Here is a 115,343-nt window from a genome sequence, read left to right on the forward strand (position 1 = left end):
AAGGTTGGGGGTTCGAATCCCTCCGGGCGCACCAGATCAAACCCCAGTCCACCGCGTGTGGGCTGGGGTTGTTGCTTGTGCCAGTGTCTCAGTGCCAATGGACGCAACCATTATTGCCTAGCCCTTTGGTGACCTGCTCATATGCCCGGGCGGATTTTTCGAATTGCGTCCCTTGGCACTCAATCGGCTGGGAGGGACACCAAATTCCCTCCCAGCCCATCAGCGAACAGGGAAAACGCCGAGCGCCGTCGTCGCGAATTGGCGAATCTGGTGCGCGCGCATATGCGGGCCGGTAGCGTCGTGCGTACACACACGCACCGAAAGGAATCGCACTATGCAACTGATGACACTTCGCCAACCCGGCGGAACCACGACCGCCGCGCGCCGCACCGGGGAAACGACCGCAGTCAAGCTTGGCTTCCGTGATGTCGGCGAGCTCCTCGCCCAAGAAAACTGGCAGGAGCTTGCCGCGGCAGACGGGGAGCAGGTCACCTTCCAGGACAAGGATCTCGCGCCAGTTGTGCCTCGCCCGGGCAAGGTCATTTGTGTCGGTCTGAACTACGCGAACCACATCAAGGAAATGGGTCGTGAGCTGCCGAAGGTTCCGACGCTGTTCATTAAGTTTGCTGACGCCCTCACCGGCCCCTATGACGATGTGAACGTTCCCGAATGGGCCAGGGGAGCCCTGGATTGGGAGGGGGAGTTGGCGGTTGTGATTGGGAAGAGGGCGCGTCGAGTAGTAGAGGCGGACGCGGCTGATTGCATCGCGGGCTACGCGGTGGCCAATGATTACACGATGCGCGACTACCAGTACTCCACGCTGCAGTGGCACCAGGGCAAGTCTCTGGAGAAGTCGGCGGGGTTCGGGCCGTGGCTGACCACTCGCGATGAGTGGGCGGGGGCGGGGCAGCTCACGACGCGCCTCAACGGCGAGGTGGTGCAGAACGATTCGACGTCTGACCTGGTGTTTACACCGGAGTTTCTGATTGAGTACATTTCGCACATTTACCCGCTGAACCCCGGCGACACCATCTTGACTGGTACGCCGGGCGGGGTTGGGCACGCGCGCGACCCGAAGCGTTATGTGGGCGACGGGGACGTCGTCACGATTGAGGTTGAGGGGTTGGGGCGCATTTCGAACCAGACAGTGTTCGAGTAGCGCCCGGCGCCCTTACTTCGCTGGGGTGGTGGGGACGACTGGCGCGGTGGTGGTCACCGAGTCGGTCGGCTGCTGGCCCTGGTTGCCCGAGCTGCCGACGGTGATGTCGATGTCCTTGACGTTCGGGATGCAGCTGCGCAAGCCGGCGATCGCCAGCAGGGTTACCACGACACCGACCAGGCCGCCACCGACCGCGGTCAGCGTGTTTGCGTCGACGTTGAGGGAGCGGGCGGTGTCGCGGAGTGCGCGGTTAACCGAGTTCTTATCGACGCCCGCAATCTGGATACCGAGCTGGTTCGACAGCGCAACCGGGATTGCAGCCAGCAGCGGAAGGCCGAGGCCGACCAGGGTCGCGATGCAGCGTGGGTCGGAGATGCCGCCCTCGGCGCCGACGCGCGCGTTCAGGTTCGAGGAGCCGCCATTGCCAGCGCCCTGGCCCTGGCCTTTGTCGCCTTGGCCGCCGCGCTTGGAGGAGCCGCCGCCGGAGCTGAGCGGGATGCCCTGCACGTTCGGGTTGGCGTTGTCGGAGACCTTGATGTCCGGGTTGCCGTTGTTGTTGCCGTTGTCCGAAACGTTGACGGTCGGGTTGGCGTTGTTGGTGACCACGACGGTCGCCTTAGCGTTGTCAGAGATCTTCACGTCTGGGTTGCCGTTGTTGTTGGCGTTATCCGAAACGTTCACGGTTGGGTTCGCGTTGTTGGTCACAACAACGTTCGGGTTGCCGTTGTTCGACGCGTTATCGGAGACGTTGACGGTCGGGTTCGCGTTGTTGGTCACAACAACGGACGCCTTGGCGTTATCCGAGATCTTGATGTCCGGGTTGCCGTTGTTCGACGCGTTGTTGTTCGCGTTATCGGTGATGTTGACCGTCGGGTTCGCGTTGTTGGTCACAACAACGTTCGGGTTGCCGTTGTTGTTGCCGTTGTCGGAAATGTTCACGGTCGGGTTCGCGTTGCCCGTGATGGTGACGTTGCCGTTGTCGTGGACCTTGGCGTTATCCGTGACAACGACGCTGACCTGCGGGTTACCGTTGTTGGAACCGTTGTCGGAGATGTTGACGGTCGGGTTCGCGTTGCCGGTGACGGTGACATGGCCGTTGTTGTTGCCGTTGTTTTCGATGCGGATCGCGCCGTCTTCAACCTTGACGATGCCCTCGAGCGCGCCCTTCAGGCTGCCGAGCAGCCCGCCGCCCGAGCCGCCCTTGCCGTCCTCGCCAGAGCCGCCGGAGCCACCGCCGCCGAGGAGGCCGCCGAGCAAGTTACCGATAGCGCCGCCGATGCCACCGGTGCCGCCGCCGATCAGGCCACCCAGGATTGGGCCGAGAACGCCGCCGACACCCTTCGCGATTTCCCCACCAGTGGTCTGCGGGTTGGTGGCGTTGATGCGGATGGTGCGCTCGACGGTGGAGGTGCCGTCGCTAATTTTGACTGGCAGGTCGAACACACCCGGGGTGAAGGTGGCAGGTGCGTTGACCTGTACTTCACCGTTGAGGTTGGTGAAGGACCAGAGCGGGTACTTCGCGCCGCTGCGCTCAATCGTGACGTTCTCCGGCAGGGTGAGGCCCGGAACCGGCTTCACGCGCTGCTTCTCGAAGTCGACTGAGTAGATCTTGCTGAAGTCCGGCAGGTCGCCTTCCCACTCGGCGGGAGGCATGGTGTCGGTGAGCTTGACCTTCAGGGTGCCGGAGTACGGCTCGCCTTTCTTCGGCGTGATGGTGACCGGAATATCCGCGCTACCAGCCTTGATGGCGTTGTTGAAGGTGATCTTGTTCCACGGCTTCCCGATGGTCAGGTTGCCCTCCGTATCGACGGTCACCGGCCAGCGCGTGGTGCTGTCCCAGTAGGTCGACGCGATCTTGTCGCCGGGCTCGAGCTTGGCGTCCGGCACGGGCACGGTTTCTTTGTTCCAGAAGTTCTCGGCCTCGTAGGTCTTATCGAAGTCAAACTTCGGCGCCTCAGGGGCTGGGGCTTCCTCGCTTGTCGACGGCCCCTCCGACTCGGCTGGTGTCTCCGGTTCGGAGGACTCAGACGGTGCCCCGGACTCAGCCGTGGTGGTTTCCGGCGTGGTGGTTTCTGCCGAGGTCGTCTCCGGCGTGGTGGTCTCCTCCGCTGGCTTCTCATCCTTGACGGTGATCTTCAGCGTGGCCTCGTAGGGCTCGCCGGAGGTTGGGTTGACCTTGATCGGGATCTCGACGGTCTTTCCGACCTTGCTGCTGAACGCCAAGCCGTCGCTCGGGCGCCCGACGGTCAGGACGCCGAGGTCGTCGACGGTGACTTTCCAGCGGTACGTGCCGATCGTCGTCCAGCTGTAATAGGTCTCTACCTTGTCGCCAGGGTTTAGGGCGAGGTCTTTGAGCTGGCGCGTTTTGGCGTCCCAGAAGTTGACCTCTTCGGGCGTGTCGAAGTCGGATGCCTGCGTCGCCACTGTCTGGGCGTGGGCTGCGGGGAGGTCGGACGTCGAGACGCTGACGAATGGGGCGACCAGCGCGATCGAAAGCGCACCGGCGGCGATAGAGATGCGCTTTGTGCGCGTGCTGTATGCCATAAACTTGTCCTTTGCTCAAGAGCGGAAACGCTGCACTGGACCTGCAGCACAGGTATGTCACAGATTGATATCGTTTCTGTCCAGTAAAACTTAACATTCTCACCCCCGCCCAAGGCGAGGAACGTAAAGGGATAGGCAAAACATGCAGGTAGTTCGCTGAACAAAAAGGTGCGCTATTCCACCTCCGGGGGTAAGTGCGGCTACGCTTGCAATGCTTGACTTGGCCAATCGCGGTGAGGTGAAAGGATGTGGAGATGAAGATCAATGACCCCGAGCAGCTCTACGAGCTCGAGCGTCGGCTAGAGGACCACGATCCTGAAATTGAGGAGCTCTCGGAGCTTCAGGAGCAGCTGAAGCACGTCCGCCTCAAGGACATCATCGCGATGATTGAGCGCACCGATGTCACGAACGGTGCGAAGATTCTGCGCCTGCTGTCGCCGGAGCGCTCTGCGGTCGTCTTCGACGTGCTGGACCCGGCGCACCAGGCAGACATGGTCACCGCACTTGGAGACGAAGCCGTCGTCGGCTTCTTCGACGCCCTCGGCGCCGAGGACCGCGTGGCCCTCCTCGACGAGCTTCCTCCCGAGGTCGCCGCCCGCCTCATGCACGAGCTCGACGAGGACGACCAGCGCGTTACCAACGTCGTCCTTGGCTACGAGAAGGGCACCGTCGGCCGCACCATGTCGCCGGAGGTGCCGCTGGTCACGCCAGAGATGACGGTCAAGGAGGTCGTCGATAATCTCCGCGAGAACGTCGACAGTCTGGAGACGATCTACACCGTCCCCGTCACGGATGCGCACCGCACGCTCGTAGGCATCGTTTCTTTACGACGCCTCTTCCAATCCAACGCCAACCAACCCGTTTCCGAGGTCATGCGGGAAGCGCAGTACGCCTACGCCTCCGACGAGGCAGAGGACACCGCGCGCTGGTTCCTGGCGTCGAACCTGCTGGCGTTGCCGGTCGTCGATAATGAGCACCACCTGGTGGGCATATTCACATACGACGAGGCTCACGACATCGTCGAGGAAGCAGACAGCGAGGACACAGCCCGCCTGGGTGCGTCCGAGTCCCTGAAGCGCCCGTACCTCTCGACGCCCGTGCAGGCCTTGGTCAAGAGCCGTATCGTGTGGCTGCTGGTGCTTGCGGTCTCCGCGATTCTGACCGTGCAGGTGCTCGGTATCTTCGAGGACACGCTGGAGAAGGCCGTCGTGTTGTCCTTATTTATCCCGCTGCTGACGGGTACCGGCGGTAACACCGGCAACCAGGCTGCCACCACCGTGACCCGCGCGCTCGCGCTCAATGACGTCCGTAACCGCGACGTGGCTAAGGTGGCGTGGCGCGAAATGCGGGTGGGTATGCTGCTCGGCGCGGTGCTCGGTACGTTGGGGTTTGTGCTGGCAGGGCTGGTGTTCGGGCAGTCAGTGGGCATTGTCATTGGGTTGACGCTGCTGCTGGTCTGCACGATGGCCGCAACCGTGGGCGGTGTGATGCCAATCATCGCTAAGACCATTGGCGCCGACCCAGCCGTGTTCTCTAACCCGTTTATCTCTACGTTCTGTGACGCCACCGGTCTGATTATCTACTTCTTTATTGCGAAGGCGGTTCTGGGCATCTAACAGGCGTTTTGCTGCACTCGCAGTTTCGGTGTAGAGTCTCTTTCGTTGCTTACAAGGCAGCAAAACACCGCGCCCGTGGCTCAACGGATAGAGCATCTGACTACGGATCAGAAGGTTGGGGGTTCGAATCCCTCCGGGCGCACCAAATAGAACCCCAGTCCACCGTGTGTGGGCTGGGGTTTCTGCTTTATTCTTTGAGGCGGTGCCAAAAGACGGGCCCCTTGAAATCTAGGCCTTTTCTGACCTGCGTGTATATTGGTCACGTTTTCTCGGATTGCGTCTCTTGGCACTCATTTCCTCATTGGCCATCAGTGAACTGGGGAAACAAAAAGGGGGACCCGCTGCTCTCAGCTTTTTGCAAGGTTTGCCCGGTGTGTGTGTTGGGGGTGCCTCATTGATTTGGACTAAGGGCGCAGGTCGGAGGGGGCGTCGATAATTGAAGCGGTGCGAAGAGGGGATTTGCGATTCTTGCGCTGCGTATATGTAGCTCTTAGCTTGAGTTGACGGTGGTAAACGACGTATATTTGTACAGATTACTTAGGAGAAGTCTGTGCGCTCGCTCCTAGGCTTCGAATTTCTCTCAATAACTTACGAATCAGGAGACCACAATGACCGGAAACGGTAAGTCCGGACGCGGGCTGTTTTCCAGCATTCGCAAAGCGGCCATAGCTACGGCGACCGCTTTTTCTTTAGCTATCGGTGGGATGGCCGTCCCGGCTGTGAGCGACCACGCCGCCGAGGTGGCGCTGCCGTCGGCGGAGGCGGCGGATTCACTGAGCAACCTGAAATCGCAGCAAGTCAGGATAGGCAATAAGATCGCGTGGCGTTTCTATGCTCCTGATGGGTATTACTTCAATATCCCCGTTTCGGGAAAATTCCGGATTTACCCAACCCTTATCGATAAAAAGCCAATCGTGCCTGTAGGTAAGGTACGTGTCCGGATTATGCAGGGAAATACGGTTAAGAGGGACTTGGGCGAGTTTGATTTCCCGATGACCTCCAATGGCGATGCATTCGAACTGGATCTTTCATCGAAGTGCTCGGATGCTTCGCCGTGCAATATTCGTTTTGGCGAAGAGCGTCTCGATATTCTGTCTGTTCAAGATGTGAATTCGATTACGAACTTCCGTTTTGGCCAGGCCTCTGCACCACGGTTCGAGCATGAACCAGTCGCGCCTCAAGCGCCCAAGCCTGGCTGGGTCGGGGGTTATGTACAGGTGCCGAACGGCTACTCAGCCTCCGAAGTTGACCTGAAGATTGATGGCAAGAAGGTTAATGTTGGGCGTGATGGTTGGTTCACGAGCGAGAAGTTGAATGCTGGGACGTACGGCTGGGAAGCTCGCCTGAACGATAAGACTTCAACGTCAAGCGGTAGCGTTACAATCAGTGCTGACCAGCAGTCCTACCTCAATATCAAACTTGAGGAGCGCAAGGGGACCGTTTTGGTCCATATGCACGATCGTCATGGCTACCCGCTGTGGAACACGGGAGGTAGCCTGCAGATCAAACGTACCGACCTTGGCCCGAGTAACGGAGCTTCAATTGACCATGGGAATTGGTCGTCGACTGAACTAACCGGAAGCTACGGCGACTACCAAATTTGGTACAGCGGCTCGGATGAGTACTTCCCTACATCAGCACAGTCGTTCAATATCCCAGGGAACCGGCCAAGTGAAATCAGGTTCTACCTGCAGCGCAAGGAGGTAAGCGGTAGGGTTTACCTGCCGTCTGGTTACTCGTTCAATGCTGCGCAGGGGCTTACCCTCACAGTGTTTGACCAAAACAAACGCGAGGTCCGGAAGGTATCTCTCCTGGACTCTGGGGATTACAAGATTCAGGGTCTGGACAATGGAAGCTACCGCTTCCAGCTCTCTGGTGACTACATCAATACCGTTTCACGAACGGTGAATATTAGTAACCGTACGATCGACGGAGTTGACTTCCGACCAACGTTGAAAGAGGCCCGCGCGAAGGTAGAGATCCAGGTCCCAAGCAACGAGAACTTTGATGGCGGAAAGATTCGCCTGAAATACAACAATCAGACTTGGGGTGACTACCCATACAAGAATCAAGCAGGATACGACCTCGGTGTTGTCAACCCAGGTGAGGTATCCGTCCAGCTGATCGACCGGAACGGAAAGGTCGTAGGCAGCGGTTATGAGTTCGTGCTTCCAGGCGAAACTAAGATTGTGCGCGCCACAGTGTCCAAGACGCTGGCTTCCTACCAGGGCGTGGTGCTTGACCAGTTCGATAAGCCAATTTCTGGTGCCACGGTCTCTGTAAACGGCAAGAGCGTGAAGACGGACGGTCGCGGCCAGTTCGTTGTTGCAGGCGTGAAGCCCACTGCGACAGTTCAGGTCAAGGTCGATGCAATTGATAACTACACCTACGAACTGAATACGTCAGTGCCTGTCAATAAGACTGAAGGCGGCAAAACCTACGATCTTCCTGACCCGCTGAAGCCGAACTTTATGACGAAGGAACTCCTTCTCCAGTTCCTCGGCGGTGAAGAGGGCGCTGCGGGCGTGACGTGGGAAGTCGCTCCGAGCCCGAACCATAAGAAGGCAAACGGGGCTGAAGGACGTAAGGGCGTCACTGATAAGAACGGCTTTGTCCAGCAGGTGCTGTACCCAGGCACCTACGATCTCAAGCTGACTTCTCCGAAGGGCGACCTGGGCGACAAGTACACGTTCGAGAATGCTCCTCGAACCGTCACGATTGATCCCAAGAATGGCATGCAAGTCCAGGAGATCACGCTGAAGAAGAACCCAGGCGAGATCAACGGTCGCGTCATCTACGACGATGGCAAGCCAGTGGTGAATGCCGAAGTTCGAGTTGGCAATGAGACGGTTCGTACGAACTGGAACGGCTACTACACCTTTAACAGGGTCGCGGCTGGTACTGACTCGGTAACCGTTGCTGCCGCAGGTGACGGCACCTACGCAGAGGCCTCGCAGAAGTTCTCCGCGCTCAAGGCAGCGGAGAGGAAGACTGTCGAAGACATCAAGGTCGACCGAGCAACCTCCCGCATTGAAGGCACCGTCCGCATCGACGGGAAGCCTGCTTCGGGTGGTGTCTCGGTGGAAGCAAAGGGCCAGAACGGCGCGTACATCGACTTCGGTGGCGTTGACTCGAGCGGTAAGTTCTCCTTTGCAAATACCGGTTCCGCGAAGCTGCTGCCAGGTAAGTACGAGGTCACGGTCCGAAACTCGGGTGATGGCCGCTTCGACGAGACGACCAAGTCTGTCACCGTCAAGCCTGGAGAGGCTGCAAAGGTTGAGTTTGACCTCAAGGAAAATCGCGCTCCAATTGTCGCGACCGTCCGTAATGAGGCCGGCGAGCTAGTCAGTGGCGCAAAGCTGACTCTCAAGGACGTTGACACTACCTGGACCGAAGGCGAGCGCGGCGTGTACACCTCGGGCAACCTGCCTGCTGGTGAGTACATCGTCCAGGTTGAGGCAAACGACACTCATGGTTCGACGCAGGGTAAGGTCACCGTGAGGTGGGCTGCAGGTGGCCGCGCTAACTACATCGTCACCCGTAACCCGGGCACCGTCACGATTAACGTCACTGACGATGCAGGGCAGCCAGTAAACGGTGTGAAGGTACGGCTTAAGGGCACGCAGTCTGACGCTTACAAGACGCAAATCAACAAGGACTTGACCACCGCAAACGGCAAGGTCGCTTTCGATAAGGTTCCAGTCGGTACCTACAAGGTCACCATTGAAGACTCTGCAGCATACGACGAGGCCCAGGCTATTGAACTCAAGGTCGATGCAGCGGGCAACGTCGTTCGCGATGTGAAGCTGCGTCGTAAAGATGCATCCATGACGGTCCACGTCATGGATGAGAAGAGCCGTGCTATCGCGTCACCAGTCATCAAGCTGATTGATGAAAACGGTGCAGAGACCAAGGGCACCGGTGACGTGAACGGCAAGGTCGAGTTCAACGAGCTGCGCCCAGGTACTTACACGATTGAGGTTGAGCCAACGGATCGCCACAAGGGTGGATCGAAGTCCGGCGTCACCATCAAGCCTGGCACCACAGCAGCTGATAACAAGGAATTCGTCAGGGTGACCAACGAGTCCGCGACGGTGATCGGTACCGTCGTCGACGAAAACAAGCAGCCAGTTGCTGGCGCCACCGTCAAGGTGACGAACGAAGGCACGCAAGAAGTCACGACTGACAAGGACGGCAAGTTCGTCGTCGAGGGCCTCAGCGAAGGCAACGCAACCTTTGAGGTCCCGAAGACTAGCGAGTACACCGGTAACAACCTCACCGTGAACGGTCTGCTGCCAGGTGATCAGAAAGAGATCACCATCGAGGTCACCCGAGACCTTAAGCGCCTCAACGGCTCCGTGCTTGACGATGGCGGCAATGCCATCGAAGGCGTCGAAGCACAGTTGATCCAGAACGGTGAGGTAGTAAAGACCCAGACCACCGATAAGTCCGGTAGCTTTGCATTCGACAAGATGGAGCCGGGTACCTACACGGTGAAGGTCGAGGAGACTGACACCCACCTCGCTGGTGAGAGCGAAAGCTTCGAGGTCGTGCTTGGCCAGGGTACGGATCCTGTCCAGGTCTCCTTGCAGCGCAAGCCAGGCAGCATGAAGGGCAAGGTCGAATTCTCGAACAACAAGGTTGTCGATGGCGCCGAGATCCGACTGGTACCGGAGTCCGGCGATCCAATCGATCTGGAATTCAACAACGAAGGCAACATTGCCGTGCCAGAGCTGCCAGCAGGTACGTACGATGTTGAGGTCAAGTCCCCGGACAACTACAAGCGCGTAAGCGTTCCGCCACTGACGGTCTACCCAGGCAAGGAAGCTGACTTGGGCGTGATTAAATTCATCGCCGAGATCGGCGACGTTGCAGGCACTGTCCGTGACGAGAACGGCGAGCCTGTTGGCAAGGTCAAGATCAAGCTGCAGCGCGCAGGCCAGCAGCCGATCGAATCTGAATCTGCCGAAGACGGCACGTTCTCCTTCACCAAGGTCCCGGTGGGCGATTACACGGTTGACGTTGTGCAGCCGGAGAAGTTCAAGTCGGTTCGCGGTCTGACCGCCACGGTGAAGCCTGCCGAGGAAACGGCTCTTGACATCACCCTCGAGACGAAGCCGACGAAGGGCACCATCAAGGGCAACGTTGAGGACGAGGCCGGTGAACCGGTTGCGAACGTTGGTATCTCGCTCGAGCCGACCTCCGGCAAGGGCAACACCATCGACGTCAAGGTCGCCGAAGACGGCACATTTGACGACGCCACCATCCCAGCAGGCTCCTACAGTCTCAAGGTGACCCAGCCTGTTGGCTACGAACCGGTGGACAACATCCCGGTCAAGATCGACGCCGGTAAGGAGCGTGTCGTCCCGACCATCACGCTGAAGAAGAGCGAGGTGGAGGCCGAAACCGGTAACTTCATCGGTGGTGTCTACGACAAGGCGACGAATGCTCCGCTGCCGCAGACCGGCCTGGTTCTTGTTGGCGACGCTGGACGCTACCCGGTGGCTATTAACGCTGACGGTTCGTTCCGTCGCAACGGCATCCCAACCGGTAACTACCAGTTGAAGATCGCGCAGCCGGAGGGCTACCTCGAGCGCGCGGACATCACCGTTGTCATCGAGACGGGCCTGGACAACTATGCCCAGGACATCAAACTGGAGAGGATCCCAGTTGAGAACACCCCGACCACGGGTACCCTGCAGGGCAACGTGCTCGGCGTGAGCGAGGGCAAGCCAGTCGAGCAGATTGCTGGCGCGAAGGTGAACATCCTCCGCCTCGGTGGCGGATCTACGCAGGTCACCACGAACGATTCCGGTATCTTCACCGCTTCCGGTCTCGAGCCGGGCGAGTACGTCGTCCAGGTGGAGGCACCGGAGGGCTTCAATACGCCACGTTACGAGCGTGTCGTTGTTGAGGCTGGCAAGACGAACGACGACTTGCGGGTCTACCTCGAGCGCAAGCCGACGCCGAACCCGAAGCCAGGTGCAGCACCAGGCACGATCAGCGGCTGGCTCCTTGATGACGGCAACTACCCAATCAAGGGCGGCACGGTTCGCATCAAGGGCACCGCAAAGAATAAGGACGGCAGTCCACGCCTTGACGAGGACGGCAAGCCTATCGAGACACTTCCAGCGGTGAAGATTGGCAAGGACGGCTACTTCACCACGGATCGCCTTGAGCCAGGTGAGTACACCATTGAGCTCGACGTCCCAGATGGCTGGCCAAAGCCGAAGGGCTGGCCGAAGAAGGTCACTGTTACTGAGGACAAGGCGATTGAGCTTGGCCTCGTCAGCATCAAGGCACCGCGAAGCAACGTCGAAGGTGTTGTTGACGACGGCTCCGGCAACCCAGTCGAGGGCGTCATCGTGACCGCGACCGACCCGCGTGGTGAGACCAGCGCGGTCGCGACCGACAAGGACGGCAAGTTCGTCTTTGACAAGGCGCTGCCGGGTACCTCCACCATCGAGGTGTTCACCCCGCAGGGTATCCAGAACGTCGACCCAATGTACGTTCCGGTCAAGCCTGGCCAGGACGTTGCAATCCCGGGCGTCCACCTGACGGAGAAGCAGCTCAAGCTGAGCAAGCGTGTCCGCGGGTACGACGCCGACGATATGGACAGTGCCCCGATCCTCCCTGAGGACTGGGACCTGATCTACGGCTTCGTGATCACCAACGAGACCGACGAGATCATCAAGAACATCACCCTGGATGACCCATTCCTGGGAGATGCCAAGATCACCTGGCCTGAGGGCTGGGAGAAGCCAGAGAATCGCACGTTGGAGCCGGGCGAGCACGTGTTTGCCTCCGCGAAGATTCCGCCGCAGAAGGACATGTCCGTTGTGAACAACATCGCGACGGCCCGCGGTACGGGCAGCAAGGGGCAGATGGTGGCGTCGACACCTGATAACGCAGTGGCAAGAATTGGTTCTGCCTCTGTGGAGAAGAAGGTCAACGCACGGTTCGGTGTGGATAAGAACAAGCCAGTGTCCCTCGATGTGGATGAAGACATGTACTTCACCTACGAGATCATGAACCGTGGCGCCGCACCGATGTACAACGTCACCCTGACGGACGAGGTCTGCGAGTGGAAGGAAGGCACGAGTGAAGACGATTCCAACGACTGCAAGCCGATGGAAATCGACCTGCCGAGCGACTGGAACCGCACCCTGCTGCCAGGCGAGCGCGTCTTCCTCACCGCTGCGCTACCGCCGCTGAAGCCAGGCACCCGTCACCACAACAAGGCACTGGTGAAGGCCGACCTTGACCAGCCTCGTCGTAGCCCAGGTATTGAGGAAGAGAAGGGCATCTACGAGGAGGACCCACCGTCAATCCTGACGGTTACCCCGAACAAGAACTCGTGGGGTAACGCACACGTGATTGTGTCTGAGGGCAAGACCCCGAAGGGCTACATCGATGGTGTGCTCAGCGGCCTGCCGGCTGGCCTGCTCACGGAGGCGAAGGTTGAGCTCATCTCGGAGGACAACAAGACCTCCCTGAGCGCAACCGTCGACGGTAACGGAAAGTTTGCCTACGGCAACGTCACGCCAGGCAAGTACAAGTTGCGCGTGACCAACCCGTCCGAGGACGTCATGAAGATCGCTGGCGAGTACGGCATCCCGACCGAGAAGGCAGCACAGGGTGGGAAGATCACCACCAAGCTGTTCGAGGTCGAAGCAGAACAGCCGACGGACCTCAGCATCCAGCTGGTGAAGGCGGAAGTTCCGAAGGAAGGCAGCTCCCTTGGGCGCTGCATCACGGAGACCTCCTCTGCCTCGAACCCGGCGATGTACCTCATCCCGCTCGGCCTGCTGGTCGGCGCGATGGCGGGCAGCCTGGTCATCTACGAGGATCAGTTCAACGCCGTGGTCAAGCAGTTCAACCAGGCGATGCCGCAGCTCGCAATCGAGCGTCCGGCGTGGATGAACCAGATCAGCCGCCAGCTTGAGCAGCTGCACCCAGCAGCGGGTCCGGCAGTGCTGGCCATCATCCTGGTCGCGGTCGGTGCCATCGCGGTGGGCCTTGCTTACGCAGCCTGCGAAGCTGGTGCTGACGGCTCCAGCAAGGGAGAAAGCTCCAGCAAGAAAGAGCAGACCCCTAGCAAGGAAAAGGTCTCTTAGTCCAAAGCGCTAAGGACGAGCGAAAATCAACCCGCCACCACGAAAATGGTGGCGGGTTGCTGCTTGAGAAGTACCACATCGTTTTGTACATTGAATGGTGGATTACTGGGTTTGCAGCCCCGCAACCTATACGAGAGGGAACAATGAAATTTTCGAAGACCGCCGGTTACTACGGCCGCTTGGCGATGGCGTCCGCACTCGCCGGGACATTCACACTCGTCCCAGTGGCAGCGAACGCTGACACCACGACCGAGACGCCCACCCAGGCGCCCGTCACCACGACAGCAACCGCTCCTTCGAGCATTGCTTCCTCCAGCGTGACGCCGAGCGCCAGCGCCACCCCAACCGTGAGCGTTTCTCCGTCCGTCGCGGGTGCGCCAGCAGTGGCGACGACGCCAGCGAAGGCGAAGAAGGCGTCGACAAGTGATAAGCCGGGCACTGGTACGAGCGGTGTAGAGCTCGAGTCCGGTGCGTGGACGTACACGGCGGTGGCGGGGCACCCAACCGACGGCAGCGTCTACGCGCTGTCCACCGCGCCGCAGGAGAACCACCTGCTGAAGATCGACCCGGCGACGGGCAACGTCGAGGATCTTGGGGCTGCACGCGTCGAGCACGGCGCACTTCCAACCGACATCACCACGGCAACCATTACCTCTCATGGTCGCCTGATTGTGTCGGAGGAGCTGGCTAAGGACGGCGACAGCTACTACGCCATCGACCTGGACAAGCTGAGCACGGCCTCCACCCCGGTGTTCACCGAGCACAAGGTGTCGGTGGATACCTTCAGCAAGCCGAAGGACTTCAAGGCACCCGGTGCGTGGGGCACGGCCTCCAAGAAGGTCGACCCGAAGGGGGAGTACCTGCACGCATACGCTGAAACCCTCGACGGCAAGCCAGCGCTGTGGACCCTGAACACCGACACCGACAAGCTCAGCGTGACCACGCTGAAGGTGGCGCGTGGTGTGAAGACCGAGGGCATCGACCGTCTGGGTGAGGTTGCCTACGCAGTGACCAAGGACACCGACGTCTTCGTTGCGGGCGACAAGGACGGCAACACCGTCGAGTTCAAGCCGACGCAGCTCAAGATCGGCCCTGGTGACGAGCTCGTGGCCACGTTCTCCCAGGACGGAGACGACACGCTCAGTGAGGTGCTCGGCGCCGATAAGAAGTTCGGATTCACCGCCATCAAGCACGCGGGTGAGGAAAAGGACGCGGAGACGCCGGCTTCGGACAAGACGAAGGCCGATGCGGAGGCCCCGAAGTCTGACAATACTGCGGAGCAGGCGGATAAGAAGCCGTCCGAACCGACGAAGTCTGACGCTGAAGCTGCGAAGCCTACTGAGCCGACGAACAAGGATGCGGACAAGCAGCAGCCTCCGGCCAACAACAATGAGAAGCCGTCCTCAACTCCGACGCCAGAGGCCACCGAGCAGCGCACGCTCGAGGTCGAGATCTACGTCGGCACTGGTGAAAAGAAGAAGCCGGTCGAGGGCGCACGCCTGGTCGTCCCGAGCCTGGACAACCTCGAACTCGAAGGCGCAACCGACGCCGACGGCTACCTGTCTACCACCCTGCCAGCAGAGCTCAACGACAAGAGCTTCACTGTCCGCCTCGTAGAGGCACCGGAAGGCTACAAGAACAAGTCCATCCAGATCAAGAAGGATGACCTGGTCAAGGAAATCACCCTGGACAAGGACACCCGTGCAACGAGCACGATGTCCAAGCCGCAGGAAATCCTCGAGGTGTTCAAGGAAGTCAAGCCGCTGCTCGGCGCGTTCGGTGCCCTCGCAGGCGCGGGTGCGGCAGGTTCGAAGTCGAAGTCCACCACGACGAAGTCGACGTCGACATTCTCCAACTCCAAGAGCTCCGGCACCGTGTCCACCGGCCGCACCACCAGCGCAACGTCCCGCAGCACCGCTGGCACGCGCTCCACGGCGAAGAGCACCAGCAAGCGCAGCTCCAGCAAGTCCTCCTCGACGACCACGTCGACCCGCAGCGGGGACCTCGCCGATACCGGTACCCCGATGTCCGGCGTGATCACGCTCGGCATCGTGCTGTTCCTGATTGGTGGCGCGTACGTCTTCATGGGACGTCGCCGCGACGCATAAGGCGCACAAGGCGCGTAAGCAACACATAGGAAAGGCCCGAAGGGAGTGATCCCCTCGGGCCTTTGCCGTACCCAGCAAACGCGAGTTAGAACACCTCGACGCGTCCGCCCAGAGACTCGATCTGGCGCAGCTGCTTCACCCAGCCTGGCGCGCCCGGGTGCAGGCGCATCACAGGGCGCGAAGAAATCTTCACCGGTGACACCGACTCACGTCGCGCGCCCGAACGCGCCAGCATACGGGTGTGCGCCCGGTGGCCGTTCTCGGCGAGGCGCTTCATGGAAGGAGCGTCGGCGGAGAGGGCGGAGCGGGCGTCGGCAAGAAGTTCGGTGAACTCGTCGATGATGCTGACGAGGCTCTCCGCGTTGGTTTCGCACATGTTGCGGACCAGCGACGGGTCCGTGCCCGCGACGCGCGTGGCGCCCTTGAATGAGCCAGCCGCAAGCGACTGCGCCAGGGTGCCGCCGCGATCCCCGACCACCGACAGGGCCTCCGCGATCACATGCGGAAGGTGGGACACGCGGGCCACTGCCTCGTCGTGGCGCTTCACTGACACCGGCACGGCCTCAGCGCCCGTCACCGCGACCAGGTTGCACACGTCAGCGAACAGGCTCGCCCACGTCTGCGGCACCTTGTCGACGCTCTCCGCGTAGTCATACGTCACCACCCACGCCGCGCGCTGGAACAGCCCCTCTTGGGACGCCGACCAGCCGGAAAACTCGGTGCCGGCCATTGGGTGCCCGCCAACGTAGCGCTCCTCAAGACCGCGCTCCAGCACGAGGTCGTACACGGGCTGCTTCACGCTCACCACGTCGGTGATGCCGCAGCTCGGGGCGTGCTCCGCGATGGCGTCAAGGACGGTCGCCACGGCATCCATCGGTACCGCGATCACGATCAGGGCCTGCTGCGCCTCTGCCTTCTGCAGTGCGGCCTCGAGGTCGTTGGTGACGTCGAAACCATCTTTTTGCGCAGCCCTCGTGCCCGCATTCGAGTGCGTGTAGCCGAACGCATCGTGGCCAGCCGCGGTGAGGTCGCGAATGATGGAGCCACCGATCAACCCCAGCCCAACAATGCAGACAGGAGGCAGGTGGCGCGAAGAATGTAGGAAAGAGGCAGTCACGGTTTCACATTCTAGTGACAAATTCACTGCGTGCAGGCTAATGTCGTGAGACATGGCACAGGAATTTCCAGACGGGTACGCAGTGACAGTCGCCCAGCACGATGGCGCATGGTCCGTGCACCGCTACAACGACAACTTCGACTCGCTGGAAGACACCATCGCCGCAGTACGCCGCCTCCGCAGCGAAGGACCCACGTTTGCGCTGCTCAACGTCGAAAATGAGTACGTTGTGGTGCTGCGCCCAGGCCCAAACAGGGCACGCATTTTGCTAAGCGACGCCCCCATCGCCGTCGACGACGACTACGCCGCCGACGCCCTCGAGGAAGCCGGCTGCGACATCCCCGACATCGACCCCGATGACCTCGACGACACCGACAGCTGGGCCGACGGCGACTTCGACATCCTCGCCGACCTCGGCCTCACCGAAGAACGCCTCAGCCTCCTTCTCGACGCCGACGAAGAACCCGCCGACCTCATCGACGACATCGCCGACGCCCTCGGCTTCGCCGACGAACTTCACGAAGCACTGCGGTAACGTTGGCCTGCTCAAGCTGGCAGCGGCGCGCCACCGCCCGCATGCAACAAGCGCTCGACCTCGCAGCCACGACCCCGCCCGGCGACGTGCCCGTCGGCGCCCTCGTCTTCGACGCTGGCGGCGAGGTGATCGGCCGCGGCGTCAACCGGCGCGAACAACGCCAAGACCCCACCGCCCACGCCGAAGTCGAAGCGATCCGGGACGCCGCGCGCACCCTCGGGACCTGGCGCCTTGACGGTTGCGAGCTCGTCGTCACCTTGGAACCCTGCACCATGTGTGCCGGGGCCCTGCTCGGCGCCCGCATCGACTCGCTCATCTTCGGCGCCTTCGAGCCCAAAACCGGCGCCGTCGGCTCCCTGCTTGATGCCCTCCGCGACCCTCACCATCTCCACCAAATCCAAGTCCGCGGCGGGATCATGGAGCCCGAAAACGCCGCCCTCCTCGCCGACTTTTTCCGGGGCCTGCGCTAATACTTAACCGAATTGTTACAGCGCCGTCCTGCCAAAGTGGCTACCATGGGGAACCGTTAGCTTAAATACGAAACGAAAAGGAGCAATCTCATGGCTTTTGAAGGAGCAGCAGACAAGCTGAAGGGCACCGCTAAGGAAGCAGCTGGCAAGCTTTCCGACGACAAGTCCCTCGAGAACGAAGGCAAGGCAAACCAGCTCATTGGCGACGCAAAGGACAAGGTCAACGAGGCAGCCGACTCCGTCAAGGACAAGGCAAACGAAGTTGCCGCCAAGGTCGAGGACAAGCTGAACGACTAGTCCACGCCTTGATTTGGTTGCTCGGGCAATAACCGTTAATCTGGTTTGCGGTAGCGTGTCCGAGCGGCCGAAGGTACTCGCCTCGAAAGCGAGTGAGGGTAAAACCTCCGCGGGTTCAAATCCCGCCGCTACCGCCAATTAAAAACAACGCACCCTGGGTTCGCCTGGGGTGCGTTGTTTTGGTTTTTGGGGGCCCCGAGTGCGCGAGTGCCAAAGGACGCAATTCGCAAAACGAGCATTTGTATTCCCGCAGGCCAAAAAAGGGCTAGAATTATTGCGTTGCGTCTTTTGGCACTCGCTCCTTTGTATGTGCACCACATTCCCGGATTTTGAGGAGGGGTCGGTGCGTTTCCCCAGGTTGTCTAAGTCTGGCGATGGAATTTGGTGCAGCGGGGAACAATTTCGCTTGGTCAAACCGGTGACCTGGGTATGAAGGGAAATCGAGTCCAGCAAGGTTTCGCCTATAAGATGGCCTGGTAGTGTGCCACGGTTTGGTGGCAGTCAGAATCGAGAAGCGACAGTGAGGACGTAAACACCGTGGCGAAGATGCTGTTTCGGCTTGGGCGCTGGTCATTTCTGCATAAGTGGAAGGTGATCGTGGCGTGGCTGTTGCTGCTCGGCGCCACGGCGGCGGGGGCGTTTTCGCTGATGAAGCCGTTTACGTCGGAGTTTCCGATTTCGGGTACGCCCGGCATCGAAGCACTCGAGGACATGGAGCGGCACTTCCCGGGTGAAGGGAACGTGGCGACGGCGCCTGGGGTGAATTTGGTGTTTGCGGCGCCGGAGGGGCGTCGATTAGATGAGCCGGAGTTCATGGCGGGGATGGACGCGACGGTCGGCTACATCGAGGAGCACCTGGAGGGGCTGACGGGGACGGACAGGTTTGGCAACCCGGTGCATGTGAACCGGGAGCTGGGGGAGATGATCGTCGGGCAGATGACGCAGATGGGCCTGCCTGAGGAGCAGGCGAAGCAGGACGCCTATTACCTGCGGATGGTGTCGGACGATGGCCGGATTGGGTACACCACGTTCGAGTTTGGCGCGGAGTCTTCGATGACGGTGTCGGAGGAAGAGCGCGCCGTGGTGAATGAGGCACTGGAGATCGGCCGGGAGGCTGGCCTGCAGGTTGAAGCCGGTGGTGCCGGGTTCGGCGATCCGATTCAGATTAAGACGACGTCGGAGATGGTGGGGCTCGCGGTGGCGTTTGTGGTGCTGATTGTGACGTTTGGGTCCTTGGTGGCGTCGACAATGCCGATTGTGAGCGCTGTTGTGGGGGTGGGCATTGGTGTGCTGGCGGTGCTGATCACGACGCATTGGGTGGAGCTCAACGAGGTCACGCCGGTGCTGGCGGTGATGATCGGCCTGGCTGTCGGTATTGACTACGCGCTGTTCATCCTGTCGCGGTACAGGCAGGAGCGGCAGACGCTGGACGCGCCGGAGGCGGCGGGCCTGGCGGTGGGCACGGCTGGGTCCTCGGTGGTGTTCGCGGGGGCGACGGTGTTCACAGCGCTGGTGGCGCTCTCCTTGGCAGGTATTGAGTTTTTGACGTGGATGGGCCTGGCGGCGGCGCTGACGGTGCTCATCGCGGTGCTTGTGGCGTTAACGCTGCTCCCGGCGCTGCTGGGGGTGTGGGGTGATCGCTCGTTTGGTGGGAAGCTGCCGTGGTTCGCGGGCAACCCTGGCCCGGGTAAGCGGCCTGGCCGCGACTTGTCGGCGAAGTCGGTGGGCCGGTCCTGGGTGAACGTGGTGCGCAGGTTCCCGGTGGTGGTGATGACGGTCGTCGTGCTGGGGCTGGGTGCGCTGGCGTCGCCGTTGCTGCAGCTGGAGATGGCGCTGCCGTCGGATACGACGTCGAACCTGGACACCACGCAGCGTAAGTCGGCGGACCTGATGGCGGAGGGCTTCGGCCCGGGGGTCAACGCGCCGTTCCTCCTGGTTGTCGACGCCACCTCCGTCAACCCGGACGCGGAGATGCTGCAGCCGTACATGGCGATGATGCCGGACGAAGCCGGCGGGCGCGCGCAGAAGGCGGCGCTGGCGTCGTTTATGTACGCGGTGCAGGAGGCCAACAGCGTCAACGGGATCGAGCACGCGCAGCTCGTCGGCGCGAATGAGGACCTGACGGCGGCCCGGATCCTGGCCACCCCGAAGGGCGGTCCGGAAGAGGAATACACGCTGGAGGTGGCGCATGCGCTGCGTGCGAACAATGTCCAGGTGGAGGATGCGACGGGGACGTCGATAGGCCTGACGGGTCTCACTGCGGTGCAGATGGACATTACTGAGGAGCTGGGCGACGCGATGCCGCTCTACCTGGCGATTGTGGTTGGGCTGGCGATCATCCTGCTGATCCTGGTGTTCCGCTCCATCCTGGTGCCGGTGGTGGCGGGCCTGGGCTTCCTGCTGTCGGTCGGTGCGGCGTTCGGTATGACGGTGGGCCTGTTCCAGCTCGGCTGGGGCGGACTTGTGAACACTCCCGGCCCGATCCTGTCATTTATGCCGATCTTCCTGATCGGCGTCACGTTCGGCCTGGCCATGGACTACCAGGTCTTCCTTGTCACCCGTATCCGCGAGCGCTACCTGAAGTTGCGCCGCGCCGGCGACCCGGAGGCGGAAATCAAGGCGGTGCGCGAGTCCACCGTCGAGGGCTTCGTGCAGGGCGCGCGCGTGGTCACGGCCGCAGCAGTCATCATGATTGCGGTGTTCGTGGCGTTCATCGACCAGCCGTTGCCATTCATACAAATCTTTGGCTTTACGCTCGGCGCCGCCGTATTTTTCGACGCCTTCTTCGTCCGCATGGCGCTCGTCCCCGCTACGATGTTCATCCTGGGCCGTTCCACCTGGTGGATGCCGAAGTGGCTGGACAAGGTGCTGCCGGAAGTTGACGTGGAGGGCACCGAACTCGAAGCCGAATTCCACCCCGAATCACTGGAGCACGCATGACCGACGACCTTTCCTTCGACCTGAACACCACCCTGTATGACGCGCCGGGCAAGCATGGGCGCACGGGTGTGATCCATACGCCGCACGGCCCGATCCAGACCCCCGCGTTCATCCCGGTGGCCACGAAGGCCACGGTGAAGACGCTCACCCCGGAGCAGATCCACCAGACCGGTGCGCAGGCGATCCTGTCCAACGCCTACCACCTGTACCTTCAGCCGGGTCCCGACATCGTGGACGAGGCCGGGGGCGTCGCCGCCTTCGAAAACTGGGACGGCCCGACCTACACGGACTCGGGTGGCTTCCAGGTGATGAGCCTGGGCGTCGGCTTCAAGAAGGTCCTGGCCATGGACACCGCCGGGCTCACCGACAAAGACATCCGGGCCGAGAAGCGTAAGCGCATGGCGATGGTCGACGAAGACGGCGTCGACTTCAAGTCTGTCATCGACGGTTCCAAGCACCGCTTCACCCCCGAGGTGAGCATGCAGATCCAACACCAGCTCGGCGCCGACATCATGTTCGCCTTCGACGAGCTCACCACCCTCGTGGATACCCGCGACTACCAGGAGCGTTCCGTGGAGCGCACCCACCGCTGGGCGAAGCGCTGCCTCGACGAGCACCACCGCCTCACCGAGGCGCGCACGCACCGCCCGAAGCAGTCACTGTGGGGCGTGGTGCAGGGCGCCCAGTACGAAGATTTACGACGCCACGCCACCCGCGGACTGCTCGACCTCGACAGGGAGGCGCGCGAGGCCGGCCGACGCGGCTTCGGCGGCTTCGGCATCGGCGGCGCCCTGGAGAAGGAAAACCTGGGCACCATCGTCGGCTGGGTCACCGATGAGCTGCCCGTGGACAAGCCGCGCCACCTGCTGGGCATCTCCGAGCCGGACGACATTTTCACCGCCGTCGAAGCCGGCGCCGACACGTTCGACTGCGTCGCGCCGACGCGGCTTGGTCGCCGCGGTGGCGTCTATACGCTAGATGGGCGCATGAACCTGATGAACGCCCGGTTCAAGCGGGACTTCTCCGGCGTCGATGAGGAGTTCGGTGGCTACGTCTCCGAGAACTACTCGCGCGCCTACATCCACCACCTGCTCAAGGCCAAGGAGTTCCTGGCGGGCACGCTGTGCACCATGCACAACCTGGAGTTCATGATCCGCCTGGTGGACAACATCCGCCACGCCATCGATGCCGGGGAGTACGAGGCGTTCCGAGACGAGTTTATGGGCAGGTACTACGCGGGGAAGTAGATGATGGTGGTTAGAGGCTCTTATAGGCGTTAAGCTAGAGCGCATTTCGGGGGACAAGGGGGTATATTGTCTGATCAACTTTGGCGTGTCGAGGTTTTCGATGGTGGAAACTTTCATCGTTTTTACAAACGCCTGGATGAAGTGGAACGAGCAGTCACGGACGCAGCAGTCCAGTATGTCTTAGCGCCGCTGGGGATTCGCATCTGTGAAAGCGAATGGGGCAAAAGCCTTGGTAGGGGGCTGTTTGAACTTCGAATAAGAAGAAGCATCGACACAATTCTTCGCGAGCATGGGCCCTCGGGAGCAGCTGATCGGGTGCCAAAACGTTGGTGGAAGAAACGCGTATTGATCCGTGTCTACTGCACTTTTCACGGCGATAAGATCGTTCTGTTGCTGGGTGGGTACAACAAACTGCGTGCGCCAAGTAGCAAGCAAGAACAGAAGGAGATTCGAGCTGCAAGGGCTGCGTTGGAGCAGTGGAAGCGTGACCAACCCTCTTGATCTTATGTGCTGTAACACATAAGATCAGGGGTATTGAATCAGCGGATGAAAGGTGTGGGAATGGGGACTACAGCATTTGAAGAATTCGTAAAACCGTATCGGGAAGCAGCTTCACCAGCTGCTGAGATCGTGCGAGATGCTGCTGCTCGTGCGTTTGCTTCCGAGATTGCAGACCGAAGGGCAGTGGGTGCTGCCCTGATGGCAGCGAGGAAAGAACGCGACGCAACGCAGCAAGAGGTTGCAGATTCCGCTGGGATCCAGCAAGCCGAGTTGAGCCGCATTGAAAACGGGCTTGGTAACCCGACTGTTGACACTTTGCTCAAAGTGCTTGCGGCCCTTGATCTCAGATTGGTGTTCGAGCCAGCTCCTAGCGCTGGCTCTGGGCGTTAGCTTCGCAGCTCCGCGTGCAGTTCCTGTTCGCGGCGGCGTACCCACGCGATGGTCGGGTACGTGATCGGGAGTAGGACGACTTCGAGCAGGGTCTTCCATAGGAAGCCCACGACGACGTAGTTGATGAACTGACCCGGCGTTTCGATGCCGATGACCGCCGCTGCGATGGCGCAGAACAGGAGGGTATCGGCGAACTCGCCGACGATGGTGGAGCCGATGAGGCGTGCCCACAGGCGGTCGTGTCCGAACCGGTCTTTCATTTTCTGCAACACCCACGCGTTGAGCAGCTGGCCTGCGATGTAGCCGGCCAGGGACGCCATGACGATGCGCGGCATGAGGCCGAGGATCGTCGAGAAGGGTTCTTGCATGTCGTAGAAGTCGGCGCCGGGGAGCCAGATGGCGATGTAGAAGGACACGACGGCCAGGATGGCGATGCCGAATCCGGTGAAGATCGCCCGGCGGGCGGCTTTGAATCCGTAGACTTCGGCGAGCACGTCGCCGAGGACGTATGCAAGTGGGAAGAGGAAAAAGGCGCCGTCGGTGATGAATGGTCCGAGGGCGACTCCCTTCTGTGCTGTGATGTTGGAAATGAGGAAGACGGCGCAGAACACAGATACCAGGACAGGGTAAAGCGATCGCGCAAAAGTTTCTTGGTTTGTCACGGCTACATATCCTATACACATGAATGCTGGACGGTATGCACCTTCTCCGAGTGGGGATCTCCATTTTGGCAATCTGCGGACGGCGCTGCTGGCCTGGCTGTTCGCGCGTCGGAGTGGGCGGCGTTTTTGGCTGCGGGTGGAGGATGTTGATTCGGAGCGTTCGTCGGAGGCGGCGGGGCGTCGTCAAATAGAGGACTTGTTGGCGCTGGGCCTTGATTTTGATCCGCCGGTGGTGTGGCAGTCGCAGCGTTCGGCGTTGTATGAGGCGGCGTTGTCGCAGCTCCCGGTGTATGAGTGCTACTGCACGCGCCGCGAGATTCGGGAGGCGGCGAGTGCGCCGCATGCGCAGCCTGGGATGTACCCGGGCACGTGCAGGGACTTGGATGAGGAGCAGCGAGCTTTTCGACGTCACCAGCTTTCGCAAGAGGGCCGCATGCCTGCCCTTCGCCTGCGTGTCGATGTGCGGGAGTGGACGGTCCGGGACTTCTTTGCCGGGGAGGTGACTGGGCCTGTCGATGACGTGGTGGTGCGTCGCGGCGGTAACCTTGCGCAGGCGCAGGCGGGGGACTGGGCGTATAACTTGGCGGTGGTCGTCGACGACGTGGACCAGGGTGTTGACCAGGTGGTTCGTGGGGATGATTTGTTGATGTCGGCGCCCGCGCAGGCGTACATGACGCACTTGTTGGGCGGGCAGGAACCCGAGTATGTGCACGTGCCGCTGGTGCTCAACGCGGAGGGCAAGCGGTTGGCGAAGCGCGACGGGGCGGTGACGTTTGCGGAGATGTCGCAGCGCGTTGGGGTGGATGGCGTGGTGCGGGCGCTTGCAGAATCGATTGGGTGCGCAGGCGCTGTGACGGCGCAGGAGATCCTTGAGCGCTTTGACCCTGAGAGGCTCTCAGCGGATCCTTTCGTCTGGACAAATACACCCGAGCGGGGGTAACCGCTGGTTGAATAACATGCATGTGATGCAAATATTTTGACGACAACTGTGCAGGTCCGGACGTTCGCTGAAAATAAACTGTCAAAAGTACTTGAAACTTCTTAAAAACCGTTCATGATGAATGGATAGCACAAATAACACACAGTTGCCTTTGAGGGGAGTTTCAGAATGCGAAATCGTAGAATGTCAGCCACTGTGGTGGCGCTGGCGCTGGGGGCGTCCGCGCTCGTGGTGCCACAGGTGGACGCGCAGAGCGCCGAAGAGAACCGATGCCACGACGTGCTGAGCGCGAACACCTTGTTCCCGCACCAGCGCATCGGTGGCGTGAGTACTCCGAACGAGGGCTCGTTTGAGCCGGGCACCCGCGCCGTTGTCAACGAGCAGGGCCAGGTTGAGGTGTACTACTGGGTCAGCCTCCACGGCGACGGCGAGCACGCTGTGGACTCGATGGTTTCCGAGCTGCGCATGAACCAGACTCGCATCTCTGATTTCGAGGAGACCTTCACCCTTTCGGCGGTGTCTGTAGGGGAGACTATCCCAGGTGCGGTGCGTTCCGGCGAGGATAGCACCACCAATATGGACCTGAACGTCACCGGCACCGCGCACGTTGAGCCGGTCGAGCTGCACCTTTCGGAAGGCTCCCCGGTGGTGTCCGCGAAGGTCATCCTCGAGGACGTGAAGGACATCAAGGAAGACGAGACACGCACGTTCGCGTGGGTCGCCCGAAGCGTAGGCAACGGCTACGAGAACTTCCCGAACCGCCTGGGCTTCGAAGCCCGCAACATCGCCGAGGTTGACCTGCTGCCGGTCCCGGCAGAGAACGCGCAGTGCTTCCCGCTGCAGGCGGCTCAGGACGAGGTGCCGGTTGTCACCGCGAACGGCAAGGAGTTTGCGACGAACATCCAGGTCACCAACGGTGCTGGGGAAGATTACGCTCGCGTGATTGCTGTCGTGACGCGAAACGGTAAGGCTGTCGAGGGCGCGAATGCGCGCGTCGATAGGGATGGCCGCGTGCATGTCACCCTGCCTGTCGGCGGGACCGGCGAAATCGACAATGACAAGCCTGAAGCGCTCCAGGTTGAGGTGTACGCCACCCCGCGCGACGGCTCCGACCAGCTCAACCTGCAGAAGTACAAGGACAACGCCAAGATCGGCGAAACGTTCCAGCTGAAGACCCAGCAGTGGGCCCCAAGCTACGGCAACGAGAAGACCTCCCCGGGCAAGACGGCAACCGTCGCGCTGAAGCCGGGCAGCCCGAAGTACCCTGACGGCACCACCTTCGAGGTTATCGGCGCTACCCCAAGCAGCGAGGCTCGCCCATGGGACGTCACCCTGGAAGAGGGCAGCAACGCGCTCAAGGTCACCGCGCCGATCAGCGCGCGCCTGGAAGACACCGTGACCGTGCAGGTCAAGGCCACCTACCCAGACGGATCCCACGACGTGCTGGAGTCCGTGGTCGGCGTTGACACGACCCTGGCACAGGAGCACACCCCTGGCTATGACGTGGTGATCACCCGCCCATCCGTCACAGTGGCGCTGCCGCAGGTCCGTGACCAGGAGCTGCCGGCCGACACGACCTTCAAGATCGCCCCTGACCAGCAGCTCGGTGATTGGACGGTGGGCGTCGATAAGCGCACCGGCGAGATCACCGCAACGCCGCCGGCGAACGCCCGCGACGGCGAAACGAAGACCATCAACGTCGAGGTGACCTTCCCAGACGGCTCCACCAAGGTCGTACCGGGCACCGTCATCGTCAGCGCGCCGCCGCAGGCACAGAACCCAGACGCGTACTACCTGGCGGAAACCACCCGCCCAGGTGTCGAGGTCACCGTGGACGCCCCAGAGTTCAGCGCTGATGCGCCGAAGGGCACCACGTTCACCATCCATGACGCCTACGAGGTCCCGAAGGGCTGGAAGGTCAACGTCGGTGAGGACGGCTCCGTCACTGCGACCCCGCCGGCCGATGCCAAGCCAGGCGACCGCATTGTCGTGCCCGTCCAGATCACCTACCCGGATGGTTCCTCGATCACCCGCCCAGCAGTCGTCGTAGTTGTCGACGACGCCCCCAAGGGCACCAACGACGTCCAGTTCCCACCGAAGCCGACCAAGCCGGGCACCGTCGTAGTTGTCACCCCTAAGGGCGGCACCGAGGGCTCCACCTACGTTGTCGAGCAGAAGGACATTCCTGAAGGCTGGACCATCAACATCGACGAAAACACCGGTGTCTCCCACGTCACCCCACCAGCAGACGCCAAGCCAGGCGACTTCGGCGTGATCAACGTGCAGGTCACCGACCCGAACGGCAACACCATCACGCGCCCAATCGTCGTGACCGTCATCGACGACCCGGCCGCACCCGTCGACCCGAACCCGGCCACCCCGTCCGCCCCCGACCAGAACTACGCCCCGAAGCAGACCAAGCCGAACCAGACCGTGACCGTCAACCCGACGCCACGCGCGCCGGGCGGCACCACCTTCGTCATCTCGCCTGAGTACAAGGCGTCGAAGGGCTGGAAGGTCACCGTCGGCGAGGACGGCTCCGTCACCGCCACCCCGCCTGCCGACGCCAAGTCCGGCGACTACACCGTCGTCCCAGTCGACATCACCTACCCAGGCGGCCAGAAGGTCACGCGCCCAGCAACCATCCTGGTTGTTGACGACGCCGACACCCCCGAAGGCCAGCCACCAGTTGACTACAACCCTGGCCGTACCAAGGGCGGCGTCACCGTTGTCGTGCCGCCAAGCACGCAGCCTGACGGCGCGACCTTCAAGATCGTCGACGGCTGGAAGGCACCGGAAGGCTGGACCGTCACCATCAACGACGGCGGCTCCGTCTCCGTCACGCCACCTGCCGACGCCAAGCCAGGCGAGCAGGTCGTCGTCCCAGTAGAAATCACCTACCCGGACGGCAAGACCGTCACCCGCCCGGCGGTTGTAACTGTCAGTGACGACACCCCGTCGACCTCCGCAGGTAACACCCCTCCGACCATTGAGGTCAAACCGGGCACATCGCACGTTGAGGTCCACGTGCCAGGTGCTAACATCGGCGACCTCAAACTCCCCGACGGCTGGACCGCTCAGCGCGAGGGCGACAAGGTCATCATCGTCCCGCCAGCTGAGCGAACCCCGGACCCCAAGGGCTTCGACATCACGATCCCAGGCCGCGAAGGCGACGTCACCGTCCACGTCGTTGTCCAGGGTGAAGACCAGCCGAAGACCCCAGGCAAGAGCTCGACCGATGACCTGCAGCGCTGCTTCGCCGACATGTCCTCCCACGGCGGGCCACTCCTGTGGCTCATCCCGCTCGGGTTGGCAGTCGCCGTCGGCGCGCCACTCATCGCCGCAATGGGCCCAGAGATCAGCGCCTCCGCGCGCCGTGTCTCCGAGCAGATGAACATCCCGAACCCGTTCGGCAACTTCGGCGACAACCGACCTGACTTCCTGAAGCAGCTCGACGTTGAAGCCGCCCGCCTGAACGCCAAGTTCGGCCCGCAGGCCACCGAAGCCCTCGGCGCCATCGCAGCGGTCACGCTCGGCATTGGTGCCCTGGCCGGCCTGCTCTCCCTGTGTGCCCCAGGCGAGAACGGCGCAGCCAACAAGATCCAGCAGAGCTCCAACGAGGGCTCCTCGCTCGGCGACTTCCTCGGCCGGAAGCCATCGACCACGGCAACTGCCACGACCTCGACGGCAGCTCCCACGACGGCACCAGCCACGACCTCGGCTGAGCCGACCACTACAGAGAACAAGTAGCTCCTCTGTATAAAACCCCGCGACCTGTGAGTTGGGTCGCGGGGTTTTGCGCATGCTGGACCCGCGCACCAAATTCCCTCATACGGTCGGTGCGACCTGGGGAAATGCCTTGGCGACTTTTCAAAATGCCGGATTTTGGTGCGCAACTACCCTCCTCGCGCACCACATTCCCGCTTTTCGCGGGACGGATTGGAAAAATCAAGGTCACTGGCAGCCGGTGGGGGAATTTGGTGTCTCCGTGCGTGGTGCAAGTGCCAAAGGACGCAGTTTTTGTTGGGGGAGGGGGTAAAAGCCCAGGTCGTGAAAAGTGGGTTGCGTCCTTTGGCACTCGGGCGATGGGTAGTGCACCAGATTCCCTCACGAAGCGAGCGCGACCTGGGGAAATGCTCGGGCACCACTCCGAAAAACAGGGAATGTGGTGCACAGCAAGCCCAATGCAAATACAAAAACAGCGCACCCGGCGAAAACTTCAACCGGATGCGCTGTCAAAAAGCGCGGAGGATGTGGGATTTGAACCCACGAGGGTCGTGAAACCCGCACGCGTTCCAGGCGTGTGACATAGGCCGCTAGTCGAATCCTCCTAGTTGCGACACATCATGCGTCGAGGGACTACTTTAACCCATCCCCCCAGGTTCCGACAAAACGCCTGCGCAGTCAATGTTTTGCAACGCCTAAAGCTTCAGGCTAGAGTGTTCTGCAGGATCTCACGCGGTGCTCATCTCGTGAACTCCCCCAGGGCGGGAACGCAGCAAGGGTAAGCGGGCGCTGGCAGGTGCGTGAGGTCCCCTTTTTTATGGGGTAAAACTGGGGAAAAACCGTCGCGCGGGGTGGGGTGTCGCTAGTACGATGATGGGTCGTTAGTAGATACGCCGACGTACTCGAATAGGACACCAAGACATTGAACACCCCGTTGAAAGAACTAGATGCTGAGCAGCTTGCAAGCCTGGCTGCTGAGTTGCGTGAGCAGTACAAGCAGCTGGAGGAGACCAACATGGCGTTGGATCTCACGAGGGGGAAGCCCTCGGCGCGCCAGTTGGACTTGGCGGACGACCTGTTGGCCCTGCCGGGTGTGGGGAATCACCGTGACGCCTCGGGTGTGGACGTGCGTAATTACGGCGGCCTGACGGGCATTTTGCAGTTGCGTGAGTTGTGGGCCGAGGCGCTCGGCATTGACCCGAAGCTGTTGGTGGCGGGAGACTCGTCGTCGCTAAATATTATGTTTGACCTGGTGTCCTGGGCGTACACGTTTGGGACGAATGATTCGCCGCGGCCGTGGGCGGATGAGCAGCGCGAGCACGCGATTAAGTGGCTGTGCCCAGTGCCCGGCTATGACCGCCACTTCACGATTACGGAGCGCTTCGGCTTCGAAATGATCACTGTCCCGCTGCTTGAGGACGGTCCCGACATGGACGTCGTGGAGGAGCTGGTGAAGGACCCTGCCGTGAAGGGCATGTGGTGCGTGCCGGTGTTTTCTAACCCGACGGGCGCGGTGTACTCGCAGGCGACTATCGAGCGCCTGGCGGCGATGGAGACGGCCGCGCCGGACTTCCGCATTGTGTGGGACAACGCGTACGCGGTACACACGCTGACGGATACGTTCCCGGTGAACGCGGACGTGCTTGCGCTGTCGGCGAAGGCGGGTAACCCGAACCGGTTCTGGTACATGTCGTCGACGTCGAAAATTACGCACGCGGGCTCGGGTGTGGCGTTCTTTGCCTCGTCGGAGGAGAACCTGGAGTGGTATGAGTCGATCGCGAATGTGCGAGGCATCGGCCCGAACAAGGTGAACCAGTTGGCGCACGCGATGTACTTCAAGGACGCGAATGGTGTGCGTGAGGTGATGCGGAAGCATGCTGAGTCGCTGGCGCCGAAGTTTGAGGCTGTGCTTGAGGTGCTGGAGAACCGGCTCGGGGGCACGGGCGTGGCGTCTTGGTCGACGCCGAAGGGCGGCTACTTCATCTCCTTGGACGTGATGGATGGGACTGCGACTCGCGTGTGGGAGCTGGCGAAGCAGGCCGGCATCAGCCTGACGAAGGCGGGTTCGGCGTTCCCGAAGGGGAAGGACCCGCACGATCGTAATATTCGTTTGGCGCCGTCGCTGCCGCCGCTTGAGGAGGTCACGAAGGCGATGGACGGCGTGGCCACGTGCGTGCTGCTGGCGGCGGTGGAGAAGCTCGGCGCATGACGGGCGACGAGCTTGTCGCCTGGCTGGCCTCGGTGTTTCCGGGGATGCAGCTTTCGCTTGTCGACGCCCGCGCCGTCGCCACCGCGGAACTGAACGGTGCGAACGTGGCGGTTACCGCCGGGTTCAGCGGTACTGACATGGGGCTGGTGGCGCTTCACGATGGCGGCCCCGAAGTTGTGTGCGAGGTGATGGCGGTGGGGGACGTCGATAAGCAGGTGCTTGCCCAGGCCGTTGTGGACGTGACCCGCGAGCTTGAGCGCCTTGGCGTGCCGGGGCAGCCTGGCGTGCTACTCGAGGGGCTGCTGGCGGACGCGCCGGGCACCGTGCGGCACGGGCTGCTGCGGGAGCCGGAGGTGTTCGCGCAGGGCACCCCGATGGTGCGTGAGCCGCGCCGGATCACGCTGCTTCTGGAGCTGATTGCGCTCACCGATGAGGAGTTCGGGATCGCCTCCGAGCAGGGCTATCCGGTGCTGGAGCGGCGTCTGCGCAGGCGTGGCGTGGATGTGAAAGATTGGTGCCGGGAAGAGGGCTGATCGTCTACACTTGGCGCCGTGGCTCTGTACCGGAAATATCGTCCTGCAACGTTTGGTGAGCTGGTTGGGCAAGACCAGGTGACTGTGCCGTTATCGAACGCTCTCGACAACGGGCGCATCAGCCATGCGTACCTGTTTTCGGGGCCGCGGGGGTGCGGCAAGACGTCCTCTGCGCGCATTCTGGCGCGCTCGTTGAACTGCGTTGAGGGGCCGACGTCCACTCCGTGCGGCAAGTGCGCGTCCTGCGTGTCGCTGGCGCCGGGTGGCACCGGGAACCTGGACGTGATGGAGCTGGACGCCGCCTCCCACGGCGGTGTCGACGACATGCGTGAGCTGCGCGAACGCGCCATGTTCGCGCCTGCGGAGTCCCGCTACCGCGTCTTCATCATCGACGAGGCGCACATGATTTCGCCCTCCGGCAACAACGCCCTGCTCAAGATTGTGGAGGAGCCGCCAGAGCACCTCATCTTCATCTTTGCGACGACCGAGCCGGAGAAGATCCTCGGCACGATTCGCTCGCGTACCCACAACTACCCGTTCCGCCTGCTGACCCCGCAGGCGATGCGCCACCTGCTGGAAAACATCGTTGCGGAGGAGGGCGCGTTCGTCGACGAGAACGTGTACCCGCTGGTCATCCGCGCTGGCGGCGGGTCGCCGCGCGACACGCTGTCCGTGCTGGACCAGCTGTTGGCGGGCGCCGGGCCGGACGGCCTGACCTACGAGATGGCGCTGCCGCTGCTCGGGGTCACGGACCTCACGCTTCTCGACGCCGCCATCGACGCCCTCGCCACCAAGGACGCCGCGGCGATGTTCCACACCATCGACAAGGTGATCGAGTCCGGCCACGAGCCGCGCCGTTTCGCCCTCGACCTGCTGGACCGGCTGCGTGACCTGCTGCTCATCGTCACCGTGCCGGATGCCTTCGGCGAAGGGCTTGTCGACGCCCCCGTCGACCGCGCCGAAATCCTCCGCGCCCAAGCGCAGCAGTTCCACCCGTCGACGCTGGCGGCACTCGCGACCGAGGTCAACGACCGGATCGCGGATCTCCGCGGCGCGACGTCCCCGCGCCTGTTGTTGGAAGTGATGATGGCGCACCTGCTCACGATGGGCGACCGCCCGGCGGTCTCCTCGGCTACCTCAGCTGCACCGGCGCCTGCTACCCCTGCGCAGGCGGCCCAGCCTGCCCAGCCGGCCCCGTCGCAGACTCCTTCGCAGGGTGGGGGAGCCGCGGCCGCTGCGGCTGCTGCGGCCAGGATCGCGGAGCGCCGAAAGGCGCAGAACACGCCGAAGCCTGAGCCCAAGCCCGAGCCTGCAGCGAAGCCTGAGCACAAGCCCGAGCCGAAGCCTGAACCGAAGCCGGTGCCGCAACCACCCGCGGAACCCGCAACGCCGCCGAAGCCGGAACCAACCCCGGCACCGAAGCCAGAGCCAGCACCTGCGGAAGACCTCCTCGAACGCGTGCAGCGTGACTGGATGAAGCTGCGCCAAGCTGTGGGCAAGCGCAACCAGGTCGCCGAAATCATGCTTGCCGAGGCAAAACCGCTCTCCCTCGACAACGAAGACGGCCAGCCCACACTGCTCATCGGACACAACACGGGTGCCCTCGCGGAGCGCCTCAACGCCGACAACAACAACGGGGACATCGTCGCGGTGTTCTCCGAAGCGCTTGGCACCAAGGTTGCCGTGCGTTGCGTGGTGGGCACGAAAGGGGCGAAGGGGGCGTCGAAAAGTGAAGCAACCCCAAAACCCGCAGCGCAGCAGCCCACTGACTGGCGGGCGATAGCGAAGGCCGCCGGGCAGCGCAGCGCGCAACAGGAGCGCCGCGAGCGCGAGGAAGTCCCGCCGCCGCCCGAACCGCCCCACGACGACGCCGGATGGGAACCGCCTCCGCCGCCGCCCGAGCCCTACAGCCAAGAGGACGAAGAGCGCGACATGGTCGACCAGGCCGAGGCCGAGTCGGCGACCTTCGACCGTCGTGACGCCACCGAAGTTGCCATGGACCTGCTTGCCAGCGAACTTGGAGCCAAGCCCTTGTAAGCATTCAGGAACTACCGGGTACACTGGTGAGCAAATTAGACAAAATCACTGACACGAAAGGGTGTTACACACCATGACCCAGCCAAATATGCCTCAGGACATGCAGGAACTCATCCGCCAGGCAGCCGAGGTGCAGCAGGCGCTGCAGCAGGCACAGCAGGAGCTGCTCAGCACCACCGTCACCGGCACCGCTGGCGGCGGCCTGGTCACCGTCGTCATGACCGGTGGCGCAGAGATCACCGACCTGCAGATCAAGCCGGAGGCTGTTGACGCCGACGACGTCGAGACGCTGCAGGACCTCATCCTCGCCGCATACCGCGACGCCCACAACAAGGCCGGCGAACTGGCGCAGGAGAAGATCGGCCCACTGACCGGCGGCGCAATGCCACAGGAGGCTCCTGGTGGTCAGCAGCCTGCACCTGGTGAGATTCCGTTCGGCGGCATCATCTAAACCCACCCGCTTGAACGCCTGGCACTTCGCCAGGCGTTTTGTGTTGTAAAGGACCCCCATGTTCGAAGGACCGCTCCAAGACCTTATCGACGAGCTCTCGCGCCTCCCCGGCGTCGGACCCAAGTCTGCGCAACGGATCGCCTTCCACCTTCTCCAAACCGAGCCCGAAGATATCGACCGGCTCCGCGCCGCCCTCGCCGGCGTCCGCGACGGCGTGACGTTCTGTCGCATCTGCAACAACGTCTCCCGCGAAGCGGTCTGCCGCATCTGCGCCGACTCCGGCCGCAAAAAAGACCTCATCTGCGTCGTCGAAGACGCCAAAGATATCCAGGTCATCGAGCGGACCGGTGAGTTCAACGGCCGCTACCACGTGCTCGGTGGGGCACTGGACCCACTTGCGAACGTGGGCCCCAAGGACCTCGCCGTCACGCCCCTGCTGAAGCGCATCGGCGGCGTCCTTCCCGACCTCGACGGCGACGACGCCCCCCAAATCACCGAAGTCATCCTCGCCACCGACCCCGACACCGAAGGCGAAGCCACCGCCTCCTACCTGGCCCGCCTGCTCAAGGACTTCCCAGATCTGACCGTCTCCCGCCTGGCCTCCGGCATGCCGCTCGGCGGCGACCTCGAGTTCGTCGACGAGCTCACCCTGTCCCGCGCGCTCTCCGGGCGGCTCACGTTGTAAAAGGTGCTGTGCACCAAATTCCCTCACTGAGCTCCAGCGACCTGGGCTTTTTCAAATTCGCCCGCGAAAAACTAGGAATTTGGTGTTGTGACCAACGAGCTGGACACCAAATTCACGCTTTTCGAGTAGGCCCTGAAGCGTTTCCCCAGGTCGCCAAAATCCAATGAGGGAATTTGGTGTCCCACCAACCGGGCCGAGTGCCAAAAGACGCAACACCTTTTTCGCGACCTGGGCTTTTCCCGAGTTCCTCGGAAGGAAATGCGTCCTTTGGCACTGGCTCCTAGGGCGCTAGCGGCAACCTACCTGAGGCGCTCCTTGCGTAGCTGGTCCACCTCGGGCAACGCGAGTGGGGTGAGTTCCTGGGCGTCGATGCCGAGGGCGCGGGCGAGGAGGAGGTCGGCAAGTTCGGGGTTGCGGGCCAGGGCAGGGCCGTGCATGTAGGTGGCGATGACACTGCCCTGCACAACGCCCTCAACGCCAGCCCGAGAACCGGCGCCCGAACCAGCACCCACGTTGTTGCCCACGCCGCGTTTCACCTGGCCGAGGGGGGAGGCGTCGGGGCCGAGAGTGGTGCCACCCATGTGGTTTTCGAATCCGGTGAGGGGGGCGGAGAGGCCGTCGAGAAGTGGGTGGGATTGGACTTCCCCGATGGCGCGCTCGGGCATGGGGGAGGTGCGGACGTCGAGGACGCCGATGCCGGCGACTTCCTCGCCGTGGGCGGTGAAGCTGTGGCCGAGGACCTGCATGCCGGCGCAGACGGCGAAGACGGGGCGGCCGGCGTCGATGGCGCGCTGCAGGCCGGGGGATGCTTGCAGGCGGGAGGCCGCAATGATTTGGGCGGAGTCCTCGCCGCCGCCGAGGGTGTAGATGTCGCAGTCGGAGGGGATGTCCTCGGTGAGGGGGATGGGTCGGATGTGGGTGTCGATGCCTCGCATGCGGGCGCGTTGGCGCAGGACGAGTGCGTTGCCGTCGTCGCCGTAGGTGCCGAGTACGTCGGGCAGCAGCAGGCCGATGGTCAAAGTGTTAGTCACGGTCCAGCTCCTTGTGTAGGTCCTTTTTGAGGTCGCGGAAGGCGGTGTAGTTGGCCAGCACTTCGACGCGGCCGGGTGGGCAGGCGCGGATGGCGTCGACGCAGTTGTGGATCAGTTCGTGTTCGATGTCGGCGTAGAGCAGGCGCACGGCGAGGTCGGTGCCGCGTTCGCCGGCGGCTTTGACGGCGATGCCGTGGAAGTCTTCGAACTTGACGTCCCAGAGCCAGGAGAGGTCTTCGCCGTCGGCGACTTGGCCGTTGACGGCGATGACGAGGCCGTCGGCGGTGCGGTCCACCATGGAGAGGGCCTCTTGCCAGCCTGCCGGGTTCTTGGCCAGCAGGAGGCGGACTTCGTGGTCGCCGAAGTGGATGGTGGAGTAGCGCCCGGCGACGTCTTGGACGTCGGCGACGGCGGCGAGCGCGGAGGCGAGTGGTACACCGAAGACGTCGACGGCGCAGGCTACGGCCTGTGCGGCGTTGCCGCGGTTGGCCCGCCCGGGTAGCGCCAGGTCAAGCGTGACGACGCCCCCATCCGGGCAGCGCAGGCCGTCGTCGGTGACGGCGTAGGTGGGGGTAGGGCGTCGAAACTCGGAGCCATCGGGGAGGGGTTCGACGGCGTACCAGTCGTCCTCGGTGCGTACGACGTGGCCGCCGCTGCGGGGGTTGGTGACGGAGTCTCCGAGCCAGCCGGCGCCCGCGGAAACCCAGATGACGTTGGGGTGGTCCCAGGCGACGGAGGTCATCAGCACGTCGTCGCAGTTAGCGATGACGGTGGCCTCCGGGTGGGCGTTGACGGCGCCGCGGAGGGCGCGCTCGATCTTGTTGATCTCGCCGACGCGGTCCAGCTGGTCGCGCGACAGGTTGAGCAGCACGAACGCCTTCGGCTGCAGCCGGTCGGCGACGTGGGGGACGTGCAGCTCGTCGACCTCGAGGGCGATCGTGGAGGCGTCCTTGCCCGCCATGAGCGCGGAGATGATGCCGGCGTCCATGTTGTCGCCGCCGTCGTTGGTGGCGACGGTCCTGGTGGAGCGCAGCGCCGCTACCAGCATCTTTGTGGTGGTGGACTTGCCGTTCGTGCCCGTCACCAGCACGGCCGGGCGCCCCTTGGACAGGCCTGCCATGATGTTCGGGTCGATCGCGTTGGCAACGAGCCCGCCGATCATGCCGCCGGCGCCGCGGCCGGTGGCGCGCGACGCGAACGTGGCGGCCTTCGCGGCGGCCAGCGCAACAGAGGTACGCAGTTGTGAGAGCATGCCTCTACGTTAGTCGCGCGCTACGGCCTGGAGAAACTCCTGCGCGCTGAGCACCGGGATGTTTTTGCGGTGCGCGTGCATCGCTTTGCCACGCAGTTCTGCGCCGCGGGAGGGGGCGTCGGATACTACGAGGGATGCGGTGCGTGTGAGCTTTTCTTGGTAGTTCAGCCCGGCGTCGAGCGCGGCCTGGATGAGCTCGTCGGGGTCGACGGCGACGTCGTCGGAGATGGAGATCTCCATGCCTGGCTTGAGGCCCGCACCCGTGTAGACGCCCGGATTATCGACGTCCCCTTCGCGCTTATGCGCGTCCACCCGCAGTGCGGAGCGCTGCAGGCCGAAGCGGTCCGCCTTGAGGTCCTCCGGTTCGATGCTGGTCAGCGTGCCGTTTTCGCGCAGCTGCAGGTACACCGCGACGAGCTTCAGTGTGGCCGCCCGGGAGAGTTCCTCCTCGGGGACGCTGGCGCGCTCGACGGTGGCGGTGGCCGGTTCGGAGAGCACGCCGACTTGGTTGGCCACGGCGTTGAGTCGCTCGTCGATGAGGATGTGGCCCTGGCGGCGCGCGCTGCCGAGGATGTCCACGATTGCTTCGGGGCGCGGGATGTGGCCGACGCGCTGGCGGCGCCGGTTGTGCTTGCGGGCGCGTTGGCGGTTGGCGCGGGCGGCGGCGTTCATGGCGCGGCGCGACTCGGAGACGAGGTACCCCCACTCCGTGGGGCTGTCGAGCACGATGAGGGTGCGGTCGTCGATAAGCTTGTTGAGTGTCTTGAGGTGCCGCGCGAACCGTGGCGCCTGGGCGAAGTCGCTCTTCTCCAGGTTGTGCAGGTGGCGTGGGCCGGCGTCTTTGACCGGGTTGAATACGGCGTGGAAGTCCTCGCCGACCTCGCCGTTTTCGTCGAACGTGACCGCATCGAGGGTGAGCAAACGCCCCGTAGAGGGGTGGATGCTTGTCGAAAGGGCGCTTACCGCGACGAACGGAAAGAGCTCGTGGTCAGGTGTTGTCATCACTCTGATAGTAGCTATGGCCACTGCACGCGGTGTAATGGCCCGCCGAGCGGCGTGTCCGACTGGATCTGCAGGCCGCCGAAATTGTACTGGTAGTCGGGGGCAGGCGCTGGTGCAGGGGCCGGCGCGGGCTGTTCCTGCACGGGAGCGGGCTGCTGCACAGGCGCTGGTGCAGGCGCAGGGGCGGGCACGGGCGCAGGGTCTGGAGCCTGCCACACCGGGGCCGGTTGTGCTGGCACCTGGTACGCCGGTTCCTGTTGCGCCGGGGCTGGCGCCGAGGCCGGCTCAGACGCGGGCTCCGAAGAAGGCGGCGTGGTCTCTTCGGTGGTCTGTTCCGTCGACCGCTTCGAAGGTTCCGGCTTCTGGCCGGACTTGCTCGGGGAGTGCGCAGGCTCCGTCATGTACGTGGAAACTGTGTCCGGCGAGCCGCTCCACTGCTCGCTGAACGCCACCGAGCCGATCAGTGCGATCAGCAGCGCGCCGATGACAGCGGCTACCCAGCGCATCGGGTGGATTGGCTGGTTCTTCTTCGGCTGCGCCTCCGGGGTCTTCTCGTCCGCCGGGGTCTCCACGGCGGGGAACTCCTCCGAATCAGCCTTCGCTGCGGCGGACTTGGCCACCGCGTCGGCGCTGTCTTCCAGCTCCTCTGGGCGTACCACGGGGATCACGGTGGTCGCCGACATCGCCGAGGTATCCGGGTGACGCGGGTGGACCTGCACCGGCGGAATCGGGGAGAGGGGCGGAAGCACGTCCGGGGCGAGTGGGCCAACGGTCACGCTCAACGACGGCTTGCCACCCAGCGGCGCGAGGTAGCCGTGAGCTACCGCCAGCAGGCCACGCTCGCTGAGGGACTGCAGCGTCGGCAGCAGCGCGGTGGCCACTGGCCCCACCAGGGTGCCGACGGCCCGATCCCCAATCGCGACCTGCACAGTATCTTCGGCAGCATCCTCCGTGGCGCTCAGCGTGAGCAGGTAATGCTTCCGGTCCAGCACCGAAACTTCCTGGGCTTCCTGCGCGTCCGGGAGGAAGGAGACGTCGTAGGTGCGGGTGTCGTCGAGAAACACCCACGGCTCGGTCGGGGGCTGGTTGGTGGGGATGCACAGGCCGGGGCGTGGCAGGCGAAGGACGGTTTGCAGGGAGCCGTCCGCAAGGCGGATGGCGCGCACCGTGACCTGCGGGATCATCGAGGCTTCCACGATCCAGGACAGCTCCGCGTACTCGCGCGCGTCCGAGGCGCTCATGCTGCCGAGCACCGAGTCCTGGAAGTGAATGTCGAACCCGCAGCTCTCAGCGCGCGGGATAAGCAGCGCCGCGAGGTCCGCAACGTCCGTATCGGCGGAATCGAGCAGTTGAATGATGTGCTCTTGCTCCGCCTCGTGTACCGGGATGTTGCGAACAGCACCAAGCCCGTGGTCTGGAACCACGTATGTTGTTGCCATTTCGCCCTGCCTTACCCGGTCGCTGCCTCGCCAGTAGATAAATCTCCGAGCAATGAGTATAAGGCGCGCACCTGGGTAAACGCATGTCGACCTGTGGAGGCGTGTGACACGTCACGTTCGTACGCAGCGCGGATTCTTATACGCTGAGAGAGGCGTAAGAGAAGCGAGCGCGCTTTATCACTCGCATCTCAGTCCGCCAGGCAGAACGACCCCCCTGACGGGGGTGGTGTTACGCGACCGTCGAGCGGTTCACCGCGGACACGATGGCCTGCATCGACGCCAGCGTCGTCGATCCTGCCACGCCAGCGCCCCACGCACACTTGCCGTCGACATCCGCGTAGATGTAGCAGGCCGCGTCGGCGTCGTCACCCGCGGAGCGGGCGCGCTGCGAGTAGTCCTGCACCTCGACGTTGATGCCGATGTGCTCCAGCGCGTTCGCGAACGCCGCGATCGGGCCGTTACCGACACCCGTGACTTCGTGGTCCTGGCCGTTGTAGGTCACGCGCGCGCGGATCCCGGTCGTCGTGGCGTCCTTGCCTTCCTCATCCGACGTGCGGAAGGAGTGCAGCTCCAGTGGCGAATCTGGATCCAGGTAGGTCGTGGCGAAGATGTCCCACATGTTCTTCGAGTTGACCTCGCCGCCCTCGTTGTCGGTGATGTTCTGCACCACCGCGGAGAACTCCGGCTGCATCGCCTTTGGCATATCGATGCCGTGGTCCGTCTTCATGATGTAGGCAACGCCACCCTTGCCGGACTGGGAGTTGACGCGGATGACAGCCTCGTAGTCGCGGCCCACATCCTTCGGGTCGATCGGCAGGTATGGGACCTCCCAGACCGTCTCGCGCAGCTCTTCCCACTGCACCTCAGTGGAGTTCGCGCCGGGGCGCACCTTGCTCGCCAGTGCGTCCAGGCCTTTATTAATAGCGTCCTGGTGCGAGCCGGAGAACGCCGTGAAGACCAGGTCGCCGCCGTATGGGTGGCGCTCGGGGACGCGCAGCTGGTTGCAGTACTCCACGACGTCGCGGATGCGCTGGATATCAGAGAAGTCGATCTGCGGGTCGACGCCCTGCGTCAGCATGTTCAGGCCCAGCGTGACCAGGTCGACGTTGCCGGTGCGTTCACCGTTGCCGAACAGGCAGCCTTCGATGCGGTCCGCGCCCGCCATGTAGCCCAGCTCGGCCGCGGCGATGCCTTCGCCGCGGTCGTTGTGGGGGTGCAGCGACAGGATGACGGAGTCGCGGCGCTTCAGGTTGCGGTGCATCCACTCGACCGAGTCCGCGTACACATTTGGGGTAATCATTTCGACGGTCGCCGGCAGGTTGATGATCATCGGCTGCTCAGGGGTCGCGTCCATGATCTCGACGACGGCGTCGCACACCTCAGCCGCAAAGTCCAGCTCAGTGCCGGTGAAAGATTCCGGCGAGTACTGCCAGCGCCAGTTCGTGTCCGGGTAATCCTTCGCGATGCCCTTGATCAGCTCCGCCGCGTCCGTCGCCAGCTTCTTGATCGCCGGGCGGTCCTTGCGGAATACCACCTCGCGCTGCAGCTTCGACGTGGAGTTGTAGAAGTGCACGATCACGTTCTTCGCGCCCGAGCAAGCCTCGAACGTGCGACGAATCAGGTGCTCACGGGCCTGTACCAGCACCTGGATGGTGACGTCATCCGGGATCATGTCCTGCTCGATGATCTCGCGCACAAAGTTGAAGTCAGTCTGCGAGGCGGACGGGAAGCCCACCTCGATCTCCTTGTAACCCATCTCCATCAGCAGGTTGAACATGCGGCGCTTGCGCTCCGGGTTCATCGGGTCAATCAGGGCCTGGTTGCCGTCGCGCAGGTCCACCGCGCACCACTGTGGCGCGTGCGTGATGGTGGCGTCTGGCCAGGTGCGATCCGGCAGGCGGATAGGCTCCACTTCCTGCGCAAACGGCAGGTAGCGGTGCGCTGGCATCTTCGATGGCTGCTGCTTATTCCAGGCTGGTTGGGTGGTCATTGTGGCTGTTCTCCTTCGTGGCGAGTTTCACGGTCGGCGTGCACAAACTCCGCGACGGGCGCCGGCCGTGTTACAACGAGGCCTGTATCCCGCCGCGGCAGATTAGGAGCAGCAGCTGATGTGACATGCGCCAAAGCATACACGGTTTGCGCCTATCCCACTTGAATACTGACCCGTGTGAGCATCGCCGCGCTGGCCAGCATCATAATTATCGACGCCACCATCGCCACCCAACCCCCAACACTGGACACGGCGAAGTTCTCCCCAAGCAGCACGATGCCCAAGGTGAGCGCTACCAGCGGCTCAACAACCTTCATGGCCGGCAGCGTGGTGGCCAGCTTGCTGGCGCCGAACGCGAACTGCTGCACTGCCGTGCCCAGCACCGCGCAGGCCAGCATGGCCCAGAACTGCCACGACTCCACAAGTCCAACGACTCCGCCGTGTACGTAGGCGTCCACAGCCACCTTGGAAAACACCGCCAGGTAGCCGAAGATCGCGCCGCACAGGATGCCGTAGGCCAGCGCCTGCGTAGCGGCGCCACGGGTGCGGGCGAACGCGACCGTCCCGACCATCCAGGCCAGCCCAACCCCGATTGCCAGCACCCAGCCGACCATTCCCGGCGGGGCGGTGCCCGGCACCGGGCGGCCCACCAGGATCACCACCGCAACGAAAATGGTCAGCAGCGTCGCCCACGCCGTGCCCTGCGGCGACATTGTGCGGTGCTCCACGCGCGCCGAAAGTAGCAGCGTGAACATCAGTGACAGCACCAGAATCGGCTGGACTACCAGCAGGGATCCGAACGCCAGCGCCAGCGCCTGAAATCCGTACGCGGCCAGCGCAAGGGCGAGCGATGCCCACCAGGCGGGGCGTCGCAAAGAAGAAAGCGGTGAGGGATTGACCTCCGTTGTGGAGCGGCCGGCGCGCAAGATGCGGTGGCGCCACACCGTCCCCACCGCGATGAGCAGCGCAGACGTGAGCGCAAAGCTAATCGCGAGGAAGTCGTTCTGCATGGTGAACGATAATACTAATTTTCTGTGCCATGTCGTCCCATAGTCGTTTTTGGGACGCTATTCTTATAGTGCGGATTTTCACGCGACAGTTTTTACACCGATGGAAGGTTCTACCATGGCATTGATCGTGCAGAAATACGGGGGCTCGTCCCTCGAAAGCGCCGACCGCATACGCGCGGTTGCTGAACGCATCGTTGCCACTAAGAAGCAGGGGCACGATGTCGTGGTGGTGTGTTCCGCAATGGGCGACACCACCGACGAGCTGCTGGACCTCGCCGCCCGCGTCAACCCAACGCCGCCAGCCCGCGAGATGGACATGCTGCTCACCGCAGGCGAGCGCATCTCGAACTCGCTGGTCGCGATGGCGGTCGCATCCTTCGGCGCTGATGTGCAGTCCTTCACCGGCTCGCAGGCGGGCGTCATCACCACCGAGCGCCACGGCAACGCCCGCATTATTGAGGTGACGCCGGGCCGCGTCCAAGAAGCTATCGACGCCGGCCGCATCGCCATCGTCGCCGGCTTCCAGGGCGTCAACCGTGACACCAAGGACGTCACCACCCTCGGCCGCGGCGGGTCCGACACCACCGCCGTCGCCCTCGCCGCCGCCCTCGGCGCCGACGAGTGCGAAATCTACTCGGACGTCGACGGCGTCTACACCGCCGACCCACGCATCGTCCACGATGCCCGCAAACTCGACAAGCTCTGCTTCGAAGAGATGCTTGAGCTCGCCGCGTCCGGCTCGAAAATCCTTGTGCTGCGCAGTGTGGAATATGCGCGCGCATTCAACGTACCCATGCGGGTGCGTTCGTCATACAGCAACGATCCCGGCACCCTCGTCGCCGGAGCATTGGAGGATATCCCCATGGAAGAAGCAGTACTGTCCGGCGTTGCCACCGACGCCTCCGAAGCGAAAATCACCATCCTCGGCGTCAAGGACCTGCCAGGGGAGGCCGCCAAGGTGTTCCGCGTCCTCGCCGACAACGAGATCAACATCGACATGGTGCTGCAGAACATCTCCAGCCTCCACAACCTGACCACCGACATCACCTTCACCCTCCCAATTGCCGACGGCCCCCGCGCCATGGAACTGCTCAAGGCCCTCCAGGCGAAAGAAGGCTGGGACAACATCACCTACAACGACCAGATCGGCAAGGTGTCCCTCATCGGTGCAGGCATGAAGACCCACCCGGGCGTCACCGCCGACTTCACCGAAGCACTTCGCGACGCCGGCGTGAACATCGACATGATCACCACCTCCGAAATCCGCATCACCGCCGTGGTGCGCGAAATCGACCTCGAGGAAGCCACCCGCGCCATCCACGACAAGTTCGAACTCGGTGGCGACGAACCAGCCATCGTCTACGCTGGCACCGGACGCTAAGAAAGGACACACTTCATGACCACCATCGCAGTAGTAGGTGCAACCGGCCAGGTCGGCCGCGTCATGCGCGAAATCCTCGCCGAACGAGACTTCCCAGCGGACAAGGTGCGCTTCTTCGCATCACCGCGCTCCGCGGGTAAGCACCTCGAATACCGCGGCCAGGACGTCGTCGTCGAAGACCTCACCCAGGTCACCGAAGACTCCGTCGCCGACGTCGACATCGCGCTCTTTTCCGCAGGCGGCGGCACCTCCAAGCAGTGGGCCCCAGTCTTCGCAGCCGCCGGCGCCACCGTCGTAGACAACTCCTCCGCGTGGCGCAAGGACGACGACGTCCCCCTCATCGTCTCCGAGGTCAACCCCGACGAAGCCAAGGCGCCAGCCAAAGGCATCATCGCGAACCCGAACTGCACCACCATGGCAATCATGCCCGTGGCCAAGGCACTCCATGACGCCGCCGGCCTTCACACCATGCGCGTAGCCTCCTACCAGGCGGTCTCCGGCTCCGGCCTCGCCGGTGTGCAGGCGCTTGCAAACCAGGTCGCCGAAATCGGCGAGCGCAACACCGAACTCGCCCTCGACGGCTCCCTCCTCCAGCCCGAGGAGCTCGGCCCATACGTCGCACCGATCGCCTTCAATGCGCTGCCACTCGCCGGCAACCTCGTCGACGACGGCACCGAAGAAACCGACGAGGAGCAGAAACTCCGCAACGAATCGCGCAAGATCCTCTCCATCCCAGACCTGCGCGTCTCCGGCACCTGCGTCCGCGTCCCAGTGTTCACCGGGCACACCATGGTCGTCCACGCCGAGTTTGAGAAGGAAATCACCCCTGACCAGGCTCGCGCCGTCCTGGAGGCCGCGCCGGGCGTCTCCGTCGTCGACGTACCGACCCCTCTCGCCGCCGCCGGCAAGGACGATTCCCTCGTCGGTCGCATCCGCCAGGACCAGGCCGTCGACGGCAACCGCGGCCTCGTGTTCGTCGTCTCCGGCGACAACCTGCGCAAGGGCGCCGCACTGAACACGATTCAGATCGCGGAGCTGCTTGTGAAGTAGCTTTTCTGGCTTCTTGAGGGCACTTGAGGGCGCTTGAGGGCGGTCCCCTGGGGTTTGTTCCCTGGCGGGGCCGCTTTTCTGCTTCGGCTTTTGGGGCAGGCCGGTCCGTGACCAGGGGAAATGCCCAAATACTTTCCTGGATCCAGGGTTTGAGGTGTGGTTGCTAGGTAACCAGTGCCAATGGACACACCTGAAAACATCTAGCACATTGCTGACCTGCAGTGTTGAATGGCTGCACCAAAACAGGTTGCGTCCTTTGGCACTAGGCCTCTCTGGGTGCACACCAAATTCGCCCATGCAGAATCAACGACCTGGGGAAACGCTCAGGGCTGCTCCTGAAAGCGGGAATTTGGTGTCGGACCGGGTGGTGGGGACACCACATTCCATCAAGCGGTACTGCCTACGACCTGGGGAAACGTTCCGACTCCTCTCCGAAAAACAGGAATTTGGTGCGCTCACCCTTGTAAGAGCCAAAGAAAAAGTGCCAAAGCACGCATCTTGCGTCCCTTGGCACTTGGCTGGGCAGGATTATTTAGCCTGGCTCTCAGCCTCTTCCGTCTCGAGGACTTCTTCCGCTTCGAGGGCCTGCTCGGCCTCTTCGATCATGGCTTCCTTGAAGTCCTTATTTTCCATGACGGACTTCTCGGTAATCTTGTCCAGCTCGCGCTGGTCGTGGCGGGTGAACTTCACGCGCGGATCGAGTTTGTCCTTCATGAGCTCGAGGGCGCGGCGTCGCAGGCTGCCTTCGTGGCGCAGGGTTTCCGAGCCGCGGATGCGGGCTGATGTGACCACGACGATGAGTACCAGGCCCAGGTAGCCCAGGATCGGGTAGACGAACGAGATTAAGTCCTTGAAGCCGACGAAGGACAGGACGAACCCGATCAGGCACGCGGAGATGTAGATGACGCGGAACTTCTGCTGGCGACCGCGCGCCAGGCGCTTGCCCAGGGCGTAGAACATGCCCAACGAGGTGGCGAAAATCATGCCGAAGATCACGAACGTCATGATGAGGCCGAGTGTTGGGTTGATGTTGTTGATGAGGGTGAGCATCGGCATGTCGTGGCCGTTGACGTCGCTGATGCTGACCATGAGGCCCATGCCGAGCAGGAGCAGCATCGCGAGGTAGGCAATACCGCCGAAGAGGCCGCCGAGGCCGGTTTCGCGCGGGTCGAGGTAGTTGCCGCCGATGACGACCGCCATGGACACAACGCAGATGAAGTTCAGGCCGGTGTAGTTCAGTGCGGCGATCCACCAGTTTGGCAGCTCGGTTGCGACGTCCTGGGCTGCGATGTTGATGCTATCCCAGTCTGGCTGCGCGTTGACGATGGTCCAGGTGCAGCCGCCGATCACGAAGATCAGGAGGAATGGGGTGAGGATGCCGATCGCGCCGGTCACCTTATTGACGTCCAGCATGCCAACACCGAGCACCATTGCCAGCATGATGACGGCGCCGATCCAGACCGGGATGCCGAACTGCTGGTTCAGGTTCGCGCCCGCACCTGCGAACATGATGAACCCGATGGAGAACAGCGTGATGATGGTCGAGATGTCGAGCACCCAGCCCATGACCTTGCCCGTGATGTTGCCGAGCACTTCCATGTGTTCAGTCGCCTGGAAGTAGGAGCCAAGCTGGAGGATGGAGATACCGCCGACCAGCATCAGGGCCGAGCTCAAGAGTGCTCCCCAAATGCCTTGCGTGCCGAAGGCTACAAAGTACTGCATCGCTTCCTGCCCGGACGCAAACCCGGCGCCGACAACGATGCCGATGAAGGCAAAGGAGATCGCTATTGCGTTTCGAATCATAAAAGGCAGTGTAGTTGATGGGTTGGGCCTGGTCGGTGAATTCGGAACCTTTTTGGTTTGGTTCCATGTGGATCATTCGTCCGTGTTGGCGCGCTGCGCTGCGTCCCTTTTGCGTATGAATGCGAAGACGTCGTCGGCGTATAGGCGCCGGTGCGCCCCGACTTTGTGGCCGGCTAATTGGCCGGTGTCGATGAGCTTCACGACGTGAGGCCTGGACACGTGGAGGAGGTCCGCCGCCTGCTGGGTGGTGAGTTCTTTACGTACGGGCACTATTTCAACCGGCCTGCCCTCCACCTCGTTGGCGAGCACTTCGCGTAGTGTAGAGGCGGCGGATCGTGGAATCCGTAGCGGCTGCTGGGACCCATCGACGACAATGTCGACGCTGCTCGAGTGGGGTTGTGAAAGCGCGATGTCAAGGTCTTCGAGGGCCTGCTGTGCAATAAACGAAAAATGGGATTATGAACTAGGTCTGTTCAGTGAGTCGCATGATGTCTTTTCGGGCGCGGGCGACGCGGGAGCGGATGGTCCCGATGCGCACGCCAGCGATTTTGGCGGCTTCCTCGTAGCTGTAGCCGAGCACTTGCGTGAGGACGATGGCTTCGCGCCTGTCGGGGGCGAGTTCGTTGAGGAGGTTGTGGGCGTCGATAACTTCGGGCCACAGGTTCGGGTCGTCGGTGCTGGGCTGTTGGTTGGCGACGTCGTCGTAGTCACTGTTGGTGGCGCGCGGGCGGCTGCGGTCGTGGCGCACGGAGTCGATCCAGGTGCGGCGCGCGATGGAGAGGAGCCACGTGCGGGCGGTGGAGCGGCCGGCGAAGCGCGGGAGGGCGCCGAGGGCGCGCAGGTAGGTCTCTTGGGTGAGGTCGTCGGCGGCATCGTGTCCTGCGAGGTGGGCGAGGAGGCGCCAGACGTCGTCTTGGGTGGCGGCGATGAAGTCGGTGAGGGCAGCTTTGTCGCCCCGGCCGGCCCGGAGGGCGAGGTCGGTGACGTACTGGCTATCGCTGCTGTTCACGAATAAAAAGGGTACCAGTATTGGAAAAACCCTTGATGCCACTCTGATATTCGCGTACTGTATAAATCGAACCCTAACAATAAGGAGGGCCTAACAATGGCAGAGAAGAACGTAGACCACATCCTTTCGAACGGCGAACGTCCAGCGGGCAAGGGTCAAACCACTCAGCTCGGCGGCCAGCCCGTCCCATCGGAAAACGTGAGTGTTACGCAGGGCCGTCAGGGCGCGAATGTCCTGGATGACATTCACCTCATCGAGAAGCTTGCGCACTTCAACCGCGAGAATGTCCCCGAACGTATTCCACACGCGAAGGGCCACGGAGCATTCGGTGAGCTGCACATCACCGAGGACGTGTCCAAGTACACGAAGGCGAAGCTCTTCCAGCCTGGCACCGTCACCCCGATGGCTGCACGCTTCTCCACCGTTGCTGGTGAGGCAGGCTCCCCAGACACTTGGCGTGACGTTCACGGTTTCGCACTGCGCTTCTACACCGAAGACGGCAACTATGACATTGTCGGCAATAACACCCCGACGTTCTTCCTGCGCGACGGCATCAAGTTCCCGGACTTCATCCACTCCCAGAAGCGCCAGCCGAACTCCGGCCTGCGCGACGACGAGATGCAGTGGGATTTCTGGACTCGCACCCCTGAATCCGCCCACCAGGTGACCTACCTGCTCGGCGACCGCGGCACCCCGAAGACTTCCCGCCACCAGGACGGATTCGGTTCCCACACCTTTCAGTGGATCAACGAGGAAGGCACGCCGGTCTGGGTCAAGTACCACTTCAAGACCCGCCAGGGCTGGGAGTGCTTCACCGACGAAGAAGCCACCGAGAAGGCCGGCACGGACCCGGACTTCCAGCGCGAGGACCTCTTCAACGCCATCAAGGATGGGGACTACCCGATTTGGGACGTCAAGGTGCAGATCATGCCGTTCGAGGAAGCGAAGGACTACCGCTTCAACCCGTTCGACCTCACCAAGACGTGGTCGCAGAAGGACTACCCGCTTATCGACGTCGGCTACTTCGTCCTCAACCGCAACCCGAAGAACTTCCACGCCCAGATCGAGCAGCTGGCACTCGACCCAGCCAACCTGGTCCCAGGCATTGGCCTGTCCCCGGACCGTATGCTGCAGGCGCGCGTCTTTGCGTACGCTGACCAGCAGCGCTACCGCATCGGCGCGAACTACAAGGACCTGCCGGTCAACCGCCCGATCAACCAGGTGAACACCTACGCCGAGCGTGGCTCCATGGCGTACTTCTTCAACGAGGAGAACGAGCCAAACTACAGCCCGAACTCCTACGAGAAGGGCGCCGGCTACCTCGACGACGGCGAAACCTCCGCCAGCGGCCAGGACCTCGGCCTCGCCGAGAACCTGTACGTCAACCCGGATCCGGAGGGCACCGACCTGGTGCGCGCCGCCTACGTCAAGCACGCTGAGGATGATGACTTCGGCCAAGCCGGCACCCTCTACCGCGACGTCTTCGACGACGCCGCCAAGGAGCGCTTCGTGCATAACATCACGAACAAGATGATGGCGATCACCAACAAGGAGATCGAGGAGCGCGTCTACGAATACTGGGGCAAGGTCGACGCTGACCTGGAGACCAAGGTTCGCGAGTCCCTTGCTGCTAAGCGCGCTGCGCAGCAGAAGTAACCCTTAACGATTTAAACCCGCCAGGACGGTGACGTCCCGGCGGGTTTAGGTGTTTGTTGGGTACAGACACGGCGCCACCCCGAGCGTTTTGTTCGTGTCGAGGTGTTAATGGAGTGCGATGCTGGTCGCCGGAAATCGGCTCGGGCGGGTGAAAATGCGCGACCTGCATCGCACTCCTTTAAGCCCACGCTATGAATGGTTTTGGGCGCCAGCAAACCCCAGAACCGGAACCTAGATCCGGTGGTTCGGCCGGTTCGGGTGCCGGTCGCGCTTATCGGAGACGGTCACGCCGTAGAGGGTGCGGCCCATGATGAAGGAGCCGACGGAGCCGACGATCCATACGCCGGCGATGGCGATGATGGCGCGGAGGAAGTCGTTGAGGTCGAAACCGGTGGTGGACCAGGACCAGATCAGCTTGGCAACGACCAGGATCGGGAAGGCGAGGCAGACGGTTGGGCCGAGCAGGTTCGCGCGGGTCAGGGCGTCGGGGGCGCGAAGCTGCAGGAGCGCGGTGGCGACCACGAGCAGGGTGGCCACGATGACGAGCGCTGCGACGATGATTTCGATGATGGTCATTAGCGGCGTCCTCTCGTGATGATGCGGGCCATGGAGATGGTCGGAATGACGCCACAGACAAGGCCTGCGAGGATGGCGATTTCGTAGCCGATCATGGTCGGGGTCCAGATGGACCAGACGAGGAAGATAGTGACCATGGCGTAGAAGATGAGGTCGGCCATGACGGCGCGGGAGAGTTCGTCCTTCACCAGGATGAGGCCGGCGAGGCCGACGAGCAGGCTGAGCGCCATGACGATGACGCAGCCCATGAGAATTGTTTCAAACATGTTCTAGTCCATCCTTTCCGCTGGTGGCAGGGTGTGGTCGTCGGGGTCGCCGAGGTCCACGTAGTGGTCCCACCCGATGGATGCGGGGTCCAGCGGGGTGGCTTTGACTGCCGGGTTGATGCGCTCTTCCATGTCGATGAGGCCGGCGATCTGCTCTAAAGGGTCGCTGCCGAACGCGGCCTGCACCAGCAACACGATCGGGCCGCCTTCCTGGGCGGGGTAGCGCAGTCCGAGGGACAGCGTGCCCGGGGTGACGGTGATGGAGGTGGAGTACCAGAAGATCTGCCAGTCGGTGGTCAGGCGCAGCGGGTAGTAGATGATGATCGGGTCCAGCCCGGTGTTGGGCTTGAACGCGGCGGCGGCTGCGCTGAAGCCGGAGGCGAAGATTTCTTTGATGAGCCAGGCGGTGTAGCCCACGCCGTGTGCGAAGCGTTGCAGCATGGTTAGTTACCTCCTTGGAGGGTGTCCACATCGGGGATGCCGATGGCGTCGTCGCCGAGGACGGCGGTGGTGTAGGAGTCGACGTCGAGAAGGCTATCGACGGCCGCGGTGCTGGCTGCCCAGAGTGGGCCGGCGCCGATGAACATGCCGAGGGACATGAACATGAGCAGCGCGGACGGTGCGAGCAGCTTCGCGCGGACGTTGAGGGCCTTCGGGTAGTGCTGCATTGGGCGGCCCCAGAAGACGCGCTTCCAGACGCGCATCATGGACAGCAGCGCACCGAAGGACGCGACGATGATGGTGGTGATTGCCACCCAGGAGCGCCAGTCGCCGGGTGTAGCGGCGGCGAGCACGATGGTGACTTTGCCGAAGAGGCCGGAGAACGGCGGGAAGCCGACGATGGAGAACGCGCCGGCGACGAAGACGGCGGAGGTCAGCGGGTCGCGGCGTGCGAGGCCGGACAGCTTCGAGATGGTGCCGGTGCCGTAGGTTTCCTCGATGGCACCGACGTTGAGCACGAGTGCTGCGATGGTGATCATGTGATGCAGCGTGTACATGAGGCCGGCGGCAAGCGCGTAGCGGGCGTCGTCGTTAGTAAAGGCCAGCATGATGAGGATGAACGGCATGCCGTTGACCATCTGGTAGCCCAGGACGCGGCGCATGGTGTGCTCGGCAAGGCCGGCGAAGCCACCGATGAGCATGGAGATCACCATGATGACGATGATCAGTGCGTTCCAGCGCGCGTCCATGTCGAAGATGACCACCCAGATGCGGAAGAGCATGTAGACGGCCACCTTGGTGTGCAGGCCGGAGAACAGGCCCATGACGGCGGCACTGGTGGAGGGGTAGGTGCGTGGCAGCCAGGTATGGACCGGGAAGACGCCGGCCTTGGCGGCGATGGCGATGACGACCAGGCCGGTGGCCACGGTGATCGGGCCGTTGCCGGCCGCGGCACCGCGCAGGGCGGCGATGTTGACCGCGCCGGCCACACCGTAGATGTAGCCCACGCCCATCACGAGCAGTGTCGACGCCGCCAGGTTCACCAGCACGAACGTGCGGGCGGACAGCAGGCGGTTGCGGGTGCCGGTCATGGCGATGAGGCCATAGGACGGCAGCAGCATGACCTCGATCATGACGAAGAAGTTGAACAGATCCGCGGTGAGCAGCGCGCCGGAGACACCAGTGATGAGCACCAGGGTCAGCGGCGTGAAGTAGCGCGCCTGGGTTTCACCGGCCACGCTGGCGAACCAGTTGGAGGTCAGCGCCACGATCATGGTGGTGATCAGCATGATGGCCGAGAACTGGTCGGCAGCAAAGGAGATGCCGACGCCACCCTGGTACAGGCCGATGACGTGGGAGATGGTGCCGTGCTCGGCGGTGTAGCTGTACAGCCAAATGGCCAGGCCGAGGTTGATAGCGGGGATGATGAGGCCCAGGGCGTCGTTGCCGCGCTTCCAGGGACTGAGCGTCGTCACCGCCGCCATGATGAGCGGCAGCGCGACGAAGACTGGGAGGATTGCGTCCGCACTCATGCGCGTGGTGCTCCTTCCGTGTTGTTCATCTTGTTCGGGTTGAGGCGCGCGGTGCGGCCTGCGGTGGACAGCGCGGACGGGCTCAGGCGCATCAGGTCGTAGGTGCCTGCGACGCCGGTCGGGTTGTCCATGGTGTCGTCATCCTTGCCGAGTGAGGCCAGCATGAGCAGGATCGTGGTCGTCGCCATGGCGATGACGATGGCGGTGAGCACGAAGGCCTGCGGGAGTGGGTCGGACAAGTCGGCGAATTCGGTGCGGGAGGGGAATGCCTCGCCGCGCCAGGCGCCGACGCCGGTGGCAAGCAGCGTCAGGTTGGAGGCGTGCCCGAAGAGGGACATGCCGAAGATGATGCGGACCATGCCGCGCTGCAGGATCATGTAGACGGACCCTGCAACCAGGACCGCGATGGTAAGTGCCATGACCATGTGGTTTACAGCTCCTTCGTGGTAACTGGGCGCGGGTTTTCCGCGGGGTTGAGTGGGGCTGGGTGGGCGTCGACAGGCTCGGCGGGCGCCTCTGGCTCTGGCACGTCCGGCAGCGGGTTCTCGCCGCCGCGGGTGTAGGTGAGGTCGGAAATCTCGGTGCCTGGGCGCAGGTAGCCGCCGAGCGCGTTGAGCGCCTGCGTGACCATGCCGAGCACGGCGAGGTAGATGCCGAAGTCGAAGATGAGGGACGTCGTCATGTGCTCCCCCGCGATGGTGCCGTGGATGGCGTACATGAAGCCGCCTTCGAGGAACCCGAGGAAGCCGGAGCTGATGGCGATGATGATGCCCCAGCCCGTCAGCCTGATCGGGGTGAGTTGCTTGACGACGTACGCGTCCGCGCCACGGGACAGGTAGTTGAGGCCGAACGCGGTGGCCAGTACGAGCGCTGCGACGAAGCCGCCGCCGGGCGCGGTGTGGCCACGGAAGAAGATGAGGACGGACAGCAGCGCCAGGATCGGTACGACGAGCGCAGACGCCTTGCGCAGTGGCAGCGAGTTGAGCTGCGACTGGCCGAATGGGCGTGGGCGGGTGCCGGCCTCGAACATGTGACGTGGCATGGACTGGACGACGGCCGCGATGACCACTGCCGCCATGCCGAGCACGGAGAGCTCGCCGAGGGTATCGAAGCCACGGAACTCAACGATGATGACGGCGACGATGTTGTCGGCGCTGGTCATCTTGCCGCCCTCGGTGAGGTACCACAGGGCGAGGTCGGAGCGGTCGTGGCGGCCCAGCAGGGCGTAGACGCCGAGGAAGGCGACCACGCCGGCGATGGCAGCGACGACGGCCGCGAAGACCTTGCGTGAGGTCGGGGTCTTGGGGAAGGTGCGTGGCTGGTAGCGCAGCACCACCATGATGATCACGACGGTCAGCGACTCGACGAGGAACTGGGTGAGTGCCACGTCGGGTGCGCCGAGCATGAGCATCTGCAGCGTCATGCCGACGCCGGTGGTGCCCAGCAGTACCGCCGCGGCGAGGCGGGAGCGGGTGCGCACCAGGCCGATGACGGACAGGGCGATGATGGCGAATGGGATGAGGTCCCACCACACGTCGATGCCCTCGGCGCGTGGGGCGAGCGGCATGCCGTCGACACCCTGGGTGAGCACGGCGGTGCTGACGCCCAGGACGAGGATGCACAGCACGAGTGGCAGCAGGTGGCGCGACGGGTTGAACGTGTCCGCCATCGCGCCGAGCCCGCGGCCCACCTTGGAAAGCCCGCGGACCATGGCGTTGAGTAGGTCATTGCCGCTGGTTGGCAGCAGCTGCTTGTTCTCGACGGCCGCGAAGAACGGTTTGCGCACGAAGAGGACGAAGCAAACACCCAGCACGAGCACGATGAGCGAGACGATGAATGGCGCGTTCAGACCGTGCCACAGTGCCAGGTGTGAGTGGAACTCGGTGTCGCCAGTGATGGTGCGCACGCCCGCGTTGATCGGGTTGTCTACCCAGCCGAGCGTGAACGGCAGGACCAGGGAGGTCAGGCCGGGCAGCGCGGCTGGCAGCCAGAGCGCGACGGGCGCTTCGGTGACGTGCGGCATGGGCTTGGTGCCGTCGATAAATGCGCCGAAGACGATCTTCGCCGAGTAGATGAAGGTCAGCAGGGCGGCAAGACCCGCGACGGCGAGCAGCAGCGGGCCGAAGCTTGTGGCGTCGAACGCCGTGAGGATGGATTCCTTCGAAATGAAGCCGAACAGCGGCGGGATGGCGGCCATGGAGGCCGCGGCCACGCAGGTGGAGGCGAAGGTGAACGGCAGCTGCTTGTACAGCTGGCCGAGGCGGCGGATGTCGCGGGAGCCGGCCTGGTGGTCAATGACGCCGATGAGCATGAACAGGGAGGACTTGAATAGCGCGTGGGCCAGCGTGTGCACCATCGCGGCGGCGAGTGCCGCCGGGGTGCCGATGCCGATCGCCGCGACGATCCAACCCAGGTGGGAAACCGTGGAGTAAGCCGTCAGGTGCTTCAGGTCCGTCTTCGTAATGGCGAAGGCTGCCGACATCAGCGCGGTAAACAGGCCGGTGACCAGCAGCAGCGTGTTCCACGCGGTGACGTCGTGGAAGATGGTGGAGAAGCGCAGCAGGACGTAGACGCCCGCCTTGACCACTGCCGCCGCGTGCAGGAACGCGGAGACTGGCGTGGCTGCCGCCATGGCTTCAGGCAGCCAGAAGTGGAAGGGGAATTGCGCGGCCTTGGTGAAGGCGGAGAAGCCGATGAGCAGCGCCACCGTGGTGGTCAGCCCCGGCGACTGCGCCCAGACCGGCGACGCGAGCACTGCGCTGAGCTGCGTCGTTCCTGCCGCGACGGAGACGACCGCCAGGCCCGCCAGCAGCGTCAGCCCGCCGAAGAAGGTCAGGATGAGCGTGCGGTAGGAGCCGGCTTCGCCGCCGGAGCCGGAGCGGGCGATGAGCATGAAGGACGCGATCGAGACGAGCTCCCAGCCGATGAAGAGGAGCACGGTGTCGTCCGCAAGCACGAGCAGCAGCACCGAGAGGGTAAACGCCGTCATGATGGTGTAGAAGCTGGTGTTGCCCTCGCGCTTCGGCAGGTATGCGGCCGAATATATGAGGACAATGCCGCCAATGACGAGTGCGAGCAACGCAAAGAAGATGCTCAGGCCGTCCGCGCGCAGTGAGAACGCGATTTCGGTGCCGGGCCCGAGGATGTCGTTGGCCCAGGTGACGGACCACGTTTCCACGTTGCCTTGGGAAATGCTGGGAAATTCGCGGCCCAGCGTGACCGCTGCGGCGAACAGCAGGAGCGCCAGCGGCCAGCCTGCTTTCCTGTCGAAAACTCGCACGAGCAGCGGCGATAGCGGAACTGTCGCGGCCACGAATGCGAGCACGAGAGGTAGTGCCATGGTGAACCCTCTCTGAGTTTGGGATTTGAAAACTGTCAGTTGCTTTAAAGGGTAGCAACAAGCTTGGACAAGGCCACAACATCTTTGGGAGCGTGCGGTGTGCCTTCCAGCATTCATGCAGTTGCAGGGGTTACATTGTGCACCATGAAGTGGCGCGTGTTGTGTGTGTTGTTGGTGTGTATTGTTGCGGCGTTCCTGCCGTTGAGCCCGGTGAGTACTTGGATGTCCACGCAGGGGGATGCCAGCGCGCCGCAGTTGCCGTCGGATCAGGGCAACCCGAACGAGGCGCGCCGCGCGGCGGGGGAGGCCAACACGCAGGCGGGCTTTCTCACGCAGGGCACCAAAGAGCTTGTCGACGGCACCTCCCAACTCACCGGCGGCGCCGACGAACTCGTCGCCGCGATCTCCCAGGCGCAGGCTGGTGCGCAGGAGTTGTCGGCCGGGATGGTGCAGCTACAGGCGGCGACGGGCCAGCTCGGGGGTGGCGCGACGGAGGTCGCGGACGCGATTGGCCAGGTTGTTGAGCAGGCCACGGCCTTCGATGCGGTGCGTGGCCAGGTCACCGCTGCCATCGACCGCGCCCTCGTATCGACGAAGGCCTCCAAGGACCCGGACGTCATCGCCGCACGCGAGCAGCTTCAACAACTGAAGGTCCAGGCGGACAATGCCCAGTTGCCGCCGGAGGTTGTCGCCCAGATGAACAAGCTGCGCGACGGCTCCCGCGAGGTAGCCAACCAGCTAGCGGTGCCGGGCTACGCCTACCACGACGGCGTCTACACGGCCACGAACGGCGCCCAGCAGCTGGCGAGTGGACTGACTCAGCTCAATAACGAGGCGCAGGGCGCGGTCGGCGGTATTGCACAGCTTGATGAGGGTGTCGCAAAGATTGACCACATGGCGAACCTGACCGCCGACCAGATTCGCGCGGTGCGTGGCGCGCTCCCGGCGCCGGCGGCGGCGCAGGCGGGTGCGGAGGCGCAGGAGCCGCAGGAGTCCTCGCTGGCGCCGGTTGCGGCGATGCTGGTCGCGGCGCTCGTGGGGCTGGGTGGCGTCGGCGTCGCTGCGGCGGCGTGGATGTCCCGCACGAGGCGCTGGCTGGCGCTGGCGCTAGGCGTCGTGCTCCTGGCGGTTGCTGGCTGGGTGCTGGTGTTCATCCTCGGCCACAACCTGAGCCCGGCCGCTCTGGGGATCGCGGCTCTCGCGCTGCTGTGCGGTGCGGCCGCCTCCGTTGGTGTGACGACGGCGCTCGCGGCGCTGTTTGGCCGCGGATGGGGGAGTCTGGTTGCCGCAATCCTGATAATTCTTCAGATGGGGGTAGTCGGGTGGGTTTGGAAAGCCGCCGCGGCTGCCCCTGTTAGTGGGGTCCTCGAGGCACTTTCTTCGGCGATGCCGATGCACTGGCTGGCCGCGTCGCTCTCGAGCGCGGGCAATAACGGCTCTGCGCAGGCACTATGGATTGGTATCGCTATGAGCGCGCTCGTCGCGGCGGTCGGGCTGCTGGGCGGAGTACCGCAGCGACGTGACGTTGCGGTTCACGTGGAGGAATAATCCGAGCACACGGACATGGTTCCTACTTTCGGATGGGTTTGTGTTAATCTAGCGATGCTCATTTCAAGTAATAGGGGCTTGGATTGAGTGGTCTCCTTTCGCCCATTGTGGGCAAGAAAGGGGTTAGGGATGGGGAAGGCCCCGTCGGCTTCGGCTGGCGGGGCCTTCACTTATTGCCACTTATGCAACGTTAAGAGTGTACGAAGCGCACAGCCCGAATTACGCTGTTACTGACAAATCGTTGTGAAAAGTGAAGGGCAGCCACATGCAAGGCACATTTCCGGGCGCGGGGCGTCGGAAAGTACGTGTTGGAATTACCGTAACGTCTGCGATAGCGCTCGCGTTGGGGAGCGCGGCTGTGGTTGTACCTTCCCCTGCTGCATATGCGCAGGAGAACTTGGCGTACACCGGTGCGGTGATCGGCGCTGAGCAGCTGGCGAAGTCAGAGGGGCTGGGCGATGATGCCTGCCGAGTGGTGCTGGAGAAGGACGATGTCGGCAAGGACGTTGCGGGTTTCAGGTTTGACGCGCTCAACCCTGGCGAGTACTCCGAGAGCGCAACTGAGTTCGGCATTCAGCTGCACTTCAACGCGGACAAGCAGCGCACCTTCACGGATACAGGGTTTAGCGACAGCGGGCCTGTTCCAGTCGAAGCTGGCGAGCTAGGCGTTGTCCCCGCGGACGAGAAGCTCGATGGCGGTAACCCGTTCACGGTGAACAACACTGCTGAGCCCGCCGAAATTACCGCTTCCCGAGTTCAGCGCAACTTGAACGGCGCGTTCCCCTTCACGGAACAGTTCCAGCAACAAGCCGTGAGCCCGGAAGGGCTCACCTTTGCGTGGAAAGGGGCTTACACAAAGGAAGACTCTGACCACAGGTTTTTCAAAAGCCAAAACTTCCAAGCTGACGCGAACGCAAACCCTTGGCCGAGCGAGACCGACGATTGCGTCCCCCTCAAACTTGATTGGGAGCACATTTCGAAGGCCGTGATCAAGCCGGGGGAGAAGGTCAAGATCGCCTCTGCCGGCGGGATGTTCACGGAACGTGACCTGGATCGTCTGCGCATTCAGGTCGCGGACGGCAGCGGCAAGGTGCTCGAGCACGTCACCATCACGCGCGATGGCTCCGACTTCTTCCTTACCTGGCCGAAGTTCGCCGACGACGCCGAGCTCGACGGCCTCCAGGGCCTCACGTTTACCGCGGTTGCGCTGCCGCGCAGTGTCGAGGAGCTCGAGGCTATCGCTCAGAACCACGCGTACGAAGATACAAGGGTTGGGGTAACGGCCAGCTCCATTGCGCTGCCACGCTATAACACCGCCAACGAGCTCAGCTCGCACGCGATCAGCGTGGATGACACGCTTTACCACGATCCGCAGTTCACCAGGTCTGAGGTCAACATCACCTCCGGGATCTCAAAGGATGCGATTGTCTTCGAGGAGCGTCCCGACGCAAACGGGCACACCCTCGCCGACCTGAGGGAGAAGTTCGACGCCACCATCACCCTCGACGAGAGCCTCGTCTACGACGGCTGGACCGCCAAGTTCGCCGACGAGGAAAAGGGCGACTACAGGGTGATCATGACGGCGCCGGAGGGCGTCGATAAGCCGACCCCTGGGACGTTTGCGCAGCCTGTGGTGCATGTTCGTTACTCGAACGGCTCCAAGGACGCCATCCCGCTGCTCGTTGTCGTCGAGCCGAATCACACGCAGCAGACCAACCTCGAGTACCCCGCGGAGCCAGTGCGGGGCGCCCAAAACACAACACTTACCGCCAAGGCGAGCCTGACGCGGGTGCTGGGCAAGGGGGACGTCATCAAGCCGAAGAAATTCGAGCTTATCGACGCCCCCTCCGACAAAGACGGCTGGAACGTCACAGTCGATAAGGAAGGCACCGTCATCGCCAAGGCGAAGGCAACCGTGCCGAACTTCACCACCATCAAACCCGTGGTGAAGGCGACCTACCCGGATGGCACAACCGACGAAGCGTCGGTGTCCTTCCAGGTGTTCTCGGACGTGAAGGTGCCGTCATATGGCTCGGTCTCGGGTGAGGCGGCAGACCGCGTGACGCTTACGCCGACCGTGCCGAAGGTTGGCCTCGGCGGCAACGCGCACGACGAAACACCGAACCGCTACACCTTCCCTAACGGCTCCCAGCAGTACAAAGTCGGCGACTGGAGCGTCACTCTCGACGCCACCACCGGCGAGCTGACCGTCACCATCCCGGACACCGCGCTGCCGGGCGCCTACATCACGGTGCCGGTGCGAACCCACTACGCTAGCGGCGCCGTGCCGCAGGAAACCACCGCCACCATCAACGTGATCGGCGACGGTACGGGCACCGACGTTGCGAACTACCCGCAGAGCTTCACCAAGCCCGGGCTGCCGGTCTCCTCGATGATCAGCACCCTGCTGGCGGACCCGGTGAAGGCGAAATACAGCCTGCCGGAGCAACTCCCGGACGGCTGGACGTTCGACGTGTCGAAGGAGGGCGTGGTCACGGCCACTCCGCCGAAGGATGCGCGGCCCGGTGACCAGGCGATCATCGACATCCACGTCCGCTACCCGGACGGCTCCGAGGCGGACGTCCCGGCGGCGTTCACCGTCGTCGGCGACGACAAGGGCATGAACAACCCGCGGTACCAAACCAAGTCGGGCAAGCCGGGCACCACGGTCACGAGCAAGCTGGACACTGGAAGCGTCCGGGACATTTCGGAACCGAAGTTCGCACTGATCACGGACCCGAAGGACAAGCACTACATCGCTCCGCCGCGTAACCTCCGGTGGGAGCAGGTCAAGATCGACCCGAAGACGGGCACCATCACCACCCCGGTCAGCGAGCGCGCCGTACCGGGCAGCTCCGCGGACATCCCGGTGCGCGTGACCTATAAGGACGGCACGACCGCCATCATCGTCGCCACCGTGGTCGTCCTCGGTGAGCAGCGCGCCGTCTACGAGCCGCGATACGAGCAGCAGGAGGCGAAGCCGGGCGTCGACAAGCGATCTGAGATCACCGAGCCCACCCGCATCCCTGCCCGCGACCTCGCGGAAAAGACGCCGTTCAGCGTGCCTGCGAGCCTCGACGGCTGGAAGCTGCGCGTCGACGACGCTGGCGTGGTCACCGCGACCCCGCCGAAGGATGCCGAGTCGGGTAACCACCTCAACGTCCCCGTCACCGTTACCTACCAGGACGGCTCGAAAGACGTGGTCACCGCGGCGTTCGTCGTGGTCAGGGAGCCCGCGCCTGACGTCTCCTTCGACATCAACACCGAGTACGAAGTCATCGTGCCGTTTGAGACACAGATCGTCTTCGACCCCACACTCGACGTAGGCACGCAGGTCGTCGACGCCGAACACCCCGGCGTGCTCGGCACCGACAAAGTGACCACGACCAGGACCATCACGAACTCCGAGGTGGTCAGCACACGCATCGAGCAGACGCGCATCGCGGACCCGCAGGATCGCATCGTGCGCGTCGGCACGAAGGAAACACCGGGCGTCACGCCGGAAATCCACTGGTCTGAAGAGACGCCGTACCGCGTCATCATCCGGGAAGACCCGACGCTCGAAGCCGGCACCCACAAGGTCGCACAGCGCGGCAAGGTGGGCAGGATCTCCTACAAAATTATCGACGGCATCGCGCAGAAACCGCAGGTCGTCGACGCTGAGGACCAGGTCATTTTGGTCGGCACCAAGAAGGAATCCAAGCAGACAGAGCTACGCGAGACCATCCACACCCCCGTGCCGTTCGAGACCGAAATCCGCCAGGTAGACAGCCTGCCCGCTGGCGTGGTCAAGACCATCCAGGAAGGCTCCTACGGCCAAACCATCACGGAGAAGACCTGGCAGCTTGTCGACGGCCACGTCGTCGGCAACCCCGTCGAACACACCACCACGACCAAGACCCCGGTCAAGCGCATCATCGAGGTCGGCGTCGGCCACATCGTGCCAACCTACGGCAAGGTCGTCCAGGAACCGGGCGTAACCGATGAGGTCCCTCTCCACGAAGGCTCCAAGGTGCCTTCTGACGCTACCTTCGAAATCGACCCCGAGTGGAAGCCAACCATCCCGGGCTGGACCGCCACCGTCGACGAGCACGGCCGCGTCTTCTCGACGCCGCCAGCCGATGCCAAGCCCGGCGACTCCATCCTCATCCCCGTCAAGGTCACCTACACCGACGGAGCCATCCTGGTAGTCCCGGCGTTCGCGGCCATCAAGGAAACCGACGAATCCCCGCACGTCAGCTACGCCTCCGCCTCCGTCCTTCCCGGCGAGACGAGTACTCAGCCTGCAACCAACGCCACCGACGGCAACCGCTACTCGGTACCCGACCGGGTCAATGGCTGGAAGGTGAGCGTCGACGAGCACGGCACCGTTACCGCGACCGCGCCGAAGTCCGCCACCCCAGGTGCCTGGATCCGCGTCCCTGTCACCGTCACCCCAGCCCACGGCGAGGCCTACACCACCCAGGCCGTCTTCACCGTGGCCAACGTGCCGACCGGGCCAGTTGAACCTACTTCTTCCGCGACTGCTGCGCCGGAGCCGTCCCCGACTGCCACTCCGACTGCTCCTTCTGTACCTATCGCGCCAGCACCGTCGTACCCGCCGGCCATCACCGCGCCGGGCGTGCCGACGTCCATCAAGATCAGCGGCCACACCGACGGCAACACCTACAAGCTCGGCGCCCTGCCGACCGGGTGGCGGGCCTCCGTGTCCGCCTCGGGAGATCTGCTGGTCACCCCACCCGCCTCCGCCGAAGTCGGTGAGAAGGTTGACATCCCCGTCACCGTCACCACAGCCACGGGCGCAACATACGAGGTGAAGACTGTCGTGGGGGTCATCGCGAAGGGTGGCACTACCACGAGTCCGACCACGCCTGCGCCGACCACATCTACTCCCACTCCAGCCGATTCATCTGCCGACGGCTTCAAGCGCTGCATGGCCAACATGTTCGCGCTCAACAGCCCGATCCTCTGGCTGCTGCCAATCGGGCTCGCCGCCGCAGTTGGCATTGGCGTTGCGAACACGATGCAGCCACAGATCAACGCCGCTCTTGGGCAGTTCAACGACTCCCTGCGCCACGTAGGCCACGGGTTCGAGGGCCAGATTGCCGCCATTAACAGGCAGTTCGGCGTCGACGCCCGTCAGCTGCAGCCCGTTGCTATCGCGCTTGGAGCCATCGCAGTCGGCAGCCTGGCGATCTCCCTGATCGCGCAGGCATGCCAGCCCGAGGGCTTTGACCGTGGCATGACCGTCCTCGGTTCCTCCAAAGATGGTGAGCCAGTGCCAAAGGACGCATCTTCCGAAAAGTAGGCCTTTTGGGACCTGCGAGTTTAGACGTCTAATCCAAATGGTGTTGCGTCCTTTGGCACTCGCCCCGGTTGGGGTGACACCAAATTCCTGTACGAGGTTTTCGTGACCTGGGCTTTTCCGGATCTGCGTGGGAAAACCGGGAATTTGGTGTCTAGCCCGTTCGTCGTGACACCAAATTCCCACCCTGCCCCTTGGCGACCTGGGGAAACGCCGACGGTGCTCCCCAAAAAACAAGGAATGTGGTGCGCGGGTCCCAAGCCCACCTGAGCAACGCGAAACCCCGCCGCGAAAGCGGCGGGGTTCTATTGGTCGGGATAACAGGATTTGAACCTGCGACCTCTTCGTCCCGAACGAAGCGCGCTACCAAGCTGCGCCATATCCCGTGGGCACCTGGTTACTTTACTCCTGTGCCCGCGAAAAACAAAAGCCGTGGTCAGGGCCGCTCCGTGATGTGGAGGAGCGCTGCGGATGGCGGGCAGAAGATCCGTACGGGGGCGTATTTGGAGGTGCCCAGCCCGTTGGAGACTTCCATCCACATGCGGCCGAAGCGGTGGAGGCCGGAGGCGCGCTCACGGTCGATGTCGGCGTTGGTGACGATGGCGCGCTCGCCAGGTAGGCAGATCTGCCCGCCGTGGGTGTGGCCGGATAGCGCCAGTTGGTAGCCGTCGCGCTCGAAGGCGTCGAGGACTTCCCGGTAGGGGGCGTGGAGAAGCGCGATGGAGAGGTCGGCGTCGGGGTTGGGGGCGCCGGCGATGGTGGAGTAGTCGTGCAGGTTGTGGTGTGGGTCGTCGACGCCTGCGAGGGCGAGGCGGACGTCGTTAATTTTGAATTCGAGCCTGCGGTGTGTGGCGTCGTGCCAGCCGTGCTCCTGGAATGCGGCGCGCATGCCTTCCCAGGGGAGGTCGACGTAGGAGGGCTCGCGCTTGGTGCCGAGGAGGTATTTGAAGGGGTTGACGGGGCGGGGTGCCCAGTAGTCGTTGGTGCCGAAGACGAACGCACCCGGGACGTCGAGGAGGGGGCCGAGGGCCTGGAAGACCCAGGGCACGCCCTTGGGGTCGGAGAGGTTGTCGCCGGTGTTGATCACCAGGTCGGGTTGGAGTTCGGCGAGGCTGGAGACCCAGGCGACTTTGGCGCGTTGGCCTGGGATCATGTGGAGGTCGCTGACGTGCAAGATGTCGAAGGAGTCCCGCCCGTTGAGGGTGCCGGGAGGGAGGAGGGGGAGGGTGTATTCCTTCAGTCGGTAGTTGTTGAGTTGGCTCACGCCGTACGCGGCGGTGGCCATGCCGGTCGCAGCGATGACGCCGACGGCGCGTGTCAGGCGTTTGAGGGAAGTATTCACGCGTCCTAGCGTACAGATGGACTACGCTTTCCCACATGAGTGAATTGAAAGCACAGCTGCGCGCAGACCTGAAGACCGCGATGAAGGCGAAGGAGAAGGAACGCACCGGCACGATCCGTATGTTGCTGGCAGCGATCCAGACCGCTGAGACCGAGGGCACGAAGCACGAGGTGGACGATGCGGAGATCCTGAAGATCATTGCCCGCGAGGTGAAGAAGCGCCGCGAGTCCGCGGAGATTTACGCCACGAACGGCCGCCAAGAGCTTGCCGACGCCGAACTCCGCGAAGCCGAAATCCTCGAAGCGTACCAGCCTGCCCAGCTCACGGACGAGGAGGTTGACGCCCTGGTGGAGGAGGCCGTCGCCGAGGTTGGTGCGGAGTCGATGGCGCAGATGGGACAGGTCATGAAGGCTGCGAACGCGAAAGCCGCCGGCCGTGTTGACGGCAAGCGGCTCTCCACGGCGGTCAAGGCCCGCCTGAGCTAAGGCTGAGCTAGCACCCAGCCTTATTGGAAGACGTTCGTGAGCGCATCGCGGGCGTCGTTAAGTGATTGCTGGATGCCGTCGAAGTCGACGGCGGGGGCCTGCGTGCTGGTCGGCGGGGGTGTGGACGCCGACGGTGACGCGGTGGGGGCGGCGGCGCTGCCGTCGGACACGTTGAGGGTCACCATGGTGCCCTGCGTGAGCGCGGGGTTGGCGGGGATCGCGGCGATGACGTTGCCGGCGGGCACCCCGTTGCCGAAGACGGTTTGGGTGGTCACGTTGAACCCTTGCGCCTGGAGCTGCTGCTTCGCTGTGGCGGCCGGGAGGCCGACGACGGCGTCGAGCGCCGATTGCTTCGTGCCGCGCGTGTAGGTCGCGTTGGTCGGTGGTAGGCCTGCGCCCGCGGCGCCGGGGACGCCGTGGGCGGCCTGGAACCAGGTGCGCGCGGCCTCGTTGCCGCCGAACAGGTTGCCAACGGAGCACTGGCGCACCGGGCCGGTGCACAGCGGGGGGGGTTGGGTGCCGTCGTTGAAGATGTACGGTGCGCCGGCCATCCCGCGGGTGAACCCGAGGAACGCGGAGGACTGGTGGGACTCCGTGGTGCCGGTCTTGGCCGCGACGGGCGCGGTCCACCGGGAGGCGGCGGCTGCGTCCTTGGCGGTGCCGTCGATAGTGTCGTGTGACATGCCGAGGGCGAGCGCGCCGGCGATGTCTGGGTCGATGACTTGCTCGCACGGCGGGCGCTGGATGAACACTTCCTGCCCGTGCTTATCCACGACGCTCTTGATCGGGTTCGGCTCGCACCAGCGGCCGCCGGCGGCGAGGGTGGCGCCCACGTTGGACAGCTCGAGCGGGTTCACGGCCGTGGGGCCCAGGACGAAGGAGCCCATGTTCTCTTCCTTCGCGGCTTGGGCGACGGAGCGGCCGTCGCCAAACGTATTGGGTTCGGTGTAGGAGCGAAGGCCCAGGCGCACCGCCATATCCACTGTTGGGGTGACGCCGACGCTCTGGATGAGCTCGATGAACGAGGTGTTCGGGGACTTAGCCAGGGCGTCGCGCAGCGTCATCTGCGGCGGGTAGACGCCGGCGTTCTCCACGCAGTAGGCGCCCGGCGGGCAGCCGGCGGCGCCGCCCTTGCCCATGCCGTAGACCACGGAGCGTGCCGGGGTGTTCAGCATGGAGTCGAGGCCGTAGCCCTGCTCGAGCGCTGCAGCCGCCGTGAAAATCTTGAACACGGAACCGGCGCCATTGCCCACCATGGAGGTCGGCTGCGGCATGATCGTCTGGTGCTTCTCCAGCTCGAGGCCGTAGTAGCGCGAGGATGCCATCGCGAGGATGTCGCGGGAGTCCGTGCCAGGCCGGATCACGTTGAGGACCTCGGCCACGCCGTGGGTGGCTGGGTTGACGTTGTTGCGTACCGCCTGCACTGTCGAGGCCTGCACCGCCGGGTCGAGGGTGGTGGTGATGGTGTAGGATCCGCGCTCGATCTCGTCGAGGCTTAAGCCTTTGCTCTCCAGGTACTGCAGGGCGTAGTCGCACATAAAGCCTGCGTCACCGGCGGTGATACAGCCGTCCGGCAAACCCTTCGGCTTGTCCACCACGCCCAGTGGGGTCGCCGCGTAGCGGTCCGCTTCCGCCTGCGTGAGGTGGCCTTCGTTCACCATGTTCTGCAGCACGGTGTTGCGGCGCTGCGTCGCACCCTCCGGGTTCGTGTACGGGTTCAGGTACTCCACGGACTGCAGCAGCCCCACCAGCAGCGCCGCCTGTGGCGGGTTCAGTTCAGCGGCGGGGATGTCAAAATAGATGCGGGCTGCGGCTTCGATGCCGTAGGCGTGGTTTCCGAAGGAAACTAGGTTGAGGTAGCGGGTAAGGATCTCGTCCTTCGTCAGCGTCTTGTCCAGGTCGGAGGCCATGCGCATTTCGCGCAGCTTCCTCGGGATCGACTGCTCGGTCGCCGCCTGCGCCTCCTCATCATTGCCTGCCTCAACCAACCACAGGTAGTTCTTCACGTACTGCTGATTAATTGTCGACGCCCCCTGCTCGACACCACCCGCCAGCACATTGGTCACCATGGCCCTCGCAAAGCCCTGCATATCAACGCCGTCGTGCATATAAAAGCGTCGATCCTCTGTGGAAACCAGCGCATGTTTTACATGCGCTGAAATTTTTTCGCTTGGAACCTCGTATCTACGCTGTTTGTATAACCACGCAATGGGGGTGCCGTTGACGTCCGTAACGGTCGTGACACCGGGGACATCGCCGTGTGTCAGGTCGAGCAGATTCGACTGCATTGTATTCGCGGTGCGCGCAATCGCGAGGCCCGTCAGGCCTGCGACCGGCGCCAAACACAGGGCAATCGCCAGCGCAACGGCGCAAAGGCCGAGCAAAAGGTTTCCAAAGGAACGAAGTGCAGTCACACCGTTACCTTAAATGAAACGCGGGGGAGAGTGAATAGGACGCCCCCACCTTTCATGTGATGCATTTTACAAGGTGCATACCCTGTGAATACACTTACAAGCGCTTAATGGGTCTAAGTATTATACTTTGCCTCCGCTTGAAAGGAGACCGATTCATGACTGCCACTCTTGGAACCGCGACTTGCGAGGACACCCGCGCCATTCCGCGCCGCGTGAACTCTGCTGGGGATCTTGTGTTTGACCGTGGGGAGTGGATTACGCGTGCAATCTGTCGCACAGGTGACCCGGATGCTCTCTTCGTGCAAGGTGCCGAGCAGCGCAAGGCTGCAGAAATTTGTCGACGCTGCCCCGTCCAACTCGAGTGCCTCGCCGAGGCGCTGGAAAACCGTGTCGAGTTCGGCGTGTGGGGCGGCCTGACCGAGCGCCAGCGCCGCGCCGTCCTGCGTAAGAACCCACAGGTCAACGACTGGGGCGAGCACCTCGTCGCCGGCCGCGAGATTATCGGCCTCTAGAATTCGTCTAGGGTAGTGGCCATGACGAAATGGGAATACGCAACGGTTCCGTTGCTCACGCACGCCACGAAGCAAATCCTGGACACCTGGGGTGAAGACGGCTGGGAACTGGTCACCGTCACCCCAGGGCCGACGCCGGACAGCGTCGTCGCCTACATGAAGCGCCCGCTGGAGTAGGCCATGGCACACACTGATTGGGCCGCGCGCCTTACCGAACTCGGCATCACCCTGCCCGCCGTCGCCGCGCCCGTCGCGGCCTACGTCCCTGCGGTGCAGACCGGCAACCACGTGCACACCTCGGGGCAGCTCCCATTTATCGACGGCACCCTGCCTGCCACCGGCAAAGTCGGCGCGGACGTCTCCGCCGAGGACGCCTACGGCTACGCCCGGCAGGCCGCCCTCAACGCGTTAGCTGCCGTCGATAATTTGGTGGGCCTCGAGCGCATCAAGCGCGTGGTGAAAGTCGTGGGCTTCGTCGCCTCCGACCCGGCCTTCACCGGCCAGCCCGGCGTGATCAACGGCGCCTCCGACGTCATCGGCGACATTTTCGGCGACGCCGGCGCCCACGCCCGCTCCGCCGTCGGCGTTGCCGTGCTGCCGCTCGACAGCCCAGTCGAAGTGGAGCTCGTCGTCGAGCTGCAGTGATACCGCGCGGTGCCCCTAAGCGGGGGAATCGCGTTGTTTCGCAGCAAAATCCGCGCGCAAGGCGGTAGGGTGGGTGGCATGCAGCATCCCGCTTATAGTCAGTTGCGTCCTGTAACGGCATCCGTCGCGGTCGTTCTTGCGCCCAATCCAAGCTACGTGGCGCTCGAAGGCACAAACTCCTGGGTTGTGCGCGACCCCGAAGACGAGTACAGCATCGTCGTCGACCCGGGCCCAGAAGACGAAGGCCACCTCAACGTCCTGCAGTCCAAAGCGGACAAGGTTGCCCTCATCCTGCTGACCCACCGCCACCACGACCACGCCGACGGCGCCCGCCGCTTCTCGCAGCTCACCGGCGCCCCAATCCGCGCTCTTGACGCCCGCTACACCCACGGCGCCGAACCGCTCACCGATGGCGAAATCATCTCCATCGAAGGCGTCTCCCCCAAGATCCAGGTCGTCGCGACCCCGGGTCACACCGCGGACTCTACCTGCTTCTTCGTCTACACCCACGACGTCGAAGACGACCAGCTCGAAGGCATCATTACCGGCGATACCATCGCCGGCCGCCACACCACCATGATCTCTGAAACCGACGGCGACCTGGCGCAATACCTGGAAACGCTGTCCATGCTGGAGCGCCGCGGTAAGAACATCCCGCTGCTGCCAGGTCACGGACCTGATGCCCCGGACCTCTCCGCGTTCGCCCGCAAGTACATCGACCGTCGCGAGCAGCGCCTCGACCAGATCCGTGAGGCCCTGAAGAAGTACGGCGAGGACGTAGACATCAACACCCTTGTCGACGCCATCTACGACGACGTCGACCCAGTCCTCCGCGGCGCCGCCGAACAGTCCACGCGCGTCGCCCTGCGTTACCTGAAGGAACACTAGTTGTTGGTGTTTTGAGTTCTAGAGCCCTAGTTGCCTTAGTTGTGGATGCTGGCAGCTAGGGCTTTTGTGTTGCCTTTGGTGCTTGGCTCAATCTGCTCGGCACCAAATTCCCGGTTTTGGGCAGGCCGGTCTGCAAAGGCCCAGGTCGCCGAAGCCTAGTGTGGGAATTTGGTGCACACTCCCAGGGCTCCAGTGCCAAGGGACGCAATCCAAAAGAAACTAGACATTCAAACAGCCTGGTAGAAAAAGGACTACTCAAAAGAAGGTACGTCCTTTGGCACTGGCGGTGAAGGGGGGACCTCACAAGTGCAGAAGAAAACCCCCGGGGAAGGCCCGGGGGCTCACAAAACAGGCAAAAACTAGAACAGCAGCCTACCGTGCGCGGCGGGCGAGGTGCTCCGTGTTCACGATGACCACGGACTTGCCTTCGAGGCGGATCCAGTCGCGGTGGGCGAAGGTTGCCAGGGCTTTGTTGACGGTCTCGCGGGAGGCGCCGACAAGCTGGGCGATTTCTTCCTGGGTGAGGTCGTGGTTCACGCGCAGGACGCCGCCTTCCTGGGTGCCGAACCGGTTGGCCAGCTGGAGGAGGGTTTTGGCAACGCGGCCGGGGACGTCGGTGAAGATGAGGTCGGCGAGGGACGCGTTGGTGCGGCGGAGGCGGCGGGCCAGGACGCGGAGGAGCTGCTGGGAGATCTCTGGGTGGTTGTCGATCCACTTCTTCAGCAGCATGGAGTCCATGGTGGCCGCGGTGACTTCGGTGACGCACACTGCGGAGGAGGTGCGTGGTCCTGGGTCGAAGATGGACAGTTCGCCGAACATGTCGGAGGGGCCCATGACGGAGAGGAGGTTTTCGCGTCCGTCGGGGGCGTGGCGCGCGAGTTTCACTTTGCCGCTGATGATGATGTAGAGGCGGTTGCCGGGTTCACCTTCGTCGAAAATAGTGGTGCCGCGGTTGAATGTGACTGTTTCCATGTCTTGGATCAGTGCTGCGACGGCCGCGGGATCCACGCCTTGAAATATGCCCGCGCGGGCGAGAATTTCGTGTGCGCCTTCCATGAATCCTCCTTGTGGACGGGTGTGACAGTCCGTGTCGGTTGTCACGTTAGCTCTTGAAGTGTGCGTGAGTCACACCACACTGGAACTGTACCACTAGTCGACGACTGCGGACTCTAAGTGTTCCATTCCTATGGTGAACAGCCCGAGAATGAGGGGAATCGCGACGACTAAGAGTACTGCCATGCGTCCATCGTATCGCTTACCCCGTTAAGGTGAGAAAGCATGTCTGGTTCGTTGACGCCGCAGCAGCGGCGGGTCCCTGGTAAGCATCCGGTGTTGAAGGGGGAGGAGTCGCCGTTGACGCGGAAGCGTCGCGCGCGGAGGATTAATCGTACGCTGGCGAAAGCGTTCCCTGATGCCCATGCGGAGTTGGATTTTTCGAACCCGCTGGAGTTGCTTGTGGCGACGGTGTTGTCGGCGCAGACGACGGATGTGCGGGTGAATCAGGTCACCCCCGCGCTGTTCCGGGCGTACCCGACGGCGGCGGATTATGCGGCGGCGTCGCAGGCGGAGGTGGAGGAGATCATTCGCCCGACGGGTTTCTTCCGTGCGAAGGCTGCGAACTTGATTGGGTTGGGGCAGAAGTTGGTGTCGGATTTTGAGGGTGAGGTGCCGGTCGCGTTGGAGGACTTGGTGAGCTTGCCGGGGGTGGGGCGCAAGACGGCGCACGTTGTGCGGGGGAATGCGTTTGGGAGGCCGGGGCTGACCGTCGATACGCATTTTCAGCGTTTGATGCACAGGCTGAAGCTTATCGACGCCTCCTTAGGCTCAAATGCGGTGAAGATCGAGCATGCTGTGGCTGAGTTGATTGAGCCTTCGGAGTGGACGATGTTTTCGCATCGGATCATTTTTGAGGGCCGGAGGGTCTGTCATGCCAAGTCGCCGGCGTGTGGTGTCTGCCCTATCGCGTACGATTGTCCCAGCTTTGGTCTGGAGGGTCCGACGGATCCTGCTGAGGCGGCGAAACGTGTCAAGGGCGAGATGGAGCAGGTGTGAGCGCGAGTAGGTCGGTGGTTGCGAGCGTCGCTGCGATTGTGGTGGTGTCGGCGCTGGTGGTTGGGGGTGCGTGGCAGTTGTTGCAACCTGGGGAACCGGCGCAGCCGGATAACCAGCCCGCCACGACGGCGCAGGTGGCGCAGCGCCCGGATTGCCCGGGCCCGACTGTGGCCGGCGTCGCGTTGCCGTGTTTGGGTGGGGAGTCGGGCCAGGAGTCGGAGTCGGGCTTGACGGTGGTGAACGTGTGGGCGTGGTGGTGCGAGCCGTGCCGCGCGGAGTTGCCGTTGTTTGACGCGCTGGCGAAGGCGCACCCGGACGTGCGTGTGGTGGGTGTGCACGCGGATGGCAACGCTGCGAATGGGGCGGCGTTGTTGGGGGATCTGGGTGTCGATGTGCCGAGTTACCAGGACAGTGAGAATGCATTCGCGGGCGCGTTGGGGCTGCCTGCGGTGGTGCCGTTGACGTTGGTGTTGCGCGATGGGCGGCAGGTTGGGTTGTTCCCGAAGGAGTTCGGCTCGCTGGAGGAGCTTGAGGAAGCGGTGGGGCTCTAGTGCTTATCGACGTCCTCATCCTCATCATCGTGCTCGCCGCCTGTGTGAGTGGTTGGCGGCGCGGTGCGTTTTCGGCGGTGCTGTCGGCCCTGGGGATCGTGGCTGGCCTGACGCTCGCGGTGGTGGGGGTGCCGCCGTTGATTCAGCGCGCGGAAGCGCAGTGGGTGCGCGTGGCGGTGCTTATTGTGGTGGTTGTCCTGGTGGTCTGCCTGGGGTCCTTCGCGGGATCGACGGTGGGTGACTGGGTGCATGACCGGTTCCGACGGAAGGCGGCGCAGCGTCTCGATTCGCTGTTCGGTGCCCTGTTCCAGGGGGCCGTAGCGGTGGCGTTGGTGTGGTGCGTGTGTATGCCGTTGGCGGCGTCGTTGCCGGGGGCATGGGCGAAGCACCTGCAGAGCTCGCGGGTGCTCACGCAGATTGATGCCGCGATGCCGGCGGCGGGCAAGCAGTTGCCGTCGCAGGTGGCGGCGGTGCTGGCGGATTCGGGTCTGCCGCCGCTGATTTCCCCGTTTGCCTCGGATGGGCATGCGGAGGTCGACGCCCCGGACCCGTCGGTTGCGCGCCCCGAGCTTGTCGACGCCGTCCGCGCCTCCGTGGTGCACGTGATGGGGGACGCGGAGTCCTGCAGTCGGCGGCTGATGGGCTCCGGATTCGTGATCGAGGACGGTTACGTGCTCACCAACGCGCACGTGGTGGCGGGTACGGAGACGGTGTCCTTGGACACGGTGCTTGGGGTGAAGAAGGCCAAAGTGGTCTTCTACGACTCGGAGGCGGACATCGCGGTGCTGCACGCGGAGGCGCTGGGGATCGCGCCGCTGCGCTGGGCCGAGGGCACGCTGCGCACCGGCGACAGCGCCCTGGTGATGGGTTTCCCGGAGTCCGGCCCGTTTGAGGCGATGCCGGTGCGGGTGCGCAACCAAGTCAGCCTGTCTGGCCCCGATATTTACGCGAAGCGGCACGTGCAACGCCAGGTGTATACGATCCGCGGCAATATCCGTCAGGGCAACTCGGGTGGGCCGATGCTGACCCCGTCCGGCGGTGTCGCGGGCATGGTGTTCGGTGCCTCTGTGGACGCCACGGAGACCGGTTACGTGCTCACCGCGCAGCAGATCCTGGAGCGTACGGGCGAGATCGCTGGGCTGCGTGAGCAGGTTGGTACGGGGGCGTGCGTCGGGCGCTAGCTACATGCGGGCTTCGATGCGCGCGAGTTCCAGAATGTAGGGCAGCGCATTGGTGATGTGGGTGCCGTCCCGGCGCAGGCGCAGGTGGTCGGCGGTGGCGTCCTCGGGCTGGTTGCGTAGCAGGTCACGCAGCCACAGTTGGTCGAAGAGGGCCGGGAAGTGGCGGTAGAGGGGCGTCGGCACAAAGGCGGCTTTGCTGCCGGTCCATGGTGCTGAGGTGTGGCGCGTGACCAGGTGCGGGGACCGCTCCCGCAGCGTGTTCGTGATCACGGTGGAGGCGCCCGCGCTGATCACCTCCGCGGAGTCGTGGCCCAGCGTGTGGATCGCGCCCTTCAGGTCACCGGCGTGCAGCAAGAGGGCGTCGCCGCTGCGGCGCACCGGCTTGTCGGACAGACCGCAGCCACGCAGGTCGAGGGCTGCGACGTGATAGCCGGAATCGGCAAAGTCGGCGATGCGGTTGCGGTAGTCATACCAGCCGCCGAACGCGCTGTGCAGCAGCAACAGCAGGGGATTCGTAGGGTCGCCCGCGACGGCCGCATGCAGACGCAACCCACGAGTGTGCAACCACTCGTGGGTAAAAGGACCAGGTAGGTCGATAGCCGAAGGGGACGTCGAAAAGTCTGGCACGCCCTAGTTCGAGCCCGTGTAGAGCCCCGAGCTGTCCTTGGCAAGGTTCTTCTGCGCCTGGCCTGGGCGCAGGTTCTTCAGCTCGTTGACGGAATCGATGGTCTTCTTCGGCGCGCGGATCTTCTTCAGGCTCTTCACGCCGACCAGCGCCAGAATGCCCGCCAGGGCGATCATGATGGCGAAGACAATCAGGAACGCCCAACCCCGGTGCATCCAGGAGGACAGCATCTCGGCGAACGCGAAGAAGAGGAAGAAGGAGGAGTACAGGGCGATAACACCCGCGACGCCCAGGAGGCCGCCGCCGACGGCGCCCTTCTTGGCCTCGCCGATGACCTCGGCCTTGGCCAGCTCAATCTCGCCGCGAACAAGCGTGGAAACCTGCTCGGAGGCGTTCGAAATCAACGTACCGATGGAGTCCTTGCCCGGGTGGGTGACATCGGTGTCGTGCAAAGGAATCGAGTTAACCTTTGCGGACACTGCGGACGTTCCACTGGTGTACAGACCTTCGTTGCTCACTGTATGTTCAACCTTCCTGCGATTATTGAATGCACTCAACCCTAGCAACCATTGATGGGATTTGTCGCACACCCTCAGGGCTTAGGCAGACTTATCTTTCTTAATGGCCTTCGCCAGCAGCGTCCCTGCCACGGCTAACGCGGTCACGCCCGCGATGACGGACGCCCCGATACCGACTTCTTTCGCGTTCGGCATCTGGATCAGCGGCTCCGGGTTTTTGAACGTCTGCACGTCCCAGCCCTCCGCCTGCGCGTGCTTGCGCAGCGCCCGGTCCGGGTTGACGGCGACGGGGTTGCCAACCAGCTCCAGCATGGGGATGTCGGTGGCGGAGTCGGAGTAGGCGTAGCTTCGCTCCAGGTCGTAGCCGTGTTCGGCGACGAATTCGCGGATGGCTTCGGCCTTGGCGTCGCCTTTGAGGTAGCGGGTGATGCGGCCGGTGAGGGTGCCGTCGACAACCTCGACCTCGCTGGCGACGATCATGTCGATGCCCAGCTCCTTCGCAATCGGCGCGACCAGGATATTTGCCGACGCCGAGATAATAATGACGTCGTGGCCGAGCTCGCGGTGCGCCTCGATGAGCTCGCGGGCCTCCGAGTAGATCGCCGGGGTGATCACGTTGTGCATGGTCTCGGTGGTCACAGCGGTGACATCCTCGACGCTCCAGCCGGTGATCATGTTGGCCAGGTTGTCGCGGGTGGTGTCCATCTTTTCGCTGCTCTGCCCGATGAGCATGTAGGCGGCTTTGGTCAGGTAGAGGTCCAGCGCTTCCTGGCGCGTGATCATGCCGTTGTTCAGGAACTCTTTGCCGAACGCGAACACGGACGAGGTGGCGATGATCGTCTTATCCAGATCAAAAAACGCCGCTACCGGTGCCGAGTTCGAAGCCATGAGGCACATTCTAACGCCACATACACGAACGCGTTTGGGTGTGCAGAATGTTATCCACAAATCAGGGTCGAGCGTTCAGTGAACAGGGGAGTTATCCACAGGCGCGTTCCAAATCGTTGTGGGGCGGTTGTGGCGTGGGTGATGCTCGAAGCCATGAGCACGCACAACATCACCATCGCCGTCAACGACGCGGCACTGCACCCCGAGGCCATGCACCTCGCGGCGGCAACAGGTATGCCCGTCACCGACCTCAGTAGCGCCGAGCCGGCGGAGGTCGCCCGCCGCTGTGAGCAGGCCTTCGCCATACTTATCGACGCCCACTTCGCCACCCACCTGCCACCCGCGGTACTGCGCCGCCCGAACTGTTTCGAGCTCGGCCAGCAGCGTGGCGCCTACGACGTCCCGGACCAGTCCGGGCAGCTGCTGCGCGCGCTCGGGGCGCTGCGGACACCGAAGGAGCGGGGTCGGGTGATCGGCGTGGTGGGCGCGTCCGGCGGCGTGGGCGCCTCAACATTCGCGGCGGCGTGCGCCAGGGCCGCGGCCCCGTCGACCCTGGTTGATGGGCACGCGCACTCCGGCGGGCTGGACCTGCTGCTCGGTATCGAGGAGGAGATCGGCGCCCGGTGGGGCGAGATCGCGATCGGGGAGGGCGCGGTCGCCCGCGAGGACGTGCGCCGCGCGCTGCCCGTCACCCCGGACGGCGTGGCGGTGATGACGTGTAGCAGGGAGGTCTCCGGCGCTGGTCTCGGGGATGATGCGGATGAGCTTGAGGCGCTGGTGGAGGTGCTCGGCACCGGCGGGGTGACCGTGGTGGACGCCCCGTGCGCGCAGCTGCCCGCGCGCTGCGACGTAGTGGCGATCCTGGTCGCGCCCCAAGTCAGGGCGGTGTCCGCGGCGGCGCAACTGGTCGCCCAGTGCGAGCGAGCAGGACTGCGGCACGTGCTGGTGGTCAGGGACATCGGGTGGGCTGGCATCGGCGTGGACGAGATCGCCGCCATTGCGGGCTCGCGGGTGGTGGCCACCATCGGCCAGGTGCGCGGGCTGACGAAGCGCGTCGAGCAGCGCGGCCTACCGTCGCGCTTGCCCGCGGGGCTTGCGAAGGCGGCGAAGGCTGTGCTCGAGGAGGTGGCCTAATGGATCGGGACTTGTTACTGCGCGTCCAGCGTCGCATGGCCGACGAGCCCGGGGAGATCGATGCCACCCGGCTTGCGGCGCTAATCCGCGAAGAGGCCGTCGTCATCAGTGACGTGGACGTGCTGGCCGCGATGCGCCAACTTCGCGACGACACCTCCGGCGCCGGGCCCCTGGAGCCGCTGCTCGTCGGTGGCGGGGTGACCGACATCTGCGTCAACGCCCCCGACCGCGTGTTCGTGGACCGCGGGCACGGCCTCGAGCGCAGCGAGATCCGCTTCGACTCCGAGGAGTCCGTGCGCCGCCTGGCCACGCGCCTCGCACTGCGCTGCGGGCGCCGCCTTGACGACGCCCAACCCTACTGCGACGGACATTTCCGCAGGCCGGACGGCTCGATTATCCGCTTCCACGCGGTGCTGGCACCCACGGCCGTGGCAGGCACGTGCCTGTCGCTGCGCGTGCTGCGCACCACCACCGCCACCCTCGACGAGCTGGTGGCCAGCGGCACGATGGACGAGGAACGCGCCGAGATGCTCCGCGAAATCGTGCGGGCCCGGCGCGCCTTCGTCATCGTGGGCGGGACCGGGTCGGGCAAGACGACGTTGCTCTCCGCGATGCTCGCAGAGGTGGCGCCGCACGAGCGGATCCTGGCGATCGAGGACACCCTGGAGCTGACCCCGAACCACCCACACGTGCTGAACCTGAATACGCGGGCGGTGAACACGGAGGGCGCCGGCCAGGTGACGATCGCGGACCTGGTGCGCCAGTCGCTGCGGATGCGCCCGGACCGGATCGTGGTGGGGGAGATCCGCGGTGCGGAGGTGACGGACCTCCTCGCGGCGCTGAACACCGGTCACGAGGGCGGCGCTGGCACCTTGCACGCCAACGCGATCGAGGAGGTCCCGGCCCGGTTTGAGGCGCTCGCCGCGCTCGGCGGGATGGGGCGCGACGCCCTGCACGCGCAGCTCGCGCCAGCCCTGGACGCGGTGATTGTGATGCAGCGCCGCCCCGACGGCCGCCGCGTCCTGCACCAGATCGGCGTCTTGGAGGGCAACCCGGTGTCCACACGAGTGATCTGGCAGCGGCCATGACGTACCTGTTCGCATTCGCGGCCTGTGTGGCCTGGACGGGAGGGGTGCCTGCGCGCCGGATTCGCCCGCGCGCGGTGTCCTGGGGGTGGGTGCCGCCGGTGGTGCTCGCGGTGGCGCTGCTGGTCATCGTGACGGATCGCGCGGCGGTGGTTATCGCTGCGGCGCTCGCCGGGGCGACGGTGCTCTACGCCTACTCGCGGCGCCGCGCCGGGCAGGCGTTGGTGCGGCGCCAGGAGGCAGCCTCGCAGTTCCTCGGCCACATCAGCGCCAGCCTGCAGGCAGGTTCCTCGCTTCTCGACGCCACCCTTCGCGCCACCGACCAACTCCCCGACACCACCCCCACCGACCTGCTTGCCGACGCCTCCCTGTTCTGCCACGTGCTACGCACCGGCGACGCCGCGGGGCTTCGCACCCCGGAGCTGTCCCGGGTGGAGGCGCTGTGGCGGGTCGGGGTGCAACGCGGCGTGCCGATCGCCTCCCTGGTCACCGCCGCACGCGAGGAGATCGACGCTGCGCTGCGCCACCGCGCCGCCACCGCTGCGGCGTTGGCCGGGCCAAAGACGAGTGCGGTGGTGCTCTCCCTACTTCCGCTGGCAGGGATCGGGATGGGGGCTGCGATGGGGGCGCGCCCGCTGCACTTTTTGGCCGGCACCAACCTGGGCGGGGTGCTGCTCATTGTCGGTACCGCGCTGGTGGGGGCCGGTTTCTGTACGTCACAACACATCATCGAAAGGGCAACCCAATGAGTACGTTTGTTACCGCTTTGTGCGTCGCCGGCGCGATGGTCGTCTCCGGGAGCAGTCCGCGCGGCCGGGTGGGGCGCGACGTGCCCCGTGCGCCGAAGACCCCGCGGGACGGGCCGTCGCCAAGCCCCGGCAGGAGCGCAACCGACATCCGGCTCTTCGCGGCGTGCTGCCGCGCCGGCCTGCCGGTTGCCGCCGCCGCGGGCGCAGTGGCCGACACCCACGGCGAGGACTCAAGCCCATGGCACACCGTGGCGGCGCTCAGCGTGCTCGGGGCCGACCCGGCACGCGCCTGGGCGGAGCTGCACACAGTGCCGGGCGGGGAGGAGCTCGCGCACCTGGTGGCACTCTCCAACGCCACCGGCGCCACCCTCGCCACGGGTTGCGAGCGCATCGCGGTCAGCCTGACCGCGGACGCCGCCGACCACGCCACCGCCCGCGCCGAGCGCGCCGGGGTGCTCATCGCACTCCCACTGACCGCTTTCTTCCTGCCGGCGTTCTTCGTCCTCGGCTTGGCGCCCGTGGTGGTCAGCCTGGGCCAAACCCTGTTTTAAAACACCAACAACTAATAAGGAGATAAAAATGTCTATGAATCTTGTTCACGCTGCAGCTGCCCGAATTATCACGCGCATGCAGGCGAAACTATCCAACGACGACGGGCTTTCGACCATCGAATACGCCTTTGGTACTTTGGCTGCCGCGGCCCTTGCCGGGGTGCTCTACATGGTGGTCACCAGCAACGGCGTCTCCGACGCCATCGAAGGCGTGATCACCGACGCGCTGACCAACAAGCCGGGCTAGCCCATGAACACCATCGAGGCAGCGCTCTCCCTGAGCGCCCTGGTGGTCGTCGCCGGTGTGATCGTGGCGGCGCTGGCCGCGATGGGCGCCTACATCTCGGCGGTGGACATCGCCGGGGCCGCAGCCCGCGCGCACGCCATCGGCCTGGACTACGACCCGCCCGCCGGGCGCGTGACCACCCAGGAACGCGGCGGCATGGTCACCGTGACCGCCCGCGTGCGCGGCATGGAGGCCACCGCCGTCTTCCCAACCGAGTTCGGAGGCTAGACATGCTTGGTCAACTCCGAAGCGACGAAGGCTCCGCATCTGTCACCACGGCGGGCATCATCGCCGCGGTGACCGCGCTGGCTCTTGCGGTTGCGGCGGTGGTTGCCGGGGTGGCGAACACCCATCGGGCGCGCGTCGCCGCCGACCTCGCAGCTGTCGCCGCGGCCACCGCCCTCTACCAAGGTGTCGAGGCCTGCTCCACCGCCAACGACACCGCCCAGGCCAACGGTGGAAGCGTCGACACGTGCGAGGTTGACGGGCCGGACGTGCAGGTCAGCGTGCGCGTCGGCCGGGCCGTGCAGAAGGCGCGCGCCGGGCCGGTCTAGCAGGTGAGTGGCGTCTCGTCGTGAGCATCTCAGTGCGCGTGTGGTCTGTGCGCCAGTTAGACGGACGCGAGTTTTTGATTGACTAGTGCGTTGAGAGAAATTCCCTCTGTTTTAGCGGCGATAACCAACCGCCGATGCAGCGACGGAGACGTGCGCACGTTGAACTTCCCCGAATAGTTACGACTCCCCAATGGCACGGGAACCACCTCGCCGGAGGCCTCCATGTCTTCGACAACCTCAGTCACAAGATCAATCAAACCGCGCTCGGCCTGGTGCCGATCTGCATCCAGCCAAGACAATGAGGGGAACTCAGCCACGGTCGCCACGTACTCCTGATCTTCTTCCGACCAGGAGACTTGATAGGTGTACTTATTGATGTCCATGCTGGCTACTCCGATTCACTCTTCTGCGTGCCTAGTTTCTCAATTGCTTCGAGAACCTGGTTCACTTGATATGGCTTGGCCTTGCCCTTCGCATTTTGAATATTGACACGAGGGTCACCCGGCCACGGGGTCTTGTAGGTTTGAACATCGATTATTTTATGAGGAAAAGCATATATCGGCGCGGGTAAGAAGCCCTTGAACTTATTTAGGTTTTGGTTCGCAATATTTGTCCCAGACGGCGCGATCCACAATTCTTCATTATTCCCGACATTCCTTGATGGACACGTACCCTTCCCGTTCGTCCCCGGGAAGGCATAGTGGCTGCTTTCCGAAATTCTCTCTTCGCTCATTGATGGAAAAAACAAATTGCGAAAACCGGGGAATGATCTGCGTCGATGGGAATGAATCTCTCAAGGCGTACGTGATATCCCAGCCCGCGTCATACCATTGAAATCTATCGAATTGGTCTTTCCAGCGCGGGCGCTGATGAAAGCTATCGGGTTTCTCGAGAAAATTATCCTGAAATTCCCTCGTCCACTCAAGGATTTCGTTTCCTAAAGCTGGCTTAATCCCTATCTCCTCAGGAAGATAGAACCCTAGGTTTTTAGGCTCAGAGACTACTAGTTCTTTAGACGGCCATAAAGAGCTTGGATGGCTATACTCTGGACGAAGCAGAATTTTTCGAGAGGACATAAACTACAGTATCCCAGCTTTACCGCCAGAGAAGCGGAAGATCTGTGATACACCCTGCTCAATCTGGTCAGGCGCCGCTCTATCCGGTGAGCAGCACCCCAAGTGCCGCGAGCGCCGCCAGGACGCACGGCACAACCTCCGCCTTGCCGATGTCCTTGGCGGTCCACCGCTTCCCGCGACGCGCGCTCAGTGGGAAGTACAGTGCGCGGGCCAGTGCCAACACCAGTACCGCGACCATCCACCAACCGAACCCAACAAGGACGGCATACACGACCATCACCACGATTGCCACCACGTGGTAGCCGATACTGAACGCCAACATGGCGCTGCTGCCGCGGTCACGCACCATCGTCTTAACCAGCGGCACCGTCCCGGTGAAGTAGAGCGCCAAAAACGTCGTTGCCACCATCGCCGGGCTGGACCAGCCAGTCGGCAACCCGGCTAGGTGCGCGATCACCGCGACCAACAGCGCGGAGGCGACCGTCGTCGCTGCGCCACTGGCCAGCGAGCGCGGCCTGCGTTGCAGTGTTTCCCACACAGCGATCCAGACCAGCGGAGCGTAGCACCACGCCCACTCGAGCACCGACGGGTCGAGGACGACCACGATCGCTACCGCAACCAGGGAGATCGCTCCGTAGGTGAGTACCGGCGGCATGTACTGGCGGCGACGCTCCACAGTGCGTGCCCGGGCCGCCTGGCCGAACGTGAAGAACGCGCAATATCCAATAAACCACGCAATCAACAACCACACGATCGCGGCCGGGAAACGCTCGGTGCCGAACGCGACGCCAAGGGTCCCCACAATGGCGGGGGTGAGCGCCATCGCCCACGCGCCGTGCTGGTTTGGGATCCACATGCGGAGTGTGCGTTTATCCATGCCCCGCAGTGTATCAATCAAAAGGACTACGATTAAGCTGAAAAATCAATAACCCCGGCGATTTACTCCTACTTTCGTAGTGCAGGGATCGTTCCGGGGCTTTCGAGGTAAAGGATAGCATTTCCGCTCGCTAGGGGCTGTGATGGATTTTGGTGCGTGCTGCGCCAAGGTGTGCACCAAAATCCCGCTTTTCGGGATGGCGCCGTGGCGTTTCCCCAGGTCGCGACCCCTGCGCAAAGGGATTTGGTGTCACCCCAGCAGAACCGAGTGACAAAGGACGCAACCCACTTTTTGCGACCTGGGCTTTTGCCGGATTCGGCCGACCGGATTGCGTCCTTTGTCACTCGCTCCCCGATCTATGCACCAAATTCCCGGTTTTCTGCGTCCACGGATGACGCCTTGCTCAGGAGCCCCAACACCTTCAGCGCCGCCTGCTTATCCAGCGGCTGATTCCCGTTGCCGCACTTTGGAGACTGGATGCAGGACGGGCAGCCGTGCTCGCACGGGCAGGACTCCACTGCGCCGTAGGTGGCGGTGATCCACGTGTGGAAGCGGGCGAAGCCTTCGTCGCTCATGCCGGCGCCGCCGGGGTGGCCGTCGTAGACGAATACTGTGGGCAGCAGCGTGTCTTGGTGGAGGGCCGTCGATACGCCGCCGATGTCCCAGCGGTCGCACGTGGCGATGAGGGGCAGCAGTCCGATCGCCGCGTGCTCCGCCGCGTGCAGCGCGCCGGGCACCTCGCCCGCGCTGATGCCCAGCGAGTCCAGGACCAGCGGGTCGATCGTGTAGGCGACCGCTCGGGTTTCCAGGTGTTGCGCGGGCAGGTCCAGCGGGATGTGTTCGCTGACCGATCCGTCCGCCAGGCGGACGACGTAGCCGGTGACGCGGTCGGTGACCTCGACGTCCACGCTGGCCACCCACACGCCCTTCGCAAGCTGGCGGGTCTCGTGAGCTTCGCCCAGGATGCGGATGTCCGTCGTGGAACGGGCGCGGGTGGTGTAGTCGGGCTGCGCGGGCTCCACGAGCGCTACGTAGTCATCCAGGTTGAGCTCCTGCACCACGAAGTGCTCGCCCTGGTGTACGTACACGGCGCCCTCGTGGACCTGGGTGAGGGCGCGGGCGGCATCGACGGTGCCCAGGAGGCGGCCGTCGCTGACGTCCACGATCATCACCTCGGCACCAGCACCGCCGCGGATAGAGACGGTCACCTCAGCGTCGGGCGCCGGGAACCAGCCGCGGGGACGCTTGCGCAGCAGGCCCTCCTCGCACATCTGCTCCACCACGTCGTGGGCGCCGAAGTCGTCGACGTCCTTCGAGGTCAGCGGGCGCTCAAGTGCTGCGTGGTAGAGGTGGCCGCGCAGGATGTACGGGTTCGACGGGTTGAACACGCTGCGCTCCACCGGGCGTCCCAGCAGTGCCTCGGGGTGGTGCACCAGGAAGGCATCCATCGGCTCATCGCGGGCAACCAGCACCACCAGCGATCCCTGCCCGCGGCGTCCCGCCCGGCCCGCCTGCTGTCGAAACGACGCCACCGTCCCCGGATAGCCCGCCATCACCACGGCATCCAACCCGCCGACGTCGATACCCAGCTCAAGCGCGTTCGTCGTGGCCATGCCCAGGATGTCGCCCTCGTCCAGGGCGCGCTCCAGCGCACGACGGTCCTCTGCCAGATAGCCCGCCCGATACGCCGCGATCCGCCGCGCGAAATCCGGCCGCCCCGCAGCACTCAAGTCCTCCTGCGCGCGCATCGCCACAATCTCCGCCGCCGGCCGCGAGCGCACAAACGTCAAGGTCCGCGCCCCCTCACGCACCAACCAGCCCATTATCGACGCCGCTTCCGTCGTCGCCGCGTACCTCACCGGGGCGCCGTGCTCACCCTCCGCGCCCTCGATGAAACCCGGCTCCCACAACACCACGGTGCGCTCGCCCGTCGGCGCCGTATCCACATCCACCGCCCGAACCGGCCTGCCGCACAACAGCTCCGCGTGCTCCGCCGGGGCTGCCGACGTCGCCGACGCAAACACCAACGTCGGCTCTGAACCGTACGCGCGGGCGAGGCGAAGCAGGCGTCGAAAAACAAGAGACACATTGGCGCCGAACACCCCTCGATAAGTGTGCGACTCATCCACCACGATGAAACGCAGGTGGCGCAACAGGCGCGCCCACCGCTCGTGCGAACCAAGGATGCTCGCGTGCAACATGTCCGGATTCGTGAACACGAACCGCGACTGATCCCGAATCGCGCGCCGCGCATCAACCGGCGTATCCCCGTCATACGGCGCCGGCGTAATCCCAGGCAGATCCTTCGTCAAGGCAAGTGTCGCCTGCAACTGATCTGACCCCAGCGCCTTCGTCGGCGTGATGTACAGCGCACACGCCCGCTCGTCTGCCGCCAACGCAGACAGCACCGGCAGCTGATACCCCAACGACTTACCTGACGACGTCCCCGTCGCCACCACAACGTCCTCACCCCGCCAAGCCGCCTCGGCGCACTGCTGCTGATGGCGAAACAGCCGCTGAATGCCACGTTGTTCGAGTGCGTGACGCAGCGCCGGATGCACCCACTCGGGCCACTCGCCGTACTCCGCCGGGCGCGCCGGAATCTCCTCCACGTGCGTGATCGTGGAGTGGGGGAACTGCTCGCGAAGCCCGCGAACGAGCTCGCCCCCAAAAGAACAAAAATCCTGCTTCATGACACAGCAAAGTATGCCAGTTTGTGGCACACTGGTTGGCAGTAACAAATTTTGTGCGCGCCTTCAAAGGTGCTCGCGAGGGATTGTTTACGCGGGCGCCAGGACATCAGCCCTGGTGGACGGCTTCATTTATCCATCTTTTGAAAGGGAACACACCAATGGCTACAGGCATCGTGAAGTGGTTTAACGCAGAAAAGGGCTTCGGCTTCATCGCTCCAGACGACGGCTCCGCCGACGTCTTCGTCCACTACTCCGAGATCCAGGGCAGCGGCTTCCGCACCCTCGAGGAGAACCAGAAGGTCGAGTTCGAAATCGGCGAGGGCGCCAAGGGCCCACAGGCCCAGCAGGTCACCGCTCTCTAATCTATATAGGTGCACACCCCGGCTCCGGCCGGGGTTTTTGCTTTTGAGTTCCATTCACGTGCCAGTGCCAATAGACGCAATTCCTTCCGGGGGATTCGAGAAAAGCCCAGGTCGTGAAAAGCGGGGTGCGTCCTTTGGCACTGGCTCCTGTTTACTAGCACCAAATTCCCTCGCCGAAATTAGCCACCTGGGAAGCACGCGCGCAGCACTCAAGACCTACACGGCGGAGACGCCGCGCCGGACGTCAAAAAGTTCGAAGATGTAGGACTGGATGCGCTGCATGATCCAGCCGACGAGGGCGCCGAGGGCGATGCCGACGATCATGCCGAGGAGGGGGAAGTCGGAAAGGAGGGAGCCGCCGGCGTAGCCGAGGCCGACGGAGAGGCAAGCCCAGATGATGACGCCGATGGTGTCGTAGAGGAAGAAGGCGAACCAGTTGTAGCGCACGCTGCCCAGCACGATCGTGGCGACCCACCTGGCCCAGGGAAGGAACCTGGCGACGAGGACGGTGATGCCGGCGCCGCGGTTCATGTTGCGGCGCACCCAGTCGATGGCTTGGCCGGCTTTGGAGTTGGGGTCGAGGCGGTCGACGACGTGGATGAGGCGTCCGCCGAGGAGGAAGCAGATGTTGTCGCCGATGATGCCGCCGATGATGGCGGCGGCGATGATGCCCCACGCGTTGGGGACGCCTTGGGATGCGGAGAAGGCGCCGGAGAGGTTGAGGACGGTTTCGGAGGGGATGAGGGGGATGAGTGCGTCGCCGAGGATGAGGAGTATGACGAGTGGGTAGAAGAGGGGTGTGCCCATCAGGGTGTGGAGGAAGCCGATGAGGGAGTCGATCATCTGGGGTTTTACCTCCTTGGGTGCCCGATGGTGCTCATGGGGGTTCAGTGTAGTTGGTGGGGGTGAAAACGAGGAGTTGTAGGGTTGCTATTCATATTGTCTGATACAACTTATGTGAGTTAACGAACATAGTTCTTGAAGTGAGGTGTCACGAAGCGTGGCTGAAGACGGCAAGACCCTCGTCATCGTGGAGTCCGCGACGAAGGCGAAGAAGATCCAGAAGTATCTGGGGAGCGACTACATTGTGGAAGCTTCCGTGGGGCACATTCGTGATCTTCCGGGCCGCGCTGCTGACATCCCTGCGAAGTACAAGAAGGAACCGTGGGCGAAGTTGGGTGTGAATCCGGAGTCTGGGTTTGCACCTATATATGTTGTCAGTCCTGACAAGAAGAAGAAGGTCGCTGACCTGAAGGCGAAGTTGAAGCAGGCGGACAGGCTGCTGCTGGCGACAGACCCGGACCGTGAGGGTGAGGCGATCGCGTGGCACTTGCTGGAGACGTTGAAGCCGAAGGTGCCGGTGGAGCGCATGGTGTTCAACGAGATTACGGAGTCGGCGATTCGGGAGGCTGCGGAGAATACCCGCGAGCTGGATATGGATCTTGTCGACGCCCAGGAGACCCGTCGCATTCTGGACCGGTTGTATGGCTACGAGGTTTCTCCGGTGTTGTGGAAGAAGGTCATGCCGAGGCTGTCGGCGGGTCGTGTGCAGTCGGTGGCGACGCGTGTGATTGTGGAGCGTGAGCGCGAGCGCATGGCGTTTATCCCGGCGGAGTATTGGGATGTGACTGCGACGTACGGTGGGGGTACGGCGTTTGATGCGAAGCTTGTTGCGATTAATGGTTCGCGGATTGCGCAGGGCAAGGACTTTGATGATCGCGGTCGGCTGAAGGGGTCGGCTGAGGGGGTTGTGGTCGTCGATAAGCAGGTGGCGGAGGAGCTTGCTGGGGCGCTGAAGGGCACCTCGATGACGGTGAGCAATGTGGAGGAGAAGCCGTACAGCCGCAAGCCGTACGCACCCTTTATGACGTCCACCTTGCAGCAGGAGGCCGGGCGGAAGCTGCGGTTTACGTCGGCGCGAACGATGCGTATTGCGCAGCGTCTGTACGAGAACGGCCACATTACCTATATGCGTACGGACTCGACGTCGCTGTCGCAGCAGGGTCTGTCGGCGGCGCGGGCTGCGGCGACGGAGCTCTACGGCGCGGAGTACGTGGCGGACAAGCCGCGTATCTACGACCGGAAGGTGAAGAACTCGCAGGAGGCGCACGAGGCGATCCGCCCTGCTGGTGAGCGGTTTGCTACGCCGGGTCAGCTGTCGAAGGTGCTTGACGCGGAGGAATTCAAGCTTTACGAGCTGATTTGGCAGCGCACGGTGGCCTCCCAGATGGAGAACGCTCGCGGGAACTCCACGAAGGTGACTGTTGCGGGCGACTTCGATACCGAGTTCGCTGCGACCGGACGCACGATTACGTTCCCGGGCTGGCTGCGCGCCTACTCGGATACGCGCGATAGCGAGACGCACTTGCCGCAGCTCACTGCTGGCGACGAGCTGCCGACCACCGCGATTTCGGCGGATGGGCACTCCACGAACCCGCCAGCCCGCTACACGGAGGCGAGCCTGGTGAAGAAGATGGAGGACCTTGGGATTGGGCGTCCGTCGACGTATGCGTCGATTATTAAGACGATCCAGGACCGCGGCTACGTCTTCTCCCGCGGCAACGCGCTGGTGCCCAGCTGGGTGGCGTTTTCCGTGGTTGGGCTGTTGGAGAACAACTTCGACGCCCTGGTGGACTACGACTTCACGTCCTCGATGGAGGACGAGCTCGACGAGATCGCGCACGGCAACGAGGACCGCACGCGCTGGCTGACTAGCTTCTACTTCGGCGACGCCGACGCCAGCGACAAGACCGCCGAGGCGATCGCGCGCCGCGGTGGCCTCAAGCACATCATTGAGGACAACCTCGAGCGTATCGACGCCCGCCAGGTCAACTCCCTGAAACTCTTCGACGACGCGGAAGGCCGCGCCGTCAACGTGCGCGTGGGCCGCTACGGGCCATACATGGAACGCCAGGTGGGCGTCACCGCCGACGGCGAGCCGGAGTACCAGCGCGCCAACATCCCGGAGGCGACCACGCCTGATGAGGTCACCCTGGAACTGGCGGAGAAGCTGTTCGCCACCCCGCAGTCCGGCCGCGAGCTGGGCGTGAACCCAGCCAACGGGCGCACGGTGGTGGCCAAGGAGGGCCGCTTCGGCCCGTACGTCACGGAGCAGCTCGGCGACGACGAGCTGGAGAAGGCGCAAGCCCACGCCGAGGAAGTCATCGCCGAAGAGCGCGCCGCCGAGGACAAGCAGCGCGCCGAGGAAGGCAAGCGGAAGAAGAACTGGGACACCAAGACTGCCGCGAAGCAAAAAGAAAAGCGCATGACCGAACTTGTCGCGGAGCAGCTCAAGCCCGCCACGGCGTCCCTGTTCCAGTCGATGGACCCGGCCTCTGTCACGCTTGAGCAGGCGCTGCAGCTGCTGAGCCTGCCGCGCGAGGTCGGCGTCGACGATGGGGAAGTGATCACGGCGCAGAACGGACGCTACGGCCCGTACCTGAAGAAGGGCAGCGATTCGCGCTCCCTGGCCAGCGAGGAGCAGATCTTCAACATCACGCTGGAGGAGGCACGCCGTATCTACGCGGAACCGAAGCGCCGCGGACGCGGGGCTGCGAAGGCGCCGTTGAAGTTGCTCGGGGATAACGACGTGTCCGGCAAGCCGATGTCCATTAAGGACGGCCGCTTCGGCCCGTACGTCACCGACGGCACCACCAACGCGTCCCTCCAGCGCGGCGACACCCCGGAGACCATGACGGACGAGCGCGCGAACGAGCTGCTGTCTGCGCGCCGGGCCCGCGAGGCGGAGAACCCGAAGCCAGCCAAGAAGGCCGCGCGCAAGACCACGCGGAAGAAAGCGACGAAGAAGACGACGCGCAAGAAGGCAACGAAGAAGGCCGCGAAGCGCTCGTAAGCGGGGCGGCTAGTAGCGGTCCGCCAGGGTGGAGCGCACCGGGCGGGCCAGCTGCGTCATGCGGTTGCGCCCGCGCAGCTCCACGGATTTCATCAGCGTCCAGCGCTGCTGCTCAACCTCGTTGGCGGCACGCAGCGTTGCGGCGTTGGTGAGCACGCAGCCTGGGGTGTCCTTGGCCAGTTCGGTGAGGCGGGCGGCGGCGTTGACGGCGTCGCCGATCACGGTGTATTCGAAGCGGTCGGACCCGCCGATGTGGCCGGCGACCACGTGCCCGGAGGCCACCCCGATACCTGCCTGCAGCTCGAGGCCTGCCAGTTCGCGGCGTAGTTCGCGGGCGGCCTGGAGGGCGTGGGAGGCGGCGTCGTGGATGGAGACGGGCGCGCCGAACACGGCCAGGGCGGCGTCGCCCTGGAACTTGTTGATCACGCCCTTGTTGCGGTGCACCACCTCAACGACGATCTCGAAGAAGTTGTTCAGCGCGGCCACGACCTGCTCCGGGGTGTGGTTGACGGCAAACGTGGTGGAGCCGATGACGTCGATGAACACGACGGCCACGCGGCGGTCCTCCCCGCCGAGCTCCGGCTTCTCCTCGAGGGCCTTCTGGGCGACCTCGGTGCCGACGTAGCGGCCGAAGATGTCCCGGACGCGCTGGCGCTCGTTGAGGCCGCGCATCATCTCGTTGAACCCGGCCTGCAGTACGCCGATTTCGGAGCCGTCGTAAATGTCGACCTGGGTGTTACGCTCCCCGCGGCGCACCTTATTGATGGCTTCCTGCAGCTCCTTGATGGGGTCCACCACGCTCATGATGGCGAACGCAGTGCCGATGAAGCCGGTGGCCAGCGCGGTGAGCGTCAGCGCGAGGACGGCTGGCATGAGCTCGCCGGGGCGGTTGTAGAAGAAGCCGTGGCGCTGCGCGAAGAACAGGGCGAGCACCCCGAACATTGGCACGGCGGAGGTGGTGAACCACGTCAGGTAGAGGCGGTGCTTGATCGGCGGCTCCAGGGTGGAGTCCTCGAAGCGCCGCGCGAGTGCCGACGCCGCCACCGGCCGCACCAGCCGCTCTGCCTGCAGGTACGTCATCACGGCGGTGACGAAGCACGCCAGCGACGTGGACCCCAACGTCACGATTGCCAGCTGGTGGTCGATGCGCCAGGCGGCCACGGTGATGATCATGATGCCGATGGCCCACACCCCGACCACGATCACGGTCTGCAGCACCGGGATGCGCATGACCAGGTTGCGCACCATGTTTGGGTCGTGGTCGTCGGGGCTGAGCTGCCACTCGAGCACCGGCCGGAACAGGAAGAACGTGACCACGATGCCCACGAAGATGGCAAAGCAGAAGTAGGCCGCGCCGAGGAAGCCGAGGCTTTCGTCGTGAATGTTGAGCTGCTGCACCTCCCGCATGGGGATGAGGAACCGCACGAACAGCATGATCAGCACGGCGCCGACGACGTTGGTTCCGAGCACAGTTGCGGCGTAGAGGGGCCACGAGGTGCCCCACAGCCATTTGAAACTGCGCCAGAATCGTTCCATGCTGTAACACTTTAGCGGGTTTTCTCCCTGCTGTACGCTTGGGGCTTGTGCCTACCGTGAGTCAATTACTTGCCGACGCCCCCTCCGTCCAGCAGGTCATCATGAACGCTGCCGCGGCCGCCCGGGGGATCGGCGACGCGCGAGCCATGACGCATTCCTGGCTGTTCACGGGGCCTCCTGGTTCGGGGCGTTCCAACGCGGCGCTCGCGTTCGCGGCGGCGCTGGTGTGCACGGACCCAGACGAGATCGGCTGTGGGCGCTGCAAGGGCTGTCGCGACGCGCTGTCCTCCCAGCACACCGACGTCATGCACGTGGTACCCAAGGAGCTGACGATCAAGGTGAAGGAGACCCGCGAGTACATCGCGCAGGCCGCCCGCATGCCGACGGTCGCCCCCTGGCGCGTCCTGATCATCGAGAACGCCGACCGTCTCGGCCAGGACGCCTCCGACGCGTTGCTGAAAACGGTGGAGGAGCCCCCAGCCCACACCGTCATTATTCTGTGCGCGCCGTCGACGGACCCGGAGGACTTCTCCCAGACGCTGCGCTCCCGCTGCCGGCACCTCTATATCCCCGCGCCCTCCGAGGACGAGGTGGTGCGCATCCTGATGCAGGAGGAGGGCGCCACGGAGTCCGACGCCCGCCTGGCCGCCGCCACCACGCTGCGCCACGTGGGCCGCGCGCGTCGGATGGTCAACGACAAATCCGTACAGATTCGCCGCGCCCAAGCCATCAACCTTGCCGAGTTGGTCTTCCACGGCGCCCAGGCCTTCCAGGCCGTCGCCTCCCTAGTGAAGGCCACTGAGAAAACCGCCGTCGAGGACTACGCCGAGGAGGACGCCGAGGAGCGCGCCAAACTCGAGCAGGCGCTCGGCGTCGGTGCGAAGGGCAGGGGAGCGGCGAAGGCGCTGCGCGGGGCGTCCGCCTCCGTCAAGGCGCTCGAGGCGAGCCAGAAAGCGCGCGGCACCCGCCGCAAGCGCGACGTCTTCGACCTCATCCTCGTGGACTTCGCCGGCATTTACCGCGACGCCCTCGCCGTCCAGTCCGACGCCCAGGTCTCGCTGACCCACCCCGATTTCCAGCCACTCGCCGCCGAACTCGCCGAGAAGGTCCGCCCCGAAGGACTCGTGGCGTGCCTCGACGCCATCGCCCAGTGCCGACTGCGCCTCCAACAACAGGTGAGCCCCGTCGTGGCGTTCAACGGGATGCTCGGCCACATCCGCCTCGCCTGCGACGCCCGCTGACCTGGTAGTTTCGCGGATTCTTAGCGGTGCTGTAATATTGTGCAGCGTTGCCACCTTAGCTCAGTCGGCAGAGCGTCTCACTCGTAATGAGAAGGTCGCGAGTTCGATTCTCGCAGGTGGCTCAGGGGAAACCCCAGCTAGAACGCGGTTTTAGCTGGGGTTTTGTTATGCGTGGGTGTCAAAGTCCATCGTCCCCGTACCAGCGCGTTCGTTGGAATTATTTCAGATGACCACTTCGACGACTTGGTAAAACGTTACGAGAAAGCGCAGACAGTCTGGGCCGGGACCAAAATAGTTCGCGGAACCGGGAACCATTTCGTAGCCGAACCGGTCAGCGGTAGCACGCTCTCTGCGAAAACTTAGCGTGACTTATATTCATGGGCATAGGGCACACACAGCGCGCTTTACGCTGTGTGGCAGGTCTCGCCAATGTATCGACGCCCTCTTTGCCCCACTCCCTGTTTCCACCACTGCAGAGGTCAGTCTGGCAAGAAAATTAAACTCGCCCCCGCCCGTACGGAAAATGCGAATACGCGGGGTGTTTTTCTGGTTCCATGGACCGTCGCGGTGGGGGTGCTGTGAAACATATATCGACATTCGTTATACCTATTCACTAGAATAGATGGCTATCTACTGCTGGAAATACCATGTCAGTGGCACTTTTACACCAGATTCAGGAAGCTGGTTGTTTTTATCAGTATTTTCTGAAGCAATTATGAGGAGTAAATTAATGGCCGAATCATCTCGGCGTTTACGTAAGTCAACGTCTACTGGCATCGCGGCAACATCCGCGATCGCGCTCGCGCTTGGCGGCCTGAGCGTCGTCGCACCTGGCCCACTTGCACCGGAGGCTGCAGCCGCCACACTCTCCGGCGGCATCCGCGAGAAGTCCGGCGCGGTGGAGAAGGACGCCCAAAAGGCCTCTGACCTGCCGGCCGGCTCGTGTGTTGTCTCGGACACCACTCCGGATGGCAGCCAGGCTGGTTTCAGCTGGAACACCCTGGAGCCGTCTGCGACCAGCCCCGACAAGAAAGCCTGGGGCTTGAGCGTCTCCTTTGATAATTCGAAGGACCGCACGTTCGCCGATTGGGGCTTCACCAATTCAGGTCTTATGGGTGCGTATCTCGACACAGGTCAAGTCCAGTCGATGAATGTCGGCCAGACCTTTCTTGGCAACAATGTCACACACAAGGCCGATGAAGCCCTCATCATTAATGGCACTAGGCAACAGCGAAACCTGAACCTTTTCGCAGAACTGACCAATGCGGAAGTCAAGCAGTTCGCTGAGGCCACTGCCGCGAACCCGGTACGTTATGCTTGGCAGGGAAACTATACGAAGGAAAATCCGGGTGGGCCAAGGGCCACCCGGGGGGGAGACAGTGTATCCTTCACTGCCGTTGTGAACCCGTGGCCGAGCGAGAACATCGAATGTAACCCGATCACGGTGTCGTGGGATACTCCCGATGTATCCGAGAACCACGTGATTGTCCCTGGAGAAGTATCCAAGGTCGGTAAGATCAACGTTCCTGCTGTGACCAGCGGTGGCACGGATGACTCCATGTCCCGCATGGTCGTGGAAGCCTACGACGGCAACGGCAAGTTCATCGGCACCACGGACCCGGCAGCATCCGGCGGCGAGCAGCTCCTGCGTATCGACAGCAAGACCGGCGATATCTACTTCACCTGGCCCGAGTACCGCGGTACCGACCTGGCAACTGACAAGAACGTGAACTTCTCCGTTCTGGCGAAGCCGCGTAACGTGGACCAGCTCCAGGCCGCTGGTGAGAACAACAATGAGTTTGGCACCACTCAAGTCTTCGACAGCTCCAACTCGCTGACACGCTACAATAAGGCGAACGTCATCGGCTCCCAGGCGTTTTCCCTGGATAACACGGATGAACATAACCCTCGGTATGACAAGGTTGACGCCACGATCATTTCCGGCGTCGATAGCGCTACCGGACCGCTGGCTACCGAGCCGCAGAGGGTCACCTTCACCCAGACCCCTGACCTGATCAAGGAGCTGGCGAAGAAAAAGGGCGACGGTGGCTTCGAGGCGAAGGTCGCCCTGGATAAAACGTACGTTTACGACGGCTGGACCGTCGAGATGGACGAGAACTACAACGTCACCGTCACCGCACCGGAAAACCCGAAGCCGGGCACCTTCGCGCAGCCCAAGATCACGCTGGAGTACTCCAATGGCTCCACCGATGTTCTCCAGCTCTTGGTGGTCGTTGACCCGAACAACACCCAGGTCACCGACCTGGTACGCCCGGGGCTGACCAAGGGCAAAATCGGTGAGGACCTCACCGCGCAGGTGGGCACCAAGTCCATCATGAAGGGCCACAAGCCAGTCCACCCAGCAAAGTTTGAGGTTGATCCGGACACCGTACCGTCCGGCTGGACCGTCACGGTCGATGCGACCGGCAAGGTCACCGCGAAGGCAGACGATTCTGTTGCGCCGGGCACCGTCATCACCCCGAAGGTGAAGGCAACCTACCCTGACCAAACCACGGATGAAATCGAGACCCAGTTCCAGGCGATCGTGGACATCAAGATCCCTGAGTACGACACGGTGACCAACAAGCCGAACGCCAAGGTCAGCCTGATCCCGAACGTTCCTGAGCGTGGCCTCAGCGGTAACACCTCTGACGAGGCTCCGAAGCGCTACACCTTCGAGAACGGTCAAACCACGAATACCCTCACGAGTAAAGAGGGCAAGACGTGGACCGTAAAGATCGACGAAAAGACCGGTAAGATCACCACGACCATCCCGAAGGATGCGCCGGAAGGTGACATCCTCGACGTGCCGGTTCTCGCGCACTACGACAATGCGGACAAGCCGCAGAAGGTCAAGGGCACCGTCGTTGTGATCAAGGGCGACGTCGCCCCGCAGTACAACGTGCAGGTCACCGGCCCGAACCAGGCTGTTGACCACCAGGTGACGGGTGCGCCGCAAGACTCGACCTACTCCTTCGGTAACGACGAGGACGGCAATCCGGTCACGGAGCAGGAAGTCGACGGCTGGAAATACAAGATTGACCCGAAGACCGGTGTTGTGTCTTCCACCCCGCCGGCAACCGCTAAGCCGGGTGACAAGAAGACCATCACGGTGACGGTCCAGACTCCGGACGGTTCCCGCCCAGAGGTCCCCGTCACCACTGTGGTGAAGCACACCAACAGCTGGGAAGCTGAGCCGGTATACCCGGTGGAAACTGTCTACCCGGGTGAAGCTGCAACGTTGCCAGTTGATCTTCAAAAGCCGGAGGACGTCAACGTCGCGAAGGAAAACCCCTACAAGCTGGGCGATGTTCCGGCTGGTTGGAATGTCAGCATTGACGACAATGGCCGGATCACTGCAACCGCACCTGCGGATGCAAAGCCGGGCACGCAAGTCAAGATTCCGGTCACCGTGACTTACGAAGACGGTTCTACGGATATTGCATACGCTGTCGTCAATGTCCTCGGACTTCCGGAGCGTGAGGAACCGTTCGAGGTCGAGTACAAGTTCGACGAGTCCCTCCCTGCTGGTGAGTACAAGGTCGAAACCAAGGGTGAGCCGGGTGCAGCCAAGATGCACAAGGACGGTACCTGGGAGCGTACCAAGGCACCGAAGAACGAGGTCGTCGTTATCGGCACCAAGCCTGCCGAGAGCGCCAAGGACATCGAGTGGAAGTTCCCGATCCCGTACCCGACCGAGGTTCGCGAGAACCCGGAGCTCAAGCCTGGCGAGATGAAGACCGTCCAGGAAGGCGAGAACGGCGAGAAGACCTACACCGCTAAGTTCACGTCCAAGGGCTCTGAAGCACAGGTTGCTGAGGAAGAGACCACCAAGGAAGCCAAGCCGCGCATCATCGAGGTCGGCCCGGGCATCCCTGATCAGGAACTGACGAGCAAGAAGACCCAAGAGGTCCCGTTCGAGATCGAGTACGTCTACGACGACACCCTCGAGTCCGGCAAGCAAGTTGTCGACGAAGAGGGCGTCCCGGGTGAGCAGACGATTACCTCCACCCAGAAGATCAAGGATGGGAAGCCGGACGGCGAGCCGAGCATCAACATCGAGCAGACCAAGGCCCCGAAGAAGGCCAAGATCCGCATCGGTACCAAGACCGCCGGTGAAACCAAGAAGACCGTTGAGTCTGAGGTTCCGTTCGGCGTGAAGATCGAGTACGACCCGAACATGCCTGCTGGCACGTCCGAGGTAGTTACTGAGGGCAAGCCGGGTAAGAAGACCACCACGGTCACCCAGAAGGTCACCAACTCCCAGCCGGATGGCGAGGCCACCGTAGAGGAGAAGGTCACCGAGCAGCCTGTCGATCAGGTGATCAAGGTCGGCACCAAGCCGTCCGAGACCTCTGAGAAGGTCGAGTGGAAGGCGCCAGTTCCGTTCGAGGTTGAGACGCGTCCGAACAAGGATCTGAAGCCGGGTGAGATCAAGGTCGTCCAGAAGGGCGAGCCGGGTGAGAAGACCTACACGGCCAACTTCACCTCCAAGGGCGACGATTCTTCCGTGAAGCCTGAGGAGAAGCAGACCAAGGACCCGGTCAAGGAGATCATCGAGTACGGTCCGACCACTCCTGACCAGACGCTGACGTCGACAAAGACACGCGAGGTCAACTACGAGACCGAGTTCATCGTGGACAACACGGTGCCGGTCGGCCAGACCAAGGTCGAGCAGGAAGGCGAGAAGGGCGAGGAGCTGATCACCTCGACCCAGAAGATCAAGGATGGCAAGCCAGACGGCGAGCCGAACATCACCGTCGAGCAGACCAAGGCACCGAAGAAGAAGATCGTCCGTGTCGGTTCCATGACCAATGGCACGTACGAGCTGGAAGAGAAGCTGCCGATCCCGTTCGACACCGTCGTTGAGTACGACCCAGAGATTCCGGCTGGCGAGTACAAGATCGTCACCAAGGGCCAGCCTGGTGAGAAGACCACCAAGATCACCCAGACGATCGAGAACAGCAAGGTTGTTGATGCCAAGCGCGGCGAGACGACCAACTCTGAGCCGGTCACCGAGGTCATCAAGGTCGGTACCAAGCAGGCAACTGCATCCGACAAGGTGGAGTGGAAGGAGCCAATTCCGTACCCGACGGAGCTGCGCCCGAACTTGAACCTTGCCCCGGGTGAGGTGCGAGTCGTCCAGCAAGGTAAGGACGGCGAGGCAACCTTTACCGCGACATTCACCGGCACCAACGGTGAGGCCGCCAAGACGGAGGAGACAGCTCGCACCGAGCCGACTCCGCGGATCGTCGAGTTCGGCCCAGGCCTTGAGGACGACAGCGTCGTCTCCAAGACCACCCGCCTGGTCGAGTTCGAAACCGAGATCGTCGAAGACCCGAACCTTGAAGAAGGCAAGCAGGTCATCGAGCAGGGCGAGTTCGGCGAGGAGGTCGTCACCTCCACGCAGAAGCTTGTCGACGGCAAACCATCCGGCGAGCCTGTGGTGAAGACCGAGCGTACGAAGGAGCCGAAGAAGGCGATCATCCGCGTCGGCACCAAGAAGCCTGCGAACCCAACACCACCGACCGATGAACCGGAGCAGCCGACGCCGCCGACCGATGAGCCAGGGCCGTCGATCGATCCGAAGGAAGTCGAGCTTCCGTACACCACGAAGATCATCTACGACGAGACGCTCGAGCCTGGTCAGGAAATCGTGGACCAGGAAGGCGCAAACGGCAAGGTTGAGGTGACCGTCGAAAAGGGTCAGCCTTCGGTGAAGGTCGTGAAGGAGCCAGTCGAGAAGATCATCCGTGTTGGCACCAAGCCACCTGCGGATATCGAGTGGAACGAGCGAATCCCGTTCGAGGTGAAAGTCAAACTTGACCCAACCATCGAGGCTGGCAAGCACAAGGTCGAGCAGGAAGGCAAGCCAGGCCTGGTCCACCACAAGTCTGACGGCACCGAAGAGACGCTCGTAGAGAAGCAGGATCACGTCATCCTCATCGGCACCAAGAAGCCGAGCGAAGACCCAGAGAATCCAGACCAGCCTGAGCAGCCGACGCCTGGTGGCGACCTGGAGATCAAGGTCCGCTACACCACCCGGATTGTCTACGACCCGAGCCTGAAGCCAGGCGAGGAAGTCGAGGATGTTGCGGGTAAGGACGGCCGCTACACCATCAAGGTTGTCGACGGCAGCCCCGTCGCCGAGATGGTGGAGAAGCCAGTTGAGCGCGTTGTTCGCGTTGGCACCAAGCCACCGGCGGGCACCAGCTGGACTGAGGAGGTCGCCTACGACTACGAGGTCGTTGAGGACCCGAACCTCGAATCGGGCAAGCACGAGGTTGTGCAGCCGGGTAAGCCTGGTCAGCGCATCCATAAGGAAGACGGCAGTGTCGTCGAGGTTGCTCCGCAGAAGCTGATCATCAAGGTCGGCACGAAGAAGAACCCGACTGACCCGAGCGAGCCTTCGAATCCGAACGAGCCTTCGACTCCTGCAGAGCCAGGCGCCAACGCCTCGTCCGAGAAGGCGAAGCGCTGCGCTGCGAACGCGTTCGCGGTCAACAGTCCGCTGCTGTGGCTGCTGCCAATCGGTCTGCTTGCTGGTATCGGCTACGGCGTGAACGAAGCGTTCGGCCCGCAGCTGCAGCAGGCTGGTGCTGAGCTGAACGCCCGCTTCCAGGAGTCCATGCCAAAGCATGACTGGGGCCACGGTCAGCAGGGTCGCCGTCACGAAGACCCGGAGTGGGTCCGTGAGCTGCGTGCGAAGGCTGACGCCGTGAACCGCCAGTTCGCTGGCTACGGTGAGCAGCTGCGCCCGCTGGGTATCGCGCTCGGCGCGATTGCTGCGGTCAGCATGCTCGGTGTCCTGATCGCCCAGGCGTGTGAGGAGGATGGGTTCAACAACGGCCTGACCATCCTCGGCTCGTCGAAGGGCGACACGCCTGCCGACAAGGCCAAGGCCGGTTCTTCTGAGCAGAAGTAAACCGCGCAGAGCCGAATGAAAGGCGCCACCCACACCGGGTGGCGCCTTTTGGCGTTCCACAACCGTTGAGGGTTTGCTCAGCGTTCACCCAAAATTGCGCCAAACATAACCGGAATGTCTCCGGAAACTCACATTGCTTTCGCAGAATCGATACGTCGCCAACCCGGCGGCTCGAACCAAGTACTGATTCTGTGAAGGAAACTCATGGCTTTTACCAACCCACGTGTCGCCGCTGCAGCAACGTCCGCAGTGGTGGCGCTCGCTGTCGTCGCAACGCCTGCGCACGCCGCTGAACCGAAGGCGCCGAAGAACATCATCTACATGGTCGGCGACGGCATGGGCTACAACCACGTCGCAGCAGCCAACCTGTGGCAGACTGGCCAGTCCAAGTGGATGCTCAACGGCGAAAACAGCATCAACAGCATCTCCAACGTCGACGGCAAACCAGTCCAGACCTTCGAGCAGGAGGACAAGGGCTGGAAGCACACCTCCATGACCACCTTCCAGTACGGCAACGAGTACGACGAAATCAAGGCGTGGAGCGACCGCGACTGGATCAACAAGAACTTCACCGACTCCGCCGCAGCTGCCACCGCCATGGGCACCGGCGTCAAGACGGACAACGGCAAGATCGGCGTCGACCACAAGGGTGAGAAACTGGAGAACACCTCCCAGCGCGCCGTGAAGCAGGGCAAGGCCGCCGGCGTCGTGTCCACTGTGCCGTTCAACCACGCCACCCCGGCAGGCTGGGGCGGCCACAACGAGAACCGCAGCAACTACACCCAGCTCGCCGACGAAATGCTCGGGCCCGACAGCCCACTGTCCGTCATCATGGGCGCCGGCCACCCGCTCTACGACGACAACGCCCAAAAAACCGGCAAGTTCAACCCCAAGTACATCACCGAGGAGACCTACAACAAGGTCGCCAACGGCGAAACCGACTGGAGCCTCGTCACCGACCAGGCGGACTTCGAGTCCCTCGCCAAGGCAGCCAACAAGGACGCCAAGAAGGTCTTCGGCCTCGCCCCCGTGGCCAACACGCTGCAGCAGGGCCGCGCAGGCTCCGACGGCGAAGACAAGGCGAACGTCGGCCCGTACCTGACCGAGTTCAACAAGGGCGTGCCAACCCTGGCCACCATGTCGCTCGGCGCCCTGAACACCCTCAACCAGGACGAAGACGGCTTCCACCTCATGATTGAAGGCGGCGCCATCGACTGGACCGGCCACGCCAACACCATCGGCCGCTCCATCGAAGAGACCATCGACTTCTTTGACGCGGTAGAGGCCGTCGAAAAGTGGGTCGAGGAGAACTCCTCCTGGGAGGACACCCTGCTCATCGTCACCGCCGACCACGAAACCGGCTACCTCGCAGGCCCGCAGGATACCGACAAGTACAGCGAGCTCAGCGGCGCCAAGGGTGCCAAGCCGGAGCACACCTACAACTCCGACAACCACACCAACCAGCTCGTCGGCTTCTGGTACAAGGGCGCAGGTGCCGACGACATCTACGAAGCATCCACCAAGCACACTGACAAGATCCGCGGCTCCTACATCGACAACACCACCGTCGCCCGCCTCACCCTGGACAAGTGGTGGAACGGCGAACAGCCAGCAGACGACAAGAAGCCTGCCGACGGCTCCTCCGCCGACTCCCCGTGGCTCATCGCCATCCTGTCCATCCTCGGAGTCGCCGGTCTACTGGCTGTGATCGCACAGGCAGCACCATCCCTGGTGGACAACCTGCGCACGCAACTGCCTAAGTTCTAGCAGCTACTACCTGTCTACATAGGAAGCATCGGCAACTTCACGCCGAGCTTCGGCAACGCGGCAATCAGGCCAATGATCGCGAGCACCGCCGCGATCACGCCGCCAACAATCGCCGCCACGTTCAGCTCTGGCTCCGCCGTCGGGTACGCAACATCCGCCTGAGCGCCTTTCGCGCAGGCAGCGGCCGCGGCGGAGTCGGCGTCGTCAAGCATTGCCTGCTTCTCGGCGACCTTCCCAGCTGGCGTGGCGGCCCACGCCTTATACAGCGCCTCATCACTCTTCTCGACGCCAAACGGCACCTCAGCGCGCTTCATCTCCGGACCGACCTGGCGCTTGGCCGGGTCGATGCCCTCGAGCGTGCGTTCCTTCGTCGGCTTCGTCTCCTTCACCGTCTTCTGTGCCTCGGCGTACTTCTCGGCGAGCTTGGTTGGGCGCTTCGTGGCGTCCGGGTAAGCAGTATCCACGGCGGCCACGAAGTCGCGTGCCTGCTCATGCAGCCCAATCGCCTTCGACGCTTCGAACCAGGAGACAACGAAGCGCTGCTCGTCGGCCGAGAGTTGCACCGTGCACATGCCGTCCTTGTCCTTCACGTTCACCGTCGCGGCGTGGGCGGGTGCGGCAATGGTGCCGAGCGCGATCGCAGTGGCAGCAGCGCAGGTAACGATACGTTTCATGGTGTCCTCCTTGAGGTCGAGTGGGTGTACCAGGTGTACGCGATTAGTTTCCGACACCGCATGTTGCGACAGCGTTAACGTGGGAATTCGGGGGTAGGTGGGGGTGGTTTGCGGCTGGTCTCTGGGCGGTTCTCGCTCCGGTCGAGGTGTTCAAGGAGTGCGATGCAGGTCGCCCATTTTCTCCAAGCCCGTCTGATTTTCGGCGACCAGCATCGCACGCTTCTAAGACCTCGACCGGAACGATTCGGAGCGTCTCATGTGAGGCTGCTACGTACCAACCCGCGCGCCGAATGCCCGCTACAGCTCCCGCGGCACCACTTTTCCGGTGGCGTTGCGCGGCAGCGCGTCGACGAAGTGGACGTCGCGGGGGATGGAGTGGTCGGCGAGGTGGTCGCGGACCCAAGCCTGGACGCTGGCAGCCGTCAACGCCTGGCCGGCGGGATCGTCAGTGCGGACGATCCAGACGGCGACGCGTTTGAACGTGTCGGGGTCGTCGACGCTGCCGACGTAGAGGTCGTCGATACCTGGCATGCGTTCGAGGACCGCCTGGACGGATTGGGGGTGCACGTTTTCGCCGCCGACGATGATCATGTCGTCGCTGCGGGACACGACGTGCAGGAGGCCCTGGTTGTCGAAGTACCCGAGGTCGCCCATTTCGATGAGGCCGTCGATAGTGACCATGGGCGTGTCGGAGTTGGTGTAGCCACGCAGGGCGGTTTCGTTGTTGAGGAAGATGCGCCCGACGGTGCCGGTGGGGACTTCGCGTCCGGCGTCGTCGTAGATGCGCAGGGTGGTGCCGGGTGGGACGCGGCCGACGCAGGTTGGGTCGTTGGCGACGGTGGTGGCGTCGGCGGCTGCGGCGAGGGCGAGTTCGGTGGAGCCGTAAATGTTGGCGACGATGGGGCCAAAACGGTCGATGAGTCGCTCGGCGAGCAGTGGGGTCAGGGCGTTGCCGGCGGTGCCGATGAAGCGCAGGCGCGATGTGTCGTAGTGTTCATCCAGGTCAAGCATGTGCTTGAGGAAGATAGGGGAGGAGATGAGGCCGTCACAACGGAAGTGCTCGAGTTGGCGGAAGGCGTTGGCAGGGTCGAAGACACGCTGCGTAACGATGGTGCCGCCGACCCCGAGCGTGATGTTGAGCGCCGACCAGCCCCAGGTGTGGAACATGGAGGCGGTCATCTGGACGGTGTCGCCGGCGCGGAAGGGGATCGCCTCGAGGTAGCCGGTGACCACGAAGGGGAGGGCGGGCTCGGCGCGCAGGATGCCCTTGGGGATGCCGGAGGTGCCTGAGCTCATGAGCACGATGTCGCCGTGCTTCGGGAACAGCGGCAGCGTGGCGTCGCCCCCGCCCATACTTATCGACGCCAACTTCGCCCCATCAACCACCACCATGGCGGTGCCCATGTCTGGGATGCGGGGTAGGAATTCGTCGTCGGTGAAGAGGATGTTGATGTCGTTTTCCTCGATGCAGCCGCGGAGTTGTTCGGTGGAGGAGCCGACGTTGAGGAGGAAGATGGAGCCGCCGGTGTAGCCTTTAGCGCCGAGTGGCAGGATGATGCCGCGGCCATTGCGGGCGATGACGCCGATGCGCGGCTGGTCGGTGACGCTGAGGATCCAGCGGGCCACGTTGCGCGCTTGGGTGCGGAGGTCGCGGTAGGTGAGGAGGCCGGCGTCGTCGATAAGGGCGGTGCGCTCGGGGGCGGCGAGGTAGCCCTGTTCGATAGCGCGGGCGGTGGTGAAGCGGAAGCGGAGCAGATTTGGTATAACCCCTAGCGCTGCTTTCGGGCTGTTGCCGAGGCTGATCATTCCGGCGCGGTGGGTGGCCCTGAGAAAGCGGAGAAACATTGCTCTATTCTATGACATCTGGCAAAGTAGGCGTAGTTCTTGTTGTAGATGTGAAAGAAGTGCACTTGTGTTTCGTAAGTTGACGGCGGCGATCGTCGCGACCGCGCTGGCCATTGTGCCAGCGCAGGCCACCGCGCAGCCGCGTAACATGGTGGTTTTCGGCGATTCAGTCATTGCCGACCCAACAGTCCACGACTGGGCGGCAGGAAAAATCGGCGCCACGCCACAAGGCTCCTCGGATGCGAAGGTCTGGTGCCCAACCGGTGCGAGGAATTGGGGCAAGCAGGCGGCTGCGCGCCTCGGGTTGCGGGCAATGGACTACTCCTGTGCCGGCACCGTTTCAACTCGCGTTGGCCCCTATTTCTCCCTGCAGGTTGACCGCGCGTTGCGCGACCGCGCCCTGAACCCGGCAACGGCCCGCGTCATCATCTCGACCGGCTTCAATGACACCTATTCGACCGGCGGCCGGTCCCCGGAGCAGGTGCGTCGCGCCTTCGTCGACGCGATGGTGCCGCAGGTGAACCGTATCCGGGCGGCGGCGCCGAACGCGCGCATCCAGATTGTCGGCTACCCGAAGATCACGCAGGGCGACCGCGTGTGCCTGTTTCAGCTGGGCAACAACATGCACGACGCCACCCCGATGCCCTTCGTGCAAGCGTGGGAGGACACCGCGCAGTGGATGCAGGTGGACCTGGCGCGCGCAGCGGGTGTCGAATTTTTGGACCTGAAGCCGTCCACGTGGAACAACAACATGTGTGCCCCGGACCACATCCGGATGTGGGCCGGGCTGGTCGATTTCGGCCCTTCGCCACGCAACATGCCGCTGCACGTGAACCAGCGCGGCCACGCCCACGTCGCGGACGTCATCGCGCATTCCTAGAAACTAGCTACTTGGCCAGCGCGTCCTCGATGGCCTGCTCGAAGGCCTCGTAAGGCTGCGCGCCGATGATTTCCTGGCCATTGACCAGGAAGGACGGGGTGGAGTTAAAGCCTGCACGCTGCGCTAGGTTGTTGGCGTCCTGCAGGGCGGCGTCGTACTTGTCGCTGGCGGCGTCGGCCTTGAACTTCTCCATGTCCGGCATGCCTGCGGCTTCAGCGAAGCGGACGAAGTCCTCCATGTCGAAGTCGGGGTGGCCTTTGGCCTTGATGGCCTCTGCCATGTAGGCGTCCTGGTACTCGAAGAATTTGCCTTGGTCGGCGGCAGCGCGGCCGGCGCGGGCTGCTTCGACGGCGGCCTGGCCGTTAACTACGAAGTCGTTGAACTCGATGCGCACCTTGCCCTCATCGACGTAGTTCTTGATGATCTGCGGCATGATCTCAACGTTGGCCTTGATGCAGAATGGGCAGTCCCAGTCGGAGAACTCGGAGAGGACGACGGGGGCGTCGACATCGCCGAGGGCCATTGGGTCGTTGGCGTCGCGGCGCTCGATCTCGGCGGCGGCCTCGTTCATAGTCGGTTCGGCGGCAGGCTCTTCGGCGGCCTGAGACGGTGCAGTCTGGGCGGTCTCCGTGGCGGGTGTCGCGGAGTTTGCGCCGATGACGTAGCCACCCACCCCGGTGCCGACCGCCAATACTGCCGTAAATGCCCACATCAGTGGTGGGATCTTGGTATCACTCATGGTGCTCCTTTGGTTGTTCTGCGTTTTGTAATGCTACCGCCCGCGCCAAACGAGCGTAGCGCAGCTCCTGCTCACGGAACCGGGTCCAGGTCGAGATGGTGGTGAAGAAGAACGCGATGATCAGCACGTACAGCATCAGGTCCGTGCCGCGGGCAACACCCAACCAGTTGGCAAGGATGGTGACGTCGTCGGGGCGCAGGATCGCCCAGATGGCGGCGATGAACATCGCGCCGAAGCCGATCTTCACCCACGCTTTCGCGTTCGCCTTTCGGCGGTTAGCAAAAAAGTAGAGCGCCAACAGGACGGTGGCGCAGATCAGTGCGAACTGGATCATGGGAGCCTCCCTGCCACGATGTTGTCGGCCAGGATGTTGACGCCGTTGATAAGCGACTGGCCCTTGCTCATCGAGTACTCCGTGTACAGAATCTCCACCGGCTCCTCGGCGACGCGCCACTTGCGTTGGTCGATCAGGGCGACGATCTCGGATGCGTGCGACATCCCGTTCATCCGCAGGTTCATCTCGTTGGCCACTTTGAGGTTGAAGGCGCGTAGGCCGTTGTGGGCGTCGCTCAGCCCGAGGCGACGAGTGCGTGGCGAGAGCAACACCACCGTGCGCAGCACCACGCGCTTGATCCACGGCACCTGCGAGCTATCTTGGCCGGCGAAGCGGGTGCCCACCACGATGTCGAGCGGCTCCGTGCGCAGGCGCTGCACCATGCGCAGCACGTCCTTGACCTGGTGCTGACCGTCGGCATCGAAGGTGACAAAGTACTTCGCCCCCGGCTGAGCCCGCGCGTACTCCACCCCGGTCTGGATCGCGGCGCCCTGCCCCAGGTTCACCGGGTGGTTGACCAAGTGAGCCCCGGCGGCGCGGATGGCGTCGGCAGAATTGTCGCGGGAGCCGTCATTGACGGCCACGATGTTCGGGAACGTAGCCCGCGCATGCTCAATGACCTGCTGGATAACGGGGCCCTCGTTATAGCAGGGGATGATGAGCCAAGTGTCGTCGTTCATGTTGACGCAGATGTTACCCGGCGCGGTGGAAAAGCTGCGCATAAACGCGCTTCAGCAGAGGCTTCGGCAGCAGGCGGTAGAGGGTGCGCACTGCGACGTTCACCATCGCGCGCGTGCGGCCGATCAGGCCGTAGCGCACCAGCCGGATCTGCATGTCTACCTCCGAGGTGAACATGTCGCTGCCGGTGCGGCGGTCGAACTGCTCGTCGGTGACACGGAAGTAGGTGAGTGGCTCCTGCATGTTGTACAGGGTGTAGCCGTCGGCGATGAGGCGCGCGAAGAGGTCGTAGTCCTCCATGAGGTGCACGTCCTGGTACCCGCCCACCGCCTTGACGTCCGCCGTGCGGTACATCACGGAAGGGTGGTTCATTGGCGAGTTCATCTTGGCGTAGTGTGCGGGGTGCTCGGGCAGGCGTCGGATGCCGCCGGTGCGCTCGCCGTCGAACTCCTGCACCGCAGTTCCCACCACGGACACCTCGGGGTGCTGCTGCAAAAACTCGAGTTGCCGCTCGATGCGCTGGGGGAACGCCTTGTCGTCGGAGTCGAGCTGCGCCACGAACTCGCTGTTGATCGTCTCCAGCGCCGCCTGCAACGCGGGGCCCGCACCGCGGTTTTCGGCGCAGCGCACCACGCGCGCCCCATACTTCTCGACGACCCCCTCGACCCCATCCGCCACCGGCCCATCAAACACGACCACGACCTCGTCCGCGGGGCGGGTCTGCTCAGCGAGGGACTGTAGCGCCTCGGCGAGCTGGTCAGGAACAGTGCCGTGGTAGGCAGACAGGAGCGCTGTAACGGTGGACATGGCTACCGATACTAGTTGCGTGCGGCGTCGAGAAGAAATGTGCCGTAGCCCGACTTCACCATGGACTCACCCAGGCTGACCAGCCTGTCCACAGAGATGAACCCCTGCTCGTAGGCGGCGACCTCCGGCGAGCCGATCACCACACCGGTGCGCTTCTGCAGCACCTCCACGTAGGCGGACGCCTCCGCCATGGAGTCAATCGTGCCGGTGTCCAGCCACACGTCACCCCTGTTCAAACGGTGGACCCGCAGCTGGTTCGCCTTGAGGTACGCCTCGTTCACGCTGGTGATCTCCAGCTCGCCGCGGGCACTCGGGGTGATCGTCTTCGCGATGTCCACGACCTGGTTGTCGTAAAAGTACAGGCCGACGACGGCGAAGTTGGACTTCGGGTGCTCCGGTTTCTCCTCAATCGACGTGGCCACGCCATTCGCGTCGAAGTCCACCACACCGTAGCGGTGCGGGTCGGAGACCTCGTAGGCGAAGATGGTGCCGCCGGTGCCGTCGTGGCTGAGGTCCAGGGCGCCGTCGAAAATGTTGTCACCCAGCACGAGCGCCACTGAGTCATCCCCGATGAAGTCCTCGGCGATCAGAAACGCCTGGGCAAGCCCGTCGGGGGAGGGTTGGATGCCGTAGTGGAGCATGATGCCCCAGTCGGAGCCGTCGCCGAGGAGGCGCCGGAACGCGGGCGCGTCCTCCGGCGTGGTGATCACCATGATCTCCCGGATACCAGCGCTGATTAGCGTGGTCAGCGGGTAGTAGATCATGGGCTTGTCGTAAATCGGCATCAACTGCTTCGAAATACCCTTCGTAATCGGGTAGAGCCGGGTGCCGGACCCGCCGGCCAGAATGATGCCCTTCATCGACTTAGCGCTTCGGCAGGATCTTATCCAGCGGCAGCTTCTCGATCACAGTCAGCACCGTGGTCAGGATGCCCATGATGAACAGGATCAGCGCCGGGGTGGACACGTTCGACGTGTCGCCCGCGGACAGTGCCATCGCCGGGTCGGTCGGGGCAGTATTCGTCGTCGTGGTGGCCTCAACCGTCGGGGTGACCGTCGCCGTCACCGTCGGGGTGACGGTGACCGTGGTGGTTGCTGGGGTCGAAGGAGCCGAAGGAGCAGGCGAGGTGGAGGTTTGGGTGGAAGCGAACGCCGGGGTTGCCACCACCAGTGCCCCCGCCACCGCGAGAGCTGCAAGAGAAGTGCGATTCATGCAGTACAACCTACCCAAGATAGAGCGCCAACGCAGCTCTCCAGTTCATGGGGGCAAAGCCCGTCGCCTTGATCTTGTCCAGCGCCAGCGTCGATTCCGCAGGCCGTGGCGCCTTGTCCTCGTACTCCTCCGAAGTCACCGGGTGTACCTGTGCGGGGTCCTTGCCCATCCCGATGAACACCGCCATTGCGATCTCGTCGCGGCCCACCGAATCCCCATCCGAGGTGATGTTGTACACCCCGTACGCAGCCTCGTTGGCGAGCAGGTGGCGGATGCCCTTCGCCAGGTCCTCCGCCGACGTCGGCCGCCCGCGCTGGTCCTTCACCACCCGCGGCTTTGCGCCGGCCTCCGCGAGGGAGCGCATCGTCGCCATAAAGTTCGCCCCGTCCCCGAACACCCACGACGTGCGCACCACGTAGTGCTTGCGCGCCACCTGCGCCGCCGTCTCCCCGGCAGCCTTCGACGCCCCGTAGCGGCTCAGCGGGCTCGGCAGCTCGTCTTCCGTGTGCACCTCGTGCGTGCCGTCGAAGATGTAGTCGCTGGACACGTGCACCAACACCAAGTCGTGCTCATTGGCCACCCGCGCCAGCTGCGCCGGGGCCTCCGCGTTCACACGCCACGCGCCCGCCGGGTCATCCTCTGCGCCATTGACGTCGTTGTACGCCGCGCAGTTGATCACCGCCCAATACTTCGACCAGTCCACGCCCTCCAGGTTCGTGATGTCCAGCTGGTCCCGCCTGCAGAACTCCGCCTCATCCGGCCCGTACAGTTCCTGCAGCGCCCGGCCCAGCTGCCCGTTCGCGCCCGTCACAAGGATTTTGCGCTGGGGGACTGGGGTGGCGTCGACAAGCATGGGGTGAGTGAGGTCGGCCTCCGAAAGCTCCGTGGGCTCCAGCGGCCACTCGACCTCTTTGTAGGAGCAGTAGGCGTAGCGCGCGCCGGGCTGGTAGCGCTCGTTGACCAGGTAAATGTACGTCGTGTCGTCCTCGAGCGCCTGGAAGCCGTTGGCCACCCCGCGCGGCACGAACACCGCCGTCTCCGGGCCGATCTCGCAGCTGAACGTCTCCCCGAACGTCGCTGAGCCCTCGCGCATGTCCACCCACGCCCCAAACACGCGGCCCGACGCCACCGACACCCACTTATCCCACGGCTCCGCGTGCATGCCGCGAGTCGCCCCGCGCCGCGCGTTGAAGCTCACATTCTGTTGCACCGGCACCAGCTTCTGTCCAGCCCAGTTTTCCTTGAACCAGCCGCGGTTATCGCGGTGCACCGCAAGCTCGTGGACTTCCAACCCAGCAATCATTACTGTCCTCTCGCCTCATAACGCTTCTCGACGTCCCCCTTCGCCCCTTCCCACCACCAGCGGTTCTCGCGATACCACTCGATGGTTTGCTGCAGCCCGTCGCGCAGATCCTCCGTGTAACGCGGCCGCCACCCCAGCTCTGTGGCGAGCTTCGTGGAATCCATCGCGTAGCGCTGGTCGTGGCCGGGGCGGTCGTTGACGTGCTCGTACTTGCCACCCATCAGCTCGCAGATCATCTCGATGACCTGCTTGTTCGTGGTGTGGTCGTTGTCCGCGCCGATGTTATACGTCTCACCCAGCTTGCCGCGTTCCAGGATGGTCAGCACGGCGTCGTTGTGGTCGTCGACGTGGATCCAGTCGCGCACCTGCGCGCCCGTGCCGTACAGCTTCGCGGGCTGCCCGCACAGGATGTTCGTGATCTGGCGCGGGATGAACTTCTCCACGTGCTGGTACGGCCCATAGTTGTTGGAGCAGTTCGAAATCGTCGCCTTGATACCGAAGCTGCGGATCCAGGCCCGCACCAAGTGGTCTGAGCCGGCCTTCGTCGCCGAATACGGACTCGACGGCTTATACGGCGTCGCCTCCGTGAACTTCTCGTTGCCCGTCAGCGGCAGGTCTCCGAACACCTCGTCCGTGGAAATGTGGTGCAGCCGCGCCCCGTGCCTGCGCACTGCCTCCAGCAACACATACGTGCCGATCAAATTCGAATGAATAAACGGCGACGGGTCCTCCAACGAATTATCGTTATGCGACTCCGCCGCGAAATGCACCACCACATCCGACGCCCCCACCAAGTCACCCACCAGCGCCTCATTCGCGACGTCCCCCTCCACCAACTCCACGTCCAACCCCCGCAGATTCGCCGGGTTGCCCGCATACGTCAGCTTGTCCAGGACCGTGACCTTGTAGTCAGTGCGCTCGGTGACCATCCGCACGAAATTCGCGCCGATGAAGCCCGCACCACCAGTGACCAGCATTGTTCCCATGGGCCTCTACCTTAGCCGGAGCGCCACCAAATGTACCGCCGCCCCCGCCAGCGGGCCCGCGAACAAGGCCGTGACCACGACGGAGTGGACGTCGACACCCACGAGCCGCGGCATCACCCCCAGCACCGCGAACGCCACCGCCGTCGCCGTCAGCCACCCCGCGACGTACCAGCCGTGCCGCTCCAGCGACAGCACCGCCACCCCCGTAATAATCAGCGCGCCCATAAACGCCGACGCGAACGTGAGCACCCCAAGCGTCAACCCATCGACGTAAAACTCCGGGTCAAACGCCAGTTTTAGAATCCACGGGCCCACCGCCCACGCCGCGGCGAAGCCCACAACACCTAGGCCCAGCACGGCAGCGACCGGCTGCACCAACGCCGCAAACAACGCTTCTCGACGCTCCACAAACCTCACCACCAGCGCCGACTGGAACCGCTGCAACGGCACCAACACCGGCGCCCGCGTCAAAATCACTGCGTTCATAATCGCCGCCACCGACGCCTGTGGGAACGCCGCGTTCACCGCCGTCGGGAAGCCCGTGATCAGCGCCGCCGACGCCCCCGACGCCACCATCGCCGTCAACACCCGGCGCACGAACACCCCACGATGCACATCCAGCGGCACCCGCAAATGCTCCCGGCGCAACACCACCAGCCAGCTCAACGCGCCGACCACCGTAATCACCAAAAACGCAGGCAGGCCCCACCCCAGCGCCCACGCCAGAAGCGCCAACACCAGCCGCACACCCGAATCCAGCGCCACCAGCGCCGCGTAGCGCTCCCACAACTGCGCCCCCGACAGCACCCCGCCCAGCACCGCCTGGAACACGTACATCACCAGGCCAACCTGCAGCAGGGCAGTGGCCGTCAGCGTACTTCCGGGAACAACGGTGCCAATGAACAGTGCGCCCGCGACCGTTGCCGCGACGACCACCACCAGCGCCGTCCACGCCCCCAACCGCCACGGATTCGCCGAACCCCGCCGGCCATCCTCGCGCGCCGCCGCGACGGCACGCGTGGTCTCGTGGGTGAGGCCGTCGATAAGCCCGGTGGACGCGAAGAACAACCCCCAGTACGCAGCGAAGTAGCGGTAGGCCGAGTCGGCGTCGAGTGCTTTCGACGCCACCCACAACACCACAAAGCCACTGACCGCCGCGAACAGCGTGGCAAAAGAAAGGTGCTTCACCTGGCGTTACATCGCCTTACATTCCGAACGACGGCGCGATCGTCGTAAACCACGCCTTGTGCAGATCCTCGCGCCAGTACGGCCACGAGTGCGTCCCCGCATTCCGGAACTCATACTGCGCCGGAATATTCAAGCCTTCCAGCTTCGCGCGCAAATCATGCGAACACTTATTAATCGCAGCCTCAATCACGCCGCCCTCAACCTGCAGAATCGCCGAACCGACACTCGCCGCAGGCTGCGGAAGCCCCTGGCCAACCAAGTAACTCACCTGATCCTGGCGGCCCGCCAGGCCCGTGCCCGTCGAAATATACAAGCGGGTCCCGCGCAGCTTCTCCGCATTCACAAGCGCATCGTTATAGCGGTTATTCGGGCTACCCATCGGCCCCCACATCATCTCCGGCGTCACCGTCCGGTAATCCAACGTTCCCGACGCCCGGTTCACCGTAATCCGGCCAAACTGGTACGCCTCAGGCGTCGACGTCGCCGCACACCCCGAGAAGGACGCCGCAGACTTATAGAACCCGGGGTAGTGCGTCGGCAACACCAGAGACGTGGTCCCCGACATCGAGAATCCCACAATCGAACGGCGATTCTTGTCCGCCCCCAGCAGCCCCTCAATCGGCCCCGGCAACTCCTTGACCAGGAACGTCTCCCACTTCTGTGGGCCGTTAATGTAGCGCGAGCGCACATTGTCACTCACCCAGTCCGTGTAGTACGAAAACGCGCCCTCCTGCGGAATCACAACATTGACGCCCTTGCCTGCGAAGAACTCGCGAGCATCACTCATGCTCAACCAGTCCTGGTGCTGCTCCGCACCACCAGCGCCGTTGAGCAGGTAGATCGTCGGCGCGTTCTGTACGCGCTGCCCCGCAGTATTCGTCGCAGGCAACACCGCCACCGGGATATCCCGGCGCATCGACGGCGAATACACCAAGAAGCTCAACACCTGCTTATGGTCAACCTTCTCGACCCACTTCTGCGGCTTCCCGTCCGTCTTCGCCAACGGTGGATTCGCAATTGCGTTCCAGGGCTTCACCGTACCCACGGGCTGGGCCGATGCTGTTGGCGTAACTGCTGGGATCGCCTGGAGTGCCGACAAAGGAATGGCCACAGCCATCGCTGTAGCCACAACCGAACGAGTGATGCGCTTCAACATGGAAGCCATCCTACTTTACAGATGTGGCAATTGGGGCTTCTGGTGTCACTTTGTTCGGCGTTTCGTGCAAGAATGTGGGAAGTATTTCGTTCTTACAGAATTTCTCTTTGAAAGAAGGTAGTTGCAATGAACCCGATCGAGTCCATGCAGGTCGCCATCAATAACGTCCTCGGTGAGCTGATCCACTTCGGCTCCTCGACGTCTTCCACCATCGCATACGGCATGGGCCTGTTCTAGAGGCTCGGCCCGCTTGAACCCGTCGCGCCACCTGTTGTTGGGTGGGCGGCGGGTTTTTGTGGTTCGTGCAGGGCGCTGCGCACCAAATTCCTTAATTTTTGGGGGGCAGGTTTGTGTTTCCCCAGGTCGCCGAGTGGGCGTGAGGGAATTTGGTGTCTTGTGGAAACGCTGGAGTGCCAAAGGGCGCAACCTTATTTAGGCTAGACATTCAAACCTGCAGGTGAGAAAAGCGCTAGATGTTAAGGGTTGCGTCCTTTGGCACTGGTCGACCAGGGGGGCGCACCAAATCCCTAGTTTTCGGCGGGATGGTTTGCGTTTCCCCAGGTCGCTGAAGGGAGCGTGAAGGAATTTGGTGTCTGGGGTGGGGGCTACAGCCCAAGCGCCGGCTTGATGGTCTGCTTCCAGGACAGCTCCAGGTCTTCCTTCCAGATACGCCATGAGTGGGTGCCGGTGGCGCGCAGGTTGGCGTTGTATGGAATGTCGTTGGCTTTCAGCTTGACCAGCAGGTCGTGGGTGCAGGCGTTCATGGCGGCTTCAATCACGCCGCCCTCGACGATGAGGGTTTGGGCGTTCGCGGAGGCCTGGACGAAGTCCATGTCGCGGGTCTTGCGGAGGAAGCCGACGGTGTCACTTTCGGCGAAAAGGCCCGTTGCGCTGGAGATGTACAGCTTGGTGCCCTTGAGCTTCTCGGCGTTGACGAGGGCGTCGTTGTGTCGGTTGTACTCGCTGCCGGCGCGGCCCCACATCTCCTCGGGCTTGGCGCCGCCGCGGTTGACGGTGAGGTTGACCCAGCCGTTCGGGATGCCCGTCGAGGTGGCGGCGCAGCCGGAGAAGGAGCCGACGGCGGCGTAGCGGCCAGGGTTGTGCTCAGCGAGGAGGAGGGCTGAGGTGGCGGACATGGAGAACCCGACCACGGCGCGCTTGTCGTTGGCCTCGAGGTAGGGCTCGATGGCGTCAGGAAGCTCGGAGCCCAAGAATGTGGACCACAGCTGTTTGCCCTGAAGGTAGCGGGAGTTCGGCTCGTAGAGCCAGTCGATGTAGTAGGAGAACGCACCCGCCATCGGGATGACGACGTTGACCGGCTCGTCTTCGAAGACCTTCTTCACCACGGTTCCGGCCTGCGCGATCCAGTCAGTATCCTGCTCGGAGCCACCGGCGCCGTTGAGGAGGTAGATGGTCGGTGCGTTCGGTACGCCAGCGCGGATCACGCCGACTGGGATGTCGCGTTCCATGGCGGGGGAGTAGACGCTGAGCTTCTCGGAGCCTTTGATGCCGTCGATGTTAGTGAACCAGTACTGATCGCCGCCGCTGGGTTTTTGCGGTGCGGTTTCCAGCTTCTTTACGCGCGCGATGGCATCGTTTGTGGTTTCGGCACCCTCGGCTGTGGGGATGTCGGCGTCATCAAGCGTGGGTTCGGTGCTGTCTTCCTCGACGACTTCGACGACCGTCGTTTCCTCAACCTTGGTTGTGGTCGTGGTGGTCTTCGAGGAAGAGGTCGTCGTCGCCTCACTTATCGACGTCTCCTCTACGCTCTGGGCGGCAGAAATAGTCGTTGCCTGTTCGGATGGTGTAACGGCATACCAGCCTCCTGCAGCGATCGCGACGGCGGCGGCTCCGGCGATGGCTGGGCGCGCAATATTCACGGGGTGCTCCTCAACTATTTTTAGGTGGTGAAGGGGGTCCTTCAAGCATTCTATTAAAGTGTCCGATATTGAAGCGAAAACGTTACAAGCAACGTATTCTATGGGGCGTGACTAAAGAGCATTATGACGTTGTTGTCCTCGGCGCTGGCCCTGGTGGCTATGTCGCCGCCATTCGAGCATCGCAGCTTGGGCTGAAGGTTGCGGTGATTGAGAAGCAGTACTGGGGAGGTGTGTGCCTCAACGTTGGGTGTATCCCCTCGAAGTCGTTGATTAAGAACGCGGAGATCGCCCACATCTTCAACCATGAAGCGAAGACGTTCGGCATCAAGGGTGATGTCGAGTTTGATTACGAAGACGCCCACAAGCGCTCCCGCAAGGTCTCCGAGAAGATCGTTGGTGGCGTGCATTACTTGATGAAGAAGAACAAGATCCAGGAGATCCACGGTCTTGGCTCCTTCACCGATTCCAACACGATCGAGATCACCGAAGGTGACGACAAGGGGAAGACCGTCACCTTCGACAACTGCATCATCGCGACCGGCTCCGTCGTGCGCACTCTGCCAGGCATCGAGCTGAGCAAGAACGTTGTCTCCTTCGAGGAGCAGATCCTCAACGAGGATGCACCGAAGTCCATGGTCATCGTGGGTGCGGGTGCTATCGGCATGGAGTTTGCGTACGTGCTGTCCAACTACGGCGTGGATGTCACCGTTATCGAGTACATGGATCGCGTCCTGCCGAACGAGGACAAGGACGTGTCCAAGGAGATCGCGAAGGCGTACAAGAAGCTCGGCGTCAAGCTCATGACCGGCCACGCAACCACCGCGGTGCGGGACAACGGTGACTCGGTCGAGGTGGACGTCAAGAAGAATGGCACCGACAAGACTGAAACGCTCACCGTTGAGCGCGTCATGATCTCTGTCGGCTTTGCCCCGCGCGTCGAGGGCTACGGCCTGGACAAGGCTGGTGTCAAGCTCACCGAGCGTGGGGCCATCGCTATCGATGACCGCATGCGCACCAACGTAGACGGCATTTACGCCATCGGCGACGTCACCGCGAAGCTGCAGCTCGCGCATGTTGCGGAGGCGCAGGGCATCATCGCCGCCGAGACCATCGCGGGTGCCGAAACCCTCGAAATCGAGGACTACATGATGACGCCGCGCGCCACCTTCTGCAACCCTCAGGTCGCTTCCATGGGCTACACCGAGGAGCAGGCGAAGGAGAAGTGGCCAGACCGCGAAATCAAGGTTGCGACCTTCCCGTTCTCTGCGAACGGCAAGGCAGTCGGCCTGGCTGAGACCGCGGGCTTCGGCAAGATCGTCGCCGACGCCGAATACGGCGAGATCCTCGGCGCTCACCTGGTTGGCGCCAACGTTGCCGAGTTGCTGCCGGAGGTCGTCCTCGCACAGCGCTTTGACCTCACCGCTGGCGAAATCGCCCGCTCTATCCACATTCACCCAACCCTGTCTGAGGTACTGAAGGAAGCGGCCCACGGCATCGAAGGCCACATGATCAACCTGTAGCCTTTTTCTTCTCGACGCCCGGTCCCGCCTGCTGGTGGGACCGGGTTTTGCGCTGTGTGGGTGGGGTTCTCGCTCAGTTGCCCTGCCTTCGCGCCTTCATACATTGCTCCGGTTGAGGTGTTCAAGGAGTGCGATGCTGGTTGCCTCTTTTGGCCGACCCTATCCGATTTTTACCGACCTGCATCGCACGCTCCTAAGCCCACGCTTCGAACGTTTTGGGGCGCGCTGACGGGGTAGTAAAAGGACCGCTCACCCTCCCATTTCCCGATGTTTGAAGCAGACTCTTGACTACCGACCTTTGGGGGTAGTTCGAAGATTTTATAGACGTTACGCGCAGGTCGTGAGTAAAATCACAAATTAGGTTTACCTTGGTTTGTTCTCATACTGAATATGTGCAGGGTGTCGCCATGCTTAAAATTTCGAAAATTTGCCAAGCGCGTCCGGGCGGTGAATTTTGGGTGAAAATCAGGCGAAAGAAACATGCTCTGACTAGGCAATAGTGAAGAATGGTGCCTAAAGTGGTTACGACACTGGAGGTGCCATGACTGTACAAAAAACAGACCGTGAAGCAATTCGTCACGGAAAAATTACTGAGAAGCCGCTACGAGAGCGGCCAGGGTTCCCAACATGGGCAGTAAAGCTTGAAATGGCCATCACTGGCCTCATCTTCTCGCTCTTCCTTCTTGTTCACATGGTGGGCAACCTGAAGATTTTCATGCCGCTCAAGGCTGATGGCGGCGCACACATTGATGACTACGGCGAGTGGTTCCGCACGTTTGGTGAACCGCTGTTCCCGCGCGGGGGATTCCTGTGGATTCTCCGTATCGTCCTGCTGACCTGCCTGATCCTGCACGTGTATGGTGCGTTCACTCTGAAGAAGCGTTCCGCCGAGTCGCGCGGTACGTTCAAGCGCACGAACCTGATGGGAGGCTGGCAGTCCACCGCTACGCGTTGGATGCTGGTGACCGGCGTCATCCTGCTGCTGTTCATCATTTTCCACATCCTGGATCTGACCGCGGGCACGGTTGTTGCTTCTGAGCAGTTCGTTCATGGCAATGTCCGTGACAACCTGATTGCAACCTTCGCTCCTGAGCGTTGGTACGTGACCCTGTTCTACCTGGTTGCCATGCTGGCGCTGCTGCTGCACCTGACGCACGGTGTGTACTTGGCAGTTTCTGACCTTGGATGGCTCGGCGAGCGTGGACGCGGCGTAATGGTCGTGTTGGGGTACGTACTGCCGTTCATCGTTGTTCTTGGAAACGTCATCATGCCACTGGCCATCATGGCTGGTCTTATCCCGGGGTACACCCGCTAACGGCTGATTAGGAGAAACTTTAATGACTACCTCTTTGAACCAGACGCAGGACGAGGTGTTCCGCCAGCCGGAGTCCTCGGCTCCTGGCGTCACCATTGGCCGCATTCTTGATAATGCAATG

The 115,343-nt window shown here is 63.2% G+C and carries 90 protein-coding genes, 5 tRNA genes and 1 other RNA gene (1 of these 96 only partly in view); 51 read left to right on the forward strand and 45 right to left on the reverse strand.

Features of this window, described 5'->3' with window-relative positions; genetic code table 11:
* Positions 1–334: 334 nt before the first annotated feature.
* Positions 335–1,159 (forward strand): fumarylacetoacetate hydrolase family protein, encoded by an 825-nt coding sequence (locus HMPREF3170_RS01310; RefSeq protein ID WP_070477246.1) that lies wholly within the window; start codon positions 335–337, stop codon positions 1,157–1,159.
* Positions 1,160–1,171: 12 nt separating this feature from the next.
* Here the strand turns inward: HMPREF3170_RS01310 and HMPREF3170_RS01315 are convergent, their stop codons facing one another.
* Positions 1,172–3,703, reverse strand: a complete 2,532-nt coding sequence (locus HMPREF3170_RS01315) for a hypothetical protein (protein WP_070477248.1) — start codon at positions 3,701–3,703, stop codon at positions 1,172–1,174.
* A gap of 254 nt (positions 3,704–3,957) precedes the next feature.
* On the opposite strand from HMPREF3170_RS01315, the gene mgtE reads away from it, so the two are divergent.
* The 4 genes from mgtE (at position 3,958) to HMPREF3170_RS01335 (ending at position 15,544) form a co-directional block, all read left to right on the forward strand.
* Positions 3,958–5,319 carry a magnesium transporter gene (gene mgtE, locus HMPREF3170_RS01320; RefSeq protein WP_070477250.1) on the forward strand — a complete coding sequence of 454 codons (1,362 nt, stop codon included), beginning with the start codon at positions 3,958–3,960 and terminating at the stop codon, positions 5,317–5,319.
* Positions 5,320–5,388: 69 nt separating this feature from the next.
* Positions 5,389–5,464: transfer RNA gene (locus HMPREF3170_RS01325), tRNA-Arg, on the forward strand.
* Between the two features lie 463 nt (positions 5,465–5,927).
* Positions 5,928–13,436 (forward strand): carboxypeptidase regulatory-like domain-containing protein, encoded by a 7,509-nt coding sequence (locus HMPREF3170_RS01330; RefSeq protein ID WP_070477252.1) that lies wholly within the window; start codon positions 5,928–5,930, stop codon positions 13,434–13,436.
* Positions 13,437–13,579: 143 nt separating this feature from the next.
* Complete coding sequence (locus HMPREF3170_RS01335) at positions 13,580–15,544, forward strand: hypothetical protein (RefSeq protein WP_070477254.1); 1,965 nt, start codon at positions 13,580–13,582, stop codon at positions 15,542–15,544.
* 85 nt (positions 15,545–15,629) lie between these two features.
* On the opposite strand, the gene HMPREF3170_RS01340 is transcribed toward HMPREF3170_RS01335, so the two are convergent.
* Complete coding sequence (locus HMPREF3170_RS01340) at positions 15,630–16,661, reverse strand: prephenate dehydrogenase (RefSeq protein ID WP_246814881.1); 1,032 nt, start codon at positions 16,659–16,661, stop codon at positions 15,630–15,632.
* Between the two features lie 52 nt (positions 16,662–16,713).
* Between HMPREF3170_RS01340 and HMPREF3170_RS01345 the strand changes: the two genes are divergently transcribed.
* From HMPREF3170_RS01345 to HMPREF3170_RS11215, 8 genes are all read left to right on the forward strand, one after another.
* Complete coding sequence (locus HMPREF3170_RS01345; protein WP_070477256.1) at positions 16,714–17,196, forward strand: tRNA adenosine deaminase-associated protein; 483 nt, start codon at positions 16,714–16,716, stop codon at positions 17,194–17,196.
* Positions 17,197–17,237: 41 nt separating this feature from the next.
* Positions 17,238–17,666 carry a nucleoside deaminase gene (locus HMPREF3170_RS01350; RefSeq protein WP_070477258.1) on the forward strand — a complete coding sequence of 143 codons (429 nt, stop codon included), beginning with the start codon at positions 17,238–17,240 and terminating at the stop codon, positions 17,664–17,666.
* Positions 17,667–17,756: 90 nt separating this feature from the next.
* Complete coding sequence (locus HMPREF3170_RS01355) at positions 17,757–17,963, forward strand: CsbD family protein (RefSeq protein ID WP_070363288.1); 207 nt, start codon at positions 17,757–17,759, stop codon at positions 17,961–17,963.
* 49 nt (positions 17,964–18,012) lie between these two features.
* Positions 18,013–18,100: transfer RNA gene (locus tag HMPREF3170_RS01360), tRNA-Ser, on the forward strand.
* A 400-nt stretch (positions 18,101–18,500) separates the two neighbouring features.
* Entirely contained in the window at positions 18,501–20,903 is a 2,403-nt protein-coding gene (locus HMPREF3170_RS01365) for an MMPL family transporter (RefSeq protein ID WP_070477260.1), read from the forward strand.
* The gene (gene tgt, locus HMPREF3170_RS01370; protein ID WP_070477262.1) at positions 20,900–22,150 is read left to right on the forward strand and encodes a tRNA guanosine(34) transglycosylase Tgt; all 1,251 of its coding nucleotides are present in this window, start codon (positions 20,900–20,902) and stop codon (positions 22,148–22,150) included. Before HMPREF3170_RS01365 ends, tgt begins: the two co-directional genes overlap by 4 nt.
* Positions 22,151–22,216: 66 nt before the next feature.
* A complete protein-coding gene (locus HMPREF3170_RS11470; protein WP_141742150.1) occupies positions 22,217–22,651 on the forward strand; it encodes a type II toxin-antitoxin system RelE/ParE family toxin in 435 nt (144 codons plus the stop codon).
* 60 nt (positions 22,652–22,711) lie between these two features.
* Positions 22,712–23,041, forward strand: a complete 330-nt coding sequence (locus HMPREF3170_RS11215; RefSeq protein ID WP_168161602.1) for a helix-turn-helix domain-containing protein — start codon at positions 22,712–22,714, stop codon at positions 23,039–23,041.
* Here the strand turns inward: HMPREF3170_RS11215 and HMPREF3170_RS01380 are convergent.
* Positions 23,038–23,724, reverse strand: coding sequence for a queuosine precursor transporter (locus HMPREF3170_RS01380; protein ID WP_070477264.1), 687 nt, complete (start codon positions 23,722–23,724; stop codon positions 23,038–23,040). The two genes, HMPREF3170_RS11215 and HMPREF3170_RS01380, sit on opposite strands and share 4 nt — an antisense overlap.
* On the opposite strand from HMPREF3170_RS01380, the gene gluQRS reads away from it, so the two are divergent.
* Both gluQRS and HMPREF3170_RS01390 read left to right on the forward strand, forming a co-directional pair.
* Positions 23,723–24,643 carry a tRNA glutamyl-Q(34) synthetase GluQRS gene (gene gluQRS / locus HMPREF3170_RS01385; protein ID WP_070477265.1) on the forward strand — a complete coding sequence of 307 codons (921 nt, stop codon included), beginning with the start codon at positions 23,723–23,725 and terminating at the stop codon, positions 24,641–24,643. The genes HMPREF3170_RS01380 and gluQRS overlap by 2 nt on opposite strands.
* 168 nt (positions 24,644–24,811) lie before the next feature.
* Positions 24,812–28,393 (forward strand): YPDG domain-containing protein, encoded by a 3,582-nt coding sequence (locus HMPREF3170_RS01390; protein WP_141742152.1) that lies wholly within the window; start codon positions 24,812–24,814, stop codon positions 28,391–28,393.
* Positions 28,394–28,888: 495 nt separating this feature from the next.
* On the opposite strand, the gene HMPREF3170_RS01395 is transcribed toward HMPREF3170_RS01390, so the two are convergent.
* A tRNA-Ser gene (locus tag HMPREF3170_RS01395) sits at positions 28,889–28,974 on the reverse strand.
* Positions 28,975–29,088: 114 nt separating this feature from the next.
* Between HMPREF3170_RS01395 and ffs the strand changes: the two genes are divergently transcribed.
* The 6 genes from ffs to recR all read left to right on the forward strand — a co-directional run bounded on the left by ffs (position 29,089) and on the right by recR (position 34,284).
* Positions 29,089–29,187, forward strand: an RNA gene (gene ffs / locus HMPREF3170_RS01400) — signal recognition particle sRNA small type.
* Positions 29,188–29,291: 104 nt separating this feature from the next.
* Positions 29,292–30,578 carry an aspartate aminotransferase type Ic gene (locus HMPREF3170_RS01405; protein ID WP_246814883.1) on the forward strand — a complete coding sequence of 429 codons (1,287 nt, stop codon included), beginning with the start codon at positions 29,292–29,294 and terminating at the stop codon, positions 30,576–30,578.
* Positions 30,575–31,111 carry a hypothetical protein gene (locus tag HMPREF3170_RS01410; RefSeq protein ID WP_070477271.1) on the forward strand — a complete coding sequence of 179 codons (537 nt, stop codon included), beginning with the start codon at positions 30,575–30,577 and terminating at the stop codon, positions 31,109–31,111. Before HMPREF3170_RS01405 ends, HMPREF3170_RS01410 begins: the two co-directional genes overlap by 4 nt.
* A gap of 18 nt (positions 31,112–31,129) precedes the next feature.
* Positions 31,130–33,148 carry a DNA polymerase III subunit gamma and tau gene (locus HMPREF3170_RS01415; RefSeq protein ID WP_070477273.1) on the forward strand — a complete coding sequence of 673 codons (2,019 nt, stop codon included), beginning with the start codon at positions 31,130–31,132 and terminating at the stop codon, positions 33,146–33,148.
* 73 nt (positions 33,149–33,221) lie between these two features.
* Complete coding sequence (locus tag HMPREF3170_RS01420; protein ID WP_070363280.1) at positions 33,222–33,599, forward strand: YbaB/EbfC family nucleoid-associated protein; 378 nt, start codon at positions 33,222–33,224, stop codon at positions 33,597–33,599.
* A gap of 58 nt (positions 33,600–33,657) precedes the next feature.
* The gene (gene recR / locus HMPREF3170_RS01425; protein WP_070363279.1) at positions 33,658–34,284 is read left to right on the forward strand and encodes a recombination mediator RecR; all 627 of its coding nucleotides are present in this window, start codon (positions 33,658–33,660) and stop codon (positions 34,282–34,284) included.
* A 299-nt stretch (positions 34,285–34,583) separates the two neighbouring features.
* Here recR and HMPREF3170_RS01430 read toward each other — a convergent pair whose 3' ends face one another.
* The 6 genes from HMPREF3170_RS01430 to HMPREF3170_RS01455 form a co-directional block, all read right to left on the reverse strand.
* Positions 34,584–35,315 (reverse strand): type 1 glutamine amidotransferase, encoded by a 732-nt coding sequence (locus HMPREF3170_RS01430; RefSeq protein WP_070477275.1) that lies wholly within the window; start codon positions 35,313–35,315, stop codon positions 34,584–34,586.
* The gene (locus tag HMPREF3170_RS01435; protein ID WP_070477278.1) at positions 35,308–36,567 is read right to left on the reverse strand and encodes a Mur ligase family protein; all 1,260 of its coding nucleotides are present in this window, start codon (positions 36,565–36,567) and stop codon (positions 35,308–35,310) included. Before HMPREF3170_RS01435 ends, HMPREF3170_RS01430 begins: the two co-directional genes overlap by 8 nt.
* A gap of 9 nt (positions 36,568–36,576) precedes the next feature.
* Positions 36,577–37,569: a DNA polymerase III subunit epsilon gene (locus HMPREF3170_RS01440; RefSeq protein WP_070477280.1), complete on the reverse strand. Its 993-nt coding sequence runs from the start codon at positions 37,567–37,569 to the stop codon at positions 36,577–36,579.
* Between the two features lie 14 nt (positions 37,570–37,583).
* Complete coding sequence (locus tag HMPREF3170_RS01445) at positions 37,584–39,008, reverse strand: hypothetical protein (RefSeq protein WP_070477282.1); 1,425 nt, start codon at positions 39,006–39,008, stop codon at positions 37,584–37,586.
* A 229-nt stretch (positions 39,009–39,237) separates the two neighbouring features.
* A complete protein-coding gene (gene leuA, locus HMPREF3170_RS01450) occupies positions 39,238–40,998 on the reverse strand; it encodes a 2-isopropylmalate synthase (RefSeq protein ID WP_246814884.1) in 1,761 nt (586 codons plus the stop codon).
* Positions 40,999–41,150: 152 nt separating this feature from the next.
* The gene (locus HMPREF3170_RS01455) at positions 41,151–42,008 is read right to left on the reverse strand and encodes a DMT family transporter (protein WP_070363273.1); all 858 of its coding nucleotides are present in this window, start codon (positions 42,006–42,008) and stop codon (positions 41,151–41,153) included.
* 115 nt (positions 42,009–42,123) lie between these two features.
* Here HMPREF3170_RS01455 and HMPREF3170_RS01460 point away from each other — a divergent pair, with 115 nt between their 5' ends.
* Both HMPREF3170_RS01460 and HMPREF3170_RS01465 read left to right on the forward strand, forming a co-directional pair.
* Complete coding sequence (locus HMPREF3170_RS01460; protein WP_070363272.1) at positions 42,124–43,389, forward strand: aspartate kinase; 1,266 nt, start codon at positions 42,124–42,126, stop codon at positions 43,387–43,389.
* Positions 43,390–43,404: 15 nt separating this feature from the next.
* Positions 43,405–44,439, forward strand: coding sequence for an aspartate-semialdehyde dehydrogenase (locus HMPREF3170_RS01465; RefSeq protein ID WP_070477284.1), 1,035 nt, complete (start codon positions 43,405–43,407; stop codon positions 44,437–44,439).
* Between the two features lie 528 nt (positions 44,440–44,967).
* Here HMPREF3170_RS01465 and HMPREF3170_RS01470 read toward each other — a convergent pair.
* The 3 genes from HMPREF3170_RS01470 to HMPREF3170_RS01480 form a co-directional block, all read right to left on the reverse strand.
* Positions 44,968–46,242 carry a YkvI family membrane protein gene (locus tag HMPREF3170_RS01470; RefSeq protein ID WP_070477286.1) on the reverse strand — a complete coding sequence of 425 codons (1,275 nt, stop codon included), beginning with the start codon at positions 46,240–46,242 and terminating at the stop codon, positions 44,968–44,970.
* A gap of 72 nt (positions 46,243–46,314) precedes the next feature.
* Complete coding sequence (locus HMPREF3170_RS11885; RefSeq protein WP_168161603.1) at positions 46,315–46,551, reverse strand: helix-turn-helix domain-containing protein; 237 nt, start codon at positions 46,549–46,551, stop codon at positions 46,315–46,317.
* A gap of 154 nt (positions 46,552–46,705) precedes the next feature.
* The gene (locus HMPREF3170_RS01480; RefSeq protein WP_070363268.1) at positions 46,706–47,251 is read right to left on the reverse strand and encodes an RNA polymerase sigma factor; all 546 of its coding nucleotides are present in this window, start codon (positions 47,249–47,251) and stop codon (positions 46,706–46,708) included.
* Positions 47,252–47,347: 96 nt separating this feature from the next.
* Here HMPREF3170_RS01480 and HMPREF3170_RS01485 point away from each other — a divergent pair, with 96 nt between their 5' ends.
* Entirely contained in the window at positions 47,348–48,907 is a 1,560-nt protein-coding gene (locus HMPREF3170_RS01485) for a catalase (protein WP_070477290.1), read from the forward strand.
* Between the two features lie 231 nt (positions 48,908–49,138).
* Here HMPREF3170_RS01485 and HMPREF3170_RS01490 read toward each other — a convergent pair whose 3' ends face one another.
* The 6 genes from HMPREF3170_RS01490 to HMPREF3170_RS01515 are packed head-to-tail and all read right to left on the reverse strand — an operon-like array spanning position 49,139 to position 55,062.
* Positions 49,139–49,483: a Na+/H+ antiporter subunit G gene (locus tag HMPREF3170_RS01490; RefSeq protein WP_070477292.1), complete on the reverse strand. Its 345-nt coding sequence runs from the start codon at positions 49,481–49,483 to the stop codon at positions 49,139–49,141.
* Positions 49,483–49,749, reverse strand: coding sequence for a cation:proton antiporter (locus HMPREF3170_RS01495; RefSeq protein WP_070477293.1), 267 nt, complete (start codon positions 49,747–49,749; stop codon positions 49,483–49,485). The genes HMPREF3170_RS01490 and HMPREF3170_RS01495 overlap by 1 nt, the downstream gene beginning before the upstream one ends.
* Before the next feature lie 3 nt (positions 49,750–49,752).
* On the reverse strand, positions 49,753–50,190 hold the full coding sequence (locus HMPREF3170_RS01500; RefSeq protein ID WP_083290792.1) for a monovalent cation/H+ antiporter subunit E: 438 nt from the start codon (positions 50,188–50,190) through the stop codon (positions 49,753–49,755).
* Between the two features lie 2 nt (positions 50,191–50,192).
* Positions 50,193–51,722 (reverse strand): monovalent cation/H+ antiporter subunit D family protein, encoded by a 1,530-nt coding sequence (locus HMPREF3170_RS01505; RefSeq protein WP_070477295.1) that lies wholly within the window; start codon positions 51,720–51,722, stop codon positions 50,193–50,195.
* Positions 51,719–52,147, reverse strand: coding sequence for a cation:proton antiporter subunit C (locus HMPREF3170_RS01510; RefSeq protein ID WP_070477297.1), 429 nt, complete (start codon positions 52,145–52,147; stop codon positions 51,719–51,721). The genes HMPREF3170_RS01505 and HMPREF3170_RS01510 overlap by 4 nt, the downstream gene beginning before the upstream one ends.
* A 5-nt stretch (positions 52,148–52,152) precedes the next feature.
* Entirely contained in the window at positions 52,153–55,062 is a 2,910-nt protein-coding gene (locus tag HMPREF3170_RS01515; RefSeq protein WP_070477298.1) for a DUF4040 family protein, read from the reverse strand.
* A gap of 144 nt (positions 55,063–55,206) precedes the next feature.
* On the opposite strand from HMPREF3170_RS01515, the gene HMPREF3170_RS01520 reads away from it, so the two are divergent.
* On the forward strand, positions 55,207–56,610 hold the full coding sequence (locus HMPREF3170_RS01520) for a hypothetical protein (protein ID WP_070477300.1): 1,404 nt from the start codon (positions 55,207–55,209) through the stop codon (positions 56,608–56,610).
* A 265-nt stretch (positions 56,611–56,875) separates the two neighbouring features.
* Positions 56,876–61,918 (forward strand): YPDG domain-containing protein, encoded by a 5,043-nt coding sequence (locus tag HMPREF3170_RS01525; protein ID WP_083290793.1) that lies wholly within the window; start codon positions 56,876–56,878, stop codon positions 61,916–61,918.
* Positions 61,919–62,224: 306 nt separating this feature from the next.
* On the opposite strand, the gene HMPREF3170_RS01530 is transcribed toward HMPREF3170_RS01525, so the two are convergent.
* Both HMPREF3170_RS01530 and HMPREF3170_RS01535 read right to left on the reverse strand, forming a co-directional pair.
* Positions 62,225–62,301: transfer RNA gene (locus HMPREF3170_RS01530), tRNA-Pro, on the reverse strand.
* Between the two features lie 50 nt (positions 62,302–62,351).
* A complete protein-coding gene (locus tag HMPREF3170_RS01535) occupies positions 62,352–63,200 on the reverse strand; it encodes a metallophosphoesterase (RefSeq protein ID WP_070477745.1) in 849 nt (282 codons plus the stop codon).
* 92 nt (positions 63,201–63,292) lie between these two features.
* Between HMPREF3170_RS01535 and HMPREF3170_RS01540 the strand changes: the two genes are divergently transcribed.
* Positions 63,293–63,742, forward strand: a complete 450-nt coding sequence (locus tag HMPREF3170_RS01540) for a GatB/YqeY domain-containing protein (protein WP_070477303.1) — start codon at positions 63,293–63,295, stop codon at positions 63,740–63,742.
* A gap of 20 nt (positions 63,743–63,762) precedes the next feature.
* Here HMPREF3170_RS01540 and HMPREF3170_RS01545 read toward each other — a convergent pair whose 3' ends face one another.
* Positions 63,763–66,156, reverse strand: coding sequence for a transglycosylase domain-containing protein (locus tag HMPREF3170_RS01545; RefSeq protein WP_070477305.1), 2,394 nt, complete (start codon positions 66,154–66,156; stop codon positions 63,763–63,765).
* 155 nt (positions 66,157–66,311) lie between these two features.
* Between HMPREF3170_RS01545 and HMPREF3170_RS01550 the strand changes: the two genes are divergently transcribed.
* The 4 genes from HMPREF3170_RS01550 (at position 66,312) to HMPREF3170_RS01560 (ending at position 68,201) form a co-directional block, all read left to right on the forward strand.
* Positions 66,312–66,668, forward strand: coding sequence for a WhiB family transcriptional regulator (locus tag HMPREF3170_RS01550; protein ID WP_083290794.1), 357 nt, complete (start codon positions 66,312–66,314; stop codon positions 66,666–66,668).
* Between the two features lie 21 nt (positions 66,669–66,689).
* Positions 66,690–66,845, forward strand: a complete 156-nt coding sequence (locus tag HMPREF3170_RS11475; RefSeq protein WP_071566444.1) for a Sp36 family protein — start codon at positions 66,690–66,692, stop codon at positions 66,843–66,845.
* Positions 66,846–66,848: 3 nt separating this feature from the next.
* Entirely contained in the window at positions 66,849–67,313 is a 465-nt protein-coding gene (locus tag HMPREF3170_RS01555; protein ID WP_070363257.1) for a RidA family protein, read from the forward strand.
* A gap of 78 nt (positions 67,314–67,391) precedes the next feature.
* Positions 67,392–68,201: an MBL fold metallo-hydrolase gene (locus HMPREF3170_RS01560; protein WP_070477747.1), complete on the forward strand. Its 810-nt coding sequence runs from the start codon at positions 67,392–67,394 to the stop codon at positions 68,199–68,201.
* Between the two features lie 372 nt (positions 68,202–68,573).
* Here the strand turns inward: HMPREF3170_RS01560 and glxR are convergent, their stop codons facing one another.
* Positions 68,574–69,257 carry a CRP-like cAMP-activated global transcriptional regulator GlxR gene (glxR, locus tag HMPREF3170_RS01565; protein ID WP_070477307.1) on the reverse strand — a complete coding sequence of 228 codons (684 nt, stop codon included), beginning with the start codon at positions 69,255–69,257 and terminating at the stop codon, positions 68,574–68,576.
* A 222-nt stretch (positions 69,258–69,479) separates the two neighbouring features.
* Between glxR and nth the strand changes: the two genes are divergently transcribed.
* From nth to HMPREF3170_RS01580, 3 genes are read left to right on the forward strand one after another with little or no spacing between them, the layout of a single operon-like run.
* Positions 69,480–70,253, forward strand: a complete 774-nt coding sequence (nth, locus tag HMPREF3170_RS01570) for an endonuclease III (protein ID WP_070477309.1) — start codon at positions 69,480–69,482, stop codon at positions 70,251–70,253.
* Entirely contained in the window at positions 70,250–70,804 is a 555-nt protein-coding gene (locus tag HMPREF3170_RS01575) for a TlpA family protein disulfide reductase (RefSeq protein ID WP_070477311.1), read from the forward strand. Before nth ends, HMPREF3170_RS01575 begins: the two co-directional genes overlap by 4 nt.
* Positions 70,804–71,985, forward strand: coding sequence for a MarP family serine protease (locus HMPREF3170_RS01580; RefSeq protein WP_070477313.1), 1,182 nt, complete (start codon positions 70,804–70,806; stop codon positions 71,983–71,985). Before HMPREF3170_RS01575 ends, HMPREF3170_RS01580 begins: the two co-directional genes overlap by 1 nt.
* Here the strand turns inward: HMPREF3170_RS01580 and HMPREF3170_RS01585 are convergent, their stop codons facing one another.
* The 3 genes from HMPREF3170_RS01585 to HMPREF3170_RS01595 all read right to left on the reverse strand — a co-directional run bounded on the left by HMPREF3170_RS01585 (position 71,986) and on the right by HMPREF3170_RS01595 (position 74,016).
* A complete protein-coding gene (locus HMPREF3170_RS01585; protein WP_071573609.1) occupies positions 71,986–72,612 on the reverse strand; it encodes an alpha/beta fold hydrolase in 627 nt (208 codons plus the stop codon). It abuts the gene before it with no gap.
* A 3-nt stretch (positions 72,613–72,615) separates the two neighbouring features.
* Entirely contained in the window at positions 72,616–73,128 is a 513-nt protein-coding gene (locus tag HMPREF3170_RS01590; protein ID WP_070363251.1) for a phage holin family protein, read from the reverse strand.
* Between the two features lie 81 nt (positions 73,129–73,209).
* Positions 73,210–74,016 carry an HAD family hydrolase gene (locus HMPREF3170_RS01595; protein WP_070477314.1) on the reverse strand — a complete coding sequence of 269 codons (807 nt, stop codon included), beginning with the start codon at positions 74,014–74,016 and terminating at the stop codon, positions 73,210–73,212.
* A 78-nt stretch (positions 74,017–74,094) separates the two neighbouring features.
* Here HMPREF3170_RS01595 and HMPREF3170_RS11645 point away from each other — a divergent pair, with 78 nt between their 5' ends.
* The 7 genes from HMPREF3170_RS11645 to HMPREF3170_RS01630 are packed head-to-tail and all read left to right on the forward strand — an operon-like array spanning position 74,095 to position 78,375.
* The gene (locus HMPREF3170_RS11645; RefSeq protein WP_168161604.1) at positions 74,095–75,150 is read left to right on the forward strand and encodes a CpaE-like family protein; all 1,056 of its coding nucleotides are present in this window, start codon (positions 74,095–74,097) and stop codon (positions 75,148–75,150) included.
* On the forward strand, positions 75,150–76,238 hold the full coding sequence (locus tag HMPREF3170_RS01605) for a TadA family conjugal transfer-associated ATPase (protein ID WP_070477315.1): 1,089 nt from the start codon (positions 75,150–75,152) through the stop codon (positions 76,236–76,238). Before HMPREF3170_RS11645 ends, HMPREF3170_RS01605 begins: the two co-directional genes overlap by 1 nt.
* Positions 76,235–76,984 (forward strand): type II secretion system F family protein, encoded by a 750-nt coding sequence (locus HMPREF3170_RS01610; protein ID WP_070477316.1) that lies wholly within the window; start codon positions 76,235–76,237, stop codon positions 76,982–76,984. The genes HMPREF3170_RS01605 and HMPREF3170_RS01610 overlap by 4 nt, the downstream gene beginning before the upstream one ends.
* A gap of 35 nt (positions 76,985–77,019) precedes the next feature.
* Complete coding sequence (locus HMPREF3170_RS11890) at positions 77,020–77,535, forward strand: type II secretion system F family protein (protein ID WP_256365839.1); 516 nt, start codon at positions 77,020–77,022, stop codon at positions 77,533–77,535.
* 34 nt (positions 77,536–77,569) lie between these two features.
* The gene (locus HMPREF3170_RS01620; RefSeq protein ID WP_070363246.1) at positions 77,570–77,782 is read left to right on the forward strand and encodes a DUF4244 domain-containing protein; all 213 of its coding nucleotides are present in this window, start codon (positions 77,570–77,572) and stop codon (positions 77,780–77,782) included.
* Between the two features lie 3 nt (positions 77,783–77,785).
* Positions 77,786–78,049, forward strand: coding sequence for a hypothetical protein (locus tag HMPREF3170_RS01625; RefSeq protein WP_070363245.1), 264 nt, complete (start codon positions 77,786–77,788; stop codon positions 78,047–78,049).
* A gap of 2 nt (positions 78,050–78,051) precedes the next feature.
* Complete coding sequence (locus HMPREF3170_RS01630) at positions 78,052–78,375, forward strand: Rv3654c family TadE-like protein (RefSeq protein ID WP_070363244.1); 324 nt, start codon at positions 78,052–78,054, stop codon at positions 78,373–78,375.
* 56 nt (positions 78,376–78,431) lie between these two features.
* Here the strand turns inward: HMPREF3170_RS01630 and HMPREF3170_RS01635 are convergent, their stop codons facing one another.
* The 4 genes from HMPREF3170_RS01635 to HMPREF3170_RS01650 all read right to left on the reverse strand — a co-directional run bounded on the left by HMPREF3170_RS01635 (position 78,432) and on the right by HMPREF3170_RS01650 (position 83,021).
* Positions 78,432–78,758 carry a type II toxin-antitoxin system HicB family antitoxin gene (locus HMPREF3170_RS01635; RefSeq protein ID WP_070363243.1) on the reverse strand — a complete coding sequence of 109 codons (327 nt, stop codon included), beginning with the start codon at positions 78,756–78,758 and terminating at the stop codon, positions 78,432–78,434.
* Between the two features lie 5 nt (positions 78,759–78,763).
* Entirely contained in the window at positions 78,764–79,108 is a 345-nt protein-coding gene (locus HMPREF3170_RS11895) for a hypothetical protein (RefSeq protein WP_240492752.1), read from the reverse strand.
* 422 nt (positions 79,109–79,530) lie between these two features.
* Complete coding sequence (locus HMPREF3170_RS01645) at positions 79,531–80,328, reverse strand: YwiC-like family protein (protein WP_070477751.1); 798 nt, start codon at positions 80,326–80,328, stop codon at positions 79,531–79,533.
* Positions 80,329–80,684: 356 nt separating this feature from the next.
* Entirely contained in the window at positions 80,685–83,021 is a 2,337-nt protein-coding gene (locus tag HMPREF3170_RS01650; RefSeq protein WP_070477318.1) for a DEAD/DEAH box helicase, read from the reverse strand.
* A 158-nt stretch (positions 83,022–83,179) separates the two neighbouring features.
* On the opposite strand from HMPREF3170_RS01650, the gene HMPREF3170_RS01655 reads away from it, so the two are divergent.
* Entirely contained in the window at positions 83,180–83,383 is a 204-nt protein-coding gene (locus HMPREF3170_RS01655) for a cold-shock protein (RefSeq protein ID WP_070363240.1), read from the forward strand.
* A gap of 216 nt (positions 83,384–83,599) precedes the next feature.
* Here HMPREF3170_RS01655 and HMPREF3170_RS01660 read toward each other — a convergent pair whose 3' ends face one another.
* Positions 83,600–84,226 (reverse strand): DedA family protein, encoded by a 627-nt coding sequence (locus HMPREF3170_RS01660; protein ID WP_070477320.1) that lies wholly within the window; start codon positions 84,224–84,226, stop codon positions 83,600–83,602.
* Between the two features lie 157 nt (positions 84,227–84,383).
* On the opposite strand from HMPREF3170_RS01660, the gene topA reads away from it, so the two are divergent.
* Positions 84,384–87,236: a type I DNA topoisomerase gene (gene topA / locus HMPREF3170_RS01665; RefSeq protein WP_070477322.1), complete on the forward strand. Its 2,853-nt coding sequence runs from the start codon at positions 84,384–84,386 to the stop codon at positions 87,234–87,236.
* A 9-nt stretch (positions 87,237–87,245) separates the two neighbouring features.
* Here the strand turns inward: topA and HMPREF3170_RS01670 are convergent, their stop codons facing one another.
* Positions 87,246–88,772 (reverse strand): adenylate/guanylate cyclase domain-containing protein, encoded by a 1,527-nt coding sequence (locus HMPREF3170_RS01670; RefSeq protein ID WP_070363236.1) that lies wholly within the window; start codon positions 88,770–88,772, stop codon positions 87,246–87,248.
* A 47-nt stretch (positions 88,773–88,819) separates the two neighbouring features.
* On the opposite strand from HMPREF3170_RS01670, the gene HMPREF3170_RS01675 reads away from it, so the two are divergent.
* The 4 genes from HMPREF3170_RS01675 to HMPREF3170_RS01690 all read left to right on the forward strand — a co-directional run bounded on the left by HMPREF3170_RS01675 (position 88,820) and on the right by HMPREF3170_RS01690 (position 98,705).
* Positions 88,820–90,013 (forward strand): DNA polymerase III subunit delta', encoded by a 1,194-nt coding sequence (locus tag HMPREF3170_RS01675; RefSeq protein ID WP_256365838.1) that lies wholly within the window; start codon positions 88,820–88,822, stop codon positions 90,011–90,013.
* Positions 90,014–90,062: 49 nt separating this feature from the next.
* Positions 90,063–90,135 (forward strand) — tRNA-Thr (locus HMPREF3170_RS01680).
* 608 nt (positions 90,136–90,743) lie between these two features.
* A complete protein-coding gene (locus tag HMPREF3170_RS01685; protein WP_070477326.1) occupies positions 90,744–96,938 on the forward strand; it encodes a G5 domain-containing protein in 6,195 nt (2,064 codons plus the stop codon).
* A 204-nt stretch (positions 96,939–97,142) separates the two neighbouring features.
* Positions 97,143–98,705 carry an alkaline phosphatase gene (locus HMPREF3170_RS01690; protein WP_083290797.1) on the forward strand — a complete coding sequence of 521 codons (1,563 nt, stop codon included), beginning with the start codon at positions 97,143–97,145 and terminating at the stop codon, positions 98,703–98,705.
* Positions 98,706–98,719: 14 nt separating this feature from the next.
* On the opposite strand, the gene HMPREF3170_RS01695 is transcribed toward HMPREF3170_RS01690, so the two are convergent.
* Positions 98,720–99,379, reverse strand: coding sequence for a hypothetical protein (locus HMPREF3170_RS01695; RefSeq protein WP_070477328.1), 660 nt, complete (start codon positions 99,377–99,379; stop codon positions 98,720–98,722).
* Between the two features lie 297 nt (positions 99,380–99,676).
* Positions 99,677–101,224, reverse strand: a complete 1,548-nt coding sequence (locus HMPREF3170_RS01700; protein ID WP_070477330.1) for an AMP-binding protein — start codon at positions 101,222–101,224, stop codon at positions 99,677–99,679.
* Positions 101,225–101,291: 67 nt separating this feature from the next.
* Here HMPREF3170_RS01700 and HMPREF3170_RS01705 point away from each other — a divergent pair, with 67 nt between their 5' ends.
* Positions 101,292–102,104 (forward strand): GDSL-type esterase/lipase family protein, encoded by an 813-nt coding sequence (locus HMPREF3170_RS01705; protein ID WP_070363231.1) that lies wholly within the window; start codon positions 101,292–101,294, stop codon positions 102,102–102,104.
* Between the two features lie 7 nt (positions 102,105–102,111).
* On the opposite strand, the gene HMPREF3170_RS01710 is transcribed toward HMPREF3170_RS01705, so the two are convergent.
* The 11 genes from HMPREF3170_RS01710 to HMPREF3170_RS01760 form a co-directional block, all read right to left on the reverse strand.
* Positions 102,112–102,843, reverse strand: a complete 732-nt coding sequence (locus HMPREF3170_RS01710) for a DsbA family protein (RefSeq protein ID WP_246814886.1) — start codon at positions 102,841–102,843, stop codon at positions 102,112–102,114.
* Positions 102,836–103,177 (reverse strand): DUF2304 domain-containing protein, encoded by a 342-nt coding sequence (locus HMPREF3170_RS01715; RefSeq protein WP_070477332.1) that lies wholly within the window; start codon positions 103,175–103,177, stop codon positions 102,836–102,838. Before HMPREF3170_RS01715 ends, HMPREF3170_RS01710 begins: the two co-directional genes overlap by 8 nt.
* Entirely contained in the window at positions 103,174–103,857 is a 684-nt protein-coding gene (locus tag HMPREF3170_RS01720) for a glycosyltransferase family 2 protein (protein ID WP_070477755.1), read from the reverse strand. Before HMPREF3170_RS01720 ends, HMPREF3170_RS01715 begins: the two co-directional genes overlap by 4 nt.
* A 13-nt stretch (positions 103,858–103,870) precedes the next feature.
* Complete coding sequence (locus HMPREF3170_RS01725; protein ID WP_070477334.1) at positions 103,871–104,662, reverse strand: glycosyltransferase; 792 nt, start codon at positions 104,660–104,662, stop codon at positions 103,871–103,873.
* A gap of 11 nt (positions 104,663–104,673) precedes the next feature.
* Entirely contained in the window at positions 104,674–105,522 is an 849-nt protein-coding gene (rfbA, locus tag HMPREF3170_RS01730; protein WP_070477336.1) for a glucose-1-phosphate thymidylyltransferase RfbA, read from the reverse strand.
* A gap of 4 nt (positions 105,523–105,526) precedes the next feature.
* The gene (locus tag HMPREF3170_RS01735; RefSeq protein ID WP_141742156.1) at positions 105,527–105,874 is read right to left on the reverse strand and encodes a hypothetical protein; all 348 of its coding nucleotides are present in this window, start codon (positions 105,872–105,874) and stop codon (positions 105,527–105,529) included.
* Positions 105,875–105,884: 10 nt separating this feature from the next.
* Positions 105,885–107,177: a dTDP-4-dehydrorhamnose reductase gene (gene rfbD, locus HMPREF3170_RS01740; protein ID WP_070477340.1), complete on the reverse strand. Its 1,293-nt coding sequence runs from the start codon at positions 107,175–107,177 to the stop codon at positions 105,885–105,887.
* Positions 107,177–108,163 carry a dTDP-glucose 4,6-dehydratase gene (rfbB, locus tag HMPREF3170_RS01745; RefSeq protein ID WP_070477342.1) on the reverse strand — a complete coding sequence of 329 codons (987 nt, stop codon included), beginning with the start codon at positions 108,161–108,163 and terminating at the stop codon, positions 107,177–107,179. Before rfbB ends, rfbD begins: the two co-directional genes overlap by 1 nt.
* Before the next feature lie 6 nt (positions 108,164–108,169).
* Positions 108,170–109,351 carry a hypothetical protein gene (locus HMPREF3170_RS01750; protein ID WP_070477344.1) on the reverse strand — a complete coding sequence of 394 codons (1,182 nt, stop codon included), beginning with the start codon at positions 109,349–109,351 and terminating at the stop codon, positions 108,170–108,172.
* A 16-nt stretch (positions 109,352–109,367) separates the two neighbouring features.
* Positions 109,368–110,507: an alpha/beta hydrolase gene (locus HMPREF3170_RS01755; protein WP_246814887.1), complete on the reverse strand. Its 1,140-nt coding sequence runs from the start codon at positions 110,505–110,507 to the stop codon at positions 109,368–109,370.
* A gap of 605 nt (positions 110,508–111,112) precedes the next feature.
* A complete protein-coding gene (locus HMPREF3170_RS01760; RefSeq protein WP_070477346.1) occupies positions 111,113–112,387 on the reverse strand; it encodes an alpha/beta hydrolase in 1,275 nt (424 codons plus the stop codon).
* Between the two features lie 107 nt (positions 112,388–112,494).
* Between HMPREF3170_RS01760 and lpdA the strand changes: the two genes are divergently transcribed.
* The 3 genes from lpdA to HMPREF3170_RS01775 all read left to right on the forward strand — a co-directional run.
* Positions 112,495–113,907, forward strand: a complete 1,413-nt coding sequence (lpdA, locus tag HMPREF3170_RS01765; protein ID WP_070477348.1) for a dihydrolipoyl dehydrogenase — start codon at positions 112,495–112,497, stop codon at positions 113,905–113,907.
* Between the two features lie 541 nt (positions 113,908–114,448).
* Positions 114,449–115,222: a succinate dehydrogenase cytochrome b subunit gene (locus tag HMPREF3170_RS01770; protein ID WP_070363223.1), complete on the forward strand. Its 774-nt coding sequence runs from the start codon at positions 114,449–114,451 to the stop codon at positions 115,220–115,222.
* A gap of 22 nt (positions 115,223–115,244) precedes the next feature.
* Positions 115,245–115,343, forward strand: partial view of a fumarate reductase/succinate dehydrogenase flavoprotein subunit gene (locus HMPREF3170_RS01775; protein ID WP_070363222.1) — the beginning only. Its footprint extends 1,920 nt past the window's final position; 99 of the gene's 2,019 nt are visible here — the first part of the coding sequence; the start codon lies at positions 115,245–115,247; its stop codon lies off the right edge, out of view.

The sequence above is a fragment of the Corynebacterium sp. HMSC08D02 genome, from assembly GCF_001807505.1.
Lineage (GTDB): Bacteria > Actinomycetota > Actinomycetes > Mycobacteriales > Mycobacteriaceae > Corynebacterium > Corynebacterium pseudogenitalium.

Bases quoted from the DNA above. Each gene is read 5' to 3' on its own strand.
- HMPREF3170_RS01310 (WP_070477246.1), top strand. From the start codon at position 335: ATGCAACTGATGACACTTCGCCAACCCGGCGGAACCACGACCGCCGCG.
- HMPREF3170_RS01315 (WP_070477248.1), bottom strand. From the start codon at position 3,703: ATGGCATACAGCACGCGCACAAAGCGCATCTCTATCGCCGCCGGTGCG.
- mgtE (WP_070477250.1), top strand. From the start codon at position 3,958: ATGAAGATCAATGACCCCGAGCAGCTCTACGAGCTCGAGCGTCGGCTA.
- HMPREF3170_RS01330 (WP_070477252.1), top strand. From the start codon at position 5,928: ATGACCGGAAACGGTAAGTCCGGACGCGGGCTGTTTTCCAGCATTCGC.
- HMPREF3170_RS01335 (WP_070477254.1), top strand. From the start codon at position 13,580: ATGAAATTTTCGAAGACCGCCGGTTACTACGGCCGCTTGGCGATGGCG.
- HMPREF3170_RS01345 (WP_070477256.1), top strand. From the start codon at position 16,714: ATGGCACAGGAATTTCCAGACGGGTACGCAGTGACAGTCGCCCAGCAC.
- HMPREF3170_RS01350 (WP_070477258.1), top strand. From the start codon at position 17,238: ATGCAACAAGCGCTCGACCTCGCAGCCACGACCCCGCCCGGCGACGTG.
- HMPREF3170_RS01355 (WP_070363288.1), top strand. From the start codon at position 17,757: ATGGCTTTTGAAGGAGCAGCAGACAAGCTGAAGGGCACCGCTAAGGAA.
- tgt (WP_070477262.1), top strand. From the start codon at position 20,900: ATGACCGACGACCTTTCCTTCGACCTGAACACCACCCTGTATGACGCG.
- HMPREF3170_RS11215 (WP_168161602.1), top strand. From the start codon at position 22,712: ATGGGGACTACAGCATTTGAAGAATTCGTAAAACCGTATCGGGAAGCA.
- gluQRS (WP_070477265.1), top strand. From the start codon at position 23,723: ATGAATGCTGGACGGTATGCACCTTCTCCGAGTGGGGATCTCCATTTT.
- HMPREF3170_RS01380 (WP_070477264.1), bottom strand. From the start codon at position 23,724: ATGTGTATAGGATATGTAGCCGTGACAAACCAAGAAACTTTTGCGCGA.
- HMPREF3170_RS01390 (WP_141742152.1), top strand. From the start codon at position 24,812: ATGCGAAATCGTAGAATGTCAGCCACTGTGGTGGCGCTGGCGCTGGGG.
- HMPREF3170_RS01410 (WP_070477271.1), top strand. From the start codon at position 30,575: ATGACGGGCGACGAGCTTGTCGCCTGGCTGGCCTCGGTGTTTCCGGGG.
- HMPREF3170_RS01420 (WP_070363280.1), top strand. From the start codon at position 33,222: ATGACCCAGCCAAATATGCCTCAGGACATGCAGGAACTCATCCGCCAG.
- recR (WP_070363279.1), top strand. From the start codon at position 33,658: ATGTTCGAAGGACCGCTCCAAGACCTTATCGACGAGCTCTCGCGCCTC.
- HMPREF3170_RS01435 (WP_070477278.1), bottom strand. From the start codon at position 36,567: ATGCTCTCACAACTGCGTACCTCTGTTGCGCTGGCCGCCGCGAAGGCC.
- HMPREF3170_RS01440 (WP_070477280.1), bottom strand. From the start codon at position 37,569: ATGACAACACCTGACCACGAGCTCTTTCCGTTCGTCGCGGTAAGCGCC.
- HMPREF3170_RS01445 (WP_070477282.1), bottom strand. From the start codon at position 39,008: ATGGCAACAACATACGTGGTTCCAGACCACGGGCTTGGTGCTGTTCGC.
- leuA (WP_246814884.1), bottom strand. From the start codon at position 40,998: ATGACCACCCAACCAGCCTGGAATAAGCAGCAGCCATCGAAGATGCCA.
- HMPREF3170_RS01455 (WP_070363273.1), bottom strand. From the start codon at position 42,008: ATGCAGAACGACTTCCTCGCGATTAGCTTTGCGCTCACGTCTGCGCTG.
- HMPREF3170_RS01460 (WP_070363272.1), top strand. From the start codon at position 42,124: ATGGCATTGATCGTGCAGAAATACGGGGGCTCGTCCCTCGAAAGCGCC.
- HMPREF3170_RS01465 (WP_070477284.1), top strand. From the start codon at position 43,405: ATGACCACCATCGCAGTAGTAGGTGCAACCGGCCAGGTCGGCCGCGTC.
- HMPREF3170_RS01470 (WP_070477286.1), bottom strand. From the start codon at position 46,242: ATGATTCGAAACGCAATAGCGATCTCCTTTGCCTTCATCGGCATCGTT.
- HMPREF3170_RS01485 (WP_070477290.1), top strand. From the start codon at position 47,348: ATGGCAGAGAAGAACGTAGACCACATCCTTTCGAACGGCGAACGTCCA.
- HMPREF3170_RS01490 (WP_070477292.1), bottom strand. From the start codon at position 49,483: ATGACCATCATCGAAATCATCGTCGCAGCGCTCGTCATCGTGGCCACC.
- HMPREF3170_RS01495 (WP_070477293.1), bottom strand. From the start codon at position 49,749: ATGTTTGAAACAATTCTCATGGGCTGCGTCATCGTCATGGCGCTCAGC.
- HMPREF3170_RS01500 (WP_083290792.1), bottom strand. From the start codon at position 50,190: ATGCTGCAACGCTTCGCACACGGCGTGGGCTACACCGCCTGGCTCATC.
- HMPREF3170_RS01505 (WP_070477295.1), bottom strand. From the start codon at position 51,722: ATGAGTGCGGACGCAATCCTCCCAGTCTTCGTCGCGCTGCCGCTCATC.
- HMPREF3170_RS01510 (WP_070477297.1), bottom strand. From the start codon at position 52,147: ATGGTCATGGCACTTACCATCGCGGTCCTGGTTGCAGGGTCCGTCTAC.
- HMPREF3170_RS01515 (WP_070477298.1), bottom strand. From the start codon at position 55,062: ATGGCACTACCTCTCGTGCTCGCATTCGTGGCCGCGACAGTTCCGCTA.
- HMPREF3170_RS01520 (WP_070477300.1), top strand. From the start codon at position 55,207: ATGAAGTGGCGCGTGTTGTGTGTGTTGTTGGTGTGTATTGTTGCGGCG.
- HMPREF3170_RS01525 (WP_083290793.1), top strand. From the start codon at position 56,876: ATGCAAGGCACATTTCCGGGCGCGGGGCGTCGGAAAGTACGTGTTGGA.
- HMPREF3170_RS01535 (WP_070477745.1), bottom strand. From the start codon at position 63,200: ATGGCCACCGCCGCGTACGGCGTGAGCCAACTCAACAACTACCGACTG.
- HMPREF3170_RS01540 (WP_070477303.1), top strand. From the start codon at position 63,293: ATGAGTGAATTGAAAGCACAGCTGCGCGCAGACCTGAAGACCGCGATG.
- HMPREF3170_RS01550 (WP_083290794.1), top strand. From the start codon at position 66,312: ATGACTGCCACTCTTGGAACCGCGACTTGCGAGGACACCCGCGCCATT.
- HMPREF3170_RS11475 (WP_071566444.1), top strand. From the start codon at position 66,690: ATGACGAAATGGGAATACGCAACGGTTCCGTTGCTCACGCACGCCACG.
- HMPREF3170_RS01555 (WP_070363257.1), top strand. From the start codon at position 66,849: ATGGCACACACTGATTGGGCCGCGCGCCTTACCGAACTCGGCATCACC.
- HMPREF3170_RS01560 (WP_070477747.1), top strand. From the start codon at position 67,392: ATGCAGCATCCCGCTTATAGTCAGTTGCGTCCTGTAACGGCATCCGTC.
- glxR (WP_070477307.1), bottom strand. From the start codon at position 69,257: ATGGAAGGCGCACACGAAATTCTCGCCCGCGCGGGCATATTTCAAGGC.
- nth (WP_070477309.1), top strand. From the start codon at position 69,480: ATGTCTGGTTCGTTGACGCCGCAGCAGCGGCGGGTCCCTGGTAAGCAT.
- HMPREF3170_RS01595 (WP_070477314.1), bottom strand. From the start codon at position 74,016: ATGGCTTCGAACTCGGCACCGGTAGCGGCGTTTTTTGATCTGGATAAG.
- HMPREF3170_RS01605 (WP_070477315.1), top strand. From the start codon at position 75,150: ATGGATCGGGACTTGTTACTGCGCGTCCAGCGTCGCATGGCCGACGAG.
- HMPREF3170_RS01610 (WP_070477316.1), top strand. From the start codon at position 76,235: ATGACGTACCTGTTCGCATTCGCGGCCTGTGTGGCCTGGACGGGAGGG.
- HMPREF3170_RS11890 (WP_256365839.1), top strand. From the start codon at position 77,020: ATGGTCGTCTCCGGGAGCAGTCCGCGCGGCCGGGTGGGGCGCGACGTG.
- HMPREF3170_RS01620 (WP_070363246.1), top strand. From the start codon at position 77,570: ATGAATCTTGTTCACGCTGCAGCTGCCCGAATTATCACGCGCATGCAG.
- HMPREF3170_RS01625 (WP_070363245.1), top strand. From the start codon at position 77,786: ATGAACACCATCGAGGCAGCGCTCTCCCTGAGCGCCCTGGTGGTCGTC.
- HMPREF3170_RS01630 (WP_070363244.1), top strand. From the start codon at position 78,052: ATGCTTGGTCAACTCCGAAGCGACGAAGGCTCCGCATCTGTCACCACG.
- HMPREF3170_RS01635 (WP_070363243.1), bottom strand. From the start codon at position 78,758: ATGGACATCAATAAGTACACCTATCAAGTCTCCTGGTCGGAAGAAGAT.
- HMPREF3170_RS11895 (WP_240492752.1), bottom strand. From the start codon at position 79,108: ATGAGCGAAGAGAGAATTTCGGAAAGCAGCCACTATGCCTTCCCGGGG.
- HMPREF3170_RS01645 (WP_070477751.1), bottom strand. From the start codon at position 80,328: ATGGATAAACGCACACTCCGCATGTGGATCCCAAACCAGCACGGCGCG.
- HMPREF3170_RS01650 (WP_070477318.1), bottom strand. From the start codon at position 83,021: ATGAAGCAGGATTTTTGTTCTTTTGGGGGCGAGCTCGTTCGCGGGCTT.
- HMPREF3170_RS01655 (WP_070363240.1), top strand. From the start codon at position 83,180: ATGGCTACAGGCATCGTGAAGTGGTTTAACGCAGAAAAGGGCTTCGGC.
- HMPREF3170_RS01660 (WP_070477320.1), bottom strand. From the start codon at position 84,226: ATGATCGACTCCCTCATCGGCTTCCTCCACACCCTGATGGGCACACCC.
- HMPREF3170_RS01670 (WP_070363236.1), bottom strand. From the start codon at position 88,772: ATGGAACGATTCTGGCGCAGTTTCAAATGGCTGTGGGGCACCTCGTGG.
- HMPREF3170_RS01685 (WP_070477326.1), top strand. From the start codon at position 90,744: ATGGCCGAATCATCTCGGCGTTTACGTAAGTCAACGTCTACTGGCATC.
- HMPREF3170_RS01690 (WP_083290797.1), top strand. From the start codon at position 97,143: ATGGCTTTTACCAACCCACGTGTCGCCGCTGCAGCAACGTCCGCAGTG.
- HMPREF3170_RS01695 (WP_070477328.1), bottom strand. From the start codon at position 99,379: ATGAAACGTATCGTTACCTGCGCTGCTGCCACTGCGATCGCGCTCGGC.
- HMPREF3170_RS01700 (WP_070477330.1), bottom strand. From the start codon at position 101,224: ATGTTTCTCCGCTTTCTCAGGGCCACCCACCGCGCCGGAATGATCAGC.
- HMPREF3170_RS01710 (WP_246814886.1), bottom strand. From the start codon at position 102,843: ATGAGTGATACCAAGATCCCACCACTGATGTGGGCATTTACGGCAGTA.
- HMPREF3170_RS01715 (WP_070477332.1), bottom strand. From the start codon at position 103,177: ATGATCCAGTTCGCACTGATCTGCGCCACCGTCCTGTTGGCGCTCTAC.
- HMPREF3170_RS01720 (WP_070477755.1), bottom strand. From the start codon at position 103,857: ATGAACGACGACACTTGGCTCATCATCCCCTGCTATAACGAGGGCCCC.
- HMPREF3170_RS01725 (WP_070477334.1), bottom strand. From the start codon at position 104,662: ATGTCCACCGTTACAGCGCTCCTGTCTGCCTACCACGGCACTGTTCCT.
- rfbA (WP_070477336.1), bottom strand. From the start codon at position 105,522: ATGAAGGGCATCATTCTGGCCGGCGGGTCCGGCACCCGGCTCTACCCG.
- HMPREF3170_RS01735 (WP_141742156.1), bottom strand. From the start codon at position 105,874: ATGAATCGCACTTCTCTTGCAGCTCTCGCGGTGGCGGGGGCACTGGTG.
- rfbD (WP_070477340.1), bottom strand. From the start codon at position 107,177: ATGATTGCTGGGTTGGAAGTCCACGAGCTTGCGGTGCACCGCGATAAC.
- rfbB (WP_070477342.1), bottom strand. From the start codon at position 108,163: ATGGGAACAATGCTGGTCACTGGTGGTGCGGGCTTCATCGGCGCGAAT.
- HMPREF3170_RS01755 (WP_246814887.1), bottom strand. From the start codon at position 110,507: ATGTTGAAGCGCATCACTCGTTCGGTTGTGGCTACAGCGATGGCTGTG.
- HMPREF3170_RS01770 (WP_070363223.1), top strand. From the start codon at position 114,449: ATGACTGTACAAAAAACAGACCGTGAAGCAATTCGTCACGGAAAAATT.